The sequence below is a fragment of the Mesorhizobium escarrei genome (genome assembly GCF_935825525.1).
GTDB lineage: Bacteria > Pseudomonadota > Alphaproteobacteria > Rhizobiales > Rhizobiaceae > Mesorhizobium > Mesorhizobium escarrei.
In genome coordinates, this window is the sequence record NZ_CAKXZT010000140.1 from 1 (window position 1) to 89105 (window position 89105).

The window sequence follows — 89105 nt, forward strand, 5'->3', positions numbered from 1 at the left end:
GTGGACGGGGTGTCTGACACCGGGGACGGCGCGGCCGTCTGGAAAGCGCCCAGACTGGCCAGATCACTCCCGTTCGCGAGATGAAGGAATTGCGTGGTCGGGAGTGAACCGTCGGCTGCACGGTCCCCCCGCGCCGTACTGTCGTCCAACGACACAAAATCGCTGGAGTCCACCGTTACAGGCATCGTCCAGGAATTGCCTTCGGTCGATCCGTACGCTTCCACTTTTCCGGTTCCGGCCGAAAGATTGTTGCGGAAGGTATGCTCCCCTGCCCAAAATCCATAGTTATATAGGCCGTTGTTGTACGCGGTATTGTTCTCGAGCGTCACTGGATCGGAGGACTCCGCGGAAAAACCGACCGAACGATTCCCCCACGCGACGTTATCGCTTACGGTATGGCCACCGGAGGTGCTGGTCGTACCCTGGCGAGCGCCGCCCAGCTTGAAGCCATATCCATCACCACCCGCGCTGCCATCATTGGCGTAGCCATTGTCAAAGGCCCAGTTGCCCTCGATGACATAGGACCCAGCATCCGTGTTGTTTTGCGCGTTGAAGAAATCGAAGCCATCGTCCGAGTTGGCCCACGCTTTATTGCCCCTCAGGACGTTGCCCGTGCCTGTGGTGGACCCGATGGCGAAGCCGTCCGCGTTGTCGCGATTCAGATCTTGGTTGTGGTGTGAGTCGTTATTGAGAAGCAGGTTGTTCGAGCCGGCACCGAAAAGCGAAATGCCCTTTCCCTCCCACTGGGAATTCCATCCGTTGTGATGGACGTCCAGCATCTCGATTATATTGTTATGCGATTCCCCTTGGATCGCGAGGCCACCTGCAGCGCCATTCTTGATCTCAAGGCCCTTGATGTGGTTCCAAGACACGCTGTTCATGTCGACCACGTTGCCGCCGCTCGTCAACGAGCCGTCCAGGATGGGTACCTCATCCTGGTAGTTTGTCACTGTGATCGGATTGCCACTCGTGCCGTCATTGGTGAGCTGCACTCCAGATGTGAGCTTATAGACACCTCCGCGCATATAGATCGTATCGCCGGGCTTTGCGATATCGTGCGCATGCTGAAGCGATGCGAACGGTGCTTCCAACAGACCAGTAGCATTGTTTGATCCATCGGGGGACACATAGTAAGACGCCATTCTGTCTCTCCTTATAAGTGTATTTAATCTCAGATTTCAACTGAGAGTTTAGTTGCATTTTCCCCAAAGACGCATTGTTATTGATTCGATTCTTTGAGAGTGCGAGGGCTGATTGGACGCCTAATGCGACAAGACTTTGTTCAGCCCCCGAAATTCCACAGAAAGTCGAAGAGGCGTGTCATCTCCATGGGAGGGCACCTCGAGCGGCTGCCAGGCACCAGCGGACAAGTCCGAATTCAGCAACGCGACGCAGATCGCGTGTCATTCCGGAGTTCTCGCAGCTTAGGAGGCTACATTTGCAACGGCCCGGTCGCGCGGGCGCCAGAGTCGCAGGCTCCGTACTCACCGCCTCTACGCGGCTCGTAAAGCCGGGCCAGGAAAGGTCAACCTGTTGAAAGCTCACACTTAGCCATAGGTCACTCGAAGACCCTGGCCTCGGGGCAGATGTGACGAAATGGACGAAGTCACAGGCGATGGCCATGCCGAATTGCTCGACGACGGCTCGATCGAGATCACCTTCGCCTATCACACGGCGACGAGACCATACTCAAAGCGACGCGGGATACTTCTTCAACAGCTGGCTTCTGTAATGGGCCTCGATAGGTCAATCCCTTTTTGCGTCGTCCAGTTGCAGGGGGTCGGTGCGCGACCGCCACCTGATGGAGTTTAAAGAGGATAAGGCCGACCAATCTAGTGACGCGTAATCGCGATGCCACGCAGGCTGTTGCGGTCTGACCTTATCCATCGTCCCGGCAACGGGACCTCGCTTCGGGAGGACCTGGTGTCGTGAACCCGCCCGAATACCGTTGTTCTCCCCTTGCCTACCGTGAGCTCGATGACGCGCTCGGATTGACGGACATGGTTGGCGACGAGCTCGTCGATCCGCGCACCGGCAAGAGCCGCCAGCACGAGATGACAGGATTGCTTCGCCAATCCGTCTTCGGTCGCCTGGGTGGCTACGAGGACGTGAACGACGCCGACCGCCTGGGACGTGACCCGGCGATGCGATGGATTGTCGGCGGCCACGCCGTTGCAAGAGCAGCGGCATCGAGTTCCTTGCCGGCGACCAGAACCTCGCCGTACTGGCTGATCTGTCAGGGCAATGGATTGACCGGGTGCACGCCCGGCATCCGCCAAGGCCATCGTGCTCGACATGGATTCCAGCGTCAGCCCGATCAGGAAGGTGCCGCCTACAATGAGCACTTTGCCTGCACCTGCTATCATCCGCTGTTCGTGTTCAACCAGTTCGGCGATCTGGAACGCAGCGAACTTCGTCCGGGCAACGTTCACAGCGCTGACGGCTGGCGCGGCGTTCTGGACCCCGTAGTTGAGCGTTACCGGGAACGGGACCTACGCCGCTATTTTCGAGGCGATGCCGCGTTCGCTGCACCGGACATCTATGAGTTTCTGGAGGCCGAGGGCTACAAGTATACGATCCGTCTCAAGGCCAACGTGATCCTTCAGCAAAGCATCGCCTATCTGCTGACGCGACCTGTCGGCCGCCCACCCAATCATGTGGTTCGCACCTATGCCAACTTCAGCTATCGGGCAGGATCATGGGACAGGAAGCGCCGCGTCGTCGCCAAGGTCGAATGGCACCAAGCCAGCCCTATCCGACCGTTGGCTTCATCGTCACCAACCTGAGCCGCCCGGCCAAACGCGTGGTCGCCTTCTACAATCATCGCGGCACGGCCGAGCAGCACATCAAGGAAGGCAAGAACGCGATTCAATGGACCCGGCTGTCATGCCGGAAATTCCAGAACAATGCCGTGCGGCTTCAGCTTCATGCGCTCGCCTTCATTCTCGATAACTTCATGCGCACGCTGGCTCTGCCGGAGTCGGTCAAGCAATGGTCGCTGACCAGCCTGGAGGAGAAGCTGATCAAGATCGGCGCCAGGATCGTCACGCACGGCCGCTACGTCACGTTCCAGTTGGCTGAGGTCGCGGTGCCGAGGGGCCTGTTTTCCGAAATCCTGCGCTGATCGCCGAACTGCGGCCGCCGCCCGATCCAGCGCCGGCGTGACGCGTCCGGTTGTCATGAGCTCCAGCAAGAACCACGGGAGAGGTGTGCATTTATCACGAGAATCGGCGCAATCACCAGCCTCGGAAGGCTCGCTCGGGCCGATGGGCGGCCAATCAAGGCGAAAAACCTCCCGCACCGCGCTCATATTGCCTGGGGCGGCCATGTGGGATAGTGTTCCGCCAGAAAATCAGGGGGTCATCCGGTAAATGTCGATTTAAATACAGCCCCTCCGTAAAACCCCGGGGTTGGAGCTAGTGCTAGAGGCAATTGAACCTAACTTGTACTTGGGCTAACGGGCTACCGAGTGGCCCGTATTGCGCAGAGCTAAAGCACTATCAGGGAGCGGACAATGGGACAAACTCATGAGAAGACTGAAGCCGTCTCCGAGTACCTTTCTAAGCTTGAGGTGCATGAGGAGTGGAAGAGGGCGTACCACACGAAGGCTAATGAGCGGTTCTACGAACTTGCTTTCGACTTTATCGCGGCGGAGTTGGTTGCATCGGGGAGCGGCGTACTCGATGTTGGTTGTGGTCCTGGGTTTCACGCAATAAGGCTTGCCAAGCGGGGGTTCAAGGTATTGGCATGCGATTTTTCGCCGCCTATCTTGGAGAGGGCTCGGCAAAACGTGCGAGCTTCAGGATTAGAGGGCAAAATAACAATAGTACGAGAAGACATAACCAACCTGAGTGTTGCCGAAGGCTCGCAAAACAACATCCTCTGCTGGGGGGTATTGATGCATATACCAGACTTGAAGGCTGCAGTGGCGGAGCTAAGCCGGGTCCTGAAACCGGGAGGCACACTGGTTGTCGCAGAGAACAACAGCGCCTCCATACAGTCACTTGCACTTCGGACGCTCAGGAAATTGCGGAAACGCACGCCTCCGCGGCGCGCGCCCGAGGGCTTCGAGTACTGGCAGGAGCGAACGTCTGGCACGTTGCTTACCAGAGAGGTCGATATCTCATGGCTGGTAAGCGAGTTTGCAGCGGCAAAGCTTGTACTCCGTCGGCGCATCGCAGGGCAGTTCACCGAAGCCTACGTAAAGGCACCTCGGGGGTTCGATGTGCCTATCCATCTCTTTAACGGACTATGGTTCCGCTATATTCGGAGCCCAGGCCCGGCGGGGGGTAATGTGCTGATTTTTGAGAAACCTAAGTCTACGACCTAAGCGGCAATGACACATCATGTAAGCAATCCCTAATAATCCAGACGCTATTCAATTCAAAGTATCAAGGCGTTCGCGGACAATCTCGCATCTGCGCTAATTCAACCGCTACTGGCTTCTTGTCAGCCGGCCAGGCCGCGCAACAAGCTTCAAGGGCCGCTTCGTGAGCAACCCGCCACCATCAGACACTGGATCAGGTTTGTCCAGCGACCTAGCCAAAATGGCTGAGGTGGTCTACTACGATGATCCGCCAGTCTGGATCTTGTGCTTGATCCACTGGCGCTCCATCCTTGCACGTTCCGTAGAGTCTATGACGTGCTCGCCACGCTGCTGCCGAACATAATCGAGGAACGTCGCTACCGGCACGAACCAGCCATTCTTCGAGGCAAGACGCTTTATGAGTTCCCTGAACCGCCGATTGAGATTTCCGTTCGTGTCCTGGAAACCCGCTGCGAAATGCGTATACATGATGCAGGCACCGCCCTCAGCTTCAAGGCGATCTTGGTTTGCTTCCGAAATGGTACGAACAAACGAATCGACTTTCGGCCCCTCAGATGATGAGAACCATTGTTTCACAAAGGGCCTCTCGGGATCGTAATATGGCATACGAGGATAGGTCTTCATCGTGTTAATATCCCCGGTAATGAAATTGCGTACATAATCTATACGATCGCGGCAGAGATCTCCCCAAAAGTAAGGACTTTCTTCGCAATGACCGTAGAAATGGAGTCTTTTCAGATGAAGAAGCTTATATGCTTGCCTCCTGATCCCGCTCAGCCGAGCATCTCCCCAATAGATGTTCTCGGCGGAGCTCGCGTGATTAGCCATGGTTCGAGGGTAGCTGCCAAACAACTCGCGGAAGCGTTCAAGGCTATGCGCGATATCGGGTCGCTCTGAGCTGTGGTAGGTTGCGCCGTGAAAGCCTATCTCAAATCCATCGCGGCGAAGTTCACGGATATACGCCAGATAAGCCGGATCCTCACAGGTAGCTCCGCCTATCTTGGAGTTTTGGGATCCGCGAATTGGCCAAACAGATTTCGTAGTATGAAGGCCATAGTCGCGCAGGCACTCATAAACCTTCTCAAAATTGCCAGGGACTGCAAGGTCAGTGTCGTCAAACACCGTGAACACGAAGGACTTGCCATCTGGCCAGCATAACTTTTCCATTCGAGCCTACCTTACGCCCTCGAACCCGTCGGCCACTACTTAATCATGGCATGAAACCCGTCTCGACGTGCGATCGAAGGATCGGCCCGTGATCTCAAATTAAAGATCCGGCGATTCCAACCACCGGGCGCGTAGTACAACATTCTCCCGGCATCTCGAAGCATAGATGTTACAATGCTCCCGGATGCTCTAAACTGCTGGTAAATTACTGTATCACCACCATATTTTTTCTTGTAAGCGCCGTCGCCGCCCCAGTAGTACCAATGCACGCCACGGCGCTTCCAATACTTCATCGCATACCAAAGCATGGCCTCATTCGGCCGCACGATCTGGTACTCACGAAGGCTGGCGTTTCCCCAAAAATAGGAAATATCGTTAAATCCAGCGAATATACCTGTGGCAATGCTCCGCCCATCTGAATCACGCGCGCGCAAGAGAAGTAAGTCTCCGGTCGGGTAGACGTGTCTGATAAGAGCCTCCACGCGATTCATGCCGTATGTTGGCCGCATATTCTGCTTATCGAAGACGTCTTCCAACTGAGTGAAGTACTCTGCTGCAAATCCATCCGGCGCGGCTTCCTCGATAACGACTCCGGACCTGGCAGCTTTCCTAATGCAGCTCCGGCATCCTCCTCCGTCCATACGGGCGAAAAGCTCGTCCTCTGTCATCAGAAGGTTCGATCGAAAAGTACGGACGAGCTGCGCCTTGACTCTGACGTCTCTGAAGTGCTCCCCGGTCAGATAAGGATCTGAAATTTCCAGATGGTGGCAGCCCAGTTCACAAAATGCGTAGCGGATGAGCGCGTCGACCGCATCGGCTCTGGACACGTCGTGCCGCAGATTGAATCCCATATACGGGGTCGTCCAGCCTGGGAATGGACTTCCTAGTATTTGAAAACCCATCCGCCGGACGATGACGCCTACAAAAAATCCAACTGTCACGCCGGCGTCTTCAATTCGGGCCACAACCGGATCCCCGGCCTGGGTCTCGCAAACGAAATCAATCCATGCCTTTCGCTGCGAAAAAGTTCGGTCGCTGAAAGAATCGAGGAGCGGCCAATCTACGCCGGTATAGACCTCCCTTATCAGTTTCATCCCGCCCATCCCGCATACCTCCAGTTACATGATACGATAGGTCTAAGGTCTTGAAAACTGAAATTTTTGGCGTCATGTGAAAAGAATAGGTGAAATTTGAACACCTCAAGCGCCATATTCTATTTGAGGCTTCTTACCGGCCACTTTCGCCTTACGGCGTCATAGAGGCCGAGAACAACAAGACATCGTCTCAGCGCTACCCGGAGCGGCTTGGGGAGAGCAGCCAAGGGCGGCAACAGACCCGCTTGCCGCTTTTTTGCCAATGAAACAGACCAGTCATACGACACGCGCTTTACCTCGATGGCTTGGCGTGCGGTATCCAGAACTAGATAGGTGGCGCGTGGATCTGAGGTTCGCGATTCCCCGACCGATCCCGGATTGACGAGGTAGTAGGCACCCTCCTTGAGGTTGATCTCGTCGCCGGGAAGTTGTCGTGGCATGGAGTCCTGCCATTCGAAGACGCCAAGGCGGTGTGTGTGTCCGAAGGCACAGATCCGGATGCCAGCGGGGTGATCCATCAGTGCCTCGAAGCTTTGTCGGCGCCGTTCGTCATTGTCCAATCGAACGGTTTCACAATTTTTCTCCGGGTGCAGCGCACCATGAACCGCAATCAACTCATCGCTAATCTCGGCCTTGAGAGGCAGTCCGGCAAGAAATGATACCGCTTCCGAGCCGAGTCGCCGGCGTGTCCAAAGGATCGCGCGAGCGCCGACAAAACCGAAATCGTCGGTGGTGATCTGTCCGCAGACCGCCCTGTCGTGATTTCCAGCAATGCAAGCAACTCCGCATTTTTGTAGCAGGGCTATGCACTCTGCCGGGTCTGTATTGTAGCCGACGATATCGCCAAGGCATATGATACGGTCCGCCCCTTGCGTAGAGATGTCGTCGAGCGTCGCCTGGAGTGCCTCGAGATTGGAGTGAACATCAGAGATGATCGCCAACCTCATGCTGCCCTCCGTGTCGCGGATTGCACAAGATGAGAAAGTCGTTTGCTAGCGCTCGAGATGCCCCGATGCCACACAACTTGCAGCAGGACCGGATCATCCCAGTTGATATGCGAAATCGTCTCGCAGCGGATCACCCAAGGCAACCACGACCGCAGAGATACCCCGACGGAGCGGGCAGCAATAAAATCGCTGGGGAGAGTGCACCATCGGACACCCGGATGGGCTTTCGCAGGAAGCGGGCGGGGTTGGCCAGTTAGATCCGCATAGACCAGCGCTGGTATGTTGACACCTGCGCGTGCACCCAGGACATGCCAAAGATTGAAGCGCGGGTTGACTTCCAGAAGGTGAAGCGCACCGTCTGGATCCCGTTTAAAATCGAACTTGGCGACGCCGCGTAGATCCAGCTTCTGAACCAGGGTGCGGCCCAGCGACGCGACATCGGCCGCATCCGTAGTCTCCAAGGCCGTGCTGTGACCACATGACTGCGGATAAGTTCGTATTTTCCGCCCCGTAAATTCGCCGGCAATTTCGCCCCGATGATCAACATAGACATGATAGCTTTCGATGCGGCTTTCGGGCCCCGGTATCATCTCCTGGACGAGAAGGTCCATCTCGTTGTTGGCCAGACGGGGCCACAGCTCTCGTAGCGCTTTCTCTGTGGCGACCTCGATTGCCTTGGCACTGCCTATCTTGTCCCAAGGTGATCGGCGCCTGAGCGGCTTGATGACGACCGGAAAGCGCAGATCAAGGGAAACGGGCGCCGAGCCTGGACATGGGCGAATCCTTCGCGATGCCGGAACGGGAAGGCTCAGGCGTTCGGCCAAGATTTGGAACCGGGCCTTGTCGACGAGCTCTTCCACCAGCGGCACTTCGGGCAGGATGAAACGGAAGGCCTGCCCCAGTCGCTCGCGGTATCGCGACACGAACAGCAGATGGGAATCCTCTTCGAAGAAAAGGACGGGGGGCTCCTGCTGTGCAGTGCCGAAGCGCAGCAACATATCCGCCAGCCCGTCGAGGTTCTTTGAGAAGCCTTCCCAGGGGAGAACCACCCGGACGAACCGCGAATAGGTGGTCGGGTCGCCGGCCGGCGCGACAACCGCGCAAGAAACGCCGGCAAGTCCGAGGGGCCGGACCAAGTTCATATCGCCCATGACACAAGCCATGGGGCTGACGACCGACTTGCGATTCACAGGAGCTCCTCCTGTCCACCGCGGAGGGCGAGCGCGATGCATTCAAATCTTATTTGAGCAGCGCCGAGGCGGCCAAGGTAGCCAGGCCTCAATATCGTGCGAAAAGGCCGATCTTTACAGGTACAGGTGCACATCATGGCGCTCCAGCTCAATATCGGGCCGTTCAGGGAACGTGAAAGTCCACTCATGAGTTGCCAGTCCTACTTGCCACTTCCATCGTTCAGGCTGCCATCACGACGGTCGTCGTCGGTTACGTGGCGGCCGGGCACAAAATGATTCCTCCAAACGGAAAAACCACCGGCACTACCCGGTCGGCCGCGAACACCAGACAAACGCTCCGAAAGGAACGCCGCCGGCGGCTTGAAACTCCGGTCGGGCTACGCCCCCCTGCCCGTCTCAAGCCGCCGGCATTCTCATCCTGATTGACGCTGCGCTCCTCACTTGATTGCTGCCCGCAGCGGTATGACTGTCGCTTCGATAGTGTAATTGAGTGCTTCTCGTATGTGCGATGCGTCGGACGTCCCCGCTGCCGTCGCTGCGCAGCGCGATCACTTCCTGTGCATATGTCGCCCGACGATCCGGATGAGCCGACGTCCCATCCGGGTCGTCGGGCGCAGATAGTCGGGCAAATCCATCATTCACCGGCGCGGCAAATTGTGTCTGCTCGCTGCTTTGCCGGCTTCCGCCCGCGGGAAAATCCAACGATTTAGCAACAGCAATTAACGGCTGAGCCGATGCACGCTGGTACAAGGTCATGTCATATAACCCACTTCGCGACGTACGCGGCCTTCGCTGAGGCGTGCCTGCCACCATCCGATGGTTCGCTGCAATCCTTCGCGCAGGCTGGCCTGCGCCCGCCATCCTGTCTTGGTCTCGAGTTGCGAAGAATCGGCCAGCAACGCACGAACCTCGGAGTTCTGCGGCCGCAAACGGCGTTCGTCGCGGTGGACCGGTTTTTTGGATCCGCTCAACTCGAGCACCAGATCCAATACGTCCGAAACCGTCACAGCGCACTGGCTTCCGGCATTGTAGGCATGGCCGTATTCGAGCTCGGCCGAACCTGCGGTCATGAATGCCGCCGCAGTGTCTTCCACAAAAGTAAGGTCGCGGATCGGGCTTGTGTCCCCGACCATGATCGCCGGGCAATTTTTGTCGAGAGCTTGCCGTATGATGGTCGGCACGATGGCCCGCTCACTCTGGCGTGGGCCATAGGTATTGAACGGCCGCAAAATCACGACGGGGACGTCGAACGACCTGGCATAGGACTGTGCCATCATGTCCGCGCCGATCTTGGATGCCGAATATGGTGACTGGCCCTGTAGCGGATGGGATTCGCGGATAGGCATGATCTGTGCGGTGCCATAGACCTCGCTGGTCGAGGTGTGCACCACACGCTCCGTCTCCCATTGGCGCGCCGCTTCGAGGACGTTCACTGTACCGAGGATGTTGGTCTCTACATAGGACTGGGCGGCCGCGTATGAATGTGGAATCGCGATGAGTGCGGCGAGATGAAACACAACGGCCTGGCCACGCATGATCCGGCTCAGGAACGCGCTGTCGCGAACGTCGCCGCGGACGAGGTTCAGCTGGCTTCGAACGGTGTCCGGCAAATCATCCAGCCAACCAAGGCTGTCGAAGGAATTGTAGAGGGCCAGCGCCGTGACATCCGCCCCACTACGGACGAGCGCTTCGGTGAGATGCGACCCGATGAACCCATCAGCACCAGTGACCAGAACTTTCCTACCCCTGTAGTTCATGACTAAGCGTTTCCCCTATGACGTGAAGCGCCTTGCAAATCCAACAGAGCGCGGCCGTGCCAAGCTGCTCTCACATGCCGATCGGCGGCGAGCCCGGGTCGATTGGCGGCGGCGAAACCAGGCCGACGACCGCCAGAAAGCTTCGCATCATCCACATGATGTCAGCGCCGATCGTCCGCTGCGGATAGTAGGAAAGGTCGATCCTGGCCTTGGCAGGAAACAGAACCTCGCGGTAGAACAGTAGCGGATCGGCGGATCGCGGATAGAAGTTGGCCTCATGCCGGAAGAGAACCTGGGCCGGACCCAACAAGCCCGGCTTGTATCGCAGAACGGCCTCAAAGCCACCGCGGAAACAATCGGCGAAGACAAGGCTCTCCGGTCGCGGCCCGACAATTGCCATCTCGCCTCTGAAGACATTCCAGAGCTGCGGGAGCTCATCGAACTTGGTCAGGGCGAGAAACCGACCTATTGTCGTCAGGCGGCAGTCGCCGGCCATGGTCAGCGCCAAGCCATCGGGATCGCATCGCACGGCGAATTTGCGGAACTTGTACATGCGGAACGGCCGCCCACCGGCACCCACACGGGTCTGCGTAAAGAAAATAGGCCGGCCGCCATCCAGTAAGAGCGCCAGAGCGATCACCAGCATCAGCGGAGCGAAGACTATGGCGGCGGCTGTAGCGATCACGAGATCAATTGCTCGTCTCGCAAACCCATGGGTGGCGCTTGAGACAACAGATCCATGAATGGATAAATCCAAAGCATTCATGCTGCTGTTCCTGCCTGGGCGCAACTGTTGACCGCAGCGCCAAGAGCGGCCGCCACTGATTCGACCATCGGCGCGGTGATCTGGGGATGCAGTGGCACCGTGAGCTCACGTTGGGCAAAGTCCTCCGTTCGCGGCAAATGAGTGCCGGGAAAAAGCTCGCGATAGAGCGTCATCTGGTGCACCGGCGGATAATGGATGGTGGTTTGTATTCCTTGCCTGCGCAATTCATCGATTACGTGTTGCCTGTCAGTGTAACGTGGCAGAAGGACAGGCAAGATATGATAGGCGGACGTCCGCGGCGCGTGGAACGGGACTGTGACGGCCGGGCAATGTTTTGCGATCAGACGTCGATATAGCATGACCAGAATACGCCTGATCTCGTTCCACTCCTGCAAATTCTGCAGCTGAACCAGTCCAATTGCAGCGCGCATTTCATCCATGCGATAGTTGAACCCCAGCATGGTGACATCATACTGCGGCGTGCGACTGTTCAGCCTCTGATGTGTCCCAGTGGTCATGCCGTGCCCACGGGCCTGGCGGATTGTCTCAAGCAGCTTGGGATCTCGGGCAATCACGGCTCCACCTTCCGCCGTAGTCATGTTCTTGTTGCCATAGAAGCTGAAGGCGGCCGCGGCACCAAATGTACCCACCTCCTTCAGGCCGGGCGCATGCGCTGCATCTTCGATGATCTGCAGCCCTCGGGCACGGGCGAACTTCTGCCATTCATCGCGATTGGCGAGATAGCCGGCGAAATGGACGAGAATGACTGCCTTGGTGCGCGCGGTGCACCGTGCTTCAGCTTCCACGATCGACATCAACGGCACGTCGGCCGACTCGATGTCGACAAAGACCGGAGTGGCACCGACGTAAAGAACCGCGTTTGTGGTCGCCACGAAGGTCATCGACGGGACCAGCACTTCGTCGCCTGGTCCGATACCGAGTGCATGTAGAATGAGATGAAGCGCTGCAGTGCAAGAATTGACCGCGACGCAGTCCTGCGCCCCATGCATGTTGGCAAAAGCCTCTTCAAAGGCCCTCACCTGCTCTCCCATGGTCAGCCAGCCGCTATCGATGACCTTGGACAAAGCTGCCTTCTCGGGCACACCCAAAATAGGGGCACTGACCAAGAGCATCACAACCTCCTAGACTGTTGGACTACGGGACCGGCCTCGTGATCTCGTCATGCGGCCGTAGCAGTGACCTCGATCGAGGCCGACTGGTCTTCCCAGGAAATGGCTTGCGCGTTCTGGAAATCGTCGACACGCCCGATATCGAGCCAGAGACCATCATGCTTGTACACGTGGACGGTTGTACCGTTCTGCATCATCTGCAGCATCAGGTCGTCGAACCCGAAGGGTATGCCCGATGGAATAAACTGCAGAACGTCTGGATTCATGCAGTAGATTCCCATGCTGACCAGGTGCGAAAGCGTCGGTTTCTCGCGAAAGACCTGCACGGTATTGTCGACTTCGTCTATCACGCCGAAGTCCATCTTGATCAGGCGGCAGACTGTGGCGATCGTCATCGGATCGGTGTGCTTGCGGTGCGCTGCCACAAATCGACTGAGGCTTAGATCGGTAAGGACATCGCCGTTGAGAACAATGAATGGTTCTGTCAGCTCATCTCTGATCAAGGAGAGTGGTCCGATCGTGCCGAGCGGCTCCATCTCTTGCGTGTATCGAATTTTCAGGTTCCACTGCGAGCCATCTCCGCACACGGTGCGGATCAAATGGCCGAGATACCCGGTTGTGATGTAGACCTCTTGGATGCCATTGCGTCGCAGCCATTTCAGAAGCATCTCAAGAACCGGTCGGGCACCGATCGGCATAAGCGGTTTCGGCAAGACCAATGTGAAGGGGCGAAGGCGTGTCCCCATTCCACCACATTGAATCACTGCTTTCATCTGGTCCTCCCATGTTCACTCGAACTGAACGCCCGTCGCTACGGCGCAGCATCCGAGCCCTGATCCGGACATTGCAGTTGGATGGTATGTGGCCGTCGAGGGGATGTCGTCGTACATTCGAATGGTAGCGATTCAGACATTCTGGTATTCAATAGCCGTGCTGATCGACAACGCTCGCGCCTGTCGCAGAGGCAGGCTCGGAGAGCTTCGGTGTTCAATTCTTGGCCGATCCGCCATAAGCCCGACAAAGACCCGAATGAGTGCTTACGAATGAGCCAGGTATCCATCAATTGTCGGAACGACCTACGACAACCCGGCGAACGCGAGGCTCGATCTGTGGGACACGGGTCGCGGAGGTTGAGAACGGATAATTCGACAGGTCAGCGGGTTCCGTTCGCAGGGTTAAAAATAAGAGGAGCGTTTCTCATTATTTAGGATTATATTAGCATTCTGACGCTTGCCGGTGTTGGGGCATCGTGGGTGTTGACTGGATGTTCGACGAGTGGTCGGCCACGACTTTCAGGCCGTCACCGTTCAATCATTCCAGGATTGGTTGGGGTAGTTCAATGTATCGAATCGTCATCGCCGACGATCACGGCTTGTATCGTCGTGGCTTGCGGTTGGCACTGACCGCAGGCATTCCAGGTGTAGAGATATTTGAGGCGTCGTGTTTCGATGCCGTGCTCAGTCTGCTGGCGGAACAGGCGTCCGTTGATCTTGCGATCCTGGATCTGAACATGCCGGGATTGTTCAATCAGGAAGTGCTCAGCGGCATTCTGTCAGCTTATCCGGATACACGGTTTGCAATCGTTTCCGGGAACGATTCACGCTCGGAGATACTCACGGCCCTGTCGATCGGACTTCACGGCTATATCGTAAAGTCGCAAAGAGACGAGGAGGTCGTTATGGCCGTCAACGAAATCCTCTCGGGCCGCATCTACGTCCCTGCACTTCTGTCGCGCCCTGGCGCTGCGCAAACAACTCACGCACCTGCTCCCTCCGAGCATGCCCTACACCGACGTGCCACCTCTGGCAATCTTGGCAGGCTGACCTCGAGGCAGAAGGAGGTCCTCAAGCTGATGGCGGAAGGGTATTCGAACAAGGAAATTGCGCGCGATCTGGAGATCGCCGAAGCGACGACGAAAATCCATGCCGCTGCAGTTCTGCGCGAGCTTGGGGTGCGGAATCGGACAGAGGCTGCCGTTATGCTGAAGACCTGGTTAACCAGGGATGTTAGTTAGTTAGAGCGCCACGTTCTTTTGATACGCAAGGGGCGCTGTTAAACGCTTCCGATCTTGGCCCGCTGGCGTCAAGGGCCGATTTCCTTGCGCGACAGCCGCAGCGAATATCGCAGCCCGTGATCCGTCATTTCCAGCTTGGGAGAGTGACCGACAAGCGGCGCCCCATCCACTCCGATTATCATTGAACCGAAACCATGGCGGACAACTTTTGAAGGCCGCCGCCGCCCCGATTCCACCCAATCGAACACGATGTCACTGCCCGCATCCTCCGATGCGAACGTCCAATTTACCTCGACCCGGCCTTTTGAATCGCCAAGCGCTCCATGTTTCAAGGAATTGGTCGCAAGCTCGTGAACAATCATCGCAAAGCTCTCGGCGGCGCCTCCCGACATCGTAACCGATGGACCGCTGACTGATATGTCGCGCGTCCCCATATACGGTTGCAACTCCTGAACAACGAGATCGTGGAGCATCCCCGACCCGCTGCTGTTGCCCGAAAGGAGCAGATGCGTTGCCTCGAGCGAACGAATCCTGTCGATGAGCGTCTCCTTGTACCTGGCGACATTGTTCTCGGGAACATTGACCATGTTCACCAGTGCCGTGATCACCGGGAATAGGTTGATGAACCTGTGGCGTTGCTCGAGCATAATGCGCTCCCGCTTCTTTGCCGCAGCACGCAGCAGCGTGGTTTGCCGTCGCTCGGTCAGGTCGGCTGCCACGCCGAGCCGCTGTAGACGATCATCGTATTTCTCTTCCCTTCCGCGCAGAGCAACCCAGCGGATATGTCCATCCGGTCGTCGAACGCGAATCTCGACGTCGTAGTTCGTGACCGGTGCGAGCTTTCTCGACACAGCCAGCTTTGGCCAGTCCGCCGGATGAACGACGGCTGACAGTTCCTCCAACCGGCGGCTACCGGCCGGGGGCAGTCCGAGAATGTCCCAGAACGTGCCCGAGCCGGTGACGATGCCGTCTTTAAGGTCGATCCGCCACGTGGCCAGGCGTCCAGCCGACAAAGCGAGATCCAGCCACTCCTTCTGAGCCCGAAGCGCTTCGTGCACGGCTCGTCGTTCCGAGATATCGTCGACCACCACGAAAATGGTCTCTGAGAGAACCCCGTCGGGCACGGACAAAGACAGCGTTAGCCGCGACCAGAATGCCGTGCCGTTCTTTCTTAAAAGACGCACCTCCGAAGCGAACGAAGCAGAGTCTTTGCCCAGGCGAGCAAGCAATTGCGCCAAGGCATCACGGTCGTCCGGATGGACGAGTGTCTCCAGTTGCAATTGGGCAAGCTCGTCCTCATCGTAGCCTGTCATCTCGCTGAGGCGTCTGTTGGATTGCAGCAGCTCACCTTTCTCGTTGGTGTTTGCGAACCCCATGGCGGCGCGTTCGAAAGCCCAACGATAGCGGCTTTCGGTTGCTTCGACGGCAGCGAGTCTGGCTTCGGCTACCTCCAGAAGCTCACGGACGTCCTGCCGCAGCCGATGGAATGTCATGGCAATCACGCCACCGGAAATCAGAAGCAGAATGGCGCGCGCCCAGTCTTCGCCGGAGATCTGACCATGCAGGGTGCTTCGTGTCCATAAGCCGGCAGCCACCATCAGGACCGTCGCCGCAAGCGCAGGCCCACGGTCTTCAAGGTAGGAAATGATAATAATAGCTGGAATAAACTCCAGGAAACTCGACCCTTCTCCGATATATACTGACGCTTTTGTTTCAAATATCAGTGTAGCAGCCAGTACCGATGCGGAGGCAATGTGAGTTAGCAGTCTGCCTGATGGGTTCAAATCCGACCTGCGCGACGGCGAGTTCATAGGCATAGACTACAACCTTTCGACTAGGCCGTCGAGACTAGAGCAAAAAACGTACAACCTAGTACGACTGCGGGATTGCCATACCACTATCACAGCGCGCATTTTATTAGGCGGGGAGAGCGAAGAATTAGTCAGAACTCATCAGAATATAACGAGTCTCAAAATAGTAGGGAGCGCTTTTTTTGCGAGCCCTATGCAAGAAGACTATTCGCAAATCCCGAACAAATTTTACGGGTTGATGGGACCTTTGGGGAGGTTGAAAAATGACTATGATCGATAGATACAGTGATGCTGTTGCGGCCAGCCGGTACATCACGACAGGAGCCAAGTATAACCCTGACGCGCAGGTGACGCGGCCCTCATATGCTTATCCTTCAGCTCGTGCATCGGATCGGCCCGAGACAGGGGGCGACGAACCAAAGAGACGCAGCCTGGAATCCGTCACCGGCATGCTTGATCGCCTCGGCTGTGGTTATCTCGTACTGAACCGCGACAGAAAAGTAATCGAATGGAACGCAGCCGCTCTAACCACGCTGGAGCGCCCCACGCTGGAACACAAAGGTGAAGCGGCTGATACAGCCAGTGAGCTTTCGGCAGCCCTAAGACGGCTGGTCGCAAATGTTCCGGCGCCTTTCCTGCCGGGCTCCCTTTCTTGGGTGGTGATCCGCAGCACAGGTGACAGGCCGGTGGTACTGAAAGAGAACGGTCTTATCGCCCCCGACGGAACGAGCATCGTGGCATTGCTTGGCCGTGTGAACAGGTCGGGGCCAAATCCCCAGACACTGCAAAGGATGTTTGGTTTGACGAGCGCGGAAACGCACCTGGCTCTGCGTTTGGCTCAGGGCGATGCGCCTTTGGAGATCGCCCGCAGTTGGCGGCTCAGCCGCACCACGATCCGCTCCCAGCTTGCCTCGCTGTTCGCCAAGACCGAAACGAGACGTCAGGCTGAATTGGTGGCTCTTCTGGGGCGCATTTCGGTCTTGCCATAATTTGGGGTCGGCCTGGATCCAGGCGCCCGAGGTGCGTCGACGATTAGCTGGTTGGTGGCCCCGTTAGGGCAAGGCAACGATATCGCGCGAGGCCCGCGGTCGCCATCAGAGACAGATCGGTAAAACCGGCACCTGGAAGCGCTGGCGTCTATCGCCTCGGCGTGTATGCGCTGTCCATCTTTTCGCCGCGTATCGGCAGCGCTATGTCGTCGTCCAGGAGCCGGGTGATCCGGGCAAAGCCCGCAAAAGCCTTTCTTGCTTCCTCGGCAGACATCTGACCTGCCAGTGCCGCAGCGCAGCAATTCAGCGCGCATTGATACACCGGGCCGCGCCTACCTTTCGGCCAGTGGCGCAAAAACGTCATCGCTTCGCTGACATTGTCGATTTCTTCCGCAGGTCTTCCATGCCCGCGCGCAATTCGCACCGGCGTAAAGAATTGCAGGCGATTCATCTTTTCCTCCCGTCGATCGCGATGCGTTCGATCGAACCTAGTTAAATTCACGGCCAGCCAATTGGTTCCCGGCAAAAACGCCCACTGCCTTGATAAACGGCAGCGGGCCGGCTGGGTGAATCGCCACTCATCGCGCGAGTTCTCGCCGTCACGGAACGTTCGGTGGAGTGGTGCATTTCGACATCAGCGATGTCTTTCTGGGAAATGCCAGCCTATGAAAATAGCCCATGTGGCGCCGCTCCACGAATCCGTGCCGCCTCGGCTCTATGGAGGCACGGAGCGCATTGTCTCCTATTTGACTGAAGGATTGGTCGAGCTAGGCCATGACGTAACTTTGTTCGCCAGTGGCGATACAAGGACCTCGGCAGAATTAGTGCCATGTCGCGAGCGTGCGCTGCGTCTTGACCAAAGCCCGCTGAAATCCGAGACAGCCGCCCACCTTTTGATGCTTTCCGAGGTGAGGAAACGATCTCAAGACTTTGATATCATTCATTTCCACCTCAGCCATTTCCTGCATTTTTCATTCTTCGAGCACATCCATGAGAGGACGGTGACGACGCCGCATGGCAGGCTCGACTACGTCGATCTGGCACCGGCCTATAAGCGTTTTCCGCGCTTTCCGATGATCTCCGTGTCCGGCACCCAAAGGACGGGGCTGGCCGACGCCAACTGGCTGGCGACGATCCACCACGGGCTGCCGACCGAACTCTACAAGCCGGTTTTCGAGCCGAGCCCAGGGGAGCCCTACCTCGCCTTCCTTGGCCGGATGTCGCGCGACAAGCGTCCGGATCGTGCCATCGAGATCGCGCTGCGCTCGGGGCTGAAACTGAAGCTTGCAGCAAAGATCGGCGACGACGACCGGGCTTATTTCCGCAAAATGGTCGAGCCGCTGGTTGATGGTGACCGTGTCGACTATGTCGGCGAGATCGAGGAAGACAAAAAGGCGGAATTCCTCGGCAAGGCGGCCGGCCTCGTATTCCCGATCGACTGGCCGGAGCCGTTCGGTCTTGCCGTCATAGAAGCGATGGCCTGCGGCACGCCGGTGATCGGCTGGAACTGCGGCGCCTTGCCGGAAATCGTCGACCAAGGCGTGACCGGTTTTATCGTGGATTCCATGGAACGGGCGGTTGCCTCGGTGCCCGACTTGCTGCGGCTCGACAGGCGGAAGGTGCGGGCTGTCTTCGAAAGGCGGTTTTCTGCCAAAAGAATGACCCGCGACTACGTTTCCGCCTATGCGCGCCTGATCGGCGCCTCGGCCGAAGCAAGACTGTCGTGAACGGCATTACCTCGGGGGACGAAACGAGGGAGATATGTAGAGAATGGCTCAACTCGACGAGCGCAGGCTTGATCCCGCGGTAGCACTTGCGTCCCTGGACGCCACCGCACCTCGAGAGCCGCATCGGCTGTTCGCCCTCAAGCAAGGCGATTGTTTTGCCGTGGCCGACGCCTACGGCGATATCCGCGGCGCCGGCGACGGTTTCTTCCGTGATGACACGCGAGTGCTTTCCGAATTCCGGCTGACCGTCGGCGACCGGCAGACATCGCTGCTCGGTGCGTCGCTCAGCCAGGACAATGTGCTCTTCACCTCCAACCTGACCAATCTGCCGATGCAGAGCGTCCGCGGCCGAGATATTTCGCAGGGCGCGATCCATATCGAACGCGTCAGGCTGCTTTGGCAGGACCGGCTGTTTGAACGCATCACCCTTTCCAACTACAGCCAGGAACAGTCCACCATCCGCGTTTCGCTGCATTTTGCCGCCGATTTCCGCGACATGTTCGAAGTGCGGGGCTCGACAAGGCTGAAGCGCGGCATGGCCCATGCTGCCAAGACGGATGCGACATGCGTGCTGCTTCGCTACGACGGGTTGGACGGGCTGGCGCGGATATCGGCGATATCGTTCTCGCAGGCGCCAGACCAGCTGACGGGCGACCGAGCGGACTTCCTGATTGCCGTGACGAGGCGCAGCAGCAAGGTGCTGTATGTCGAAGTCGGTCCCGAAGTGGCGGAAACGCCGAACCGCGATCGCTTCCGCGCCGCCGCGGCCCGGGCTCGCTTCGGCATGCGGGCCAAGCGCCGCCATGGTGCTACGGTGCACAGTTCCGGGCGCGTCTTCAACGATTGGGTCGAGCGCGCCCGCGCCGATGTGGCGCTGCTGACAACCGAGCTTACGACCGGGCCCTACCCCTATGCGGGCATCCCCTGGTTTTCGACGGCGTTCGGCCGCGACGGCGTGATCTCCGCCTTGCAGATGCTGTGGCTCAACCCGGGCTTGGCGCGAGGCGTGCTGGCCTTCCTTGCCCAACACCAGGCGACGGAGACATCGCCGTTCAGCGATTCGCAGCCGGGCAAGATCATGCACGAAACCCGCAAGGGCGAAATGGCGGCGCTGCGGGAACTCCCCTTCGGCCGCTACTATGGCGGTGTCGACACGACGCCGCTCTACATCCATCTCGCCTGCGCCTATGCGGACCGTACCGGTGACATGGCGTTCGTCGACAGCCTGTGGCCGTCGCTCTGCGCTGCGGCTGAATGGACCGAGGAGGCAAGCCGGCCGACCGGCTTCGTCACCTATCAGCGTGCCGCCGAGTCCGGCCTCGCCAACCAGGGATGGAAGGACAGCCACGATTCCGTCTTCCATGCCGACGGCCGAACTCCCAAGGGACCGATCGCCCTGGTGGAGGTGCAAGGCTACGCCTTTGCCGCGTTCCGGGGGTTGGCGGCGCTCGCCCGCCGCCGCGGCGAGATCGACAGGGCCGATCATTGGCAGAGCAGCGCGGAGGCCATGCGCGCCGCTGTGGAACGCCATTTCTGGCTGGACGACCCCGGCTTCTATGCCTTGGCGATCGACGGCGCCGGCGAGCCGTGCAAGGTGCGGACGTCTAATGTCGGGCACCTTCTCTATGTCGGCCTCCCCGCGCCGGCACGGGCGCAGATGGTCGCCGACCAGCTGCTTTCGGCGTCCTTCCATTCGGGCTGGGGGCTGAGAACGCTCGCCGACGATGCTGTGTTCTTCAACCCGATGTCATACCACAACGGCTCGATTTGGCCGCATGACACCGCCATTTGCGGCGCCGGTCTGGCACGCTTTGGCGAGCGTGAAAACGTGATCCGGCTGATGAGCAGCACCTTTGAATCGGCTGTCCATTTCAACATGCGGTTGCCCGAGCTGTTCTGCGGCTTTACCCGCGCGCCGGGCGAAGCGCCGATCGCCTATCCCGTCGCCTGCCTGCCGCAGGCGTGGTCGGCTGGGTCTGCCTTCATGCTGATGCAGGCCTGCCTCGGCCTCGAGATCGACGGCTGGGCCGGCGAAATCCACGTCACCCGTCCCAGGCTGCCGATTGGTATCGACACGCTCACGCTGAGGCATCTTGGCGTTGGCACCAGCAAGGTGGATCTGACGTTCCAGCGTGTCGGCGATCGGGTTGTCGCCTTTCTCGCCGACCGGCATGAGGGGTTAGTACCGCTCATCGTGCGAACCTAGTTGGGTGCGGACCTAGCCTGGCTTTCGCATGCAACCAACCGCGGAGCTGCAATTAGAGGAACCGATGGCCCGTCTGCGCGTTCCGACGCACGGCAGCTTGTCATGATTGGCGGCTGAATTCGAAAACAACAAAATGGCCACCGATCGGCCGGAGACAGTCGTTGTTCCAATGTCAGAGTTTGGCATAGAGGTACTCTGGGTTCTAATCATTGCAAGCCTTGGCCTTTCAGCTGTTGCCCTGGTGTTCTCGATATCCCACCGGCGCCGCATACCAGCGGCCGCATTCACCGCAGGCGATGACGTGGCTTCGGAGGCCCGCACGGTGCTGCGGGAGTTTGAAAAGAATGGCCACTCGGCCGATGCAGCGCTGATCACATGGTCGCCAGACACGTTGCGCAAGATCCTGGCCGACGATCTGCCGGAGACGCAGGTGATCGTCGTATCCAACCGCGAGCCCTACATCCACAACACTAGGGATGATGGCATTGAGCTCCTGGTGCCGGCCAGCGGGCTGGTTTCGGCGCTTGAGCCGATCACCCGCGCCTGCGCCGGCACCTGGATAGCGTATGGCGGCGGAACAGCGGACCGTCTCACCGTCGATGAGAACGACCGTGTTGAGGTGCCGCCTGGCAATCCGTCCTACACGCTGCGCAGGGTCTGGCTGACCGAGGAAGAATACCACGCCTATTATCTGGGCTTCGCCAATGAAGGTCTGTGGCCGCTTTGCCATATCGCCTTCACCCGCCCGATTTTTCGCGCCTCGGATTGGGAGGCCTATGAGGCTGTCAACCGGAAGTTCGCCGATACAGTGGTTGCCGAAGCGCGCAACGAGCGGCCGATTGTGCTGGTCCAGGACTACCACTTCGCGCTCTTGCCGCGCATGATCCGTGAGCGCCTGCCCGAGGCGATCATCATTACTTTCTGGCATATCCCATGGCCCAACTCCGAAGTTTACAGCATCTGTCCATGGCGTGAACGGATCCTGGAAGGTTTGCTGGGCAGCTCCATCATCGGCTTCCATACGCAGTTTCATGCCAATAATTTCACCGAGAGCGTCGATCGCTTCCTGGAAAGCCGGATAGAACGGGCGGACGCGGCGATCTCCTATGGCGGGCAAACGACGCTGGTGCACGCTTACCCCATTTCCATAGAATGGCCGGCCGAAATGCTGGCAAGATTGCCGGCTGTCGAGGAATGCCGTGCCCGTATCCGCGAAAGATTCGGGCTGCCGGCAAACGCCAAACTGTGCGTCGGCGTCGAGCGCCTCGACTACACCAAAGGGATTATCGATCGCTTTCACGCCTTGGACGAATTGTTCACGCGACATCCCGAATGGGTAGGCAAAGTGGTTTTCCTGCAAGTCGCGGCGCCCAGCCGGGGCACATTGCCGGCCTACCAGCAACTTCATGACGAATGCCTTCGCTATGCCGAAGAGCTCAGCCAGCGCTATGGCGGCGCGAACTACAATCCCGTCCTGATGCTCGCCGAGCATCACTCGCAGGAGCAGGTCTACGAGATCTATCGCGCCGCCGACATATGCATGGTCACCAGCCTGCATGACGGCATGAACCTGGTGGCCAAGGAATTCGTCGCGGCGCGCGACGACGAACAGGGCGTGCTGCTGCTCAGCACCTTTGCCGGCGCTTCGCGCGAACTCCTGGAGGCACTGATCGTCAACCCCTATGATGCGACCATGATGAGCGAGGCCCTGCTGCAGGCGCTGACCATGACGCGGGACGAGCAGCGCGAGCGCATGCGGCCCATGCGCGAGATGGTCCGCGACAACAATGTCTATCGCTGGGCCGGCAGCATGCTGCTGGACGCTGCCCGCCTTCGCAAACGCGGTGATCTCGACCGGGTGACTGGCAACGGCGAGCGGCCATCCAGCAGCAACAATGTCATTTCCCTCTTCGAGCGGGCACGAAAGGCGGCGTCGTGACGGACCTGAGACTGCCGCTGGCCCCCGACCTGCCGGACGAGCAATGGGCGCTTTTTCTCGATATCGACGGCACCTTGCTGGAACATGCCGCTCATCCCGACGCTGTCTTCGTCGGTGATGAACTGCGTCAGCTTCTCGGAGGAATCGAGCGAAGGCTGGGCGGCGCCCTCGCCTTCATCACCGGACGTTCGGTCTCTGCCGTCGACAGATTGTTTCATCCCCTGAAGCTGCGCGTTGCAGGGCTGTACGGGCTAGAGCATCGGTTGACGCCGGACGGCCAGGTCGACATTGCCGACGCTCCGGCGGATATCGCGGCCCTTGCCGACGAGATCGAGGCCGAACTGGGTGGAGGCAAGGTATATGTCGAGCGCAAAGGGCCGGTCTTGGCCATCCATACCCGCGCTGCGCCGCAACTGCTTGCCCGGGCAACGCAGCTTGTCGAACAGGCATTGACGCAGCTTCCGCCCGGGTATCGCGTGATTGCGGGAAACGCTGGCGTTGAACTCATGCCGCTGGAAGCCGTCAAAGGTGCTGCTATCCGGCGTTTCATGGAAACCCCGCCCTTTGCCGGCCGGCGGCCGGTGTTCCTCGGGGATGACACCTCGGACGAACACGGTTTCGAGGCAATAAACGAGGCCAACGGCATCTCTATCCGCGTGAAGCCGCGCGGGCCGACGGTTGCAAGCTACGGTCTCGGCGACGTGACCGAGGCAATAGCCTGGCTCGAGGCCAATTTCGGTGCGGCGCGGGTGTCCTGATCGCGATCCCGGTAATCCTCAGACAGGCTCGCGCCGTGCATGAATGCCGATTGGTTCCGGTTCAGCCGATCTTCCCGTCCACGATGTGAATGCGGCGGTCCATGCGCGCCGCCATGTCGAGATCATGCGTCACTGCCACGACGGTCTTGCCGCCCTCGCGCACCAAATTCTCCAGGATTGCGAAGACCTGCTCGGAGCTCTTGCTGTCGAGGCTCCCCGTCGGCTCATCGGCGAGGATAAGCGGCGGGTCGTTGGCGAGCGAGCGTGCTACCGCGACGCGCTGACGCTGGCCGCCCGAGAGTTGGTCAGGCCGCTTGTCGAGATGTTCGCCGAGCCCCAGGGATGAAAGCAGCTCACCGGCCCGTTCGCGCATCTGAGGCCGCGCCAACCGGCCAAGCTTGCGCATTGGGATTTCGACATTTTCGCGCGCCGTGAACTCCGGCAGCAGAAAATGAAACTGGAACACGAAGCCCAGCATCGAAAGCCTGGTCCGCGCGCGCTCCCTTTCATTCATCGGCTCGGCGTCGCGGCCGCCTATTGTCAACGTCCCGGCGGTCGGCCGGTCGAGCAGCCCGAGCAGATAGAGCAATGACGATTTCCCGGAGCCGGAGGGACCGGTGACGGCGACGAATTCTCTTTCGTCGATCGCGAGCGTGATGTCCTTGACCAGCGTGACGGGAACCGTCTCGGGCAACACGCGGGTCAGTTGCCTGGTCTCGATGAGTGCGCTCATGACGCGCCTCTGATGATCTCGACGGGGTTCAGGCGCGCCGCACGACGCGCCGGCAGGTAGCCAGCGACTGCTGCCGAGCCCAGCGCGAAGGCCGACGCGATGACGTAGTGCGTCAAGCTCCAGGCGATCGGCAGCCGGGTCATCTCCTGGCCGGTCGCGGCGATCTCGAAACGCACCAGCGACAGCGCGTAGGTCATGGAGACGCCGAGCAGCCCGCCGAGCACGGAGCCGGCAGCGCCGATCGCGACGCCTTCAAGCAGAAAGAGCCGGCGCATGTCGGACTCCGGGAAGCCAAGCGACTTCATGATGGCGATGTCGCGCGCCTTTTCGTGCGTGATGGTGGAGATGATGTTGTAGATGCCGAAGCCAGCGACCAGCATGATCGCGCCGACAACGGTGTACATGATGACGTTGCGTACGACGAGCGCTTCGAGGATCGATTCGTTGGCCTCCTGCCACGCCACCGCCTTGTAGCCCAGTTCGGCCTCGGCACGCTGCGCCACCGCCGGAGCGCGGTCAGGATCGTCGAGCTTGATGCGGATATCGTTGATGGCGTTCGGACGCGCCGAGAGAATCTGCGCGTTTTTCAGAAGCACATAGGCCTCACCTTCGTCGCGCGCGGTGGTGCCGGTGTGGAATAGGCCAGCGATCTTGAAGTTGCGCGTCAGTCCCTCGGCGGAAACCGCCGTTATCGTGTCGCCAAACCCGGCGCCGAGCCGGCTCGCCATCGTGTCGCCGATGAGCACGTTGTTGCCGCCCGCGGCAAGCGCCGAAAAGCTGCCTTCGACGAAGTTTCCGACAATCGGCGACACGCCGGGCTCGCGCTCCGGTTCGATGCCAATGATCGCCGCGCCGACTTCGCGGCTGGAAAAACGGATCACACCCTGCGTTTTGAGGCTTGCCGCGAACCGACCGGGAATCCAGCTCTCCAGCCAGGAGGTCGCGGCCGTCGGGTTGATGATGCCGCGGCGATCGTCGCGCGGCCTAAGCCCGGAAATCGCCACTGTCGCGAAGGCGTCCTCGGCCGGTTGACGGCGGGCCGTGCGCTGCTCGTCAGTGATGTCGACATGCGGCATCGTGTCGACGAGCTGCCTGACGAAATCGTCCTGCCCGCCCTGCATCAGCGCCGCCATGGCGATGGAGAATCCGACACCGACCGCAACGCCGATCACGGCAACCAGTGTCTGGCGACCGCGGCCGGCAATGTGCGTGAGGGCGATGTCGAAGATGAGCGGCATCGTTGCTTCATCACTCCTGGGCGCCGGTGAGGCTCACACGCGCGCCGTCGGCGAGGTCGGCGGGATAGGGCGAGATGACGCGCGCCTTCTCGTCGAGTCCCGACAGAACTTCGATGCCATTGGTGCCGCGAATGCCGGTTCGGATCTCACGTCGTCGGGCCTTGTCGCCTTCGGCGACGAACACCTTATTCTTGTCCACAGCAACGGAAGGGATCAACAGCGCATTTTTCGAAACGCGGATGACGATGTTCACGTCGGTCGACATGCCGATACGAAGCGGCGTATCGTCCGGCAGGCGGAAACGGACGCGATAGGTCTTCGTCACCGGATCGCCCTTGGGTGTGATGCTGACGACCACCGCTTCCAGCTTGCGCTGGAGGAACGCGTCGGATTTAAGCAGCGCGCGCTGGCCGACCTCGACCCGGGGTATGTCCTCCTCGTTGACCTCGGCGACCACCAGGAGCGGCTTCGGCTCGCCGACCCAGAATAACACCGTGCCGAGTTCGGCGACCTCACCCACCTCGCCGTCCTGCCTGAGCACGACACCGGCGCTCGGTGCGCGTAACACGTAGGTGTCAAGTCGCGCCTTCTGTCCGGCGACCAACGCTTCGATCTGGCCGAGCTCGCTCTGTGCACGATCGAGAGCCTGCTGGCTCGCCGCACGCCTTTCGGCAAGCACCGTCAGCCGCCGGAGCTCTTCCTGGGCAAGCGCTTGACGCGCTTCGAGTTCGCCAAGCACGGCCCGGGCCTCGCTGTCGTCGAGCCTGGCGAGCACGTCGCCTTGTGCAACCCTCGACCCCTCGCAATTGCATTGCTCGACGATCCTTTCGCGAACCACAGGAGTTACCTTGGCCCAGGTTTGCGGCTCGACAGAGCCACTCGCGTAAACGATTTCCGCCGCGTCGCCGCGTTGTGGCGTCACCACCGAAACCTTGGCCGGCTGCAACAGATACCAGGCGCCGAAAGCAGCCGCAGTCGCGACAATAACGATGCCAACAGTCCAGCGTGTCCGTCGCATGGGACTCTCCATGATCGAATCCGAATGTCGCGCGGTGACAGATAATAGCACTAGACCGACCGTCGGTCTATAAAAGTTGCATAAAGCTCCGGTTCGTGCTCCTCTTGCTCCACCTGCACTTTGTGAGGTTCGATTTGCCCCGAGTGATAAAGCCGCCGGAGATACGATCCGCCGAGCTCCTCGACTGCGCCCAGCGGCTTTTCTTCGAGCATGGCTACGACAACACGACGGTGAACGACATCATCCGCGAGGCCGGCCTGTCGAAAGGCGCGTTCTACCATTATTTCGCATCGAAAGAGGCCCTGCTGGAGGCGCTCGCCACACGTCTCGCCCGCGACAGCTTCACCGAGTTGCAGCCCCTGCTCAACGATCCCTCACTCGATGGGCTTGGCCGGCTCAATGCTCTGTTTGCCGGCTCGCGGCGGCTGAACGTCGAGCTTGCCCCGCAAATGCGCAAGACATTTTTCGTCCTGTTCCGGCCCGAAAACCTTGCCCTCTTCCATCGGGTCGACCAGGCGGCCAGGGAATTGGCCATGCCGATAATCACCGATCTGCTCAGGAAAGGCAGCGACGAAGGCATCTTCGACGTGCCTGACCCGGAAGCCTTCGCCGAGATGTTCTTGCAGCTGCGGCTGATCTTTCGGGATGTAATGCACCGTGCCTTGCTGAAGGCCGAGCGGGGCAATATCGATGAAGCGGCGCGGCTGCTCGACGATCGGCTGCGGCTCTACGGCATCGCGATCGACCGACTTTTGAAGCTGCCCGATGGAACGATAGAAGCAGTGCAACCCGGGTTTGCCCGGGCTTTCCTCGAAGCAGGCCCGTGAGCCGCCGGGCCAGGCCACGGCGCAGCGATTCACCGCGCCCCTCGTTATCCCGGCGTATTTGCCCACGCGCCGACAAAGGGCGGCAGCATAGTGCACATCTATTGTTCGACAGCCTCGCTGCGCAGTCGCTCGGCGAGCGTATCGACCTTCATTTCGGCGGCGGTCGCGGCGCCGACGGCCTCGGCTATCGGCAGCAGGCTGCGCAAGGTCTCGGCAATATAGTCGTAGATCGGCGAGTCGGGCCCGCTACCGGCGAGGCCGGCAGAATTCATCTGCGGCGCCGGCAGCCCTGCGCCGGCGAAGACCATCGGTAGCCTGCCACCCATGTCGACCTCGAAACCCGCCCGCTCGATCGTCTCGATAATCCAGCCGCGGCATTTGCTGAACAGCGGCGCCTCCGGAAAACTGCGGGTGAGCGGCATCGCCATTTCCTGGAAGGCGATGATGCCGCCCGGCCGAAGAAACCCGACAAGCCTGCGCAGGGTTGCGACGGGATCGGGCAGATACATCAGGACGAGCCTGCCGATCACCGCATCGAAAGTCTCGTCGGGCGAGAATGTATCAAGCTCGCCGGTGGTAAAGCGCGTCCAGTAACACTGGCCGGATTCGGTGGCACGCCGCTCGGCGATGCCTATAGCCCCGCCGAGCGATCGACGCCGAACACTTTTCCCGAGGGCCCGACCAGCTTCCCGGCCAGCAAGGAGACGTCGCCGACGCCGCAGCCAATGTCGAGCACGCGCATACCCGGTCCTATCCCCGCGCGGCGCAGGCTGATTGACCAAGGCCAACGCAAACGGTGCCGCCGCTGCCAGGCAAAGCGGAACCAAAAGCCCCGCCCGAACCTTACCAATCTGCTCATACGCCATCGAGTGAGCCTGTGCGTTAAGTCTAATAAAGCAACGGCTCGGTCATGGGTTCCGGTCTGAGATGTTAGCCGAACAGAACACTCGCTACGAAGAGCAGTCGAAAGGCACAATCGAACAGGCAGCGGCGGCGAAGCATATTCTTGTCGTCGATGACGACCCCGAAATTCGCGAAATGCTCGCCAATTACCTGGAGAGCGAGAATTTCAGGGTCAGCGCTGTCGCCGACAGCCGGGCCATGTCGCACGTCTTCAATGAAGACCGGTAGATTTGGTGCTCCTCGACATGCGGCTTGCCGATGAGGACGGGTTTGAAATCATGCGGCAACTCGGCAGTCCGCCGGAAGCGCCGCCCATCATCATCACCGGTCACAGGCGCGACGAGGTGGATCGCGCCATCGGCCTGGAACTCGGAGCTGACGACTACATTACCAAGCCCTTCAGCCTCAGGGAACTGCTTGCGCGCGTTCGCGCCGTACTGCGGCGATCGGGGTCAACGCGCCAGAATTCGCCTGGCAAGAAGCCCAAACGCTACCGCTTTGCCGGCTGGGAACTCGACATGCGGCTGCGGCGCCTGAGGTCGCCCGCGGGGGAAGCGACTCCGCTGACCGCCGGCGAATTCAACCTGCTGGCAGCCTTCCTGCAATCGCCGCAGCAGATCCTGAGCCGCGAGCAGCTTCTCGCTGCTAGCAGAATTCACGACGAAGAGATGTTTGACCGCAGTATCGACGTGCAGATATTGCGACTGCGCCGCAAGCTCGAGGTCAACCCGAGCGAGCCGAAACTCATTGTCACCGAGCGGGGCGCTGGCTACGTCTTCGCTGCCTCAGTCGAGGTGCTGTGACTTTGCCGATGCCCCGTTCTTGGCACGGACAAAGTTCCTGGCAGGGTCAATATGAACGTTCATCGCCTCAGCGCATGCACGCTATCAACATTGCCGCCGCCTATCGGCAGAGCCATGTCTTCGTCGAGCAAGCGCGTGATGCGAGCGAAGCCGGTAAAAGCCTTCCTTGCTTCCTCTGCCGACATCCGGCCCGCCAGAGCCGCGGAGCAGCAATTCACTGCGCATCGGTAGACTGGCCCACGCCGGCCGATTGGCCATTTGCGCAAGAACTCTATCGCTTCGGCTACGCTATCAATTTCTTCGGCAGGGCTTTCCTGCCGGCGCGAAATCCGCACTGGCGTAAAGAATTGCAGGCGATCCATTGTTTCCTCCCGGTCGATCGCTATGCGCCTGATCGAACCTTTAAACTCATTGCTGACCATGTGGTTTCCGGCAAACAGCGCCCGATGGTGAAAAAAGTCGGGCCAAAAACGAAGTCTCTCATATCGTTCGACCGAAATCGAATCACCAAACGTGTCAAAGGAGGCGATCAACCGTTACGCTGCAACGAAACGCGCAGTTCTGATTGAATGTCTTTTAAGGCTAAGCTGGCAAATCAATCGGTTTGCCGGAACTCTATTTGCCGACCATCTCGGCCAGCTTGCGCACCGTGTTCCAATTGCGCGAGGTGCCGATGCCGAGCCGTTTATGGCTTATCGCCGCCACAAGCCGCGAGCTTGGCTTCTCGCGCGAAAAGAAGATCCAGATGTCGCCGCCGACGGCCTGCATCCGTTCACCCTTGCCGACATAGGCCTCCAGTGCCGTAATGGCCTCAGCGGCAACAGGCTTGCGCATCACGCGCACCGCTACCTGATCCGCGCCGGCAGCCGATTCGGCGGGAAACGGGTTGCCGGCCGCAAGCTTCAACCAGTCGTCCGCACGGCGCAAGATGATGTCGACATGGCGGCCGAAGGTGTTTTGGAACGCCGTTTCCAATCGGCGCTCCAGGGCGGCAATCTCTGTTTCTTTCGTCTCGAAAACCAGATTTCCGGTCGCCACCAGCGTGCGCGGGTTGTTCAGCCCCAGGCCTTCTGTCATGGCCCTGAGATCGGACATGACGACACGCCGCCCCTCGCCGAGCACGATGCTGTAAAGCAGAGCGACGTATGTTTGCATGGCAGCCTGTCGATTAGACCAAGCGGCTCTGCTCCACAGCCGCCTCGATGAAGCTGGCAAACAGCGGGTGCGGATCAAGCGGCCGGCTTTTCAGCTCGGGATGATATTGCACGCCGATGAACCAGGGATGGTCCGGATATTCGACCGTTTCCGGCAGCACGCCGTCCGGCGACATGCCGGCAAAGACCAGGCCGCAATCCTCTAGCCGCTCCTTGTAGTCGACATTGACCTCGTAGCGGTGGCGGTGGCGCTCGGAAATCTGCGTGTCGCCATAGATCTCGGCGATCTTCGAGCCCTTGGCGAGGTCCGCCTGATAGGCACCGAGCCGCATGGTGCCGCCGAGATCGCCAGTTTCCCTGCGCTTCTCCAGCATGTTGCCTTTCAGCCATTCCGTCATCAGGCCGACGACCGGTTCCTCGGTCGGACCGAATTCGGTCGACGAGGCATGCTTGACGCCGGCCAGCGAACGCGCTGCCTCGATGCAGGCCATCTGCATGCCGAAGCAGATGCCGAAATACGGCACTTTTCGCTCGCGGGCGAACTTCGCCGCAAGGATCTTGCCTTCCGCGCCGCGCTCGCCAAAACCGCCGGGGACCAGAATGCCGTGGACCTTTTCCAGCCACGGCGCCGGGTCTTCCTTCTCGAATATCTCGCTCTCGATCCAGTCGAGCTTGACCTTGACGTGGTTGGCGAGACCGCCATGCGACAGCGCCTCGATCAGCGATTTGTAGGCGTCCTTGAGGCCGGTATATTTGCCGACGACGGCGATGGTCACCTCGCCTTCCGGATTGTGGATGCGTTTGGACACCGCTTGCCAGGGCTCCATCCGCGGCTTCGGTGCCGGATCGATGCCGAAAGCGGCCAGCACTTCCGAATCCAGCCCTTCATTGTGATAGGCCATCGGCACGTCGTAGATGTGCGGCACGTCGAGCGCCTGGATGACGGCGCTCTCGCGCACATTGCAGAACAGCGACAGTTTGCGGCGCTCTTCCCTGGGGATGGGGCGGTCGGCGCGGACCAGCAGAATGTCGGGCGCGATGCCGATGCCGCGCAATTCCTTGACCGAATGCTGGGTCGGCTTGGTCTTCAATTCGCCCGCCGTTGGAATGTAGGGCATCAGCGTCAGGTGCACGTAGACGGCGTTGTTGCGCGGCAGGTCGTTGCCAAGTTGGCGGATCGCCTCCAGAAACGGCATCGCCTCGATGTCGCCAACGGTGCCGCCGATCTCGCACAGGACGAAGTCATAATCGTCATTGCCGTTGAGGATGAAATTCTTGATTTCGTCGGTGACGTGCGGAATGACCTGCACGGTGGCGCCAAGGTAGTCGCCGCGTCGCTCGCGCTCGATGATGTTCTTGTAGATGCGGCCCGTGGTGATGTTGTCCTGCTGGTTGGCCGAGCGGCCGGTGAAGCGCTCATAGTGGCCAAGATCGAGATCGGTCTCGGCGCCATCATCGGTCACGAAGACTTCGCCATGCTGGTATGGCGACATCGTGCCGGGATCGACATTGAGATAGGGGTCAAGCTTCTTGATGCGCGCGCGATAGCCTCGCGCCTGCAAGAGAGCCCCAAGGGCCGCTGCAGCGATGCCTTTTCCGAGTGAGGAAACCACGCCGCCTGTGATGAATACATATCGCGCCATGGGAGTCATCGCTTAACGCGGCCGAATTGATTCCGCCAGAGAAAAAACCGCCGCGAAGGCTTTTTCCCAACAAGGCGCCCTGGTGATGCCCATGCCGGCGCACAACCAAAGCAAAAGGGCCGGCGAGGCCGGCCCTTTTTTTGACCCGTTAAGGCTTCAGATGATGACGACCTTGGTGCCCACTTTCACCCGGCGGTAAAGGTCCATGACGTGCTCGTTGATCATCCGGAAGCAGCCGTTGGAGGCGCTCGTTCCGATCGATTGCGGCGCAATGGTGCCGTGAATCCGCAGATGGGTGTCCTTCTTGCCGTCGTAGAGATAGATGGCGCGCGCGCCGAGCGGATTTTCGCCGCCGCCGGGCATGCCGTCCTTGTAGCGGCCGTAATTCTTCGGCTCACGCTTCTGCATCTCGAGCGTCGGGATCCAGCGCGGCCATTCCTGCTTGTCGCCGACGGCGACCGTGCCCTTGAACTGCAGGCCGTCACGACCGACCGCAATCGCATATCGGCGGGCGGTCCAGGAGGATTCGACGAGATAGAGGCGGCGCGCACTCGTATCGATGACGATGGTGCCGGGGCTATAGCCGGTGAACTCGACCTCCTGCGGCACGAACTCCGGCTTCACCTTGAACTGCTTCCTGGCTTCCTTCCTGGCGAGAGCGGCATCGAGGGCGCGGGTCTCGGGGAGCAATGACATCGACGAGGACGTGCCGCCGAACAGGCCGGCGAACAGCCCGACGCGCTGGGGCTTTTGTCCGACCGGCTCGCTGCGCAATTCGCCGTTGTTGCCGGTCAGCGCGACGTTCATGGCCTCGGCGGGAATTGCCTCGGCCGACTGGATTGGTGCGATCGGTTGCATCGGTTCGATGATCTTGACCGGCCTGGCATCGGCCAGCCTGGCCTGGCCAGCGGACTTATCCTTCCTGGCGAGGCCCTTCCTGGCAAGAAACGCCTGCCGTTGCGCGTCGGACTTGGCTTTGGCCGCCTCGCGCATCGCCAGCTTCCTTGCCTCGATGGCCTTGATTCGAGCAGCCTGCTTGTCAGCCGCGATCTTGGCCTCGATCTTCCTGATCTGGGCAAGATCGGCCGCGCTCGGGTCTTTTTTCTTCTTGAGGAGCTTTAGTTGCGCCGTATCGCTTTTGGCGGCGACCTTGACGACGTCAGTTGTGACTGCGGATTTAGGGGCCGAATTGCCCGCCGGCATGGCCGCAAAAGCGGGCGCACCAAGGCTGAGCACGGCCCAAAGGCCGGCTAAAATGAAGCTGCGAAGCTGCATGGCGAAGATCCGATCGTTTAATGCTTGTTGCCACGGCGCCGCCCGGCGTCCCCCAAGGACCCCGAAAGTGCCGCGCGCAATCTATAATCGATTAATCGGAGACGCCTCAAGCGCCCTGGCGTGCCGCGCCCAGTCGAATCCTCGTGATCGTGCGGCATTTGCCGCGACTGTGTTCAAACAACAACAGATCGCGGCGCCGGACGTCTGCTGATTACTGGTTTGGAACCTGCGGCGTTACTGGCAGGGTGGCGCCGTTTGCGGCCGGCGGCGTGGTCGCTCCCGCCGCTGGCGGTGCAGCGGGAGCCGGGGCTGCGGCATCATTGCCGGAAGGCGGTGTTGGCGCCGTATAGCCGGACGGCGGTGTCGGCGCCGTGGTGCCAGGCAACTGGTCGAGCACACCGCCCCCGCCGTTCGTCACAGGCACGCGATCGAGAATATCGATCGGCTTCTCGCCGTAACGGGCGACGATCGACAAGGTCAGCGAGGTGGCGAAGAACGCCGCCGCCAGGATCGCCGTCGCCCGCGTCAGCGCGTTGGCGGCGCCGCGCGCGGTCATGAAGCCCGATCCGCCGCCGATGCCGAGGCCGCCGCCTTCGGAGCGCTGCAGCAGCACCACGCCGACAAGAGCAAGCACGACCATGAGGTGGACGACGATCAGTACGGTTTCCATAATTTATCCTGGCAAAGCCTTGCGCGGCCGCGGATACGACCGGTGATTTGGAGGCGGCTCATACAATGCTTTGACGGCATTTCCAAGCCCGTGGCCGGAATATGGGAAGCAATGAGGCCGTTGCAACGTTTTCCGCTGCGGCACAGTATCCGAAGTGCCCGATAGCCTTTCGATGCCTAATGCATGTCGCGCAAAAGCATGCCCTCGGGCCTGAACCGAGGGCGTGCAGCGGTTTTGCGATAACGACATGCGTAAAAACAACAACCTAAAGCGCGTCGCATTAGGCCGGCCAAACGCGACGCGCTTTAGGAGATACTTCGATAGGCTTCGGCAATGCCGAGAAAATCCGCCGCCTTCAGGCTGGCGCCGCCGACCAGCGCGCCGTCGACATTTTTCACGCCGAGCAGTTCGACCGCGTTCGACGGCTTGACCGAGCCACCATAGAGGATGCGCATCTTCGCCGCTGCGCTGCCAAGTTTTTCCGACAGTTTTTCGCGAATATGCGCATGCGCCTCAGCAACGTCGGCGGCAGTCGGCGTCAGTCCCGTGCCAATCGCCCATACTGGCTCGTAGGCGATGACGGTGTTCGACGCCGTTGCGTTGGGCGGCACCGAGCCGGCGACCTGGCGCGACAGCACGTCGAGCGTAGCGCCCGCCTCGCGCTCGGCTCTCGTCTCGCCGATGCAGATGATGGCGACCAGCCCGGCTCGCCACGCGGCGGACGCCTTTGCCTGGACAATGGCGTCGTCCTCGTTGTAATCGGCGCGGCGTTCGGAATGGCCGACGATGACGTGACTGGCGCCCGCATCTTTCAGCATCTCGGCAGAAATACAGCCGGTATGGGCGCCGCTCTCCTTGGTGTGGCAGTCCTCGCCCCCCGCCCGGACCGGCGTGCGCGACAAAATCTCCGCGGCATGCGCGAGCAGTGTCGCCGGCACGCAGACCAGCGCTTCAGTCTCCGCATCGAGCCCGCTCATGAAGCCGTTGCCGATCATCCTGAGTTCGTTGAGCGAGGCGCTGGTGCCGTTCATTTTCCAGTTGCCGGCGACCAGCGGGCGGATTCCTGGTGTCATGGGATTTGCTTCTCCGGGCAATATTCGGCTGCGTCCTCACTACCAAACTCAGCCCACAAAGCAATCGACAGTGGGCCGGAAGGACGCTATTGCGCTTGTTTCAAACTCGGCGCATGCGAAATGCGCAAAAAATCGGAAGTGACCATGCTTAGTATCTTGAGAAGCGCGGCGGGGACCTGGGTCGCGAAAGCGCTGCTGATCTTGTTGGTGTTGAGCTTCGCCGTCTGGGGCATTTCCGGACAGATGGTCGGTGGTTTTGCAGGCCATGACGCCGTCGTCACGGCCGGAGGCACTAAAGTGTCGATCAACGAGTATCGGCTGGCCTATGACCGGCAGATCAGCGTGATGTCGCAGCAATTCGGCCAGCGCATCAGCCGCGAGCAGGCGACGGCGCTTGGCCTCGACAACCAGGTGCTGGCACAACTCGTGTCGGGCGCAGTCCTCGATGAGCAGGCCCGCAAGCTCGGGCTTGGGCTGTCCAAGGACCGGCTGGCCCAACTCACCCATGAAGACCCGGCCTTCAAGGGTCCCGGCGGCACCTTCGACAGAAGGACCTTCGAATACATTCTGCAACAGGTCGGCATGCGGCCGGAAGACTATCTCAGGAATCGCGCCCAGGTGGCCGTGCGCCAGCAGATCGTCGAGGCGGTTTCGGACGGCCTCAAGGCACCGAATACGTTCTTGAAGGCGGTCGCGCTTTATCGTGGCGAAGACCGCACCATCGACTACGTGACCTTGCCGAAATCGCTGGTCGAGCCGATCGAAGCGCCATCCGACACGACGCTTTCGGCCTATTTTGAGGAAAACAAGAAGACCTATGCGGCGCCCGAATACCGCAAATTCTCCTATGTCAGGCTCGAGCCGGAAGACATCATGGATGTGAGTGCCGTGACCGACCAACAGGTCAGCGACGACTACAACAAGAACAAGGGGCGCTACACCACGCCGGAAACGCGCACCATCGAACAGCTCGTGTTCAAAACGCCCGATGCCGGGAAGGCCGCGCTCGATTCACTCAAGACCGGCGCGACCTTCGACAAAATCGTCGCCGCCGAGGGCAAGACGCAGGCCGACACGATGCTCGGCACGCTGTCCAAGGACAAGATCGCTGACAAAGCGGTGGCGGATGCGGCGTTTGCGCTCAACATCAACGAAGTCAGCCCGGTCGTTCAGGGCGCCTTCGGTCCGGTGCTGCTGCGCGTCACCGAAATTAAGCCCGAAGTGGTGAAGCCGCTGGCCGAAGTGGCCGCCGACATCCGCAAGGACCTGGCGCTGGGCGAGGCAAGCCGCATTCTGCTCGACGTGCATGACAGTTACGAAGATAGCCGCGCTTCGGGCAGCACGCTCAAGCAAGCGGCCGAAAAACTGAAGCTGAAGGTCGTCACCATCGACGCGATCGATCGCACCGGCCTGAGGCCGGACGGCACCATCGTCAAGGATCTGCCGGAATCGCCGGATCTCATCAAGGCGGTGTTCGATGCCGAACCCGGCACCGAGAATCCCGACCTCACCACCGCCAACAACGGCTTCGTGTTCTACGAGGTGGATTCGATCACGCCGGCCCGTGACCGCACGCTGGATGAAGTGCGCCAGAAGGTGGTGGCCGATTGGACGGCGGCGGAAACGACCAGGCGGCTCACCGCAAAAGCGGAGGAGCTCGAAAAGCGTCTCAAGGCCGGAGCCACGCTCGACGTGATCGCGAGCGAGCTCAAGCTTGAGAAGCGGACCAAGCGCGGCGTCAAGCGCGGGGCGGACGACGCCGATTTCGGCACGGAAGGAGCCGCGGCGATGTTCGCTGAAGGCGAAGGCGGGACCGGATTGATCCCCTCGCCCACCGGCGACGGACAGATCCTGTTCAAGATCGCCGAAGTCTTCGAGCCTGCCGGAGCCGACGCCAGCTCGGTGCCGGACGACGCGCAGAAATCGTTCACCGCCGGCATGTCCGACGACCTGCTCGACCAGCTGGTCGCGCAGCTGCAGACGCAATATGACGTTCGCATCGACCAGACCGCCGTTGCCCAAGCCCTGACCAGATGAGCGCGCTCAAGACCCATATCGCCAAGGTCGCCGCCGGCAGCTCCCTTTCCTTCGAGGAAGCGCGCGAAGCCTTCGACATCATCATGTCGGGCGACGCTACGCCCGGCCAGATCGGCGGGTTCCTGATGGCGCTGCGCGTGCGCGGCGAGACGGTGAGCGAGATTTCCGGCGCCGTCGCCACCATGCGCGCCAAGATGCTGCGCGTCGACGCGCCGGCTGGCGCCATCGACATCGTCGGCACCGGCGGCGACAATTCGCACAGCGTCAACATCTCGACCGCATCCGCCTTCGTCATCGCCGCCTGCGGCGTGCCGGTGGCCAAGCACGGCAATCGCGGACTGTCCTCGCAGACCGGCGCCGCCGACGTGCTGACCGCGCTCGGCGTCAAGCTGGATATTCCGCCGGAAACGATCGGCCGCTGCATCCACGATGCAGGCGTCGGCTTCATGTTCGCGCCGGCGCATCATCCGGCGATGAAACATGTCGGCCCGATCCGCGTCGAGCTCGGCACCCGCACCATCTTCAATCTGCTTGGCCCGCTTTCCAATCCGGCTGGTGTCGTCAGGCAGATGGTCGGCGTCTTCTTGCCGGAATGGATCATGCCGGTGGCCGAGACGTTGAAGGCACTGGGCGCCGACCACGTCTGGGTCGCCCATGGCGACGGCTATGACGAGATCACCACCACCGGCGAAACCCAAGTCGCCGAACTGGTCGGCGGCGAGATCCGCCGCTTTACGCTGACCCCGGAAGCGGTCGGGCTGAAGCGGCATACCAAGGACGAGTTGCGCGGCGGCGATGCCGCCTACAACGCCCAGGCGCTGCGCGACATGTTGGGCGGCGCTGCCGGCGCCTTTCGCGATACGGTGCTGATGAACGCCGGCGCCGGACTGGTGGTGGCGGGCAAGGCGACGACGCTTGCCGATGGCATGGCGACGGCGGCGCAAGCCATCGACAGTGGCCGGGCGCTGAAAGTGCTTGACCGGCTGGTCGAGATTTCGAACGGATAGCGCCGTGTCTGATATCCTGCGCAAGATCGAAGCCTACAAGCGCGACGAGATCGCGGCGGCGAAGGCGCGCGTGCCACTTGCCGAAATCAAGGCACGGGCAAAGGATACCGACGCACCACGCGGCTTTCTCTCGGCCCTTGAAGCCAAACGCAAATCCGGCAGTTTCGCGCTGATCGCCGAGATCAAGAAGGCGAGCCCGTCCAAGGGCCTGATCCGCGCCGATTTCGATCCGCCGGCGCTGGCCAGGGCCTATGCCAAAGGTGGGGCTGCCTGCCTCTCGGTGCTAACCGATGCGCCGTCTTTCCAGGGGGCGCCTGAATTCCTCACCGATGCGCGCAGCGCCGTCACATTGCCGGCTTTGCGCAAGGATTTTCTGTTCGATCCCTATCAGGTGTTCGAGGCCCGTGCATGGGGCGCGGACGCCATCCTGATCATCATGGCGAGCGTCGATGACGCCGTGGCCAGGGAACTCGAAACGACGGCTTTCGAGCTCGGCATGGACGCCCTGGTCGAGGTGCATGACGCGGCCGAGACGGAACGCGCGCTGAAACTGTCGTCGCGGCTGATCGGCATCAACAACCGCAATCTCCGGACGTTCGAAACCAGCATCGAGACATCGGAGCGGCTCGCGGCGATGGTGCCGGCCGACCGCCTGCTGGTCAGCGAGAGTGGTATTTTCTCGCACGAAGACTGCCGCAGGCTGGAACGGAGCGACATTGGCACGTTCCTCGTCGGCGAGAGCCTGATGCGGCAACAGGACGTGGCCACTGCGACGCACCTGCTTTTGACGGGCAAGGCGCCCGCCAATGCATCTGCCCCAAAATCGGAATCGATTTTCGGAGCGCACGATGCATAAATTCAAAGCGTTAGAGCATATTTTGTGCGTCCAAACGGACGCACGTCCCTCCAAGGTGACCTGACGATGTCGGCCGCCCTCACCCATCTTGGCGCACAAGGCGAAGCCAATATGGTCGATGTCGGCGACAAGGCGGAGACGACCCGCACGGCAATCGCCGAAGGTCTTGTCTCGATGCGGCCCGAAACGCTGAAAATGATTCTCGACGGCGATGCCAAGAAAGGCGACGTGCTGGGCACGGCGCGCATCGCCGGCATCATGGCGGCCAAGAGGACGCATGAGCTGATCCCGCTCTGCCATCCGCTGCTGTTGACCAAGATATCGGTAGACATCGAACCGGACGCGACGCTGCCCGGCCTGAAGGTCACGGCGCTGGCCCGCGTCACCGGCAAGACCGGCGTCGAGATGGAAGCGCTGACCGCCGTCTCGGTCGCCTGCCTGACGATCTATGATATGGCCAAGGCGGTCGACCGCGCGATGGCGATCTCCGGCATCAGGCTGGTGGAAAAGACCGGCGGCAAATCCGGCGACTACAAGGCGGATGCCCAGGGGCCAGGCCAATAATGGCGCTGCTTCCGGTCGCCGAGGCGCTCGAGCGCCTGCTTGAGGACGCTGCGCCCTTGCAGGCTGAAAGCGTCGCCCTGATGGACGCCGCCGACCGGGTGCTGGCGGGGCCGCTCATGGCACTCCGCACCCAGCCGCCATTCAACGCGTCAGCCATGGACGGCTACGCCGTGCGGGCCGACGATGTCGCGTCCGTGCCCGCGAGACTTTCGGTGATCGGCATGGCGCCGGCCGGACGCGGCTTTGCCGGAACAGTCGGCCCGGTGCAGGCCGTGCGCATCTTCACCGGCGCGCCGCTTCCCGCAGGCGCCAACACCATCGTCATCCAGGAGAATGTCCGCGACCTCGGCGGCGGCAGCATCGAAGTGACCGCGTCGACGGTCGAAGGCCGCCACATCCGCCGCCTCGGGCTCGATTTCTCGAAGGGCAACGTGCTGCTGGAGAAAGGCCGCCTGCTCGATCCGGCGGCATTGTCGTTGGCGGCGTCGGCCAACCATCCGCAGGTCGCCGTGGTGAAACGGCCGCTGGTCGCCATCATCGCCACCGGCGACGAATTGCTGCCGCCGGGCAGCGACCTTGGCCCCGACCAGATCATCTCCTCCAATGCCTATGGCGTCTCCGCTGCGTCCCGCTCGGTCGGCGCCTGCGCACTCGATCTCGGCATCGCCGCCGACCGCAAGGAGGCGATCGCCGCGCTGGTGAAAAAAGCGGTCGACGCATGCGCCGACGTCATCGTCACGCTGGGCGGCGCCTCGGTCGGCGACCACGACCTCGTCCATGACGTACTGACCGGCGAAGGCATGACGCTCGATTTCTGGAAAATCGCCATGCGGCCCGGCAAGCCACTGATGTTCGGGCGGTTGGGCGACATCCGCTGCATCGGCCTGCCCGGCAATCCAGTGGCGAGCCTGGTCTGCACGCAGCTCTTTCTGAAGCCGCTGCTGGCGCGGCTCGGCGGCCGCGCCTTCCGCCAGGACATGCGTCAGGCGCGGCTCGGCGCCGCCTTGCCGACCAACGATCTCCGGCAGGACTATGTACGCGCGGTGGTGAAGGAAGAAGCTGGCACGCTTGAGGCAACGCCGTTCAGTATCCAGGATTCCTCGATGCTCAGAATGCTGGCCGACGCCAACGGACTGATCGTGCGCGAGCCATTCGCTCCCGCAGCCGCAGCGGGCGCCGCCTGCAGCGTGCTGATGCTACGCTGAACAAAACGTCAACACATTCATTAAACTTTAAATGGTTGCAGAACACAACTGGAACAGATAGTGTTTGTTCTGGGTTTGTTTTTCTGATTCTGTTGGGGGTCGCGATGCTGACACGCAAACAACATGAACTGCTGATGTTCATCCACGAGCGGCTGAAGGAAAGCGGCATTCCGCCCTCGTTCGACGAGATGAAGGAAGCGCTCGACCTCGCCTCCAAATCGGGGATCCATCGGCTGATCACGGCGCTGGAGGAGCGCGGTTTCATTCGCCGCCTTCCCAACCGCGCCCGCGCGCTGGAGGTGCTGCGCCTGCCCGATTCGATCGCGCCGGGCCTCAATGCGGCGCGCAAATTCTCGCCGAGCGTCATTCAAGGCAGCCTTGGGCAGGGCAGCCTCGGACGGCAGATCAAGCCGGCGCCTTCGCGCATGCGTGCGGCCGGCAATGACGACGACGTCGTTGCCACCGTCTCCATACCGGTGATGGGCCGCATCGCTGCCGGTGTGCCGATCGACGCCATCCAGCACCAGACGCATTCGATCTCGGTGCCACCGGACATGATCACCGGCGGCACGCACTACGCGCTGGAGGTCAAGGGTGATTCGATGATCGAGGCCGGCATTTTCGACGGCGACACGGTCATCATCCGCAACGCCGACACCGCCCAGCCTGGCGAGATCATTGTCGCTCTGGTCGACGAGGAGGAAGCAACGCTGAAGCGGTTCCGCCGCAAGGGCGCCTCGATCGCACTGGAAGCCGCCAATCCGGCCTACGAGACGCGCATCTTCGGGCCGGACCGGGTCAAGGTGCAGGGCAAGCTGGTCGGACTGATCCGGCGTTACTGAGCGGCAGGCTTCTTGGGTCTCTCGGCCCTGCGGTATGGCGGCAGGCCTCTCGCCTCGCGCGAAAATCGCCGCTGCTCATGCCAAGGCCTGTATGGCTGCCTGACGGCAAAGCGGATTTCTGCGCGTCGTCGCCGATAGCGATCGAAGAAGACGGCGGCACTGCCCATGCGAGCGAGCTGCCGTTTAGTGACGACCAGAACCAGCGGATTGCGGCAGGGTTTGTAATAGGCTGTGGCATCGTCGATGACGATCAAATCCGCAAAGGCACAGGCTCGCCGCGCGGTTTTGCGGTCGTCGGCGAACGCGATGATCGCGCCGGACGGATGCCGGGCGAGGCACAGGCCGGCAGCGCAGGTGAAAGGCGCTCCCGGCGGCAGGTCGGCCGGGTCGGCGATGTCGAACCGCACATCTCCTTTTTCGAATGTCTCCGGCTCGACGATCGTCGTTGAAACCAGCGCATGTTTCCAGTTGTCGGTGGTGAATTCGTTCGAACGCACCCGGTTGACGGCAAGTTCGCCGCCGCCGATCGGCAGCGCCACCAGATGCGCATCCTCCGAGATCAGCACGTCGGGGGTGCGCGTCCCGGAAATCGTCAGCAGGCCGGCGAGCGCAAAGGGAAGCGACGCAAGCCGCAGCCATGTCGTCGCCATCGTGGCGATGACCAGGGCGACCGTCACCAGCAGAACCGACTGCAACGAAATCAGTCCGACTGCATCGATCGGCGAACGCTCGGAAATCCATCCCGAAATTGCGATCATGGCCGTCAGTCCCTTGCCCATCATGTAGAGGAAAGGGCCGTCGAGGCCGAAAGGCATTGCCAAGGCGCTGAGGACGGCCAGGAACATGACGATCGTGACGATTGGCATGACGGCCAGATTGGCGAACAGGCTGAGCGGCGATACGCGCTGGAAGTGCCAGATGGCGAAGAGCGCGGTGGCGCTGCCGGCAATGATGGAGGTCATTGCGATGGTGCCTGACCCGGAGACGAGTTTTTGCATGACGAAAGCGACTGGCGACCGTCGCTGTGGCGGCGCCGTGGCCTTGTCGGCACGATAGTCGACCAACCGGCATAGGCGCCGACGAGAGCCGCAGTCGCAGCGAAGGACATCTGGAAGCTTGCGCCGATCACCTCGTGCGGCGACACCACGATGACAGCGATGGCCGAAATCGCCAGGTTTCGCATGGTGAGTGCCGCCCGGTCGAACAGCACGGCGACAAGCATTACCGCCAGTATGATGAAGCTGCGTTCAGCCGCGACCACGATACCGGAAAAAATCAGATAGGCAGCAATGGAAAAGAGTGCGGCGGCAGCCGCATATTTTTTGACCGGCCGGCGCGACGAAAAGTCGGGAAACAGCGCAAAGCCGCCGCGCCGCAATCCCATGACGGTGCCGGCGACAAGCGCCATGTGCAGGCCGGAAATGGAGATGATGTGGTAGATGCCGGTGCGCCGCATCGATTCGTTTATCTCTTCGGGAATGCCGGCACGCACACCGACGATCAGCGCAGCGGCAATCTCCCCCTCGGCAGATGCTGTCCCTGATATGGTCGGCGATGGTCTCGCGCGCCTTCTCGATCGACGAAGAAAGGCGTGCGGTTAACGGTGCATCTTCGGAAACCACGATCTTTGGACTGCCGAGGAAAAAGCCACTGGCACCGATACCGGCGAAATAGCTGTCAAAGGAGAAGTCATAGCTGTCCGGTCTGACCGGGCCAGTCGGAGGCAGAAGCCTCACATAGCCGGTTGCCACCGAGCCTGCGGTCATCTCAGCGGGAATCTTGCGTGCCGATACCCTGACACGTTCGGGTGCATAACGCAGTGTCGGCCGGGCGGTCGACATCACGTCGATGGTCAGCCTGATCCGGCCGTTCGCCATCTGGTCGTGCCTGACGACACGGCCGGTCAGCTGGGTCTGGATTTCCGAACCGAGCATCCGCGTTCCGGCGCGCCAGGTTTCAACCTTGCCGGCGAGCACACCAAGCGCGCACAGCAACGCTGCCATGAAGCACAAATGCGTTTTGCGCCTTGAGCGCGTGACGGCCGCACACAATGCCGTGAGGACCACGACGGCGATGGGCTGCGCAAAGTCCGGTTCGACGGCAAGCGAAAAATAGACGATCACCCCGCATGCCAGAAAAACCGGCACCAGCAGGAAGGCGACGCCGCGGTCGAGTTCCAGGCCGGCTGCCGAGGCCACGCTGTTGCGGATACCGGACGGTGAAAGATGGCTGAGCTGTCGGCGAAAACGAATGACAGGCCCGGGTGTTGGAGCCGGTATCGGCGCGGAGCGGTCCGGCGAAAGAGGCTGGATGCCCGGCGGCGACGCAGGCAGCGAAACGGGTAGCGGCTCAGCCTGAGGAACGTCGGCAAATAGCGATCGTTCGCTGACGCTTGTGATCGCGCCCTCGCTCTCGTCCACACCGCGGTCTGGTCCAGCCATAGGGTTCGCCCCTTGCGCCCTTGACCTCCTATGCTACATGAACGCGCGACGCGCGAAAGTCCGCGCAACCAGATCCGTTTCCTGCGCTTACCTGGGAGTTCCATGTCCGACAAGGTCGTCACCCGTTTTGCCCCTTCGCCCACCGGATTCCTGCATATTGGCGGGGCGCGCACGGCGCTGTTCAACTGGCTGTATGCGAAACACACCGGCGGCAAGATGCTGCTGCGCATCGAGGACACCGATCGCGAGCGTTCGACCGATGCGGCAACCGCTGCCATCCTCGATGGGCTCTCCTGGCTCGGCCTCACCTGGGACGGCGAGCCGGTATCGCAGTTCGAGCGTGCGCCGCGCCACCGCGCGGTCGCCGAGGAGCTGGTACGCCTCGGCAAGGCCTATTACTGCTATGCGACGCCGGCTGAGCTGGAGGTGATGCGCGAGAGCGCGCGGGCCAAGGGCTTGCCTCCCCGCTATGACGGCCGCTGGCGCGACCGCGACCCGTCAGAGGCGGCGGTTGGCGCCAAGGGCGCGATCCGCATCAAGGCGCCGGCCGACGGCGAGACGGTGGTGCATGACCGCGTGCAGGGCGAAGTCCGCTTCCCCAACAAGGATCTCGACGATTTCATTATCCTGCGCTCGGACGGCAACCCGACATATATGCATGCCGTCGTCGTCGACGACCACGACATGGGCATCACCCACATCATCCGCGGCGACGACCATCTGACCAATGCCGCCCGCCAGATGGTGATCTATCGAGCCATGGGCTGGGACGTGCCGTCGATGTCGCATATCCCGCTGATCCACGGCGCCGACGGCGCCAAGCTGTCGAAGCGGCACGGCGCCCTCGGGGTTGAAGCGTATCGCGCCATGGGCTATCTGCCCGAGGCACTGCTCAACTACCTGGCGCGGCTCGGCTGGAGCCATGGCGACGACGAGATCATGTCGATCGCCGAGATGATTGCGTGGTTTGACACCGGCGATGTCAACAAAGGGGCCGCCCGCTTCGACTTCGCCAAGCTCGAGGCGCTGAACGGCGTGCATATGCGCCGCATGAACGACGCCGAATTGCTCGATATCTTCATCAACACCTTGCCCTATCTCGAAAGCGGCCCGGCGATCGCAGCGCGCCTCGACGACACACGCAAGGCGCAGTTGCTGGCCGCCCTGCCCGGCTTGAAGGAGCGCGCCAAGACGCTGGTCGAGTTGGTCGACGGTGCCGCCTTCCTGTTTGCCGAGCGGCCGCTACCGATCGACGAGAAGGCGGCGGCGCTGCTCGGCGGTGAGGGGCGCGAGATCCTGCGGGGCGCCCATGCGGCGCTGAAGGCGATTTCAGGGGATTGGACGGCCGCAGCGGCGGAAGCGGCGATCCGCGAATATGCGCTCGCCGGCGGCCATAAGCTCGGCGCTGTGGCCCAACCTTTGCGCGCCGCGCTCATCGGCAAAAGCACCTCGCCCGGCGTCTTCGACGTGCTTGCCGTGCTTGGCCGCGAGGAAAGCCTGGCGCGCATCGCGGATCAAATCGATTAGCAAAACTGGCCCAAGAAGATTGGCATTGAAAGGTGGGTTTCGCAGTGCAACATTAGGTCTTGGCCCAATTTGGCACGCAAATCCAATTGCGGGCGCAAACGCGCGAACTCCGATACTTTCGACGTGTTGCGTTGCAGATATTTTGCCTTTGCCGACATGAGAAAACCAAAAGGAGTTTGCAATGTCCGAAGCTGCGACAAAAATGGAATTTGGCGGCAAAACCCACGCGTCGACTGCGAAACTTGAATTCGGCGGCAAAACGCACGAACTCAAGGTGCGAAGCGGCTCGGTCGGACCTGATGTCATCGATATCGGCTCGCTTTACAGCACCACCGGGGCCTTCACCTACGATCCCGGCTTCACCTCGACGGCAAGCTGCGAGTCGGAAATCACCTTCATAGATGGCGATGCCGGCATCCTTTTGCATCGCGGTTATCCGATCGACCAGTTGGCCGAGCACGGCGACTTCCTCGAAGTCTGTTATCTCTTGCTCTACGGCGAACTGCCGACCAAGGCGCAGAAGGACGATTTCGACTACCGGGTGACGCGCCACACCATGGTGCATGAGCAGATGTCGCGCTTCTTCACCGGCTTTCGCCGCGACGCCCACCCGATGGCGGTGATGTGCGGTGTGGTCGGCGCGCTGTCAGCCTTCTATCACGATTCCACCGACATCTCGGACCCCTACCAGCGCATGGTCGCGTCGATGCGGCTAATCGCCAAGATGCCAACGATCGCGGCAATGGCTTACAAATATCACATCGGCCAGCCCTTCATTTACCCAAAGAACGAACTGAATTTCGCGGCCAACTTCCTGCATATGTGTTTTGCCGTGCCGTGCGAGGAATACAAGATCAACCCGGTGCTGGCGCGTGCGATGGAGCGCATCTTCATCCTGCACGCCGATCACGAGCAGAACGCCTCGACCTCGACCGTCCGGCTCGCCGGCTCGTCGGGCGCCAATCCGTTCGCTTGCATTGCCGCCGGGATCGCCTGCCTGTGGGGACCGGCCCATGGCGGCGCCAACGAGGCAGCCTTGAACATGCTGGGCGAGATCGGCCATGTCGACCACATCCCGGAATTCATCGCCCGCGCCAAGGATAAGAACGATCCGTTCCGATTGATGGGCTTTGGCCACCGCGTATACAAAAACTACGATCCGCGCGCCAAGATCATGCAGAAGACCGCGCATGAGGTCTTGGGCGAACTCGGCATCAAGGACGATCCGCTGCTCGACATCGCCATGGAACTGGAAAGGATCGCTCTGACCGATTCCTATTTCATCGAGAAGAAGCTATATCCGAACGTCGATTTCTATTCCGGCATCACGCTGAAGGCGCTGGGCTTCCCCACCACCATGTTCACCGTACTGTTCGCGGTCGCCCGCACCGTCGGCTGGATCGCGCAGTGGAAAGAGATGATCGAGGATCCGCACCAGAAGATCGGCCGCCCGCGCCAGCTCTATACAGGCGCGCCGGAACGGGATTACGTGCCAATTGCGAAGAGATAGTGAGTAGCGAAGTAGCGAGTAGCGAATAGTGAGTAGTATTTTAGACACCTAGCGATGCCGCTCACTACTTCCTACTCACTACTCGCTACTCCCTTTCTTGATGTACCTCATCACGACCCGCGCAGCGATTTCGCCGGACGGTCTGTCGACGGCCATGCGTCTGGCCACCTCGGCAAAACCGTCCTTCTGCCATGCGCGATAGGGGGTGTCGGAAAACAGCGCCTCCAACTGCCGCGCCAGATAGTGCGGCCGCACATATTCATTGTAGCTTTCCGGCACGATCGGGCGGTCGGCGATGAGATTGGGCAAGGCGGCGCTCCATACGGTGACCAGGCGCTGGGCCATCCGCATGACCGGATCGAGCCGGTAGCAGGAGATCATCGGCACACCCGACAGCGCCAGTTCCAGCGACACCGTTCCCGATGCGATCAGCGCTGCATCAGCCTTGCCGAAAGCCTGCCATTTGCGTTCGGGATCAAGGATGATCTCCGGCTTCTCGTCCCAGCTTGCCACCGAAGCCCTGACCAGGTCGGCGACGTGCGGCACCGTCGGCAACAGCAGGCGCAAGCGGTGTCCGCGCGCACGCAGGATCGAGATCGTCTTGCCGAACGGGCTGGCCAGCCGTCGCACCTCGCCGCGACGCGAGCCGGGCAGCACAAGCAGCGTCTTCACACGATCATCGGACAGATCGCGCGGCAGGCTTTGCGCCTTGGCGGCGCCGAGCACGCCCGGATCGTGCGTAAGGCGATGGCCGACATAAGTGCCCGGCGGACCGCCGAGGCGGGCGAGCTCGCTCACTTCGAAAGGCAGGATGCAGAGGATGTGGTCGACATACGGTTTAATCGCCACCGCCCTGCCCGGCCGCCATGCCCAGACGCTCGGGCAGACATAGTGGACGACCGGGATTGCCGGATCGGCGGCACGCACCTTTTTCGCCACGCGCAGCGAAAAATCCGGGCTGTCGATGGTGATCAGACAGTCGGGCTTTTCATTGGCGACCGCACCGGCCGTCTGGCTGATCCGTCGTATCAGGCGCGGCAGATCGCGCAGGATAGCGCTCAATCCCATCAGAGCGATCTCGCCGCCGTCGAACAGCGGCGTGAGGCCGAGCGCCTGCAAATGCCGGCCGCCGATGCCGACGAGCCGGACCTCGCGGCCGGTCGCGCGCTTGAGCGCCGCTACGATGTCGGCGCCAAGCAGATCGCCGGATTCCTCGCCGGCGACGATGGCGATCTTCAGCGATCTCTTAGTCGCCATGCACCGGCTCCGCAGCAGGCAGGCCGATCACGAACAGGCCGAGCGCGTTGGCGCGAGCGACGACTGTCGGGCCCTCCAGAACCAGCGAGCGGCCGGCTTCGACGGCAATGCCGGCAAGTCCGGCGGCATGCGCCGCCTCGATCGTCTGCGGGCCGATGGAGGGCAGATCGGCGCGCAACTCCTGGCCAGGCTTGGCGCATTTGACCAGGACGCCACGCGTTCTGCCGGCCAGCCTGCCATGGCCGCGCAACTGCCGTGTTCGTTCGAGCAATCCGTCGGTACCCTCGATGCCTTCCAGCGCGATGGCGCGGCCGCCAATCGCAACAGCCGCCTGGCCGATATCCAGCGCGCCGATGGCCATTGCCGCTGCGTGGGCCGCTTTGATGTCGCGCCAGTCGGATTTCCGCGGCGCTGCCTTGGTCAGCGCGCCCTCGGCGGCGACCAGTTCCGGCACGATCTCATGGGCGCCGACTACCTTGATGCCACGCGCCTCCAGGGCCCGCGTCAAAACCTTCAGCAGGCCATCGTCGCCGCGGGCAAGCGCCATGACCACCGAAGGCACCACGGCAAGCAAGCCAAGGCTCGGGCGCATGTCGATCAGTCTCGGCCGGCGCCTGATCTCGCCGGCAAGAACCAGATGGCTGATCCGTCGACGCTTCAGCAACGAAGCGAGCGAACCGATGTCTTCCAGAGCGAGATTCTCATGCTCGTAGCCACCGAGGTCGGACTTGCGGTCGACTTCGCCCTCGATCAGGATAATGGCGGGCGGATAGCCTTGTCCGGCCAGGCTGATCGCAACTTCGACCGGCAGACTGCCGCCACCGGCGATGATGCCGACCTTGGCGTCTGGCGCGAGATCAAGGCCCGTCCGGCTGGCCTCAATCTTCGTCATCTGCATCGTCGCCGCCGCCAGCCTTGAGCGACGGGACGGCGTAGTGCCGCTTACCGCGACTGGCGATGAAATCGATGATCTTCATGGTGGTCGGTGACGAGGCGAATTCCGCCTTGGCGAACTCGACGTTCTCGCCGACGGTTCGGGAGCGATCGAAGATCGTCCTGTAGGCCTTGCGCAGCGTATGGATCTCGGAGCGCGGCAGGCCCGCGCGCTTCAGGCCGATGATGTTGAGGCCGCGAAGGCTGGCGCGATTGCCAACGGCGATGGCGTAGGGAATCACGTCGCCGACGATTGCCGAGCAACCGCCGAGAAAGGCGCTGTCGCCGACGCGGACAAACTGATGAACCGCGCTGAGGCCACCGATATAGACGTTGTCGCCGATCTCGCAATGGCCGCCCAGCGTCGCCTGATTGGCGAAAGTGGCGTTCTTGCCGACGATGCAGTCATGGGCGATGTGGGCGTAGGCAAGGAAATTGCCGTTGTCACCGATCGTCGTCTCGCCGCGGCTGGAATCGGTGCCGAGATGCATGGTCACGCCTTCGCGGATCGTGCAGTTCTCACCGATGACCAGCGTCGTGCGGCCGCCCTTGTGCTTGTTGTTCTGCGGCGGCGCGCCCAGTGTCGCCATCGGATACACTTTGGTGGACGCACCGATGGTGGTCGCGCCGATCACCGAGACGTGGCTGACCAGTTCGACTCGGTCGCCGATCACCGCGTCGGCACTGATGTGGCAGAACGGCCCGATGCGGACGCCTTCGCCGATTTTTGCGCCGGCCTCGATGACCGAAGATGGATGGATGACTGTCTGGATTTTCATAAGCATTCGATCGTCAGTCGCTCGTAACCATCATCGCCGAGATCTCGGCTTCCGCGGCCTTGACGCCGTCGACCAGAGCCTCGCAGGCGAATTTGAGAAGGTTGCCGCGTTTCTTGATTTTCTTCACATGGATCTTCAACTGGTCGCCGGGAACGACCGGTTTACGGAACTTGGCATTGTCGATGGTCAGGAAATAGACCAGCGACGGTTTTTCGGTACCAAGGCTGCGGATGCAGATGGCGCCGGCCGTCTGAGCCATCGCCTCGACGATCAGCACGCCGGGCATGACCGGCTGATCCGGGAAATGACCTTGGAAATGCGGCTCGTTTATGGTCACGTTCTTGATGCCGGTGGCGGACTCGTCGCCATCGATGTCGATGATGCGGTCGATCATCAGGAACGGATAGCGATGCGGCAGGAGCTTCATCAGCCCTAATATGTCGACCACTTCGAGCGTCGTCGCCGCAACCATCTCAGCTCTTCCCTCCGTCGCCCGATTTGCGCGCCCTGGCCAGTCTTCGCAGAGCCGCGATCTCCCGCATGGCTTCCGCCATCGGCTGCGCCGGGTACCCTCCCCAAATCTCGCCCGCGGGGACGTTGCTCATGAACCCGCTTCTTGCAGCAAGCTTGGCCCCTGTCCCTACGGTCAGGTGATCCGCAAGACCGACACCGCCACCCATGGTGACGTTGTCGCCCACGGTTACGGAACCGGAAATACCCGAAAGGCCGGCGATTATGCAGTTGCGGCCGATGCGGACGTTATGAGCGATCTGCACCAGATTGTCGATCTTGGTGCCTTGACCGATAATCGTGTCGGACATGGCGCCACGATCGACCGTGGTGTTGGAGCCTATCTCGACGTCGTCCTGGATAACGACCCGGCCGATTTGCGGCACGCGCTCCGGGCCCTTGGCGCCGGCCACGAAGCCAAAGCCGTCCTGGCCGATGCGGGCGCCGCCATGAATGATGACGCGGTTGCCGATCAGCGCGTACTGGATGCTAGCGCCTGGGCCGACATAGCCGTCGCGGCCGAACTGGCAGGAAGGTCCGATAACGGCATGAGGAGCAATGACGGTTCCGCTGCCGATAGAGGCGCGCGGGCCGATGATCGCGCCGGCCTCGACGATCGCGCCGGCCTCGACACGCGCCGATGGATCGATATGGGCATGCGGCGAGATACCGGTTTCGCCGGTCATCGGCGCCGGTGTCGCAGCCGCCGGGAAAAGCAGGCGTCCGACCATCGCGAAAGCCTGTTGCGGGCGAGGATGGACCAGAACCGCGATGCCCGCCGGCGCTTTGCCGGCAAATTCGGCGGGGCAGAGAACCGCCGCTGCTCGCAGCGATTGCATCAGCGCGAAGTTGCGTCTGCCATCGACGAAGACAAGAGCGTGCTCGCCGCCTTCGCTTGCCGGCGCCAGGGCTTCGATCGATCTATCGGAGAGGCCGGAATCGACAAGCACCGAGCCGGTCAGATTCGCGACTTCGCCAGCCGTATACCGGCGTGATGGCGCGAAGAACACCGGATCGGTCATTCCAGAAGCTATATCCAGCTAGCGCATGACCCCGAAAATCTGAATCGATTTTCGGAAAGGATCATACGCAAAATCAAAGTCCTGCAGCGTCCTTTGCGCATCCAGGAGGACGCGCGGCGCTGTAGCGTCGAATTACTCTCTTCCGGGCCCCTACGGCCCGGCAGCATCGTTGCCCGCCGATTAGAAACGGGACGATATGCCGAAGTTGAATTCCTGCACGTCGTCGGTGTCCTCCTTGAGGACCGGGACCGCATAGTCGATGCGGATCGGGCCAAAGGGCGACGCCCACATCAGACCGACGCCGACAGAAGCGCGCCACTGCATGTCGACCGTCGACTGATCGACCAGTGAAGAATCGATCTTGCTGCCATAGAGCGTCGCCGCATCGGCGAATACCGCGCCGCGCAGGCCGAAGCTTTCCGGAATGACCGGCATTGGGAACTGGGCTTCCGCCGAGGCATTGAAATAGGTGGTGCCACCAAGATGGTCGTCGGCGTCTTCATTGTCGACGGGACCGATGCCGCCATAGGCAAAGCCGCGGATCATGCGGTCGCTGCTCTGGAAATGGTCGAAGATGCGCAGATCGCCGGAGCCGTAACCCTGGATATGGCCAGCCCCGCCCGAAATCAAACCAACCAGATCGAGCTGCTCGGACAATGTCTGGTAGACGCTGCCACGCGCCGTCACCTTGACGAACTTGGCGTCGCCGCCGAGGCCGGCGAATTCCGTGGTGACGTTGGCGAAGATGCCTTCATGCGGGCTCTTCATGTCGTCGATGGTATTGTAGACCAGGCCGACACTGACCGACGACTTGAGCCACGGGCTTTCCTCGATGCCGTCCAGGATAGCCGTAGAAACCGTGCATTTGAGGGGATCGTAAGCGCCGTTGGTCTCGCAGTCTTCGTCGAGCTCGTACTTCTCCTGCGCGATATTGTACGCCAGCTGCGTCGAGATGTCGTCGGTGATCGGCAGGCCGAAGCGCACTGTCGCGCCTAGCGTCTCGCTCTGGTAGTCGTCGTATTCCCTGGTCCGGTTGAAGACATCGAAACCGGCGGCAATGCGCCGCCCAAGGAAATAGGGCTCGGTGAAGGAGAAGCTGTAGTCGCGCGAATTCTGGCCGCCGCCAGCCGAAATCTTGATGAACTGGCCGCGTCCGAGGAAGTTGCGCTCGGTGATCGATCCTTCGACGGATGGGCCTTCGGTGTCGCCGCCTGTCGAATAGCCGGCGCCGACCGAGAACTCGCCGGTCGATTTCTCGACCACGTCGACCACCAGCACCACTTGGTCCGGCTCAGAGCCAGGCACGGTCGAAACCTCGACTTTCTCAAAATAATCGAGCGCTTCCAGCCGTTTCTTCGCGCGCTGGATGAGAACCTGGTTGAAGGCATCGCCCTCACTTACGTCGAATTCGCGGCGAATGACATAGTCGCGTGTCCGGTCGTTGCCGCGAATTTCGATGCGCTCGACATAGGCCTTGGTGCCCTGGTCGATCGTATAGACCACTGAAATGGTGTGGTTCTCGAAATTGCGGTCGCCGCGCGGCGTCACCTGGGCGAAGGGATAGCCGGAACCGGCGACCCTCTCGGTCAATGCGATGATGGTGTCTTCGACGTCCTCGGCGTTGTAGACATCGCCCTTGTGGGTTTCAACCACCGATTGCAGCGATGCGGGGTCGACCTCGGGGATCGTGCTCTCGACGCTGACGTCGCCGAATGTGTAGCGCTCGCCCTCCTGCACGGTGATGGTCACCGTGTATTTGTTGGTGGTTTCGTCGAGTTCGCCGACCGCGGAAATCACCTGGAAGTCGGCATAGCCGTGATTGTAATAGAAACGACGCAGCAACTCCTGGTCCGCGCGCAGCTTGTCTTCGTCATAGACGTCGTCGCGCAGCACGAACGACAGGATGGTCGAGCGCTTGGTCGAGATGACGTCGGACAGGCGGCGGCTCGAATAGGCGCTGTTGCCGACGAAATTGATCGCGGCGATCTGCGTGCGGCCGCCTTCATTGATGTTGAAGATCACGTTCACGCGGTTGTCGCCGAGATCCATGATCTGGGTGGTCACGGCGGCGTCGTCGCGGCCGATACGCCTGTAGGCGGCCTTGACCGCTTCGACATCGGCATCGAGCGCCTGCTGCGAGAACGTTCCACGCGGCTTCAACTGGACCGCGGCCGCAAGGGCGTTGTCCTTGAGCTTCTTGTTGCCCTGGAATAGCACCTGATTCACGACCTGATATTCGGAAACCTTGATGACCAGCGTCGAACCGACCTGGTTGATCTGGACGTCAGAGAACAGCCCTGTGCCAAACAGCGCCTTGACCGCATCGTCGATATCGGAGCTGGAAAAGGGCTGGCCGGGCTTGATCGTAACGTAGTTGCGGATCGTGTCGGCGTCGACACGCTGATTGCCGCTGACTTCAACTCTTGAAACAACAGCGGCCTCGGCCGCCGATGTGGCAACGAACTGCACTGCGACCGCACCCGGTACGACCAGAGCGGCGGACAGGGCCACCGCGGACGCGGCGCTCAGAAACTTGGATGCTGCCTTCATCGGGCTTTTGTACCTTTTCTCGAAGTCCCCACGGCGAGAAAACCGGACGTGCGGTAATTTCCCCTACCGTATTAACCGGATTTTCCCTACACGCAAGGCTCCTGGTTAATTTGTATTTACTTAACCGAATTGCGTGGCTTTCGCGTCACGCATATCCCCACGCATGGTAAACGGCGTCTCAACATTGGCTGTTCTGAAGCCAAATTTCTTCATGATTTCAGCATCCAAACAGATCGTTCCAGAAAACAAAGCCCATGAAGGCCAAGACGAGAAGCAGGCCGACCCTGTAGCCCAACTCCATCATCCGTTCCGACACCGGCCGCCGAATGACGGCCTCCACGCCGTAGAACAGGAGATGGCCGCCGTCGAGGGGCGGAATCGGCAAAAGGTTCAGAATACCGATCCCGACCGACAACAGGGCAACAAGTTGCACAAGCCAGTCGAAGCCGAGTTTTGCCGCCTGGCCCGACATTTTTGCGATCTTGATCGGGCCGCCCAGCTGGCATTTGTCTTCGCGACCGACAACAAAACGCTGCAGGAACTGACCGGTGCGCTGAATGATGTATCCCGTCTCCTCGACCGCCGCCCCTACCGCTCCGACCGGGTTGTAAGTGATCAGCCTGGGCTGGCCGAATTCCTGGTTGTTGACGACGCCGATCACGGCCACCTTGACCTTGTTGCCCAGGCCGTCTTGCTGCTCCATCAATTCCGGCGTCGCCGTAACGGTGATCTCCTTGCCGTCGCGCAGCATGACGAATGTGATGGGGTCGCCACCGCGGCCCGAGACCCGGCGCTGGACGTCGGCGAAGGTCTGGACCTTGCTGCCGTCGACGCTGACGAATCGGTCGCCAGGCAGGATGCCGGCCCTGGCCGCTGGGCTGCCCGCGGTTACTTCAGCCACCATTGGCTCCAGCACGGGGCGGCCATAGGCGGCAAACAGCACCGCAAAGACGGCGATCGTCAGCAGAAAATTGAACAGCGGGCCGGCCACCACAGTTGCCGCGCGCTTCCAGACCGGCTGCGTGTGAAAAGCGACCTTGCGTTCGGCAGCCGTCAGCGTTTCGATCTCCTCCGAGCTGGGCTGGCTCGAGGTGGCGTTCATGTCGCCGACGAATTTGACGTAGCCGCCGAGTGGTATGGCGCAGAGTTTCCAGCGCGTGCCATGGCTGTCATTGAAGCCGAAGAGTTCCGGGCCGAAGCCGATCGAAAAGACTTTCACGCCGATGCCGCACCAGCGGCCGACGAGATAATGGCCCATCTCGTGGACGAACACGACTACGGTCAGCACGAACAGGAAAGGCACCAGCGTGCCGAGGACAAAGCCTTCCGTGCTGAAAACCGCGTGAAGAATCTCGTTCAACTCATGTCCTCAAAATTCGTCCGCAGCACGGTGGTACCGCGACTGTGGCATCAATCCAGGCGAATCCATGGCGCATCCTGCGCAGGTCAAGAAACCAGGCCCGGAATCAATGCCGATCAAGCTGGAAACAGCCCCTGTGCCGGATGGTCGGCGGTCGCCGAAATCCAGCCGATGACGTACAGGGCGAACGCCGCCGCGACAAGCCCGTCGACCCGGTCCATGACGCCGCCATGGCCCGGTATCAGCGTGCCCGAATCCTTGCGGTTGTGGCGCCGCTTCACCCATGATTCGAAAAGGTCGCCAGCCTGGGACACGAGCGAAAGCACCAGCGCGACGACGCCGAGCGCTACGAGATTGCCGGCTCCGGCCGCCGCGGCCAAAAGCAGCCCGGCAACCACGCCGCCGACGGCGCCGCCGAGAGCCCCGCTCTGCGTCTTGCCTGGTGAGATAGACGGCGCCAGCTTCGGCCCGCCGACAGCGCGGCCGACAAAATAGGCTGCTATGTCGGTCGCCCAAACCACGGCGAACAGGAAGAGAATGGCAATGAGGCCGGGATGGTCGCCGTCACGCAAAAGAGCAAGCGACAGGCCGGAAATGGCGGCATAGGCAAGGCCGGACGCGTCCCACTGTCCCGCGTGGCGGATCGAAGGCTCGCGCATCGAAGCCACGACCACGGTGACAACGACCATCACCGCCACAAGCAGCAACAGCCAAGACGCCGGCAGGCCGGCGACCAAGGCGCCGACGAAAATCAGAAGCAGCGCTTCCGGCAGAAGACCAAGACCCGTGGCGGCGACCGGGCGGCACATTCGCGTCCATTCGTAGAAGATCAGGACCGTCATGGCGGCGCAAAGCAGTCGGAAGGGCAGTCCGCCGAGCCAGGTCAGGCCGAGCGTGACGACCGCAAGCACGACGGCAGAAATAACCCGAAGCTGGAGGTTGCTCATCCCTTGGCTGTCACGGCGACGTCTTCGGCTCCAAGCCCGCCGAAACGGCGCTCGCGACCGGCAAAGTCGCGCAATGCGTCAGCCAACTGCTCGCGGCTGAAATCGGGCCAGTAGCAAGGCAGGAATACAAGCTCGCTATAAGCCGCTTGCCACAGAAGGAAATTCGACAGCCTGAGCTCGCCGCTGGTGCGGATGACCAGTTCCGGATCCGGAATACCCTGGGTGTCGAGAGAGCCGGCAAAGGATTCGGCCGTGATCGCCTCGCTGTCGAGCTCGCCGCGCGCCACCGCCGCGGCAAGCTTGCGCGCGGTGCGCACGATCTCGTCGCGTCCGCCATAGTTGAAAGCGATGACCAGGGTCAGCGCGTCGTTGCGGACGGTCAGCGTTTCAGCCTCTTCAAGCAGGGTCCTGATGTCAGGCTGCAGCCCTGCCCTGTCGCCGATGATCCTGACCCGCACGCCATTCTGGTGAAGCTCGGCGAGATCGCGGCGGATGAAGATTTTCAACAGGCCCATCAGGTCGCTGACTTCGGACTTCGGCCGCGACCAGTTTTCCGACGAGAAGGCGTAGACGGTCAGGAACGAGATGCCAAGGCCAGGAGCGGCGCGCACCGTGTTGCGCAGCGCCTCGACGCCGGCACGATGGCCGGCAAGCCGTGGCAGGCCGCGCGCCTTGGCCCAGCGTCCGTTTCCGTCCATGATGATCGCGACATGCGCGGGGCTTGTCATAGTCTCGCTTTCGGGTCGGTCACCTACCCTTAAACCTGCATGATTTCAGCTTCCTTATCGGAAAGCAGATGGTCGATGGTGCCGATCATCTCGTCGGTGAGCTTTTGGACCTGGTCGGACCGCTTGCGATGATCGTCCTCGCTGATATCGCCGTCCTTTTCCGCCTTTTTGAGAAACTCCATGCCGTCCCGGCGCACGTGGCGCACGGCGATGCGCGCATTCTCGGCATAACCATGCGAGATCTTGACCAGCTCCTTGCGGCGCTGTTCGTTCAGCTCGGGCAGCGGAATTCTGAGATTGGTGCCGTCGACGATCGGATTGAAGCCGAGATTGGATTCGCGGATGGCGCGATCGACCGCACCGACCATCGACTTGTCCCAGACCGAAACCGAAATCATGCGCGGCTCCGGCACCGACACGTTTGCCACCTGGTTGATCGGCATCGTGGTGCCATAGGCCTGCACCTGGATCGCGTCGAGCAGGTTGCTCGACGCGCGGCCGGTCCGCAGCGAAGCTAGATCGTGCTTGAACGCAGCAATCGCCCCGTCCATGCGTCGTTTGAGATCATCGTATTCGCCACTCATCATCGTCTCCTCGACCCGTTAGCCGGGTTCACTTCAGGGTAACTCGCATTCAAGCCTCGATCCGAAAACCGGTTCCCGTTTTCGCCTACGGGAAACCTTCGGTTTCGGGGAACGGGCTCCCGATCAGTCGTCCGTGACGACCGTGCAACGGCCGCCGCCCCTCAGAATATCACCGAAACCACCCTTCTCGTGGATCGAATAGACGATTATCGGGATGTTGTTTTCGCGCGCAAGTGCAATCGCGGCCGTATCCATGATCGAAAGACCGCGTTTTATGACTTCGCCATGGCTGATGCGCTCGAAGCGGGTCGCATTCGGGTCCTTCTTCGGATCGGCGGAATAGACGCCGTCGACCTGGGTGCCCTTGAACAGCGCGTCGGCGCCTATTTCCGCCGCGCGCAGCGCCGCGGCCGAATCGGTGGTGAAGAACGGATTGCCAGTGCCGCCGGCAAAGATGACGACCTTGCCCTGGTTCATGTAGGCGGTCGCCTGGCGCTGCGAAAAGCTCTCGCAAAGCTCAGGCATGGCGATTGCAGACAGCACCACTGCGTCGACGCCGATCTTGTTCAGCGAGGTGCGCAGCGCCAGCGAATTGATGACCGTAGCGAGCATGCCCATATGGTCGCCGGTGACGCGATCTCCGCCCTTGGAGGCAACGGCCACGCCGCGAAAGATGTTGCCGCCGCCGATGACGACCCCGACCTCGATGCCAAGGGTACGTGCCTCGGCGATGTCGGCGGCGATGCGATCGACCACCGACACATCGATGCCGAAATGCTGCTCACCCATCAGCGCTTCGCCCGACGCTTTCAGCAAGACACGTCGGTAGAGGGGCTTCACCGTCATCTGGTCCTCATCAATATGCGTGTGACGCGCCCGGGGCGGCTTCCCCGCGCAGGCGCTGCCCCGAAACATTGGCGTTCCGATACACGAAGGGCGCCGCGATGTCACGCGGCGCCGGAACCGGTAAACGCTCTTCCAGCCATTGGCTTACACCGGCAAATGCAACTTTCACGGGTACATCCTTGGATGAGCCATGAGCAGATCCAGGCATGAGCAGATCCGGGCGTGAGCAGATGGCCAGCCGGCCTGTCGCCGAAGCCTGGCCTTCATCGATACCGCGCAAGAAATCGGCCGGGCATCCACGCGGACAACCGGCCGTAAAGTCTTTTCAGAAAGATAGAGTGCGTTTTACTTCTTGACCGCCGCCGCGACTTCCGCCGCAAAATCGGTCTCGTCCTTTTCGATGCCCTCGCCGAGCGCGAAGCGCAGGTAGGCAGTGATCTTGGCCGGTGCGCCGATTTCCTTCTCGGCATCCTGCAGCGCCTTCTCGACGGTGATGTCAGGATTGAGCACGAAAGCCTGCTTGAGCAGCACGACTTCTTCGTAGAACTTGCGCAGGCGGCCCTCGACCATCTTTTCGATGATCGCTTCCGGCTTGCCGGACTGACGTGCCTGATCGGCGAAGATCGCCTTCTCGCGCTCGACCGCGGCCGGATCGAGTTCTTCCGTGGTCAGCGCCATCGGGTTGGTGGCGGCGACATGCATGGCGACCTGACGCGCAAAGGCGTTGGCGGGCTGCGCGTTGCCAGACGTCTCGATGGCGACCAGCACGCCGAGCTTGCCAAGGCCGTCGGCAACCGCATTGTGGACGTAGGTTGCGACGGCGCCCTGCTCGACGGTGAGCTTGGCCGACCGGCGGAAGCCAAGATTCTCACCAATGGTGCCGACAGCGTCCTTGATGGTGTCGGCAACCGACTTGTCGGAACCCGGATACGGTGCGGTTGCGACGGCCTCGGTCTTGCCGCCATAGGCGAGCGCCACCTTGGCGACGTTGGCGACGATCTCCTGGAAGGCAGCGTTGCGGGCAACGAAGTCGGTCTCGGAATTGACCTCGACGACCGCCGCCTCACGCACGCCGGAATCGACGCCGATGAGGCCTTCGGCCGCGGTACGGCCGGCCTTCTTGTCGGCCTTGGAGATGCCCTTCTTGCGCAGCCAGTCGACGGCCTCTTCCATGTTGCCGTTGGTCTCGTTCAACGCCATCTTGCAGTCCATCATGCCCGCGCCGGTCAAGTCGCGGAGTTCTTTGACCTGTGCAGCCGAAATGCTCATTGTCGCCTCTTTGTTTAAAATGCACCGACGCACCACCGGTCCTCGATGATGCGCCTGGCGCCAGCGCTTAGCGCGCCAAAATATGAGAAAGATGAAGGCCGAAACCGGCCTTCGCTGTTACGCTTCCGGTGTCTGGGCGGCCGGTGTCTCGGCGGTCGGCGTCGGCTCGAGTGCCGGCTCGATCGGAGCCTCGGCCAACGCGCCGACGTCGACGCCAAGCGCGCCCTGCTGGCGAGCGATGCCGTCGATTGCAGCCTTGGCGATCAGATCGCAATAGAGCTGGATGGCGCGGGCCGCGTCGTCATTGCCCGGAATCGGGAAATCGATCTTGTCCGGGTCGCAGTTGGAATCGATGATGGCGACGACCGGGATGCCGAGACGCTTGGCCTCGAGGATGGCGATCGCTTCCTTGTTGGTGTCGATCACGAACATCAGGTCGGGCGTCGAGCCCATGTCCTTGATGCCGCCCAGCGCCTTGTCGAGCTTCTCGCGCTCGCGGTCGAGGTTGAGGCGCTCCTTCTTGGTGAGCCCCTGGGCCTCGCCGGCCAGCATCTCGTCAAGCTTGCGCAAGCGCTGGATGGAGTTCGAGATCGTCTTCCAGTTGGTCATCATGCCGCCGAGCCAGCGGGAGTTGACATAGTATTGGGCCGAGCGCTGTGCGGCGTCGGCAACGATATCGGACGCCTGGCGCTTGGTGCCGACGAACAGCACGCGGCCACCCTTGGCGACGGTGTCGGAAACCTGCTTCAGCGCCTGGTGCAGCAGCGGCACCGTCTGCGAGAGGTCGATGATGTGGATGTTGTTGCGAGCGCCATAGATATAGGGCGCCATCTTCGGGTTCCAGCGGTGGGTCTGGTGGCCGAAGTGAATTCCAGCTTCCAAAAGCTGGCGCATGCTGAAATCAGGCAGAGCCATTGTTATTTCCTTTTCCGGTTAGCCTCCACGGACACAGGCATTTCTGGACTTTGTCCTCGAACGCCACCGGAGGTTTCAGCCGGATTTCTCCCGGGCAGACACCAAAGTCCGTGTGTGGAATGAGCGCGCATATAGAGGGGTTGCGCGGCAAACGCAAGCGCTGCGGTGTCCTGCGGCTCAACGTGCGGCGATCAGCGCACCGGTGCTGATCATGGCGCCACCGGCGAACCTGTTCATCAAGCGCATCCGCCTTGGCGTCTTGAACCAGCTTGCAGCCTGCCCGGCAAGCACCGCATAGACGCCCATGGTGATCATGTTGACGCCGATCACGACCGCAACCACGAGCAGCCCCTCGGCGAAGCTCATTGTGTTGAGATCGAGGATCAACGGCATGATGGAGGCGTGGAACAGGATCGCCTTGGGGTTGCCCAGCGCGATGGAGATGCCGAGGAAAAAAGATCGAGATAGTCTTGCCTGCGTTGCCTGCAGTTCATCTGATCGCGCGGAAGCCGATCGCCACATTCCGATGCCAAGAAACATCAGATAGGCAGCACCCGCATATTTCAGGATGAGAAAACCCCCCATTCGAAGGTCTGTGCCAGCGCCACGAGACCGAGCAACGCCAAAGTCACCAGCACCGCGTCGCCAGCGGCGATGCCGAGCCCAGCCAGGAAAGCGCGAACGAACCCGCGCGAGACGCCGTTGGCGATGACCGTGAACATCGCCGGGCCAGGCGTCGCGGCGGCAAATGTGATCGCGGCGCAATAAGCTAGAAATGCCGCCAATGTCATGGTCGTATCTTTCCCTTCGGCACGCGGACCCGCCGGAAAACAGCAACGATCTCCTCGCGGCTGCATTCGACGGCGCCTAGCCGCACCGCACGGTCGCGCTCGAAGCCGGTTATGTCATAATGCGGCGCCGATGTCTTCGGCGGCCCCTGATAGGACGAGCGCTTGATGCCGAGCTGTGCTGCAAAACGATGCAGCTCATCGGTGTCGTCGGCCAGCAGATGACACCAGCGGTGGCCGACCCATTTCCAGATCGCCGCGTCGACATAGACCGCCATAAGGCTTGCCGCACTCCTTCATCTTGCGCCGACCAGCGGAGCCGCAGCTCACCCGCAGCCGAGATCCAACGTTAGCGATGATAGAAAGGATTCGGATAGAAAATGAAGCCGCCGGCGGCTTCGAGTTCGGCTACTCTCGTGGTGACAGCCGCCTGCATGCGGCTGTGCAGTTCGGCGAGCGCGTCGTCGATCGAGCCAGGAAAGGCGTGCAATCCCAACGGCTCCGGCACCCGGATATGCGCGCAACGCGGCCCGGCCGGTTGCGGCACGAAGCGATTGATCGTGTCGCGCAGCGTGCCCTTGCAATAGTCGTTACGAATGCGCTTCAGATGCTCTGCGATCTCCTCTTGCGTGATACGCGGGTTGGCTGAGACCCACGGTCCGACGCGTTGGAGACGCTGGATCGTGTCCGCCAGCGAGCGGATCTGTTTTTGTTGCTCGGCGTCGCCGGTGCCTTCCCGCACCCAGCGGCGCGACCGGCGCAGAAGCTGGGCGATCTCGCTGGCGCCGGGATCGACCGATATACCCTCCCCCAGGCGCAGGCTCAGCTCGAGCAGCAGTTGCTTCTGACGCGTAGCGTACGAAGCCCGCTCGTCGGGCGCCCTGCCGCAGGCAATCTCATCGCGCGACAGCAGCGTCGCATAGATATGGTGGATGCGCTCCGGCAGCGTATCGGCGGAACGGCATTCGACCTTCAGACTTTTCTCGACATAGGCGCATTCCTGCGCCAGCGCCGGCTCGACATTTTTGGTGAAGGCGAGCTTCCAGACAACCGGCGCGATCCAGACTTCGAAATCCTGATCTGTGGCGCGACCGCGTTTGAGCGCGTCGAACCCCATCTCGACCGCCCCCGGAAGGAGCGGACCGACGACATTGGCATGCCAGCCGACGCCGCCTTCAGGGTGCAAGAGAACAGCATGCCCTTTCAGCGCCCAGGCGATCGAGTGTTCCTTGGCAGCACCGCTGTTGCCGGGTATCTGGGCGATCAGATTGTTGGCCAGCCAGAATTTCTGCATGATCCGGCCGAGGCCGTTGACGACGCCATGCGTGGCCCAGGATGCCGCGAGCGGACTGACCCGCGAGACGATCTCCTTGTCGATCATCCAGTCGGTAAAGAATTCCGGATGGTTGGGCGTGATGAACGTCGCCTTGCCTGCGCCGCAACAGGCCTTCAGCCGTTGCCGGTCGTCGTCGGGAAAGTCGATATGGCGGACATTGGCGACACCACGCAATCCGGCCACGCGGTTGAACGGCAACAGATCGCGAAACACGGGAATGCCACGCAGCATGACGACCCGGTTGACGACAGTCATGATCCTGATCAGCGCCGGATTAGGCGTCGGCGCCACGAACACGTCGATTTTGCTCAACCCACCCCCCGATCGATCCCTCGGCGTAGAGGTTGAAATGCAATTGCGGCGTGTTCAAGTCATTCGCCGCCGCCTTGCGGGCGTGGCTAACCCAAGGCTCTATTTCGACGGACAGGGTTTCGTCTGATCGAACAGCGAAAGATTGACCAGCTTGCCGGTCATCGAGAAGTCGTTGTAGTCCATGAGGAGGTCGCGCGTGATGCCGTTCTCATGCAGCTTGAAGCTGATCCGGTATTCCGGCACCTCCTCGCCTGACTTGTCGGTGCTGTCGAAATAGGCGATGTCGACTGGCCAGTATTTGTCGCTGGCGAGTTTTGCCAGTGCCGGCACTTCCGGATCGGCCTTGTCGGCATCGGATTTCTTGCCGACGACGACGGTGGTGGTCATCACCTTGTTGGCATCTTCCGAACCGTCGAACAGGTTGGTTTCGTAGAAATTTTCGCCCTTTTCGGCCTTGTCGATCAGTTCGACCAGATGCTGTGTCGGAAACTGGGTGGCCGGCAGTTCGACGCTGCTCTTCTCCGGCTTGTCGATATCGACCTTGAGGCGGTTTGTCTCCTTCGTCGCGGTGCCCTTGACCTCCTTGTCGAGAGTCTGGTCGACGAAGGATTTTGTCACGAACGAGAAGGTCTTGCCTTCGGCGTCCTCGAAGGTGGTCGTCTGCTGGTCGGTCAGCCTTGTATTCTCGTTGGTGACGATCTGGGTGACGAAACGGAACTTCACCGTATAGCCTTCGCAAGGCGAGCCATTGAACTCATAGACCATGCGGCCGGAAATGCCGGTGATGCCCGAGCGGTCAGAGGCCTTGTCCAGGGTCAGATCATAAACCGCGCGATGCGCTTGCAGCGCCGGTACGGCAAAAGCCGGCGCCATCGAGAACACTGCTGGCAGCAGGACAGCGTGGAATGCGAGGCGTGTTGCGCGCATGAGGGGCTCCGATCATCGCGCCCTGATGGCAGGTCGCATGGAAAGAGGGTTCAGCTTAAAAAAAGTCGTGGCGGAAGCGAGGCAAAAATTGCAATTTCGGCCCAGCCTGCGCAGCCTCATCAAGCAATAGGGAAATACCATGAATGAGACAATCGAAAAGCGGCTAAGCGATCTCGACGTGACGCTACCGGTCGCCGCCGCGCCCGCCGCCAATTACGTGCCCTATTGCAGGTCAGGCAATCTGCTGTTCATCGCCGGACAGCTGCCGCTCAAGCAGGGCAAGCTGCAGGCGAGCGGGCTGCTCGGCCGTGATGTCGACACCGCAGCCGGCCAGGAAGCGGCAAAATACTGCGCGATCAACATATTGGCGCAGGCCAAGGCAGCACTTCGCGATCTCGAGAAAATCCGCCGCGTGGTGAAGATCACCGTCTTCGTCGCCTCGGCGCCGGATTTTGTCGAACAGCACCTGGTTGCCAACGGCGCCTCGGATTTTCTGGTTGCAGTGCTCGGCGATCCCGGCAAGCATGCCCGCGCCGCCGTCGGTGCCGCCTCCCTGCCGCTTAATGCCGCAGTGGAAATCGAAGCCATCTTGGAAGTCGAATGAGCCTGGCATGACCGACCTTTCCTGGCTGACGGCCCGACCCATTGCCCATCGCGGCCTCCACGACATGAACAAGACGCGCTGGGAGAACACGCTTTCCGCCTTTGCCGCTGCGGCTGAACGCGGCTATGCGATCGAATGCGATGTGCATCTGTCGTCAGACCGCGTTCCGGTGATCATCCACGATGGCGATCTGAAGCGACTGACCGGCCAGGACGGTTTCGTCTGGCAGCGCACGGCAGCAGAAATGACGGCCCTCAAGATCGGCGGCACATCAGATCATCTGCCAACGCTGCAGCAGACCCTCGACCTGATCGATGGTCGCGTGCCGGTGGTCGTCGAGCTGAAAGGGGTTCCCGGCCGTGACGAAGGCTTGGTGGAAAGCGTCGGCAAAATGCTCAAAAACTACAAGGGCAAGGTGGCGATCATGTCGTTCGACCACTGGCTGATCCGCGATTTCCCGAAACACGCGCCCGGCATTCCGGGCGGGCTGACCGCTTATGGCAACGAAGTCAAGCTGATCGAGGCGCATTTCGCCATGCTGGCGCACGACATCGCCTTCACCTCCTACGCCGCAGGCGACCTGCCGAACCGGTTTGTCAGTTTTGTGCGAAAAAGGCTCAAAATGCCGGTCATCACCTGGACCGTGCTCGACCAACCGGCGGTCGACCTGACCTTCAGATTTGCCGACCAGATGACGTTCGAAGGATTTGAGCCGGATCTTGTGCAGGTCGCTTGAACCGAGCTTGCATGGACCGGCACGGAGCTTAAATAGGCCTCATGGATCAAGGCGATGAAGGCGACGGGCAAACGGCGAATGGAGCATATGCGATCCGGGTTGCCTCCGGCATCGGCACCTTCACCTGCGCTGAATGGGACGGCCTCGGTGGGACCTCACGCGGTGACACAGAAAACGGCTACAACCCGCTCGTTTCCTTCGCCTTTTTGAGCGCGCTTGAGGATTCCGGCTGCGCCGTGCGGCGCACCGGCTGGCAGGGCCATCATCTCAGGCTCGAGACAGCGCAGGGAAAGCTCCTCGGTGCCATTCCCTGCTACCTGAAATCGCACAGCCAGGGCGAATATGTTTTCGATCACGGCTGGTCGGACGCGTTCGAGCGCGCCGGCGGGCGTTACTATCCAAAACTGCAATGCGCCGTGCCGTTCACGCCGGTCACCGGCCCTCGGCTGTTGGTCAACAAGGGCGAGGACAGTCGCGCCGTTAAGGCCGGCTTGGCAGCCGGCCTGAAGGCGGTGACGGAAAAGCTCGGCGTATCCTCCGCGCACGTGACTTTCGCGCAGCACAGGGATGTCGAGGCGCTGGAAGCGGCGGGCTTCCTGCACCGCACCGACCAGCAGTTCCACTTCTTCAACGAGGGTTATTCGACCTACGACGATTTTCTCGCCACTCTGGCATCGCGCAAGCGCAAGGCGATGAAGAAGGAGCGGCGCGAGGCGCTCGCTCACGGCATCTCGATCGACTGGCTGACCGGCAAGGACCTGACCGAAAGGGTCTGGGACGACTTCTTTGCCTTCTACATGGATACCGGCAGCAGGAAATGGGGCCGGCCCTATCTCAGCCGCGAGTTTTTCTCGATGATCGGCGAGCGCATGGCCGACGACGTCCTGCTGGTGATGGCCAAGCGCAATGGACGCTACATTGCCGGCGCTATCAATTTCATCGGTTCCGATGCGCTTTACGGGCGCAACTGGGGCTGCATCGAGGACCATCCCTTCCTGCATTTCGAGGTCTGCTATCACCAGGCGATCGACTTCGCCATTCACCGTAAGCTGAAAGTGGTCGAAGCCGGCGCGCAAGGCGAGCACAAGCTGGCGCGCGGCTACAGGCCGGTGACCATGCATTCGGCGCATTACATTGCGCATCCTGCCTTGCGCAATGCGGTCGCCGACTATCTCAGGCGCGAGCGCCGCGAAGTGGAGCGGATGGCCGGCTATCTCGAAGAGCACACCCCGTTCCGCAAGGATCTGGCCGACGATTAGAGCGCGCGACATGCATTAACACTTCGAACCTCCGCATCGTACTTTCCGAAAATCGATTCCGGTTGTCGGGTCGATACGGTAGAGCAAGGCACAATCCGGAGCCCACGCCATGGCCGAAACCACCTACGACAGCAACAATATCTTCGCGAAAATCCTGCGCGGTGAAATCCCGTCGCATCGCGTCTATGAAGATGACGCGGTTGTCGCCTTCATGGATGTAATGCCGCAAGGGCCGGGTCATACGCTGGTTGTGCCGAAGGCGCCGTCGCGCAACCTGCTTGACGCGGATCCGGCAACATTCGGACCACTCTTCGCTATCGTGCAGAAGGTAGCGGTGGCGGTGAAGAAGGCCTTCGGCGCCGATGGCGTCACCATCCTGCAGTTCAACGAGCCCGCTTCGGGCCAGACCGTCTACCACCTCCATGTCCATGTCATTCCACGCTTCGAGGGCATCCCTTTGAAGCCGCATAGCGGGCAGATGGAGAAGCCAGAAGTGTTGGCTGAGAACGCCGGCAAGATACGAGCGGCGCTGGGGACCTGAAGCCGGGCGTCGCACACAACGCCTTCGGCCACTCTTTATCCAATAAAAAAAGCCCCGTTCCCGGGGCTTTTTTTAGCTTTCAGGCCATCACCCCTTGCGGGGCAGTTGCGGCACCAGGCTGCGCTTGCTGCCATCCTTGCCCTTGGGCTCCGGCTTCTGCGCGATCGCCTTTTTCGCGGCGGGCTTCTTGCCGGCAGCTTTCTTGGGTTTTGGCGTGTCGTCCGGTTCTTCCTTCTTCGGCCTGACCGGCGCCTCGTCGGCGAGCGACTCGAGCTTCAGCCCGGTTTCGCCGGTCTCTTTCTTCTCGACGGTGACACGCACCGTGCCGCCCTTCTTGAGCTTGCCGAACAGCACCTCGTCGGCCAGCGGCTTCTTGATGTGCTCCTGGATGACGCGGCCGAGCGGCCGTGCTCCCATGCGCTCGTCATAGCCCTTCTCGGCCAGCCAGGCGATCGCCTCCTGCGACAGGTCGAAGGTGACGCCACGCTCGGAGAGCTGGGCCTCGAGCTGCATGACGAACTTCTGCACCACCTGGTGGATGACCGGAACCGGCAGCGACCCAAACGGGATGATCGCATCGAGACGGTTGCGGAACTCCGGCGTGAACAGCCGGTTGATCGCTTCGACATCGTCGCCTTCGCGCTTGGTCGAGCCGAAACCGATCGCCGCGCGCTGCGCATCCGAGGCGCCCGCATTGGTGGTCATGATCAGGATGACATTGCGGAAGTCGATCTGCTTGCCGTTGTGGTCGGTCAGCTTGCCATGGTCCATGACCTGCAACAGGATGTTGAACAGATCCGGATGCGCCTTCTCGACCTCGTCCAGCAACAGCACGCAATGCGGATGCTGGTCGACGCCGTCGGTCAACAGGCCGCCCTGGTCGAAGCCGACATAGCCGGGAGGCGCGCCGATCAGCCGTGAGACGGTGTGGCGTTCCATATATTCGGACATGTCGAAGCGGATCAGCTCGACGCCGAGCGAGGCGGCGAGCTGCTTTGCCACTTCGGTCTTGCCGACGCCGGTCGGCCCCGAGAACAGATAGGAGCCGATTGGCTTCTCCGGTTCGCGCAGGCCGGCCCGCGCCAGCTTGATCGCCGAGGTCAAAGCCGTGATCGCGGTGTCCTGACCGTAAACGACGCGCTTCAGCTCGACATCGAGACCGGCCAGCACCTTCTCGTCGTCGGCGGAAACCGTCTTCGGCGGAATGCGGGCGATTGTGGCGATCGTCGCTTCGATCTCCTTGATGCCGATGGTCTTCTTGCGCTTGGCCTCCGGCACCAGCATTTGCGAGGCGCCGGTCTCGTCGATCACGTCGATCGCCTTGTCCGGCAGCTTGCGGTCGTTGATGTAGCGCGCCGACAGTTCAACCGAAGCCTTGATCGCCTCAGACGTGTAGCGAACCTTGTGGAACTCCTCGAAATATGGCTTGAGACCCTTCATGATCTCAATGGCGTCCTCGATGGTCGGTTCGTTGACGTCGATCTTCTGGAAGCGCCGCACCAAGGCGCGGTCCTTCTCGAAAAACTGGCGGAACTCCTTGTAGGTGGTCGAGCCGATGCAGCGGATCGTTCCGGACGACAGCGCCGGCTTCAACAGGTTCGACGCATCCATGGCGCCGCCAGACGTCGCCCCTGCCCCGATCACGGTGTGGATCTCGTCGATGAACAGAACCGCGCCCGGATAATCCTCGAGCTCCTTGACGACCTGCTTCAGCCGCTCTTCGAAATCACCGCGATAGCGGGTGCCGGCCAGCAATGTTCCCATGTCGAGCGCGAAGATGGTGGCGTTGTGCAGCACTTCCGGCACGTCGCCCTCGACGATGCGCTTGGCGAGGCCCTCGGCGATCGCCGTCTTGCCGACGCCGGGGTCGCCGACATAGAGCGGATTGTTCTTGGAACGGCGGCACAGCACCTGGATGGTGCGGTTGATCTCGGACTCGCGGCCGATCAGCGGATCGATTTTGCCGGCCTTGGCCTTGTTGTTCAGATTGACGCAATAGGCGGTCAGCGCGTCCTGCTGCTGCTTTTTCTTGCCGCCGTCCTCTTGCGGCTCGGCGCCGCTCTGGCCCTGCTCGTCATCGGCGCCGCGCGGCGACCGCGTCTCAGATGCGCCGGGCCGCTTGGCGATGCCATGCGAGATGTAGTTGACCGCGTCGTAGCGGGTCATCTGCTGTTCTTGCAGGAAATAGGCGGCGTGGCTCTCGCGCTCGGCGAAGATGGCAACGAGCACGTTGGCGCCGGAGACTTCCTCGCGGCCGGACGACTGCACATGGATCACCGCGCGCTGGATGACGCGCTGGAAACCGGCCGTCGGCTTGGAATCCTCGTCGTAGCCGGTAACGAGATTGTCGAGCTCGGTGTCGATATAGGTGAGAACCGTATGCTTCAGCTCGTCCAGATCGACGTTGCAGGCGCGCATGACCGCGGCCGCCTCGGTGTCGTCGATGAGCGCGAGCAGCAAATGTTCAAGGGTCGCGTATTCGTGGTGCCGCTCATTGGCGAGCGTCAGCGCCTGGTGAAGCGCCTTTTCCAGGCCTTGGGAGAAAGCCGGCATGTTACCTCACTTCTTCTCCATCACGCATTGCAGCGGATGCTGATTCTGTCGGGCGAAATCCATGACCTGAGACACTTTGGTCTCGGCCACCTCGAATGTATAGACCCCGCACTCGCCCACTCCATGATTGTGAACATGAAGCATGATGCGTGTGGCGGCTTCACGGTCCTTCTGGAAAAAACGCTCCAGCACGTGAACCACGAATTCCATGGGTGTGTAGTCGTCGTTGAGAATGAGGACCCGATAAAGGCTAGGCTTCTTGGTCTTGGTTTTGGTGCGCGTGATGACAGCCGTGCCGCGACCGGTCTCGTTGCCGTCGCTGCCGTTTTGCATCCGCACCACATCTGTTGTGGCAGTCAAACCTGTAGTCACGTAACCCTGCCTTTTCGAATCCCCATGCGAGTTCGACATGTAGGTGTTCGATGAATGATTTTAAGCCCTTCTGTTTAGCTGACAATATGGCTAGGTGGCCAAACTTGACCGATTTTTCGAAATCGTGAAGGCAGCAGAGCCCTGATTTCAAATTGCCATGAAAAAACCCGGCCGCACGTTCGCGACCGGGTCCGTCTTGCAGGCCCAAGGGCCCTGCTCACATCTTATAGGAGATTATTTCGCCTTTGCGACCATTGATTCGAACGGCTTGTAGGCTTCCTTGGCGAGTTCGGCATAGAGATCACCGATCTTGGTGGCTTCGGTGACGAAGGCTTCGTACGACTGCTTGGCAAAATCGGACTGGATCTCGATCGCTTTCTCCAGCGACTTGGCCGACAAAAGTTTCTCGGCTGCTGCGCTGCCGGCCTCGAAGCTTTTCTTAGTGTACTCGCCCGCCTCGGTGGCGATGGCCTGCGCGCCCTTGGAAAGGGATGCGAAGCTCTTCAAGCCGGTGTCGGCAAACTCCTTGCCGTATTTGCTGAAATCCTCATAGGTCTGGGTCATTCACGCAATCCCTTGACAGTTGTCCTTGAGCGGTGGGCGCGGCCTTGCCCCGGCCGCGTTGTGCAATGCAAGTAATATATTGTGCACTGCACAAAAGGTCAAGGTTTCACCGAGTCCGGGTTTCACCGGGTGCGGCCCCGGCCATCCGGCCAGCAAATCGGCGTAACCATCTGGCAATGGCTAAAATTCGAATAAAGAAAAGCTCAAGCTCGAAGAAAATGGTGAACGCCGCGGTTACCATAAACGGATTGGTAACGCTGGCTGCGATAGCTTGGCTTGAAGTGAGGCAGGATCCCTTTGCCGCCTCCACCGCAACAAAAATTCAAAGGAACCATCGGTGCGTCAGGCGTTGTCGGGCATTCTCTCCAAATCCGCGTCCTCGTTGAAAATGATCATGATCCTCGCTTTGGCGATGACATTCGTCGTTGCCGACGCTGCTTCGTCCATGGCGGCGAGGTCGGCGGCGATCGTCATCGACGCCAAGTCCGGCAAGGTGCTTTACTCTTCGAATGCCGATGGCCGACGCTATCCCGCCTCACTCACCAAGATGATGACGCTTTACCTGGCCTTCGAGGCCATGGCGAACGGCAAGATCAGCAAGAACTCCCGGGTCGTCTTCTCTGCCAATGCTGCTGCCGAACCGCCGACCAAACTCGGCGTCAGACGAGGCGGCGCGATCACGGTCGAGACCGCGATCCTGTCGATGGTGACCAAGTCGGCAAACGACTCTGCAACCGCGCTCGGCGAACTTCTCGGCGGCAATGAAGCCAATTTCGCCCACATGATGACAGCCAAGGCGCGGGCACTGGGCATGAAGGGGACCGTTTTCCGCAACGCCCACGGCTTGCCAAATCCCGGTCAGTTCACCACCGCCCGCGACATGGCGGTGCTCGGCATCGCGCTGCGGGAGCATTTTCCCCAGTATTACAGCTATTTCTCGCAGCGTTCCTTTCTCTACGGCCGCAGGCGCATCAACGGCCACAACCGCCTGCTTGGACGCATCAAGGGCGTCGACGGCATCAAGACTGGCTACACCCGCGCCTCCGGCTACAATCTCGTCTCCTCGGTCGACGACGGCGATCGCCGCATCGTCGCGGTGGTCATAGGCGGGAAATCCGGCGGCAGCCGCGACAACCAGATGGCCGCATTGATCAAAACCTACCTGCCGAAGGCGTCGTCGCGCGGCAGCGGCATGCTGATCGCCAAGGCCAGTGGTGGCAGCCCGATCACCGCTCTGGCGAAAGTATTCCTGCCCAAGCGCGACGCGCCGAAGCCGGACAGCAGGCCGGACGGCGATGCCCCGGACGACGATGCCCCGGACGATGCCATTGCCTCCCTTGTCGAGGAAACCGAGCCCGTCGTTGAAGAAGCCACCCCCGTCGTAGAGACCAGGCCCGTCGTTGAGACCAGGAAGGTCGAGACAGTGGCCGCGGCCACGGCGGACGACGTGGCGACCGCACGGGTCGCAGCAGCCTATGCCGAACCGGCAACGGTCGATCCCGTCAACACGGCATCGGTGCCGTCCGGCTGGGCAGTCCAGGTCGCCTCTTCGCCAAAACAGTCCGAAGCCCAGGCTCTTCTGGACGAGACGAGCAAACAGGCGCCTTCGGTCCTGGCCGAAGCTGTGGGCTTCACCGTCGCCTTCGAAAAGGACGGCGTCACCTACTACCGCGCCCGGTTCGGTTTTGGCTCGAAGGCTGCCGCCTGGAAAGCCTGCAACGCCCTGAAGAAAAAGAAAATCGAGTGCTACGCCGTCCACCAGTAGGAGGCGTCGAAACATCTCCCGGGAAAATTATGCGTCGAAGGAGACTAGTTGTGATTGGAGAGCAAGACGTCCTTGGCTTCGTTGATCCGCGCAGCCAGAAAAGAAGTGCCGCCGAGATCGGGGTGCAGGCGCTGCATCAGGCGGCGGTGCGCCTTGCGGACATCCGCCGCGGCGGCCCCCGCTTCAAGACCAAGGATCTTGTAGGCCTCCTCCTTAGTCATGGCGCCCGAACCTGGCGAAACACCCAGCCCGTCGCCACCATTCGCCTCAGCGTCTTTGCGCCAGATGGGAAATCTGCCGTCAAGATACGTCTCTAGCAGTTGGCGGCTCTCCGGGTCGCCGGGGAGTTCGCGATAAAGCTGCTGCAATTCCGCAAGGCTCATCGTGCCTAGCATCTTGCCTTCATGGCGGCCGGCGAGCACGAGCCCCTCCAGGCTGCCGGTATCGTGATCAAGCTCCATTTCGAGTGCTGCGGTGCGCACCGTCGAATACTTGCCCGGCTCCAGTTTCGCCGTCGGCCGCTTCATCCGCATCGAGCCATACCAGGCGAGCGCCATCGACAGGATCAAGCCGCCGATGCCTTCGCGTCCAACCAGAAGCGCGGCGACACCGATCAGCGCCAGCAGGACGGGCCCAATCGTCCTCATCCCGCTTGCGAGTTTCGCGGGGTCGGCGCGCAGAAACACCGTGGCCACGCCGAGCAGCACCAAAAGCAACGCCACGAATGCGATAGTCGCGCCCATCATTTCCTGCCGCCCCGCAGATGCTCGATCATCAGCCGGTCTTCCGGCCTGCCCCTGGCCTCCAGGGCCTTCAGCCCGCCCGTTGCAAACACGGCGACCGCCGATAGCAGGCTGGCCAAGGTTGCGGCGGCCCGCCGATCAAATCGGAACCAAGCCCCTTTGGACAGCCGCGCAATTTCCTTGAACGCCTTTTCCGCGCCGGCATCATGGCCCTCCTGAAAGACGAAGACAGGAACGCCGTGCAGGCCGAGGCTGCCGGCCTTTTCCGCCAGATCGTCGATATTTTCCTCCATCGCGTCGCCGATATAGACCAGCGCGTTGACCTTGGCTGTCGCCGTCTGTTTCAGCGCATGGGCCAGCACCTTGCCGATCTGGGTGTGGCCGCTACGGCATTCGATCCGCGTCATCAGCTGCTTCAGCGTGTCCGTATCGGTGACGAATGCGGATGAGCGGCACTCGCCAAGACCACGAAAATAAACCAGTTGGACCTTGAGCGCCCCGGCCTTGCCGACGGCATCGAACATCTCGCCCTGCAGCGCACAGGCGAGATCCCAGGTCGGCTGGCGGCTCATCGTCGCGTCGAGGGAAAGGATCAGCCTGCCAGTACCGGTCGCGGACGCAGCGAGCGTCCTTGCCTGACGGATAAACGCGTCGATCTCGCCGGTGCTCGATTGGGACTCGACCGGCGCAGGATTGGCCTTTGCGGGCACGGGCTGCTTCTTGTCGCTCATGACATTCAAGATGTGGCGTTGTCGCACAGCTTGCAAGCCCAGCATGAGGCGACCTGGAGGGCCAGCGATCACGGCAGCCTTGAATTTTGGGGGTCTTCCTAGAGAAGGCCGAGATCGGCAAGCTCGCGCCTGAGTTTCGGCGGCATTTCGACCAATCCCGCTTTGCCCTTGCCGAGATCGGCCGGTGCGTCCGACGGTTTCAAATACCGCCAGCCTTGAAAGGCGCGGCGCGGCTGCCATTCAGTGCGCACGACCGCGGGATCGAGCATCAGGTGACAGCGGCCGATACCCTCGTCATCGGTGAAAGGACGGATTTCGGTGATCAACTGGCGGCATTGCACATTGCCCTTGATCACCCAGTAGAGGGAACCGCCATCGGTGACCTCGGCGCCGCGCGTCGGCATCATGCGGGTGGTGTGGTAGTGCTCGACCGGTTCACCGGCGCGCCGCCGTTCGTCGAGGCGGAAGGCGATCCACTCTTCCAGATCTTCGACGCTGTCGCAGCCAACGCAGAGCTTTATGAGATTGAGGGACATGGATTAAGGTTTAGTCCGGGGCGCGACGGCGTCAACGGCCCGGTCGACTTTCTCCACAGTGCCGCTATTCTCCACAGTGCCAATCCACAGTGCAAAGTTTGGCTCAGCATTCCACGATATTGACGGCCAGTCCGCCGAGGCTGGTTTCCTTGTATTTCTCGTTCATGTCGAGGCCGGTCTGGCGCATGGTCTCGATCGCGGCATCGAGCGGCACGAAATGAAAACCGTCGCCCTTGATGGCCAGCGACGCGGCAGTCACCGCCTTGACGGCGCCGAGCGCGTTGCGCTCGATGCAAGGCACCTGCACCAGCCCGCCGACCGGATCACAGGTCATGCCGAGATGATGCTCGAGCGCGATCTCGGCGGCGTTCTCGACCTGCTCGGGCGTGCCGCCCATCACGGCGCACAGCCCCGCTGCCGCCATCGCCGAGGCCGAACCGACCTCGCCCTGGCAGCCGACTTCGGCGCCCGAGATCGAAGCGTTGGTCTTGATGATGCCGCCGATCGCCGCCGCGGTCAGCAGGAAATCGCGAATGCTTGGCTGGTCGGCCTCGGGATGGAAATGCAGCCAGTAGCGCAGCACCGCCGGCAGCGTGCCTGCAGCACCATTGGTCGGCGCGGTGACGACGCGCCCGCCGGCGGCGTTCTCCTCGTTCACCGCCATGGCATAGATCGACAGCCAGTCGTTGGCGAGCAGCGGATTGGGCCGGTTCTGCCTCCACTGCTCCTGCAGCTTGTCATGCAACTGTCGCGCTCGTCGGCGCACCTTCAGTCCGCCCGGCATGATGCCGTCCTGCGACAGGCCACGCTCGATGCAGCTCTTCATGGCGCTCCAGATGCCGTCGAGACCGGCGTCGAGCTCTTCACGCGACATCTGCGTCTCTTCATTGACGCGCTTCATGTCGGCGATGGAAAGACCGCTTTTCGCAGCCATCGATAGCATCTCGACGGCGTTCTTGAAGGGGTATGGAACTTTTTTGCCTTCCGTCGTCACCGAGCCCTTCGCCTTCATCCGCTGCAGCTCCTCCTCGGAAACCACGAAGCCGCCGCCGATCGAATAGTAGATGCGCTTGAGCAGCAGGCGGTCGTCGGCACCATAGGCGGAGAAAGCCATGCCGTTCGCGTGGCCGGAAAGCGGCGTCTTGCGATCAAGCACCAGATCCGTGGCCGGGTCGAGGCGATACGACGGATGGCCGGGCGGCGAAATCCGCTTCTCGGCGGCGATACGGTCGACGATGCTGTCCGCCTGATCGGGGTCTACCGTCTGCGGCGTCTGGCCGGCAAGCCCGAGCACGACGGCGCGATCTGAACCATGGCCGATGCCGGTATAGGCAAGCGAGCCGTGCAGGCTGGCAGCGATGCGGTCGACCTTGGCGCCGGCCGGGCGTGGCCAGTCATCTCCCGCGACCTCGTCGAGAAAACGCCGCGCAGCCGTCATCGGTCCCATCGTGTGCGAACTCGATGGTCCAATGCCGATCTTGAACAGGTCGAAAACCGAAAGGAACACGCGCCGCTCTCTCCTATTGGAATTTACATATAGGAATTCCTGTGATGTTTCCGCTCTTTCGCAAATTGCGGCGCTGCACCTGCCGACCTTGTTTGCTCCGGCAGCGACATCGTTGCGTCCGCCATCGAAGCGGCGCCACGGCTTGTGGTAAAAGGGTCGCATGGGCGATTCCTTCCATTTGTCGACGGCAGACCTCGCGGCGCTGGGTTTCTTCCTTTTCGTATGGGTCCTGCATACGCTCGCCGCCGACGGAAAGCTGGTCAGGCGCATGTCGCTGACGACGGCGATGAACGTCCAGCGTGAAGCCTGGATGCGGACCATGGCCGAACGCGAGGTCCGCATCGTCGACACCGCCATCATGGCCGGCCTTCAACAGGGAACCGCCTTCTTCGCCTCCAGTTCGCTGATTGCGATCGGCGGCTGTTTTGCCCTCCTCGGCGCCTCCGATCAGGTTGTTTCGGTGCTGAGCGACCTGCCGCTCGGTACGACATCGTCCCGCTCCGCCTTTCAGATGAAGGTGTTCGGATTGGTGCTGATCCTTGCGTATTCCTTTTTCAAGTTCGGCTGGGCCTACCGGCTGTTCAACTATTGCTCGATCCTGATCGGTGCGGTGCCGATCCCGCACGGCGAGGCTTCACGCAACCCGGTCAGCGAGACGGCGGTATGGCGGGCGGCGCGCATGAACATGCTGGCCGGAAAACATTTCAATTCCGGCATGCGCGGCGTGTTCTTCTCGATCGGCTATCTCGGCTGGTTCGTCGACCCAAAAGTGTTCGTGCTGTCGACGCTGCTGTTGCTGGCGGTTCTGGTGCGTCGCCAGTTCTTCTCGGCGGCGCGGCAAGCCGTGATCGGTCAGTCGCCCGAGCCGACACCTGGTCCGGGAAAAAGCCGATCGATGCGGCCCGATAGCCGGTAGGCGAGGAGCCCGATCCATTCGCGGACCGCAGTGCTGGTGGTCTGCAGCGAACCGAAGGAATCGTCGCGAGACAGGCCGATGCCTTCCTTGCCGGAGGTGCGGAAATCGACCGGCCGGGCAACGGTGACAAAGCCGACTTTGTCGAACAGCGCCTTGGCGCGCGGCATGTGGAAAGCCGAGGTCACCGCAGCCAGGTCTCGCCCGGTTTCGGGGTGACCAGTTCCCGGGTGAAGGCGGCGTTCTCGTAGGTGTTGCGGGATTCTTTCTCGAGGATCAGCCGATCGGCCGTCACACCAAGCGCGGCGAACAGACGCGGCGCTGTCTCTGCATCGCCCTCGCCATCGCCGATCATTGCGATGCCCCCGGAGATGACGACCTTCGCTGTCGGAAAATGCCGGGCCAGCACGGCCGCCGCGAGCATCCGATCGCCGCTTGCGCTCAGTTCATAGCCGCCACGCACGAAATTGACGGCGCCCTCCATGCCGCCCCCCAGCACGACGATGCCATCGGCCTTTTCCGGTAGCAGCGGGCGCGGGAAGCGTTCTTCCAACGGATTGAGCATCAGTGCGCCGAGCGAGGTCCAGGTCGAGAGGGCGAGGATGAGAAACGCGAGCCCACTGCCGGTGACAAACAGCTTTTTACGGCCGACCAAGGCGGCAAGCAACGCGACCAGCAGCAGGATGATCGCCAGATTCAACGGCTGGACGAGGAGCCAAAAGATTTTGGAAAGATAGTAGATCATCCCTCACCCCTTCAGATGGGAGACGACACTACCACCACTTTTCCGGCTGGAACGTACCCGCCGCCTGTTCGATGACATGGGCGGTCTGGAACAAGGTTTCCTCGTCGAACGGCCGGCCGATGAGCTGCAGTCCGAGCGGCAGGCCCTTGGCGTCCAGCCCTGCGGGCACGGCGATGCCCGGCAGTCCGGCCATGTTGACGGTCACCGTGAAGATGTCGTTGAGGTACATCTTGACCGGGTCGGCGGCCATGTCCTCGTCGGCGATACCGAAGGCTGCCGACGGCGTCGCCGGCGTCAGGATGACGTCGACGCCTGCGGCGAATGCGTTTTCGAAATCCCGCTTGATGAGATTGCGCACTTTCTGCGCCTGCAGATAGTAGGCATCGTAGTAGCCGGCGGAGAGGACATAGGTGCCGATCATGATGCGGCGCTTGACCTCGCGGCCGAAGCCGGCGGCGCGGGTCTTCTCGTACATGTCGACGATGTCCTTGCCCGGCACGCGCAGCCCGTAGCGGACGCCGTCATAGCGCGCGAGGTTCGACGAGGCTTCGGCGGGCGCGACGATGTAATAGGCCGGCAGCGCGTATTTGGTATGCGGAAGCGAAATGTCGACGATCTCGGCGCCGGCATCTTTCAGCCAGGCAATGCCTTTCTGCCACAGCGCCTCGATCTCGTCGGGCATGCCGTCGACGCGGTATTCCCTGGGGATGCCGACCCTCATGCCCTTGATCGGCCTGCCGATCGCCGCCTCGTAATCCGGCACCGGGCGGTCGACCGAGGTGGTGTCCTTCGGATCGACCGAGGCCATCGATTTCAAGAGAATCGCGGCGTCACGCACGTCGCGGGCGATCGGACCGGCCTGGTCGAGCGACGAAGCGAAGGCGACGATGCCCCAGCGCGAGCAGCGGCCGTAGGTCGGCTTGATGCCGACCGTGCCGGTGAAGGCGGCGGGCTGGCGGATCGAGCCGCCGGTGTCGGTGGCGGTGGCGCCGGCACACAGGAGCGCCGAAACGGCGGAGGCCGAGCCACCCGACGAGCCGCCCGGCACGAGCTGGGCGTTGTCGAGCGTGCGCGCGGTCCTGGTGCCGCCGGCCGAGACAAAACCGCCATCGCCCTGATGTGTGGTCGGCATCACCATCGTGTCGACGCGCGAACGCCGCCACGGATTGACGACGGGGCCGTAGTAGGAGCTCTCATTGGACGAGCCCATGGCGAACTCGTCCATGTTGAGCTTGCCGAGCATGACGGCGCCGTCGGCCCACAGATTGGCGGTGACGGTCGATTCGTAGTGCGGCTTGAACCCGTCCAGCACATGGCTGCAGGCCTGGGTGTGGATCCCTTCGGTGCCGAACAGGTCCTTGATGCCGAGCGGAATGCCTTCGAGCGGCCCGCCCTCGCCCTTCGCAAGCTTTGCGTCGGAGGCCTTGGCCATGTCGCGGGCCTTGTCATCGGTTACGACGACATAGGCGTTGAGCGCCGGATTGGCCCGCTCGATTGCCTGGAGATAGGCTTCGGTGATCTCGGTTGCGGTGATTTCCCTGGCGCGCAGCTTGGCGCAGGCCTGCGAAATCGTCAAGTGGGTCAGGTCGCTCATCAGGCAAGGCTCTTTTCGTAAAACACCGACCACCCGGTATCGGGATAGTCCAGCACCGGGCCGCAGCGCGAAAAGCCGGCGCGTTCATAGACGGTCCACGCAGCCGGATGGCGGTCGCCGGTTTCCAGCACCAGACGCTTCAGTCCTTCATTGCGCGCCAGCGCCTCGATTCGCTCGACGATCCCGGCGCCGATCTTCTGCCCGCGATGCGAAGGCCGCGTGTACATGCGCTTGACCTCGCCGACGGCGCCGTCGTGGCGCTTCAGCGCGCCGCAGCCGATGGCAAGACCGTTGTCGCGAGCGATGAAGACAGTCGTGTGGTTGTCGGCCATCTGCTCGACGGTCATGTGGTAGCAGTGCTCCGGCGGCGTCAGTTCCAGCAGCGTGTCGTTGAGCTCCTTGACCAGCCCGCGCACGTCGTCCTGCAGCGGCGTTTCGATGGCGATCTCGATTGCCATCGGCCCGCTACTCCACGACCTTCGGAACGAGGAAGAAATTCTCTTCGGTGGCCGGTGCGTTGGCGACGATATCGGCCGCCTTGCTGCCGTCGGTGACCACGTCCGGGCGCTTCTTCATCTCCATCGGAATGACCGACGTCATCGGCTCAACGCCGGAGACGTCGACCTCGTTCAACTGCTCAACAAAGCCGAGAATGACGTTCAACTCGCCGGTCATGCGCTCGGCGTCCTCCTCGCTCACCGCAATGCGGGCGAGACGCGCGACGCGCTTCACAGTCTGCAGATCAACGGACATATTTGCTTGTGCCTCGGGAAAACCAGTCCGCGCTATAGCGGCGCGGCGCGTGCCGCGCAACATGCATCGTGCCGAGAACCGGCCCAGAAGGTCGATGGCAGCGCAACGCCGTCGCAGCGAATAGCTGGCGCCTTTGGCATGCTCTACAAGGTGCACGCTCTACAAGGTGCACGCTCTACAAGGTGATTGTCCTGCCGATCTCCGGCAATGCCACCTTCACGCCGGAACCCTCCAACCCCGCGACAAACTTGTCGGCGGTCTGGTCGATGATCGGAAACGTGCCGAAGTGACTGGGAATGACCGTCTCGAACTGAAAGAAGCGCCGGCAGGCAAGGGCTGCCACCGCGCCGCCCATGGTGAAGCGGTCGCCGATCGGCACGATGCCGATCTTCGGCTCATGCAGTTCGTTGATCAGCGCCATGTCGGAAAAAATGTCGGTGTCGCCCATATGATAGAGCGTCTTGTCTTCCTGGAAATGCAGGACGAGGCCGCCGGGATTGCCGAGATAGGTGTTCTGGCCCTTGTCGCCCGGGAACGAAGAGGAATGCAGCGCCTGGACGAACGTGGTGGTGAAGCCGCCGCAATCGACAGTGCCGCCGATATTGCCGGGATTGATCTTCTTGTCGCTGACGCCCTTGCCGACCAGGTACATGCAGATCTCGAAATTGGCGACCAGCATGGCGCCGCTTTTCCCGAGCACTTCAAGCGCACCGCTGATGTGGTCGCTGTGGCCGTGCGTCAACAGCACATGCGTGACCCCTTCCGCCGGCTCTTCCCAGCCGCCCGTCCACGATGGATTGCCGATCAGGTAGGGATCGATGAGGATTTTCGCCTCGGTGGTTTCGACGCGAAATGCGGAATGTCCGTACCAGGTCAGTTTCATGAATGCCTTCCTCGATTTTTCCTTCGCCAAAGGATAGAACGCCGGCAGTGAAATTAAAGTCCCATAGCGTCGTTTGCGGCGTGTAGTCCAAGGAAAGCCGTTGAGCATCATCACCATCGAGGAGTTGCCGGCGCGGCTCGGCGGCGGCAAGACGCTGGCCGGGCTCGATCTCGGCGACAAGACGATTGGGGTGGCGGTTTCCGACCGGGGCTTTGCCTTCGCCCACCCGCGTCCCGTCATCATGCGCAGGAAATTCTCGCTGGATGCCGCAGTGCTGCTCGCCTTGCTGCAGAAAGAGAATGTCGGGGCCGTGGTGCTCGGCCTGCCGGTCAACATGGACGGATCGGAAGGCCCGCGCGCCCAGAAATCCCGCGCCTTCGCCCGCAACATGGCTGGTGTGACCGACCTGCCCTTTGTTTTGTGGGACGAGCGGCTGTCGACGGTGGCGGCCGAGCGGACGCTGATCGAGATGGATTTTTCGCGCCGCAAACGCGCCGGCAAGATCGATTCGGCCGCGGCGGCCTTTATTCTGCAGGGCGCTCTCGACCGGCTTCAGGCGCTCGGCGTCGACGCCTGGTCGAAATAGCGGTCGCGCATTATCCTGATCCAGCTACCGATCACCCGGCGCCGGCGAAATGCCCAAAACGCCAGGAGCAGCAGACTGTCGACGATGCAGGCCTTCGCCACCATGCCGGGAATGAGCGCCGGATCGATACCAAGCATCTCCCCATAGAGCTGGAAAACGAGGTCATGCAATTGGCGGCTCAGCATGACATAGCCGAAATTGATGTCGTTGAGCGACAGGAAGAACCAGCCCCAGAACAGGGCGAGCGGCGCCGCCCATAGCGCGAACAAGGTGCGCATCAGCGGTCCCTCAAGTTCGTGTCCGGCCTCAAGTTCGTGTCCAGCCGGCCGGAAATGCGCGAGAGCGCCGAGTTGTGCGCCGCCGCCTTCGCCATCACATGCGCGGCGGCACTGATTTCACCCGTACCCGGAACCGCTGCGGCCAGGGCCGACCGCCGCTCTGCGAGCATGGCGACATAGGAAGCCAGCAGTGCCGCCAGTTGCACCGCGACAACCATGAACAGCCCGTTGATGCCTTGCGCGGCGCCGCCGACGACAATCAGCGACAGCACGCCGGAGGCGCAGATGAAGGCAACCCGCACGACGCTATCGGTCGCGTCCGGATCTGTCGGGTCGCTAAACAGAGCCTCGACAAAGGCCCAGCAGAACAGCACCGCTACGACAAGCAGCGCTACGGCAAGCGGCGCCACCACGACGGCGTTTTCGAGGCCGACGAAGCGGGTGTTCTGGACGGCGACGCCGAGCACGCCAAGCGCTGCCGCAACACCGCGATTCCCATCGATGCAGATGAACGCCAGCAGGGCGAAAACGACCGCCCAGTGCAAGGCCAGAAAGGAGCTCAATACATGCCGCATAGCGTTCCTGCTTCCGTAAACAGGACAGTGGGCTTTGCGGCCTGCCGCTGCAATGGAAACCATTTGTTAAGGTTAACGGTCATCCACAGCGGCGCGACGAACGACGAGAAATCGCTTCAGGTGACCGGTGGGTAGAGCGTGTCGATGATCATACGCGCGTCATGGCGTGAATCGAGCATGCCATAGGTGTTGCGCCACTGGCCGGCGAGGCGCGTCTCGACGAAGGCGTCGGCGATCCGCCCTGCACCCAGCCTGCGGAGCTCCGCCGCTGCCGCCGACAGCGCCAGTTGCTCGGTGAGCAGACGGGCCGAACCCTCATCGGTTGCTGCGACCTGCATTGCTGCCTTGAGCACACCGACGGTGCCGCGCCCGCCGGCGCCGAGATCGCGATCGATGCCGGCCAGCACCTCCTCGAACAGGCCGGGTGCACGCCCCAGCACGCGCAGCACGTCGAGCGCCATGACGTTGCCGGATCCCTCCCAGATCGCGTTGACCGGAGCTTCGCGATAGTAGCGGGCGAGCGGCGCCTCCTCGACATAGCCATTGCCGCCGAGGCATTCCATCGCCTCATAGAGCAGCGGCGGTGCGATCTTGCAGACCCAGTATTTGACGACCGGCGTCATGGCGCGAGCGAAGGCCGCCTCGCCGCGGTCGCCGGCCGCCTCGTCGAAAGAGCGCGCCAGTCGAAATGACAGCGCGGTGGCGGCGGCGACGTCGAGCGCCATGTCGGCCAGCACGCGCTGCATCAGCGGCTGCTCGATCAGATTGGTTCCAAACACCTGGCGGTGACGGCTGTGGTGGACGGCTTCGGCCAGCCCGGCTCGCATGATCGCCGAGGAGGCGATCGCGCAGTCGAGCCGGGTCAGCGTCACCATATCCATGATCGTTTTGACGCCTGCCCCGGGCTCGCCGACCATCTCGCCGATGGCATTGACGAATTCGACTTCGGACGAGGCGTTGGAGCGGTTGCCAAGCTTGTCCTTCAGCCGCTGGAAGCGGAAGCCGTTGCTCGAACCATCGCCGAGAATGCGGGGAACGAGAAAGCAGGAAAGTCCTTCCGGCGCCTGTCCCAGCACCAAGAACGCATCCGACATCGGCGCCGACATGAACCATTTGTGGCCGGTCAGCCGATAGAAGCTGCTGCCGGCGCGCTCGGCCCTGGTGACGTTGGCGCGGACGTCGGTGCCGCCCTGCTTCTCGGTCATGCCCATGCCGAGTGTCAGCCCGGCCTTTTCGACCGGCGGCTTCTGGCTCTGGTCGTATTTGCGTGTCGTCACCCGCGGCGCCCATTCGCGAAACAGTTTTGGGCTGGCCATCAGCGCTGCCAGCGATGCGCTGGTCATGGTGATGGGACAGAGATGCCCGGTTTCGAGCTGGGCCGTCAGGTAGAAACGGGCGGCGCGCACCTGATGGCGGCGGCCGATCTCGGCATCGCCATTTTCCCAAACCGACGAATGCAGCCCGTTCGCCACCGACCGGCGCATCAGCGCATGATAGGCTGGATGGAACTCGACCAGATCGATGCGCCGGCCCTGGCGATCATGGGTCCTGAGCTTCGGCGTCTCGACATTGGCGAGGCGGGCCAGCTCCTGCGCCTCCTGCGTCAGCACGAAACGGCCAAGCCCATCGAGATCCTTGCGCACCGGGTCGGAAAAACGCTCGGCAAGCTGGATCATCAACGGATCGCCCCGCCAGGCGTTGCCGCCTGCCAGCGGCGGGGGCTGGTTCGTCACGTCATCGGTCACGCACTGTCCTTATCATCACAAGGCCACGAATCCGAAGCCATCAGCGGTTTATAACCCAAGCCGCGCAACGCGCGCGACGAAAATACCGGGGAGAAAGGCCGCAATCCAAAGCTGGTGCTTGCAGCCAAAGGTCCTCCACCCTATAGCAGCGCCTTGAGATGACCGACGCTTCGTCCCTGCCACTCTACCCCCACCGCCATCTTCTGGGCATCCGCGATCTTTCCCCCGCCGACATCGAGCTTTTGCTGGACAGGGCGGACCGGTCGGTCGCGATCTCGCGGCAGTCGGAGAAGAAGGCCTCGACGCTGCGTGGCCGCACTCAGATCAATCTGTTCTACGAAGCTTCGACACGTACGCAATCGTCGTTCGAGCTGGCCGGAAAACGGCTCGGCGCCGACGTCATGAACATGTCGGTGGCCAGCTCTTCGGTGAAGAAGGGCGAGACGCTGATCGACACGGCGATGACGCTGAACGCCATGCATCCCGACATCCTGATCATCCGCCACCAGTCGGCGGGTGCCGCGGCGCTGCTGGCGCAAAAGGTCGGCTGCTCGGTGATCAATGCCGGCGACGGCGCCCATGAGCACCCGACGCAGGCGCTGCTCGACGCGCTGACCATCCGCCGCGCCAGAGGCCCGCTGTCGAAGCTGATCGTAGCGATCTGCGGCGACATCCTGCATTCGCGCGTGGCGCGTTCCAACATCATGCTGCTCAATGCGCTCGGCGCGCAGGTGCGCGTGGTGGCGCCGTCCACGCTTTTGCCCGCCGGCATCGAGAAAATGGGCGTGATCGTCACCCGTTCGATGGCCGAAGGGCTCAAGGAGGCGGACGTGGTGATGATGCTGCGGCTGCAGCGCGAGCGGATGGAAGGCGCCTTCGTGCCTTCGGTGCGCGAATATTTCCACTATTTCGGCCTCGACGCTGAGAAACTGAAGGCGGCCAAGGACGGCGCTCTGGTGATGCATCCCGGCCCGATGAACCGCGGCGTCGAGATCGCCTCGGAAATCGCCGACGGTCCGCAGAGCGTCATCCAGGAACAGGTGGAGATGGGTGTTGCCGTGCGCATGGCGGTGATGGAAGCGCTGCTCGACCCCCGCCGCAACCGCGAAGTTGCCCGATGAGCACAACGGTCTTCAGCCGGGCCCGCATCGTCGATCCGTCGCGCGGCATCGATGAGGTCGGCACGGTCATTGTCGAGGGCCGCAAGATCGTCGCCGCCGGCAAGGCGGCCTTGAACCAGGGCGCTGCGCAAGATGCTACCGTCATCGACTGCGCCGGCAAAGCAATCATTCCCGGCCTGATCGATGCGCGCGTCTTCATCGGCGAGCCGGGCGGCGAGCACCGCGAGACCATCGCTTCGGCTAGTGTGGCGGCGGCCGCCGGCGGCGTCACTTCCATCGTCATGATGCCCGACACCGACCCGGTGATCGACAATGTCGCGCTGGTCGAATTCGTGCTGCGCACCGCCAAGGACACGGCCATCGTCAACATCTTTCCGGCGGCGGCGATCACAAAAGGCCTCGAAGGCCGCGAGATGACCGAATTCGGCCTGCTGCGCGAGGCCGGCGCGATCGCCTTCACTGACGGGCGGCACACCATATCAAGCGCACTGGTGATGCGCCGCGCGCTGACCTATGCGCGCGATTTCGGCGGCGTGATCGCGCATGAAACCCAGGACGCCGACCTCGCTTCATCAGGCGTCATGAACGAAGGCCTCTATGCCAGCTGGCTCGGCCTTGCCGGCATTCCGCGCGAGGCCGAGTCCATTCCGCTGGAGCGCGATCTTGCGCTGGCGCGGCTGACTGGCGGCGCCTATCACGCGGCCAAGATCTCGACTGCCATGGCGGCAAACGCGGTAACGAGGGCCAAGGCCGACGGCGCCAATGTCACAGCAGGCGTCTCGATCCACAATCTGTCTCTCAACGAGAACGATGTCGGCGAATACCGCACCTTCTTCCGGCTGACGCCGCCATTGCGCGCCGAGGAAGACCGGCTGGCGATGATCGAGGCGGTCAATGACGGCACGATCGACATCATCGTATCTTCGCACGACCCGCAGGACGTCGACACCAAGCGCCTGCCTTTCGCCGACGCCGCGGCCGGCGCCATCGGGCTGGAGACACTGCTCGGCGCAGCGCTGCGGCTCTACCACAATGGCGATATGACGCTGCTCAGGTTGGTTGAGAAATTGTCCACTGCTCCGGCAAGACTGTTCGGCCTGCCCGGCGGCACGCTGAAGCCGGGTGCGGTCGCCGACCTTGCGCTGGTCGATCTCGACGAGCCATGGATCGTCAGCGAAAGCGGCATCCGTTCGCGCTCGAAAAACACCTGTTTCGAAGGCGCGCGGCTGCAGGGCAAGGTCTTGCAAACGATGGTGGCGGGCCGCACAGTGTTTTCGGCCTAGGGCATATCCGGGGGAACAATGGCTTACGGCATTGTCTTGGCGCTGGTGTTCGGCTATCTGCTCGGCTCGATCCCGTTCGGCCTCCTGATCACTCGTGCCGCCGGCCTTGGCGACGTCCGCAACATCGGCTCCGGCAATATCGGCGCCACCAATGTGCTGCGCACCGGCAACAAGGGCCTGGCCGCCGCCACGCTGCTGCTCGACGCGCTGAAAGGCACGGCGGCGGTGCTGATCGCCGGTCGCTTTGCCCCGGAGCTCGGGCCCTGGGCCGGCCTCGGCGCCTTTTTCGGCCATCTCTTCCCGGTCTGGCTTGGCTTCAAGGGCGGCAAGGGGGTCGCCACCTATCTCGGCGTGCTGATCGCTCTTGCCTGGCAGGTGGCGCTGATCTTCGCCCTCGTCTGGCTGGCCGTCGCTTTCCTGTTCCGCTATTCCTCGCTGGCGGCGCTGACGGCAGCAGTCGTCGTGCCGATCGCCCTCTATGTCCTCAGCACGCCTCAGATTGCCGGGCTGTTCGCGTTGATGAGCCTGATCGTCATCATAAAACACCGGGCCAACATTACCCGGCTGCTGGCCGGCACCGAGGGCAAGATCGGGGCCAGGGAGTGAGCCAGCGCGCCGCCGGAACGCGGCTCAGCGACCGGCAGCGGTTGAGCTGGCTTCGCTTGATCCGCACGCCGAATGTCGGCCCGGCCACCTTTCGCGACCTGATCAACCGCTTCGGCTCGGCCGAGACGGCGCTCGAAATGCTGCCCGAGCTGATGATTTCGGGCGGCGCCAGAAAGATCGTCCGCATCCCGACGATGGCCGAGGCCGAGGCGGAACTGGAGACCGCCCGGCGCGCCGGCGCCCGCTTCGTCGGCATCGGCGAGGCTGACTATCCGCCGCTGATGAAAAGCATGGACCATGCGCCGCCGATGCTTGCCGTCAAAGGCGAAGGCGCGGTGTTCCGGCTGCCGGCGGTCGCCATAGTCGGCGCCCGCACGCCTCGCTGGCCGGCATCAAGATGGCGCGCACGCTCGCCGCCGAACTCGGCCGCGACGGCTTCGGCATCGTCTCCGGCCTGGCGCGCGGCATCGACACGGCAGCACATCAGGGCAGCCTTGCGTCAGGCACGATCGGTGTGCTGGCCGGCGGCCTCGACCTGCCCTACCCGCCCGAGAATGCCGCACTGTGCAACGAGATTGCCGAGCGCGGCGGCGCCATCATTTCAGAGATGCCGTTCGGCTGGCAGCCGCGCGCCCAGGATTTTCCGCGCCGCAACCGACTTGTCGCCGGTGCGGCATTGGGGCTGGTCGTGGTCGAGGCGGCGCTACGCTCCGGCTCGCTGATCAGCGCCAGGCTTGCCGGCGAGATGGGCCGGCTGGTCTTCGCCGTCCCCGGCTCGCCGCTCGATCCGCGCGCCGCCGGCGCCAACGCCTTGCTCAAGGACGGCGCCACCCTGGTCACCGAGGCATCGGACATTACCGGTGCGATCGCGCCGCTGGTCGGCGCACTGGCGCCAAGGATGCCGCCGCTCGAAGAGCCGCCCGACTTTTCGGCAACACCGCCGCCCGGCGAAGACGACCGCGCTCGCGTCATCGAAGCGCTCGGCCCGACGCCGGTGGCGATCGACGAAATCATCCGCCACACCGGCCTGCATCCCGCCCAGGTTTTCATGGTGCTGCTGGAACTCGACCTCGCCGGCCGGCTGGAGCGCCACGCCGGCGGCAATGTCTCGCTGGTGTGATCGAGACGATTCTTGAGAGAACCTGGCCCGACGCCGCTAGAAAACCCAGCGCGTCACAAAGCACCTCGCGTTAGACGGGAACAGTAAGCGAACGGCCCGTGCGACTTTTTATGTCGCACGGGCCGCAAAAAGTCGCACGGTTCCGGCTCTGTTCCAGACGCCAAAACGCTAACATGTTGAAGTTCCACGCGAAAAAATGGTGAGCGCGCAGGGATTCGAACCCTGGACCTACTGATTAAAAGTCAGTTGCTCTACCGGCTGAGCTACGCGCTCCCGCGGGCTCAGGATGCCGCCCTCGAAATTGCGCGGAACATAGGGAGAGTGTCTCGAACGGTCAACCGGAAAAAGAGGCCTTGCAAGTCGGACTTTTCGCGGTCTCCGACGCCTCGCAAACCGTCTCGACAAGATCCGAGTGGCAAGTCTCGCACAGAAGCCGAGACGCATTACAAATCAGCAGCTTGCTATTTTTCGCGGAACAATTGCGCAACCCGCCCGTTTTTGTCGCTACAAGGGACGACGCTTTCAAGGAGAAGACCATGAACAGGATCATGTCGGGCTTGCTGGCGACCGTGCTGTCAGCGTCATTCGCTGTAGCACAAATCGTGCCCGTCAACGCCCAGCCCATCTACGTGCCGCTGGGTCAGAACATCTCGTCGGATGTCCAGACCGTTCAGGATGAACGGTGGAGGTGGAGGAACCGGGATTTCTCCCGTCGCGATTTCCGTCGCGATTTTTCTCGCCGTGATTTCCGTCGCGATTTTTCTCGCCGTGATTTCCGTCG

General features: G+C 61.6%; 81 protein-coding genes, 1 tRNA gene and 6 pseudogenes. 31 read left to right on the plus strand and 57 right to left on the minus strand.

Annotated features, from left to right (window positions below):
- On the minus strand, positions 1 to 1142 hold a 1142-nt coding region (locus NMG80_RS22080), incomplete at its 3' end, for a right-handed parallel beta-helix repeat-containing protein (protein ID WP_254020076.1).
- Between the two features lie 816 nt (positions 1143 to 1958).
- On the opposite strand from NMG80_RS22080, the pseudogene NMG80_RS22085 reads away from it, so the two are divergent.
- Positions 1959 to 3165, plus strand: a pseudogene (locus NMG80_RS22085) (IS1380 family transposase); the annotation flags it as partial.
- Positions 3166 to 3514: 349 nt separating this feature from the next.
- Complete coding sequence (locus tag NMG80_RS22090; protein ID WP_254020077.1) at positions 3515 to 4330, plus strand: class I SAM-dependent methyltransferase; 816 nt, start codon at positions 3515 to 3517, stop codon at positions 4328 to 4330.
- Positions 4331 to 4564: 234 nt separating this feature from the next.
- On the opposite strand, the gene NMG80_RS22095 is transcribed toward NMG80_RS22090, so the two are convergent.
- The 8 genes from NMG80_RS22095 to NMG80_RS22130 form a co-directional block, all read right to left on the minus strand.
- A complete protein-coding gene (locus NMG80_RS22095) occupies positions 4565 to 5494 on the minus strand; it encodes a polysaccharide deacetylase family protein (protein ID WP_254020078.1) in 930 nt (309 codons plus the stop codon).
- A gap of 35 nt (positions 5495 to 5529) precedes the next feature.
- Entirely contained in the window at positions 5530 to 6597 is a 1068-nt protein-coding gene (locus NMG80_RS22100) for a GNAT family N-acetyltransferase (protein WP_254020079.1), read from the minus strand.
- Positions 6598 to 6707: 110 nt separating this feature from the next.
- On the minus strand, positions 6708 to 7535 hold the full coding sequence (locus NMG80_RS22105) for a metallophosphoesterase family protein (protein WP_254020080.1): 828 nt from the start codon (positions 7533 to 7535) through the stop codon (positions 6708 to 6710).
- A complete protein-coding gene (locus tag NMG80_RS22110; RefSeq protein ID WP_254020081.1) occupies positions 7532 to 8725 on the minus strand; it encodes a carboxylate--amine ligase in 1194 nt (397 codons plus the stop codon). Before NMG80_RS22110 ends, NMG80_RS22105 begins: the two co-directional genes overlap by 4 nt.
- A 752-nt stretch (positions 8726 to 9477) precedes the next feature.
- Positions 9478 to 10482 carry an SDR family NAD(P)-dependent oxidoreductase gene (locus tag NMG80_RS22115; protein ID WP_254020082.1) on the minus strand — a complete coding sequence of 335 codons (1005 nt, stop codon included), beginning with the start codon at positions 10480 to 10482 and terminating at the stop codon, positions 9478 to 9480.
- A 70-nt stretch (positions 10483 to 10552) separates the two neighbouring features.
- Positions 10553 to 11248 carry a sugar transferase gene (locus NMG80_RS22120; protein WP_301943380.1) on the minus strand — a complete coding sequence of 232 codons (696 nt, stop codon included), beginning with the start codon at positions 11246 to 11248 and terminating at the stop codon, positions 10553 to 10555.
- Positions 11245 to 12381 (minus strand): DegT/DnrJ/EryC1/StrS family aminotransferase, encoded by a 1137-nt coding sequence (locus NMG80_RS22125; RefSeq protein ID WP_254020084.1) that lies wholly within the window; start codon positions 12379 to 12381, stop codon positions 11245 to 11247. Before NMG80_RS22125 ends, NMG80_RS22120 begins: the two co-directional genes overlap by 4 nt.
- A 47-nt stretch (positions 12382 to 12428) precedes the next feature.
- A complete protein-coding gene (locus tag NMG80_RS22130; RefSeq protein WP_254020085.1) occupies positions 12429 to 13151 on the minus strand; it encodes a nucleotidyltransferase family protein in 723 nt (240 codons plus the stop codon).
- Positions 13152 to 13717: 566 nt separating this feature from the next.
- Here NMG80_RS22130 and NMG80_RS22135 point away from each other — a divergent pair.
- A complete protein-coding gene (locus NMG80_RS22135; protein ID WP_367185992.1) occupies positions 13718 to 14392 on the plus strand; it encodes a LuxR C-terminal-related transcriptional regulator in 675 nt (224 codons plus the stop codon).
- A 68-nt stretch (positions 14393 to 14460) separates the two neighbouring features.
- On the opposite strand, the gene NMG80_RS22140 is transcribed toward NMG80_RS22135, so the two are convergent.
- Entirely contained in the window at positions 14461 to 16176 is a 1716-nt protein-coding gene (locus NMG80_RS22140) for a PAS domain S-box protein (protein ID WP_436798652.1), read from the minus strand.
- A gap of 290 nt (positions 16177 to 16466) precedes the next feature.
- Between NMG80_RS22140 and NMG80_RS22145 the strand changes: the two genes are divergently transcribed.
- A complete protein-coding gene (locus NMG80_RS22145; RefSeq protein ID WP_254020088.1) occupies positions 16467 to 17192 on the plus strand; it encodes a helix-turn-helix transcriptional regulator in 726 nt (241 codons plus the stop codon).
- Positions 17193 to 17340: 148 nt separating this feature from the next.
- Here NMG80_RS22145 and NMG80_RS22150 read toward each other — a convergent pair whose 3' ends face one another.
- Positions 17341 to 17643, minus strand: a complete 303-nt coding sequence (locus tag NMG80_RS22150) for a DUF982 domain-containing protein (RefSeq protein ID WP_254020089.1) — start codon at positions 17641 to 17643, stop codon at positions 17341 to 17343.
- Positions 17644 to 17857: 214 nt separating this feature from the next.
- Here NMG80_RS22150 and NMG80_RS22155 point away from each other — a divergent pair, with 214 nt between their 5' ends.
- The 4 genes from NMG80_RS22155 (at position 17858) to otsB (ending at position 23822) form a co-directional block, all read left to right on the plus strand.
- Positions 17858 to 18919, plus strand: coding sequence for a glycosyltransferase family 4 protein (locus NMG80_RS22155; RefSeq protein ID WP_254020090.1), 1062 nt, complete (start codon positions 17858 to 17860; stop codon positions 18917 to 18919).
- A gap of 43 nt (positions 18920 to 18962) precedes the next feature.
- A complete protein-coding gene (locus NMG80_RS22160) occupies positions 18963 to 21125 on the plus strand; it encodes an amylo-alpha-1,6-glucosidase (RefSeq protein ID WP_254020091.1) in 2163 nt (720 codons plus the stop codon).
- Between the two features lie 169 nt (positions 21126 to 21294).
- Entirely contained in the window at positions 21295 to 23064 is a 1770-nt protein-coding gene (locus tag NMG80_RS22165) for an alpha,alpha-trehalose-phosphate synthase (UDP-forming) (protein ID WP_254020092.1), read from the plus strand.
- Positions 23061 to 23822, plus strand: a complete 762-nt coding sequence (gene otsB / locus NMG80_RS22170; RefSeq protein WP_254020093.1) for a trehalose-phosphatase — start codon at positions 23061 to 23063, stop codon at positions 23820 to 23822. The genes NMG80_RS22165 and otsB overlap by 4 nt, the downstream gene beginning before the upstream one ends.
- A 61-nt stretch (positions 23823 to 23883) precedes the next feature.
- Here otsB and NMG80_RS22175 read toward each other — a convergent pair whose 3' ends face one another.
- From NMG80_RS22175 to NMG80_RS22185, 3 genes are read right to left on the minus strand one after another with little or no spacing between them, the layout of a single operon-like run.
- Positions 23884 to 24555 (minus strand): ABC transporter ATP-binding protein, encoded by a 672-nt coding sequence (locus tag NMG80_RS22175; protein WP_254020094.1) that lies wholly within the window; start codon positions 24553 to 24555, stop codon positions 23884 to 23886.
- Positions 24552 to 25793 (minus strand): ABC transporter permease, encoded by a 1242-nt coding sequence (locus tag NMG80_RS22180; protein WP_254020095.1) that lies wholly within the window; start codon positions 25791 to 25793, stop codon positions 24552 to 24554. The genes NMG80_RS22175 and NMG80_RS22180 overlap by 4 nt, the downstream gene beginning before the upstream one ends.
- Positions 25794 to 25803: 10 nt before the next feature.
- Positions 25804 to 26811, minus strand: a complete 1008-nt coding sequence (locus tag NMG80_RS22185; protein WP_254020096.1) for an efflux RND transporter periplasmic adaptor subunit — start codon at positions 26809 to 26811, stop codon at positions 25804 to 25806.
- Between the two features lie 143 nt (positions 26812 to 26954).
- Here NMG80_RS22185 and NMG80_RS22190 point away from each other — a divergent pair, with 143 nt between their 5' ends.
- Complete coding sequence (locus NMG80_RS22190) at positions 26955 to 27638, plus strand: TetR/AcrR family transcriptional regulator (RefSeq protein ID WP_254020241.1); 684 nt, start codon at positions 26955 to 26957, stop codon at positions 27636 to 27638.
- Between the two features lie 98 nt (positions 27639 to 27736).
- Here NMG80_RS22190 and NMG80_RS22195 read toward each other — a convergent pair whose 3' ends face one another.
- Entirely contained in the window at positions 27737 to 28273 is a 537-nt protein-coding gene (locus NMG80_RS22195) for a class I SAM-dependent methyltransferase (protein WP_254020242.1), read from the minus strand.
- The gene (locus tag NMG80_RS22200; protein ID WP_254020243.1) at positions 28270 to 28380 is read right to left on the minus strand and encodes a methyltransferase domain-containing protein; all 111 of its coding nucleotides are present in this window, start codon (positions 28378 to 28380) and stop codon (positions 28270 to 28272) included. The genes NMG80_RS22195 and NMG80_RS22200 overlap by 4 nt, the downstream gene beginning before the upstream one ends.
- A 185-nt stretch (positions 28381 to 28565) precedes the next feature.
- On the opposite strand from NMG80_RS22200, the gene NMG80_RS37075 reads away from it, so the two are divergent.
- Both NMG80_RS37075 and NMG80_RS22205 read left to right on the plus strand, forming a co-directional pair.
- Positions 28566 to 28769: a response regulator gene (locus NMG80_RS37075; RefSeq protein ID WP_301943381.1), complete on the plus strand. Its 204-nt coding sequence runs from the start codon at positions 28566 to 28568 to the stop codon at positions 28767 to 28769.
- A gap of 5 nt (positions 28770 to 28774) precedes the next feature.
- Positions 28775 to 29344, plus strand: a complete 570-nt coding sequence (locus NMG80_RS22205) for a winged helix-turn-helix domain-containing protein (RefSeq protein WP_367185988.1) — start codon at positions 28775 to 28777, stop codon at positions 29342 to 29344.
- Positions 29345 to 29403: 59 nt separating this feature from the next.
- Here NMG80_RS22205 and NMG80_RS22210 read toward each other — a convergent pair whose 3' ends face one another.
- The 6 genes from NMG80_RS22210 to tpiA form a co-directional block, all read right to left on the minus strand.
- A complete protein-coding gene (locus NMG80_RS22210; protein ID WP_367185993.1) occupies positions 29404 to 29766 on the minus strand; it encodes a DUF982 domain-containing protein in 363 nt (120 codons plus the stop codon).
- A 193-nt stretch (positions 29767 to 29959) separates the two neighbouring features.
- Positions 29960 to 30499, minus strand: coding sequence for a DUF1697 domain-containing protein (locus NMG80_RS22215; RefSeq protein ID WP_254020097.1), 540 nt, complete (start codon positions 30497 to 30499; stop codon positions 29960 to 29962).
- Between the two features lie 13 nt (positions 30500 to 30512).
- Positions 30513 to 32150: a CTP synthase gene (gene pyrG, locus NMG80_RS22220; protein ID WP_077384098.1), complete on the minus strand. Its 1638-nt coding sequence runs from the start codon at positions 32148 to 32150 to the stop codon at positions 30513 to 30515.
- Positions 32151 to 32297: 147 nt separating this feature from the next.
- Entirely contained in the window at positions 32298 to 33416 is a 1119-nt protein-coding gene (locus NMG80_RS22225; protein WP_254020098.1) for a L,D-transpeptidase, read from the minus strand.
- Positions 33417 to 33627: 211 nt separating this feature from the next.
- Entirely contained in the window at positions 33628 to 34086 is a 459-nt protein-coding gene (gene secG, locus NMG80_RS22230) for a preprotein translocase subunit SecG (RefSeq protein WP_254020099.1), read from the minus strand.
- A gap of 305 nt (positions 34087 to 34391) precedes the next feature.
- Positions 34392 to 35159, minus strand: a complete 768-nt coding sequence (tpiA, locus tag NMG80_RS22235) for a triose-phosphate isomerase (RefSeq protein WP_254020100.1) — start codon at positions 35157 to 35159, stop codon at positions 34392 to 34394.
- Between the two features lie 144 nt (positions 35160 to 35303).
- Between tpiA and NMG80_RS22240 the strand changes: the two genes are divergently transcribed.
- From NMG80_RS22240 to lexA, 6 genes are all read left to right on the plus strand, one after another.
- The gene (locus tag NMG80_RS22240; RefSeq protein ID WP_254020101.1) at positions 35304 to 37196 is read left to right on the plus strand and encodes a SurA N-terminal domain-containing protein; all 1893 of its coding nucleotides are present in this window, start codon (positions 35304 to 35306) and stop codon (positions 37194 to 37196) included.
- Positions 37193 to 38203, plus strand: coding sequence for an anthranilate phosphoribosyltransferase (gene trpD / locus NMG80_RS22245; RefSeq protein WP_254020102.1), 1011 nt, complete (start codon positions 37193 to 37195; stop codon positions 38201 to 38203). Before NMG80_RS22240 ends, trpD begins: the two co-directional genes overlap by 4 nt.
- Positions 38204 to 38207: 4 nt before the next feature.
- On the plus strand, positions 38208 to 39059 hold the full coding sequence (trpC, locus tag NMG80_RS22250) for an indole-3-glycerol phosphate synthase TrpC (RefSeq protein ID WP_254020103.1): 852 nt from the start codon (positions 38208 to 38210) through the stop codon (positions 39057 to 39059).
- Between the two features lie 66 nt (positions 39060 to 39125).
- Entirely contained in the window at positions 39126 to 39623 is a 498-nt protein-coding gene (gene moaC, locus NMG80_RS22255; RefSeq protein WP_254020104.1) for a cyclic pyranopterin monophosphate synthase MoaC, read from the plus strand.
- Positions 39623 to 40828 carry a molybdopterin molybdotransferase MoeA gene (locus tag NMG80_RS22260; RefSeq protein ID WP_254020105.1) on the plus strand — a complete coding sequence of 402 codons (1206 nt, stop codon included), beginning with the start codon at positions 39623 to 39625 and terminating at the stop codon, positions 40826 to 40828. The genes moaC and NMG80_RS22260 overlap by 1 nt, the downstream gene beginning before the upstream one ends.
- 104 nt (positions 40829 to 40932) lie before the next feature.
- On the plus strand, positions 40933 to 41670 hold the full coding sequence (gene lexA / locus NMG80_RS22265) for a transcriptional repressor LexA (RefSeq protein ID WP_254020106.1): 738 nt from the start codon (positions 40933 to 40935) through the stop codon (positions 41668 to 41670).
- Here the strand turns inward: lexA and NMG80_RS22270 are convergent.
- Positions 41664 to 44111: pseudogene (locus NMG80_RS22270) on the minus strand (ComEC/Rec2 family competence protein). The gene lexA and the pseudogene NMG80_RS22270 overlap by 7 nt on opposite strands.
- 102 nt (positions 44112 to 44213) lie before the next feature.
- Here NMG80_RS22270 and gltX point away from each other — a divergent pair.
- Complete coding sequence (gene gltX / locus NMG80_RS22275) at positions 44214 to 45638, plus strand: glutamate--tRNA ligase (RefSeq protein ID WP_254020107.1); 1425 nt, start codon at positions 44214 to 44216, stop codon at positions 45636 to 45638.
- 181 nt (positions 45639 to 45819) lie between these two features.
- Complete coding sequence (gltA, locus tag NMG80_RS22280; protein ID WP_077384159.1) at positions 45820 to 47148, plus strand: citrate synthase; 1329 nt, start codon at positions 45820 to 45822, stop codon at positions 47146 to 47148.
- A 78-nt stretch (positions 47149 to 47226) separates the two neighbouring features.
- Here the strand turns inward: gltA and lpxB are convergent, their stop codons facing one another.
- From lpxB to NMG80_RS22370, 18 genes and pseudogenes are all read right to left on the minus strand, one after another.
- Entirely contained in the window at positions 47227 to 48405 is a 1179-nt protein-coding gene (gene lpxB / locus NMG80_RS22285) for a lipid-A-disaccharide synthase (RefSeq protein WP_254020108.1), read from the minus strand.
- A complete protein-coding gene (locus tag NMG80_RS22290) occupies positions 48395 to 49297 on the minus strand; it encodes an LpxI family protein (protein ID WP_254020109.1) in 903 nt (300 codons plus the stop codon). Before NMG80_RS22290 ends, lpxB begins: the two co-directional genes overlap by 11 nt.
- Complete coding sequence (gene lpxA, locus NMG80_RS22295) at positions 49284 to 50117, minus strand: acyl-ACP--UDP-N-acetylglucosamine O-acyltransferase (protein ID WP_254020110.1); 834 nt, start codon at positions 50115 to 50117, stop codon at positions 49284 to 49286. Before lpxA ends, NMG80_RS22290 begins: the two co-directional genes overlap by 14 nt.
- Positions 50118 to 50130: 13 nt before the next feature.
- Entirely contained in the window at positions 50131 to 50589 is a 459-nt protein-coding gene (gene fabZ, locus NMG80_RS22300) for a 3-hydroxyacyl-ACP dehydratase FabZ (RefSeq protein ID WP_254020111.1), read from the minus strand.
- Between the two features lies 1 nt (position 50590).
- On the minus strand, positions 50591 to 51649 hold the full coding sequence (gene lpxD / locus NMG80_RS22305) for a UDP-3-O-(3-hydroxymyristoyl)glucosamine N-acyltransferase (RefSeq protein ID WP_254020112.1): 1059 nt from the start codon (positions 51647 to 51649) through the stop codon (positions 50591 to 50593).
- A 180-nt stretch (positions 51650 to 51829) separates the two neighbouring features.
- Positions 51830 to 54199: an outer membrane protein assembly factor BamA gene (gene bamA, locus NMG80_RS22310; RefSeq protein ID WP_254020113.1), complete on the minus strand. Its 2370-nt coding sequence runs from the start codon at positions 54197 to 54199 to the stop codon at positions 51830 to 51832.
- Positions 54200 to 54416: 217 nt separating this feature from the next.
- Positions 54417 to 55559 carry an RIP metalloprotease RseP gene (gene rseP / locus NMG80_RS22315; protein WP_254020114.1) on the minus strand — a complete coding sequence of 381 codons (1143 nt, stop codon included), beginning with the start codon at positions 55557 to 55559 and terminating at the stop codon, positions 54417 to 54419.
- 116 nt (positions 55560 to 55675) lie between these two features.
- Positions 55676 to 56506 carry a phosphatidate cytidylyltransferase gene (locus NMG80_RS22320; protein WP_254020115.1) on the minus strand — a complete coding sequence of 277 codons (831 nt, stop codon included), beginning with the start codon at positions 56504 to 56506 and terminating at the stop codon, positions 55676 to 55678.
- Positions 56503 to 57246: pseudogene (locus NMG80_RS22325) on the minus strand (isoprenyl transferase); the annotation flags it as partial. The gene NMG80_RS22320 and the pseudogene NMG80_RS22325, both read right to left, overlap by 4 nt.
- Positions 57247 to 57263: 17 nt before the next feature.
- On the minus strand, positions 57264 to 57818 hold the full coding sequence (gene frr, locus NMG80_RS22330) for a ribosome recycling factor (RefSeq protein WP_077384157.1): 555 nt from the start codon (positions 57816 to 57818) through the stop codon (positions 57264 to 57266).
- A gap of 123 nt (positions 57819 to 57941) precedes the next feature.
- Complete coding sequence (pyrH, locus tag NMG80_RS22335; RefSeq protein WP_254020117.1) at positions 57942 to 58664, minus strand: UMP kinase; 723 nt, start codon at positions 58662 to 58664, stop codon at positions 57942 to 57944.
- 345 nt (positions 58665 to 59009) lie between these two features.
- Positions 59010 to 59933: a translation elongation factor Ts gene (gene tsf / locus NMG80_RS22340; RefSeq protein ID WP_254020118.1), complete on the minus strand. Its 924-nt coding sequence runs from the start codon at positions 59931 to 59933 to the stop codon at positions 59010 to 59012.
- A 117-nt stretch (positions 59934 to 60050) separates the two neighbouring features.
- Positions 60051 to 60848 (minus strand): 30S ribosomal protein S2, encoded by a 798-nt coding sequence (gene rpsB, locus NMG80_RS22345; protein WP_077384079.1) that lies wholly within the window; start codon positions 60846 to 60848, stop codon positions 60051 to 60053.
- Positions 60849 to 61025: 177 nt separating this feature from the next.
- Positions 61026 to 61433: a LysE family translocator gene (locus NMG80_RS22350; protein ID WP_254020119.1), complete on the minus strand. Its 408-nt coding sequence runs from the start codon at positions 61431 to 61433 to the stop codon at positions 61026 to 61028.
- The gene (locus tag NMG80_RS22355) at positions 61412 to 61639 is read right to left on the minus strand and encodes a LysE family transporter (RefSeq protein WP_254020120.1); all 228 of its coding nucleotides are present in this window, start codon (positions 61637 to 61639) and stop codon (positions 61412 to 61414) included. The genes NMG80_RS22350 and NMG80_RS22355 overlap by 22 nt, the downstream gene beginning before the upstream one ends.
- Entirely contained in the window at positions 61636 to 61914 is a 279-nt protein-coding gene (locus tag NMG80_RS22360) for a DUF4031 domain-containing protein (RefSeq protein ID WP_254020121.1), read from the minus strand. Before NMG80_RS22360 ends, NMG80_RS22355 begins: the two co-directional genes overlap by 4 nt.
- A 71-nt stretch (positions 61915 to 61985) precedes the next feature.
- Positions 61986 to 63284: a lysophospholipid acyltransferase family protein gene (locus NMG80_RS22365; RefSeq protein ID WP_254020122.1), complete on the minus strand. Its 1299-nt coding sequence runs from the start codon at positions 63282 to 63284 to the stop codon at positions 61986 to 61988.
- Positions 63285 to 63383: 99 nt separating this feature from the next.
- Positions 63384 to 64211, minus strand: coding sequence for a cell envelope integrity EipB family protein (locus NMG80_RS22370; RefSeq protein ID WP_254020123.1), 828 nt, complete (start codon positions 64209 to 64211; stop codon positions 63384 to 63386).
- A 139-nt stretch (positions 64212 to 64350) separates the two neighbouring features.
- Between NMG80_RS22370 and NMG80_RS22375 the strand changes: the two genes are divergently transcribed.
- The 4 genes from NMG80_RS22375 (at position 64351) to NMG80_RS22390 (ending at position 67351) form a co-directional block, all read left to right on the plus strand.
- Positions 64351 to 64815 carry a RidA family protein gene (locus NMG80_RS22375; RefSeq protein ID WP_254020124.1) on the plus strand — a complete coding sequence of 155 codons (465 nt, stop codon included), beginning with the start codon at positions 64351 to 64353 and terminating at the stop codon, positions 64813 to 64815.
- 7 nt (positions 64816 to 64822) lie between these two features.
- Entirely contained in the window at positions 64823 to 65551 is a 729-nt protein-coding gene (locus tag NMG80_RS22380; protein ID WP_254020125.1) for a glycerophosphodiester phosphodiesterase, read from the plus strand.
- A 41-nt stretch (positions 65552 to 65592) separates the two neighbouring features.
- Positions 65593 to 66810 (plus strand): GNAT family N-acetyltransferase, encoded by a 1218-nt coding sequence (locus tag NMG80_RS22385; RefSeq protein ID WP_254020126.1) that lies wholly within the window; start codon positions 65593 to 65595, stop codon positions 66808 to 66810.
- A 109-nt stretch (positions 66811 to 66919) separates the two neighbouring features.
- Positions 66920 to 67351, plus strand: coding sequence for an HIT family protein (locus NMG80_RS22390; protein ID WP_254020127.1), 432 nt, complete (start codon positions 66920 to 66922; stop codon positions 67349 to 67351).
- An 87-nt stretch (positions 67352 to 67438) separates the two neighbouring features.
- Here the strand turns inward: NMG80_RS22390 and clpA are convergent, their stop codons facing one another.
- The 3 genes from clpA to NMG80_RS22405 all read right to left on the minus strand — a co-directional run bounded on the left by clpA (position 67439) and on the right by NMG80_RS22405 (position 70840).
- On the minus strand, positions 67439 to 69904 hold the full coding sequence (gene clpA, locus NMG80_RS22395) for an ATP-dependent Clp protease ATP-binding subunit ClpA (RefSeq protein WP_254020128.1): 2466 nt from the start codon (positions 69902 to 69904) through the stop codon (positions 67439 to 67441).
- Between the two features lie 6 nt (positions 69905 to 69910).
- Positions 69911 to 70237 (minus strand): ATP-dependent Clp protease adapter ClpS, encoded by a 327-nt coding sequence (clpS, locus tag NMG80_RS22400; RefSeq protein WP_023801212.1) that lies wholly within the window; start codon positions 70235 to 70237, stop codon positions 69911 to 69913.
- A 273-nt stretch (positions 70238 to 70510) separates the two neighbouring features.
- A complete protein-coding gene (locus tag NMG80_RS22405; RefSeq protein ID WP_123145836.1) occupies positions 70511 to 70840 on the minus strand; it encodes a phasin family protein in 330 nt (109 codons plus the stop codon).
- A 337-nt stretch (positions 70841 to 71177) separates the two neighbouring features.
- Here NMG80_RS22405 and NMG80_RS22410 point away from each other — a divergent pair, with 337 nt between their 5' ends.
- Entirely contained in the window at positions 71178 to 72605 is a 1428-nt protein-coding gene (locus NMG80_RS22410) for a D-alanyl-D-alanine carboxypeptidase (RefSeq protein WP_254020129.1), read from the plus strand.
- 44 nt (positions 72606 to 72649) lie between these two features.
- Here NMG80_RS22410 and NMG80_RS22415 read toward each other — a convergent pair whose 3' ends face one another.
- From NMG80_RS22415 to NMG80_RS22430, 4 genes are all read right to left on the minus strand, one after another.
- A complete protein-coding gene (locus NMG80_RS22415; RefSeq protein WP_254020130.1) occupies positions 72650 to 73351 on the minus strand; it encodes a DnaJ domain-containing protein in 702 nt (233 codons plus the stop codon).
- Complete coding sequence (locus NMG80_RS22420; protein WP_254020131.1) at positions 73348 to 74079, minus strand: vWA domain-containing protein; 732 nt, start codon at positions 74077 to 74079, stop codon at positions 73348 to 73350. The genes NMG80_RS22415 and NMG80_RS22420 overlap by 4 nt, the downstream gene beginning before the upstream one ends.
- Before the next feature lie 98 nt (positions 74080 to 74177).
- A complete protein-coding gene (locus tag NMG80_RS22425) occupies positions 74178 to 74615 on the minus strand; it encodes a DUF1489 family protein (RefSeq protein WP_254020132.1) in 438 nt (145 codons plus the stop codon).
- Between the two features lie 103 nt (positions 74616 to 74718).
- Positions 74719 to 76122, minus strand: coding sequence for an L-serine ammonia-lyase (locus NMG80_RS22430; protein ID WP_254020133.1), 1404 nt, complete (start codon positions 76120 to 76122; stop codon positions 74719 to 74721).
- Positions 76123 to 76282: 160 nt separating this feature from the next.
- On the opposite strand from NMG80_RS22430, the gene NMG80_RS22435 reads away from it, so the two are divergent.
- Positions 76283 to 77038: a DUF599 domain-containing protein gene (locus tag NMG80_RS22435; RefSeq protein ID WP_254020134.1), complete on the plus strand. Its 756-nt coding sequence runs from the start codon at positions 76283 to 76285 to the stop codon at positions 77036 to 77038.
- Here the strand turns inward: NMG80_RS22435 and NMG80_RS22440 are convergent.
- The 5 genes and pseudogenes from NMG80_RS22440 to NMG80_RS22460 form a co-directional block, all read right to left on the minus strand.
- Positions 76975 to 77780: pseudogene (locus NMG80_RS22440) on the minus strand (YdcF family protein). The gene NMG80_RS22435 and the pseudogene NMG80_RS22440 sit on opposite strands and share 64 nt — an antisense overlap.
- Positions 77781 to 77808: 28 nt before the next feature.
- On the minus strand, positions 77809 to 79374 hold the full coding sequence (locus tag NMG80_RS22445) for an amidase (RefSeq protein ID WP_254020135.1): 1566 nt from the start codon (positions 79372 to 79374) through the stop codon (positions 77809 to 77811).
- Entirely contained in the window at positions 79374 to 79832 is a 459-nt protein-coding gene (locus NMG80_RS22450; protein WP_254020136.1) for a GNAT family N-acetyltransferase, read from the minus strand. The genes NMG80_RS22445 and NMG80_RS22450 overlap by 1 nt, the downstream gene beginning before the upstream one ends.
- A 7-nt stretch (positions 79833 to 79839) precedes the next feature.
- The gene (gatC, locus tag NMG80_RS22455) at positions 79840 to 80127 is read right to left on the minus strand and encodes an Asp-tRNA(Asn)/Glu-tRNA(Gln) amidotransferase subunit GatC (protein WP_254020137.1); all 288 of its coding nucleotides are present in this window, start codon (positions 80125 to 80127) and stop codon (positions 79840 to 79842) included.
- 175 nt (positions 80128 to 80302) lie between these two features.
- Positions 80303 to 81010 (minus strand): metal-dependent hydrolase, encoded by a 708-nt coding sequence (locus NMG80_RS22460; RefSeq protein ID WP_254020138.1) that lies wholly within the window; start codon positions 81008 to 81010, stop codon positions 80303 to 80305.
- A 100-nt stretch (positions 81011 to 81110) separates the two neighbouring features.
- Between NMG80_RS22460 and ruvX the strand changes: the two genes are divergently transcribed.
- On the plus strand, positions 81111 to 81596 hold the full coding sequence (ruvX, locus tag NMG80_RS22465; protein WP_023801197.1) for a Holliday junction resolvase RuvX: 486 nt from the start codon (positions 81111 to 81113) through the stop codon (positions 81594 to 81596).
- Here the strand turns inward: ruvX and NMG80_RS22470 are convergent.
- The 3 genes from NMG80_RS22470 to NMG80_RS22480 all read right to left on the minus strand — a co-directional run bounded on the left by NMG80_RS22470 (position 81563) and on the right by NMG80_RS22480 (position 84194).
- Positions 81563 to 81874: a DUF6105 family protein gene (locus tag NMG80_RS22470; protein ID WP_254020139.1), complete on the minus strand. Its 312-nt coding sequence runs from the start codon at positions 81872 to 81874 to the stop codon at positions 81563 to 81565. The two genes, ruvX and NMG80_RS22470, sit on opposite strands and share 34 nt — an antisense overlap.
- On the minus strand, positions 81874 to 82449 hold the full coding sequence (locus tag NMG80_RS22475) for a hypothetical protein (RefSeq protein WP_254020140.1): 576 nt from the start codon (positions 82447 to 82449) through the stop codon (positions 81874 to 81876). The genes NMG80_RS22470 and NMG80_RS22475 overlap by 1 nt, the downstream gene beginning before the upstream one ends.
- A 116-nt stretch (positions 82450 to 82565) precedes the next feature.
- Entirely contained in the window at positions 82566 to 84194 is a 1629-nt protein-coding gene (locus NMG80_RS22480; RefSeq protein ID WP_254020141.1) for a DNA alkylation response protein, read from the minus strand.
- A 158-nt stretch (positions 84195 to 84352) separates the two neighbouring features.
- On the opposite strand from NMG80_RS22480, the gene NMG80_RS22485 reads away from it, so the two are divergent.
- The 4 genes and pseudogenes from NMG80_RS22485 (at position 84353) to dprA (ending at position 88324) form a co-directional block, all read left to right on the plus strand.
- Positions 84353 to 85315: an aspartate carbamoyltransferase catalytic subunit gene (locus NMG80_RS22485; protein ID WP_254020142.1), complete on the plus strand. Its 963-nt coding sequence runs from the start codon at positions 84353 to 84355 to the stop codon at positions 85313 to 85315.
- Positions 85312 to 86598, plus strand: coding sequence for a dihydroorotase (locus NMG80_RS22490; RefSeq protein WP_254020143.1), 1287 nt, complete (start codon positions 85312 to 85314; stop codon positions 86596 to 86598). The genes NMG80_RS22485 and NMG80_RS22490 overlap by 4 nt, the downstream gene beginning before the upstream one ends.
- Before the next feature lie 18 nt (positions 86599 to 86616).
- Complete coding sequence (gene plsY, locus NMG80_RS22495) at positions 86617 to 87204, plus strand: glycerol-3-phosphate 1-O-acyltransferase PlsY (RefSeq protein ID WP_254020144.1); 588 nt, start codon at positions 86617 to 86619, stop codon at positions 87202 to 87204.
- Positions 87201 to 88324 (plus strand): annotated as a pseudogene (dprA, locus tag NMG80_RS22500) (DNA-processing protein DprA). The gene plsY and the pseudogene dprA overlap by 4 nt, the downstream one beginning before the upstream one ends.
- A 197-nt stretch (positions 88325 to 88521) precedes the next feature.
- Here the strand turns inward: dprA and NMG80_RS22505 are convergent.
- Positions 88522 to 88597, minus strand: a tRNA-Lys gene (locus NMG80_RS22505).
- A gap of 263 nt (positions 88598 to 88860) precedes the next feature.
- Here NMG80_RS22505 and NMG80_RS37915 point away from each other — a divergent pair.
- A pseudogene (locus NMG80_RS37915) lies at positions 88861 to 89105 on the plus strand (BA14K family protein); the annotation flags it as partial.

Excerpts from the sequence above, each read along its gene's own strand:
- NMG80_RS22090 (WP_254020077.1), top strand. The coding sequence starts at position 3,515 with ATGGGACAAACTCATGAGAAGACTGAAGCCGTCTCCGAGTACCTTTCT.
- NMG80_RS22095 (WP_254020078.1), bottom strand. The coding sequence starts at position 5,494 with ATGGAAAAGTTATGCTGGCCAGATGGCAAGTCCTTCGTGTTCACGGTG.
- NMG80_RS22100 (WP_254020079.1), bottom strand. The coding sequence starts at position 6,597 with ATGGGCGGGATGAAACTGATAAGGGAGGTCTATACCGGCGTAGATTGG.
- NMG80_RS22105 (WP_254020080.1), bottom strand. The coding sequence starts at position 7,535 with ATGAGGTTGGCGATCATCTCTGATGTTCACTCCAATCTCGAGGCACTC.
- NMG80_RS22115 (WP_254020082.1), bottom strand. The coding sequence starts at position 10,482 with ATGAACTACAGGGGTAGGAAAGTTCTGGTCACTGGTGCTGATGGGTTC.
- NMG80_RS22120 (WP_301943380.1), bottom strand. The coding sequence starts at position 11,248 with ATGAATGCTTTGGATTTATCCATTCATGGATCTGTTGTCTCAAGCGCC.
- NMG80_RS22125 (WP_254020084.1), bottom strand. The coding sequence starts at position 12,381 with ATGCTCTTGGTCAGTGCCCCTATTTTGGGTGTGCCCGAGAAGGCAGCT.
- NMG80_RS22130 (WP_254020085.1), bottom strand. The coding sequence starts at position 13,151 with ATGAAAGCAGTGATTCAATGTGGTGGAATGGGGACACGCCTTCGCCCC.
- NMG80_RS22135 (WP_367185992.1), top strand. The coding sequence starts at position 13,718 with ATGTATCGAATCGTCATCGCCGACGATCACGGCTTGTATCGTCGTGGC.
- NMG80_RS22145 (WP_254020088.1), top strand. The coding sequence starts at position 16,467 with ATGACTATGATCGATAGATACAGTGATGCTGTTGCGGCCAGCCGGTAC.
- NMG80_RS22150 (WP_254020089.1), bottom strand. The coding sequence starts at position 17,643 with ATGAATCGCCTGCAATTCTTTACGCCGGTGCGAATTGCGCGCGGGCAT.
- NMG80_RS22155 (WP_254020090.1), top strand. The coding sequence starts at position 17,858 with ATGAAAATAGCCCATGTGGCGCCGCTCCACGAATCCGTGCCGCCTCGG.
- NMG80_RS22160 (WP_254020091.1), top strand. The coding sequence starts at position 18,963 with ATGGCTCAACTCGACGAGCGCAGGCTTGATCCCGCGGTAGCACTTGCG.
- NMG80_RS22165 (WP_254020092.1), top strand. The coding sequence starts at position 21,295 with ATGTCAGAGTTTGGCATAGAGGTACTCTGGGTTCTAATCATTGCAAGC.
- NMG80_RS22175 (WP_254020094.1), bottom strand. The coding sequence starts at position 24,555 with ATGAGCGCACTCATCGAGACCAGGCAACTGACCCGCGTGTTGCCCGAG.
- NMG80_RS22180 (WP_254020095.1), bottom strand. The coding sequence starts at position 25,793 with ATGCCGCTCATCTTCGACATCGCCCTCACGCACATTGCCGGCCGCGGT.
- NMG80_RS22185 (WP_254020096.1), bottom strand. The coding sequence starts at position 26,811 with ATGCGACGGACACGCTGGACTGTTGGCATCGTTATTGTCGCGACTGCG.
- NMG80_RS22200 (WP_254020243.1), bottom strand. The coding sequence starts at position 28,380 with ATGCGCGTGCTCGACATTGGCTGCGGCGTCGGCGACGTCTCCTTGCTG.
- NMG80_RS37075 (WP_301943381.1), top strand. The coding sequence starts at position 28,566 with ATGTTAGCCGAACAGAACACTCGCTACGAAGAGCAGTCGAAAGGCACA.
- NMG80_RS22210 (WP_367185993.1), bottom strand. The coding sequence starts at position 29,766 with ATGGTCAGCAATGAGTTTAAAGGTTCGATCAGGCGCATAGCGATCGAC.
- NMG80_RS22215 (WP_254020097.1), bottom strand. The coding sequence starts at position 30,499 with ATGCAAACATACGTCGCTCTGCTTTACAGCATCGTGCTCGGCGAGGGG.
- pyrG (WP_077384098.1), bottom strand. The coding sequence starts at position 32,150 with ATGACTCCCATGGCGCGATATGTATTCATCACAGGCGGCGTGGTTTCC.
- NMG80_RS22225 (WP_254020098.1), bottom strand. The coding sequence starts at position 33,416 with ATGCAGCTTCGCAGCTTCATTTTAGCCGGCCTTTGGGCCGTGCTCAGC.
- secG (WP_254020099.1), bottom strand. The coding sequence starts at position 34,086 with ATGGAAACCGTACTGATCGTCGTCCACCTCATGGTCGTGCTTGCTCTT.
- tpiA (WP_254020100.1), bottom strand. The coding sequence starts at position 35,159 with ATGACACCAGGAATCCGCCCGCTGGTCGCCGGCAACTGGAAAATGAAC.
- NMG80_RS22240 (WP_254020101.1), top strand. The coding sequence starts at position 35,304 with ATGCTTAGTATCTTGAGAAGCGCGGCGGGGACCTGGGTCGCGAAAGCG.
- trpD (WP_254020102.1), top strand. The coding sequence starts at position 37,193 with ATGAGCGCGCTCAAGACCCATATCGCCAAGGTCGCCGCCGGCAGCTCC.
- moaC (WP_254020104.1), top strand. The coding sequence starts at position 39,126 with ATGTCGGCCGCCCTCACCCATCTTGGCGCACAAGGCGAAGCCAATATG.
- NMG80_RS22260 (WP_254020105.1), top strand. The coding sequence starts at position 39,623 with ATGGCGCTGCTTCCGGTCGCCGAGGCGCTCGAGCGCCTGCTTGAGGAC.
- lexA (WP_254020106.1), top strand. The coding sequence starts at position 40,933 with ATGCTGACACGCAAACAACATGAACTGCTGATGTTCATCCACGAGCGG.
- gltX (WP_254020107.1), top strand. The coding sequence starts at position 44,214 with ATGTCCGACAAGGTCGTCACCCGTTTTGCCCCTTCGCCCACCGGATTC.
- gltA (WP_077384159.1), top strand. The coding sequence starts at position 45,820 with ATGTCCGAAGCTGCGACAAAAATGGAATTTGGCGGCAAAACCCACGCG.
- lpxB (WP_254020108.1), bottom strand. The coding sequence starts at position 48,405 with ATGGCGACTAAGAGATCGCTGAAGATCGCCATCGTCGCCGGCGAGGAA.
- NMG80_RS22290 (WP_254020109.1), bottom strand. The coding sequence starts at position 49,297 with ATGACGAAGATTGAGGCCAGCCGGACGGGCCTTGATCTCGCGCCAGAC.
- lpxA (WP_254020110.1), bottom strand. The coding sequence starts at position 50,117 with ATGAAAATCCAGACAGTCATCCATCCATCTTCGGTCATCGAGGCCGGC.
- fabZ (WP_254020111.1), bottom strand. The coding sequence starts at position 50,589 with ATGGTTGCGGCGACGACGCTCGAAGTGGTCGACATATTAGGGCTGATG.
- lpxD (WP_254020112.1), bottom strand. The coding sequence starts at position 51,649 with ATGACCGATCCGGTGTTCTTCGCGCCATCACGCCGGTATACGGCTGGC.
- bamA (WP_254020113.1), bottom strand. The coding sequence starts at position 54,199 with ATGAAGGCAGCATCCAAGTTTCTGAGCGCCGCGTCCGCGGTGGCCCTG.
- NMG80_RS22320 (WP_254020115.1), bottom strand. The coding sequence starts at position 56,506 with ATGAGCAACCTCCAGCTTCGGGTTATTTCTGCCGTCGTGCTTGCGGTC.
- frr (WP_077384157.1), bottom strand. The coding sequence starts at position 57,818 with ATGAGTGGCGAATACGATGATCTCAAACGACGCATGGACGGGGCGATT.
- pyrH (WP_254020117.1), bottom strand. The coding sequence starts at position 58,664 with ATGACGGTGAAGCCCCTCTACCGACGTGTCTTGCTGAAAGCGTCGGGC.
- tsf (WP_254020118.1), bottom strand. The coding sequence starts at position 59,933 with ATGAGCATTTCGGCTGCACAGGTCAAAGAACTCCGCGACTTGACCGGC.
- rpsB (WP_077384079.1), bottom strand. The coding sequence starts at position 60,848 with ATGGCTCTGCCTGATTTCAGCATGCGCCAGCTTTTGGAAGCTGGAATT.
- NMG80_RS22350 (WP_254020119.1), bottom strand. The coding sequence starts at position 61,433 with ATGGGGGGTTTTCTCATCCTGAAATATGCGGGTGCTGCCTATCTGATG.
- NMG80_RS22355 (WP_254020120.1), bottom strand. The coding sequence starts at position 61,639 with ATGACATTGGCGGCATTTCTAGCTTATTGCGCCGCGATCACATTTGCC.
- NMG80_RS22360 (WP_254020121.1), bottom strand. The coding sequence starts at position 61,914 with ATGGCGGTCTATGTCGACGCGGCGATCTGGAAATGGGTCGGCCACCGC.
- NMG80_RS22370 (WP_254020123.1), bottom strand. The coding sequence starts at position 64,211 with ATGCGCGCAACACGCCTCGCATTCCACGCTGTCCTGCTGCCAGCAGTG.
- NMG80_RS22375 (WP_254020124.1), top strand. The coding sequence starts at position 64,351 with ATGAATGAGACAATCGAAAAGCGGCTAAGCGATCTCGACGTGACGCTA.
- NMG80_RS22380 (WP_254020125.1), top strand. The coding sequence starts at position 64,823 with ATGACCGACCTTTCCTGGCTGACGGCCCGACCCATTGCCCATCGCGGC.
- NMG80_RS22385 (WP_254020126.1), top strand. The coding sequence starts at position 65,593 with ATGGATCAAGGCGATGAAGGCGACGGGCAAACGGCGAATGGAGCATAT.
- NMG80_RS22390 (WP_254020127.1), top strand. The coding sequence starts at position 66,920 with ATGGCCGAAACCACCTACGACAGCAACAATATCTTCGCGAAAATCCTG.
- clpA (WP_254020128.1), bottom strand. The coding sequence starts at position 69,904 with ATGCCGGCTTTCTCCCAAGGCCTGGAAAAGGCGCTTCACCAGGCGCTG.
- clpS (WP_023801212.1), bottom strand. The coding sequence starts at position 70,237 with ATGCAAAACGGCAGCGACGGCAACGAGACCGGTCGCGGCACGGCTGTC.
- NMG80_RS22405 (WP_123145836.1), bottom strand. The coding sequence starts at position 70,840 with ATGACCCAGACCTATGAGGATTTCAGCAAATACGGCAAGGAGTTTGCC.
- NMG80_RS22415 (WP_254020130.1), bottom strand. The coding sequence starts at position 73,351 with ATGATGGGCGCGACTATCGCATTCGTGGCGTTGCTTTTGGTGCTGCTC.
- NMG80_RS22420 (WP_254020131.1), bottom strand. The coding sequence starts at position 74,079 with ATGAGCGACAAGAAGCAGCCCGTGCCCGCAAAGGCCAATCCTGCGCCG.
- NMG80_RS22425 (WP_254020132.1), bottom strand. The coding sequence starts at position 74,615 with ATGTCCCTCAATCTCATAAAGCTCTGCGTTGGCTGCGACAGCGTCGAA.
- NMG80_RS22435 (WP_254020134.1), top strand. The coding sequence starts at position 76,283 with ATGGGCGATTCCTTCCATTTGTCGACGGCAGACCTCGCGGCGCTGGGT.
- NMG80_RS22445 (WP_254020135.1), bottom strand. The coding sequence starts at position 79,374 with ATGAGCGACCTGACCCACTTGACGATTTCGCAGGCCTGCGCCAAGCTG.
- NMG80_RS22450 (WP_254020136.1), bottom strand. The coding sequence starts at position 79,832 with ATGGCAATCGAGATCGCCATCGAAACGCCGCTGCAGGACGACGTGCGC.
- gatC (WP_254020137.1), bottom strand. The coding sequence starts at position 80,127 with ATGTCCGTTGATCTGCAGACTGTGAAGCGCGTCGCGCGTCTCGCCCGC.
- NMG80_RS22460 (WP_254020138.1), bottom strand. The coding sequence starts at position 81,010 with ATGAAACTGACCTGGTACGGACATTCCGCATTTCGCGTCGAAACCACC.
- NMG80_RS22470 (WP_254020139.1), bottom strand. The coding sequence starts at position 81,874 with ATGCGCACCTTGTTCGCGCTATGGGCGGCGCCGCTCGCCCTGTTCTGG.
- NMG80_RS22475 (WP_254020140.1), bottom strand. The coding sequence starts at position 82,449 with ATGCGGCATGTATTGAGCTCCTTTCTGGCCTTGCACTGGGCGGTCGTT.
- NMG80_RS22485 (WP_254020142.1), top strand. The coding sequence starts at position 84,353 with ATGACCGACGCTTCGTCCCTGCCACTCTACCCCCACCGCCATCTTCTG.
- NMG80_RS22490 (WP_254020143.1), top strand. The coding sequence starts at position 85,312 with ATGAGCACAACGGTCTTCAGCCGGGCCCGCATCGTCGATCCGTCGCGC.
- plsY (WP_254020144.1), top strand. The coding sequence starts at position 86,617 with ATGGCTTACGGCATTGTCTTGGCGCTGGTGTTCGGCTATCTGCTCGGC.